This window comes from Butyricimonas faecalis, from assembly GCF_003991565.1.
Classification (GTDB): domain Bacteria; phylum Bacteroidota; class Bacteroidia; order Bacteroidales; family Marinifilaceae; genus Butyricimonas; species Butyricimonas faecalis.
In genome coordinates this window covers 1,149,362-1,264,704 of the sequence record NZ_CP032819.1, presented here as the reverse complement: position 1 = coordinate 1,264,704, position 115,343 = coordinate 1,149,362, and the positions used below count along the sequence as shown (strand labels likewise).

At 46.1% G+C, this 115,343-nt stretch carries 106 protein-coding genes and 2 pseudogenes (2 of these 108 running past the window's edge); 71 read left to right on the top strand and 37 right to left on the bottom strand.

Going from position 1 to position 115,343, the window contains the following annotated elements:
* From D8S85_RS05565 to D8S85_RS05530, 8 genes are all read left to right on the top strand, one after another.
* Positions 1-3,293: the 3' portion of an N-6 DNA methylase gene (locus tag D8S85_RS05565; protein WP_127074885.1), read on the top strand. Its footprint begins 2,524 nt before the window's first position; the window shows 3,293 of its 5,817 coding nt (coding positions 2,525-5,817); its start codon lies beyond the left edge, outside the window; its stop codon occupies positions 3,291-3,293.
* Between the two features lie 657 nt (positions 3,294-3,950).
* Complete coding sequence (gene tet(Q), locus D8S85_RS05560) at positions 3,951-5,876, top strand: tetracycline resistance ribosomal protection protein Tet(Q) (RefSeq protein ID WP_004291466.1); 1,926 nt, start codon at positions 3,951-3,953, stop codon at positions 5,874-5,876.
* Positions 5,876-8,194 carry a hybrid sensor histidine kinase/response regulator gene (locus D8S85_RS05555; RefSeq protein ID WP_004291467.1) on the top strand — a complete coding sequence of 773 codons (2,319 nt, stop codon included), beginning with the start codon at positions 5,876-5,878 and terminating at the stop codon, positions 8,192-8,194. Before tet(Q) ends, D8S85_RS05555 begins: the two co-directional genes overlap by 1 nt.
* Positions 8,187-9,509: a sigma-54-dependent transcriptional regulator gene (locus tag D8S85_RS05550; protein WP_004291471.1), complete on the top strand. Its 1,323-nt coding sequence runs from the start codon at positions 8,187-8,189 to the stop codon at positions 9,507-9,509. Before D8S85_RS05555 ends, D8S85_RS05550 begins: the two co-directional genes overlap by 8 nt.
* A gap of 279 nt (positions 9,510-9,788) precedes the next feature.
* The gene (locus tag D8S85_RS05545; protein ID WP_004291474.1) at positions 9,789-10,211 is read left to right on the top strand and encodes a dihydrofolate reductase family protein; all 423 of its coding nucleotides are present in this window, start codon (positions 9,789-9,791) and stop codon (positions 10,209-10,211) included.
* A 238-nt stretch (positions 10,212-10,449) separates the two neighbouring features.
* Positions 10,450-11,055, top strand: a complete 606-nt coding sequence (locus tag D8S85_RS05540) for an RteC domain-containing protein (protein ID WP_004304269.1) — start codon at positions 10,450-10,452, stop codon at positions 11,053-11,055.
* Positions 11,056-11,356: 301 nt separating this feature from the next.
* Positions 11,357-12,487: an ATP-binding protein gene (locus D8S85_RS05535; protein WP_004291480.1), complete on the top strand. Its 1,131-nt coding sequence runs from the start codon at positions 11,357-11,359 to the stop codon at positions 12,485-12,487.
* Between the two features lie 16 nt (positions 12,488-12,503).
* Positions 12,504-15,758 (top strand): P-loop NTPase fold protein, encoded by a 3,255-nt coding sequence (locus D8S85_RS05530; protein ID WP_004291481.1) that lies wholly within the window; start codon positions 12,504-12,506, stop codon positions 15,756-15,758.
* A 131-nt stretch (positions 15,759-15,889) separates the two neighbouring features.
* On the opposite strand, the gene mobC is transcribed toward D8S85_RS05530, so the two are convergent.
* From mobC to mobA, 3 genes are read right to left on the bottom strand one after another with little or no spacing between them, the layout of a single operon-like run.
* On the bottom strand, positions 15,890-17,908 hold the full coding sequence (gene mobC, locus D8S85_RS05525) for a conjugal transfer protein MobC (protein ID WP_004291482.1): 2,019 nt from the start codon (positions 17,906-17,908) through the stop codon (positions 15,890-15,892).
* 30 nt (positions 17,909-17,938) lie between these two features.
* Complete coding sequence (mobB, locus tag D8S85_RS05520) at positions 17,939-19,186, bottom strand: conjugal transfer protein MobB (protein WP_004291483.1); 1,248 nt, start codon at positions 19,184-19,186, stop codon at positions 17,939-17,941.
* Positions 19,165-19,593 (bottom strand): conjugal transfer protein MobA, encoded by a 429-nt coding sequence (mobA, locus tag D8S85_RS05515; RefSeq protein WP_004291488.1) that lies wholly within the window; start codon positions 19,591-19,593, stop codon positions 19,165-19,167. The genes mobB and mobA overlap by 22 nt, the downstream gene beginning before the upstream one ends.
* A gap of 209 nt (positions 19,594-19,802) precedes the next feature.
* Between mobA and D8S85_RS21450 the strand changes: the two genes are divergently transcribed.
* The 21 genes from D8S85_RS21450 (at position 19,803) to D8S85_RS05410 (ending at position 35,403) form a co-directional block, all read left to right on the top strand.
* Entirely contained in the window at positions 19,803-19,988 is a 186-nt protein-coding gene (locus D8S85_RS21450) for a hypothetical protein (RefSeq protein ID WP_010185904.1), read from the top strand.
* A 25-nt stretch (positions 19,989-20,013) separates the two neighbouring features.
* Positions 20,014-21,063: a ParA family protein gene (locus D8S85_RS05505; protein WP_075316682.1), complete on the top strand. Its 1,050-nt coding sequence runs from the start codon at positions 20,014-20,016 to the stop codon at positions 21,061-21,063.
* A gap of 2 nt (positions 21,064-21,065) precedes the next feature.
* The gene (locus tag D8S85_RS05500; protein ID WP_005850519.1) at positions 21,066-21,506 is read left to right on the top strand and encodes a DUF3408 domain-containing protein; all 441 of its coding nucleotides are present in this window, start codon (positions 21,066-21,068) and stop codon (positions 21,504-21,506) included.
* 2 nt (positions 21,507-21,508) lie between these two features.
* Positions 21,509-21,856 (top strand): DUF3408 domain-containing protein, encoded by a 348-nt coding sequence (locus tag D8S85_RS05495; protein ID WP_005850496.1) that lies wholly within the window; start codon positions 21,509-21,511, stop codon positions 21,854-21,856.
* A 19-nt stretch (positions 21,857-21,875) separates the two neighbouring features.
* Positions 21,876-22,118, top strand: coding sequence for a DUF3408 domain-containing protein (locus tag D8S85_RS05490; protein ID WP_005850494.1), 243 nt, complete (start codon positions 21,876-21,878; stop codon positions 22,116-22,118).
* A complete protein-coding gene (locus D8S85_RS05485; RefSeq protein WP_005850492.1) occupies positions 22,115-22,834 on the top strand; it encodes a hypothetical protein in 720 nt (239 codons plus the stop codon). The genes D8S85_RS05490 and D8S85_RS05485 overlap by 4 nt, the downstream gene beginning before the upstream one ends.
* 201 nt (positions 22,835-23,035) lie before the next feature.
* Positions 23,036-23,347, top strand: a complete 312-nt coding sequence (locus D8S85_RS05480) for a DUF4134 domain-containing protein (RefSeq protein WP_005850490.1) — start codon at positions 23,036-23,038, stop codon at positions 23,345-23,347.
* A gap of 10 nt (positions 23,348-23,357) precedes the next feature.
* Entirely contained in the window at positions 23,358-23,690 is a 333-nt protein-coding gene (locus D8S85_RS05475; protein WP_005944155.1) for a DUF4133 domain-containing protein, read from the top strand.
* Positions 23,687-26,191, top strand: coding sequence for a TraG family conjugative transposon ATPase (locus tag D8S85_RS05470; RefSeq protein WP_005850488.1), 2,505 nt, complete (start codon positions 23,687-23,689; stop codon positions 26,189-26,191). The genes D8S85_RS05475 and D8S85_RS05470 overlap by 4 nt, the downstream gene beginning before the upstream one ends.
* 49 nt (positions 26,192-26,240) lie before the next feature.
* Positions 26,241-26,621, top strand: coding sequence for a DUF3876 domain-containing protein (locus tag D8S85_RS05465; protein WP_005850486.1), 381 nt, complete (start codon positions 26,241-26,243; stop codon positions 26,619-26,621).
* A 23-nt stretch (positions 26,622-26,644) separates the two neighbouring features.
* A complete protein-coding gene (locus D8S85_RS05460; protein WP_127074884.1) occupies positions 26,645-27,274 on the top strand; it encodes a DUF4141 domain-containing protein in 630 nt (209 codons plus the stop codon).
* A 3-nt stretch (positions 27,275-27,277) separates the two neighbouring features.
* Positions 27,278-28,282: a conjugative transposon protein TraJ gene (gene traJ / locus D8S85_RS05455; protein ID WP_005850482.1), complete on the top strand. Its 1,005-nt coding sequence runs from the start codon at positions 27,278-27,280 to the stop codon at positions 28,280-28,282.
* A gap of 204 nt (positions 28,283-28,486) precedes the next feature.
* Complete coding sequence (gene traK, locus D8S85_RS05450; protein ID WP_005850480.1) at positions 28,487-29,110, top strand: conjugative transposon protein TraK; 624 nt, start codon at positions 28,487-28,489, stop codon at positions 29,108-29,110.
* 6 nt (positions 29,111-29,116) lie between these two features.
* A complete protein-coding gene (locus D8S85_RS05445; protein ID WP_005850478.1) occupies positions 29,117-29,437 on the top strand; it encodes a TraL conjugative transposon family protein in 321 nt (106 codons plus the stop codon).
* Positions 29,406-30,782, top strand: coding sequence for a conjugative transposon protein TraM (gene traM, locus D8S85_RS05440; RefSeq protein WP_005850476.1), 1,377 nt, complete (start codon positions 29,406-29,408; stop codon positions 30,780-30,782). Before D8S85_RS05445 ends, traM begins: the two co-directional genes overlap by 32 nt.
* A gap of 46 nt (positions 30,783-30,828) precedes the next feature.
* Positions 30,829-31,815 (top strand): conjugative transposon protein TraN, encoded by a 987-nt coding sequence (gene traN, locus D8S85_RS05435; protein ID WP_005850475.1) that lies wholly within the window; start codon positions 30,829-30,831, stop codon positions 31,813-31,815.
* Positions 31,816-31,817: 2 nt separating this feature from the next.
* On the top strand, positions 31,818-32,393 hold the full coding sequence (locus D8S85_RS05430) for a conjugal transfer protein TraO (RefSeq protein ID WP_005850473.1): 576 nt from the start codon (positions 31,818-31,820) through the stop codon (positions 32,391-32,393).
* A gap of 8 nt (positions 32,394-32,401) precedes the next feature.
* A complete protein-coding gene (locus tag D8S85_RS22135; RefSeq protein WP_010185927.1) occupies positions 32,402-33,277 on the top strand; it encodes a toprim domain-containing protein in 876 nt (291 codons plus the stop codon).
* 18 nt (positions 33,278-33,295) lie between these two features.
* A complete protein-coding gene (locus D8S85_RS05420) occupies positions 33,296-33,802 on the top strand; it encodes a DUF3872 domain-containing protein (protein WP_005850466.1) in 507 nt (168 codons plus the stop codon).
* Positions 33,799-34,326 carry a glycoside hydrolase family protein gene (locus D8S85_RS05415; RefSeq protein ID WP_005850464.1) on the top strand — a complete coding sequence of 176 codons (528 nt, stop codon included), beginning with the start codon at positions 33,799-33,801 and terminating at the stop codon, positions 34,324-34,326. Before D8S85_RS05420 ends, D8S85_RS05415 begins: the two co-directional genes overlap by 4 nt.
* 93 nt (positions 34,327-34,419) lie before the next feature.
* Positions 34,420-35,403, top strand: a complete 984-nt coding sequence (locus tag D8S85_RS05410; RefSeq protein WP_005850457.1) for a phage exclusion protein Lit family protein — start codon at positions 34,420-34,422, stop codon at positions 35,401-35,403.
* A 50-nt stretch (positions 35,404-35,453) separates the two neighbouring features.
* Here the strand turns inward: D8S85_RS05410 and D8S85_RS05405 are convergent, their stop codons facing one another.
* From D8S85_RS05405 to D8S85_RS05360, 10 genes are all read right to left on the bottom strand, one after another.
* On the bottom strand, positions 35,454-35,675 hold the full coding sequence (locus tag D8S85_RS05405; protein ID WP_009276858.1) for a DUF7688 family protein: 222 nt from the start codon (positions 35,673-35,675) through the stop codon (positions 35,454-35,456).
* A 117-nt stretch (positions 35,676-35,792) separates the two neighbouring features.
* Positions 35,793-36,101 carry a hypothetical protein gene (locus D8S85_RS05400; RefSeq protein ID WP_005850451.1) on the bottom strand — a complete coding sequence of 103 codons (309 nt, stop codon included), beginning with the start codon at positions 36,099-36,101 and terminating at the stop codon, positions 35,793-35,795.
* Between the two features lie 45 nt (positions 36,102-36,146).
* Positions 36,147-36,392, bottom strand: coding sequence for a DUF6956 domain-containing protein (locus tag D8S85_RS05395; protein ID WP_005850448.1), 246 nt, complete (start codon positions 36,390-36,392; stop codon positions 36,147-36,149).
* Positions 36,389-36,622: a DUF3873 domain-containing protein gene (locus D8S85_RS05390; protein WP_005850444.1), complete on the bottom strand. Its 234-nt coding sequence runs from the start codon at positions 36,620-36,622 to the stop codon at positions 36,389-36,391. The genes D8S85_RS05395 and D8S85_RS05390 overlap by 4 nt, the downstream gene beginning before the upstream one ends.
* A gap of 20 nt (positions 36,623-36,642) precedes the next feature.
* Positions 36,643-36,900 carry a hypothetical protein gene (locus tag D8S85_RS05385; RefSeq protein ID WP_005850441.1) on the bottom strand — a complete coding sequence of 86 codons (258 nt, stop codon included), beginning with the start codon at positions 36,898-36,900 and terminating at the stop codon, positions 36,643-36,645.
* Between the two features lie 24 nt (positions 36,901-36,924).
* On the bottom strand, positions 36,925-38,214 hold the full coding sequence (locus D8S85_RS05380) for a PcfJ domain-containing protein (protein WP_005850438.1): 1,290 nt from the start codon (positions 38,212-38,214) through the stop codon (positions 36,925-36,927).
* 2 nt (positions 38,215-38,216) lie between these two features.
* Complete coding sequence (locus tag D8S85_RS05375; protein WP_005850436.1) at positions 38,217-38,639, bottom strand: PcfK-like family protein; 423 nt, start codon at positions 38,637-38,639, stop codon at positions 38,217-38,219.
* 15 nt (positions 38,640-38,654) lie between these two features.
* Positions 38,655-39,251, bottom strand: coding sequence for a hypothetical protein (locus D8S85_RS05370; RefSeq protein ID WP_005850434.1), 597 nt, complete (start codon positions 39,249-39,251; stop codon positions 38,655-38,657).
* Between the two features lie 12 nt (positions 39,252-39,263).
* Positions 39,264-39,485: a hypothetical protein gene (locus tag D8S85_RS05365; RefSeq protein ID WP_005850431.1), complete on the bottom strand. Its 222-nt coding sequence runs from the start codon at positions 39,483-39,485 to the stop codon at positions 39,264-39,266.
* 11 nt (positions 39,486-39,496) lie between these two features.
* Entirely contained in the window at positions 39,497-39,712 is a 216-nt protein-coding gene (locus tag D8S85_RS05360; RefSeq protein ID WP_005850429.1) for a hypothetical protein, read from the bottom strand.
* Positions 39,713-40,172: 460 nt separating this feature from the next.
* Here D8S85_RS05360 and D8S85_RS21625 point away from each other — a divergent pair, with 460 nt between their 5' ends.
* The 3 genes and pseudogenes from D8S85_RS21625 to D8S85_RS05335 form a co-directional block, all read left to right on the top strand.
* Positions 40,173-40,343, top strand: coding sequence for a hypothetical protein (locus tag D8S85_RS21625; RefSeq protein WP_010185948.1), 171 nt, complete (start codon positions 40,173-40,175; stop codon positions 40,341-40,343).
* 501 nt (positions 40,344-40,844) lie between these two features.
* Positions 40,845-42,890: a HelD family protein gene (locus tag D8S85_RS05340; RefSeq protein ID WP_106479901.1), complete on the top strand. Its 2,046-nt coding sequence runs from the start codon at positions 40,845-40,847 to the stop codon at positions 42,888-42,890.
* A gap of 91 nt (positions 42,891-42,981) precedes the next feature.
* Positions 42,982-43,131: pseudogene (locus tag D8S85_RS05335) on the top strand (CatB-related O-acetyltransferase); the annotation flags it as partial.
* Positions 43,132-43,149: 18 nt separating this feature from the next.
* Here D8S85_RS05335 and D8S85_RS05330 read toward each other — a convergent pair.
* Positions 43,150-43,566: an EamA family transporter gene (locus tag D8S85_RS05330; RefSeq protein ID WP_106479900.1), complete on the bottom strand. Its 417-nt coding sequence runs from the start codon at positions 43,564-43,566 to the stop codon at positions 43,150-43,152.
* 191 nt (positions 43,567-43,757) lie between these two features.
* Between D8S85_RS05330 and D8S85_RS05325 the strand changes: the two genes are divergently transcribed.
* The gene (locus D8S85_RS05325) at positions 43,758-44,054 is read left to right on the top strand and encodes an ArsR/SmtB family transcription factor (RefSeq protein ID WP_106624991.1); all 297 of its coding nucleotides are present in this window, start codon (positions 43,758-43,760) and stop codon (positions 44,052-44,054) included.
* Between the two features lie 86 nt (positions 44,055-44,140).
* Positions 44,141-45,805 carry an FAD-dependent oxidoreductase gene (locus D8S85_RS05320; RefSeq protein WP_127074883.1) on the top strand — a complete coding sequence of 555 codons (1,665 nt, stop codon included), beginning with the start codon at positions 44,141-44,143 and terminating at the stop codon, positions 45,803-45,805.
* Here D8S85_RS05320 and D8S85_RS05315 read toward each other — a convergent pair whose 3' ends face one another.
* Positions 45,806-46,336, bottom strand: a complete 531-nt coding sequence (locus D8S85_RS05315; RefSeq protein ID WP_228423140.1) for a C40 family peptidase — start codon at positions 46,334-46,336, stop codon at positions 45,806-45,808. It lies immediately after the preceding gene.
* Between the two features lie 145 nt (positions 46,337-46,481).
* Between D8S85_RS05315 and D8S85_RS05310 the strand changes: the two genes are divergently transcribed.
* The 3 genes from D8S85_RS05310 (at position 46,482) to D8S85_RS05300 (ending at position 49,690) form a co-directional block, all read left to right on the top strand.
* Positions 46,482-47,075, top strand: a complete 594-nt coding sequence (locus D8S85_RS05310; RefSeq protein ID WP_106479898.1) for an acyl carrier protein phosphodiesterase — start codon at positions 46,482-46,484, stop codon at positions 47,073-47,075.
* A gap of 23 nt (positions 47,076-47,098) precedes the next feature.
* Positions 47,099-47,947, top strand: coding sequence for a mechanosensitive ion channel family protein (locus tag D8S85_RS05305; RefSeq protein ID WP_106479897.1), 849 nt, complete (start codon positions 47,099-47,101; stop codon positions 47,945-47,947).
* Positions 47,948-48,049: 102 nt separating this feature from the next.
* Positions 48,050-49,690 (top strand): B12-binding domain-containing radical SAM protein, encoded by a 1,641-nt coding sequence (locus D8S85_RS05300; protein ID WP_106479896.1) that lies wholly within the window; start codon positions 48,050-48,052, stop codon positions 49,688-49,690.
* Between the two features lie 13 nt (positions 49,691-49,703).
* On the opposite strand, the gene D8S85_RS05295 is transcribed toward D8S85_RS05300, so the two are convergent.
* On the bottom strand, positions 49,704-50,291 hold the full coding sequence (locus tag D8S85_RS05295; RefSeq protein ID WP_106479895.1) for an anthranilate synthase component II: 588 nt from the start codon (positions 50,289-50,291) through the stop codon (positions 49,704-49,706).
* 111 nt (positions 50,292-50,402) lie between these two features.
* Between D8S85_RS05295 and D8S85_RS05290 the strand changes: the two genes are divergently transcribed.
* The 24 genes from D8S85_RS05290 (at position 50,403) to ltrA (ending at position 78,828) form a co-directional block, all read left to right on the top strand.
* Positions 50,403-51,629, top strand: coding sequence for an MFS transporter (locus D8S85_RS05290; RefSeq protein ID WP_127074882.1), 1,227 nt, complete (start codon positions 50,403-50,405; stop codon positions 51,627-51,629).
* Positions 51,630-51,631: 2 nt separating this feature from the next.
* Positions 51,632-52,405: a lysophospholipid acyltransferase family protein gene (locus D8S85_RS05285; protein WP_106479893.1), complete on the top strand. Its 774-nt coding sequence runs from the start codon at positions 51,632-51,634 to the stop codon at positions 52,403-52,405.
* A complete protein-coding gene (locus tag D8S85_RS05280; protein ID WP_228423139.1) occupies positions 52,402-53,403 on the top strand; it encodes an aminodeoxychorismate synthase component I in 1,002 nt (333 codons plus the stop codon). Before D8S85_RS05285 ends, D8S85_RS05280 begins: the two co-directional genes overlap by 4 nt.
* Positions 53,404-53,419: 16 nt before the next feature.
* Positions 53,420-54,019 (top strand): aminotransferase class IV, encoded by a 600-nt coding sequence (locus tag D8S85_RS05275; protein WP_158641510.1) that lies wholly within the window; start codon positions 53,420-53,422, stop codon positions 54,017-54,019.
* A gap of 314 nt (positions 54,020-54,333) precedes the next feature.
* Positions 54,334-54,780, top strand: a complete 447-nt coding sequence (mraZ, locus tag D8S85_RS05270; RefSeq protein ID WP_106479890.1) for a division/cell wall cluster transcriptional repressor MraZ — start codon at positions 54,334-54,336, stop codon at positions 54,778-54,780.
* A gap of 69 nt (positions 54,781-54,849) precedes the next feature.
* Complete coding sequence (gene rsmH, locus D8S85_RS05265; protein ID WP_106479889.1) at positions 54,850-55,746, top strand: 16S rRNA (cytosine(1402)-N(4))-methyltransferase RsmH; 897 nt, start codon at positions 54,850-54,852, stop codon at positions 55,744-55,746.
* Positions 55,747-55,761: 15 nt separating this feature from the next.
* Complete coding sequence (locus D8S85_RS05260; protein WP_106479888.1) at positions 55,762-56,139, top strand: FtsL-like putative cell division protein; 378 nt, start codon at positions 55,762-55,764, stop codon at positions 56,137-56,139.
* Positions 56,140-56,256: 117 nt separating this feature from the next.
* Positions 56,257-58,374, top strand: coding sequence for a penicillin-binding protein (locus tag D8S85_RS05255; protein ID WP_240648894.1), 2,118 nt, complete (start codon positions 56,257-56,259; stop codon positions 58,372-58,374).
* 69 nt (positions 58,375-58,443) lie between these two features.
* Positions 58,444-59,892, top strand: a complete 1,449-nt coding sequence (locus D8S85_RS05250; protein WP_106479887.1) for a UDP-N-acetylmuramoyl-L-alanyl-D-glutamate--2,6-diaminopimelate ligase — start codon at positions 58,444-58,446, stop codon at positions 59,890-59,892.
* A gap of 3 nt (positions 59,893-59,895) precedes the next feature.
* A complete protein-coding gene (gene mraY, locus D8S85_RS05245) occupies positions 59,896-61,146 on the top strand; it encodes a phospho-N-acetylmuramoyl-pentapeptide-transferase (protein WP_106479886.1) in 1,251 nt (416 codons plus the stop codon).
* A gap of 128 nt (positions 61,147-61,274) precedes the next feature.
* On the top strand, positions 61,275-62,609 hold the full coding sequence (gene murD / locus D8S85_RS05240) for a UDP-N-acetylmuramoyl-L-alanine--D-glutamate ligase (RefSeq protein ID WP_106479885.1): 1,335 nt from the start codon (positions 61,275-61,277) through the stop codon (positions 62,607-62,609).
* Positions 62,610-62,733: 124 nt separating this feature from the next.
* Positions 62,734-63,960: an FtsW/RodA/SpoVE family cell cycle protein gene (locus D8S85_RS05235; protein WP_106479884.1), complete on the top strand. Its 1,227-nt coding sequence runs from the start codon at positions 62,734-62,736 to the stop codon at positions 63,958-63,960.
* Between the two features lie 19 nt (positions 63,961-63,979).
* The gene (gene murG, locus D8S85_RS05230) at positions 63,980-65,074 is read left to right on the top strand and encodes an undecaprenyldiphospho-muramoylpentapeptide beta-N-acetylglucosaminyltransferase (protein ID WP_106479883.1); all 1,095 of its coding nucleotides are present in this window, start codon (positions 63,980-63,982) and stop codon (positions 65,072-65,074) included.
* Between the two features lie 74 nt (positions 65,075-65,148).
* Positions 65,149-66,516, top strand: a complete 1,368-nt coding sequence (gene murC, locus D8S85_RS05225; protein ID WP_106479882.1) for a UDP-N-acetylmuramate--L-alanine ligase — start codon at positions 65,149-65,151, stop codon at positions 66,514-66,516.
* A gap of 196 nt (positions 66,517-66,712) precedes the next feature.
* The gene (locus tag D8S85_RS05220) at positions 66,713-67,369 is read left to right on the top strand and encodes a cell division protein FtsQ/DivIB (RefSeq protein ID WP_228423137.1); all 657 of its coding nucleotides are present in this window, start codon (positions 66,713-66,715) and stop codon (positions 67,367-67,369) included.
* On the top strand, positions 67,356-68,552 hold the full coding sequence (locus D8S85_RS05215; protein ID WP_127074881.1) for a cell division FtsA domain-containing protein: 1,197 nt from the start codon (positions 67,356-67,358) through the stop codon (positions 68,550-68,552). The genes D8S85_RS05220 and D8S85_RS05215 overlap by 14 nt, the downstream gene beginning before the upstream one ends.
* Positions 68,553-68,573: 21 nt before the next feature.
* Positions 68,574-69,944, top strand: coding sequence for a cell division protein FtsZ (ftsZ, locus tag D8S85_RS05210; protein ID WP_106479880.1), 1,371 nt, complete (start codon positions 68,574-68,576; stop codon positions 69,942-69,944).
* A gap of 12 nt (positions 69,945-69,956) precedes the next feature.
* The gene (gene ftsZ, locus D8S85_RS05205) at positions 69,957-71,171 is read left to right on the top strand and encodes a cell division protein FtsZ (RefSeq protein ID WP_106479879.1); all 1,215 of its coding nucleotides are present in this window, start codon (positions 69,957-69,959) and stop codon (positions 71,169-71,171) included.
* Between the two features lie 180 nt (positions 71,172-71,351).
* On the top strand, positions 71,352-73,181 hold the full coding sequence (locus D8S85_RS05200; protein ID WP_106479878.1) for a DEAD/DEAH box helicase: 1,830 nt from the start codon (positions 71,352-71,354) through the stop codon (positions 73,179-73,181).
* Between the two features lie 88 nt (positions 73,182-73,269).
* The gene (gene yihA / locus D8S85_RS05195; protein WP_106624987.1) at positions 73,270-73,872 is read left to right on the top strand and encodes a ribosome biogenesis GTP-binding protein YihA/YsxC; all 603 of its coding nucleotides are present in this window, start codon (positions 73,270-73,272) and stop codon (positions 73,870-73,872) included.
* Between the two features lie 91 nt (positions 73,873-73,963).
* On the top strand, positions 73,964-75,343 hold the full coding sequence (gene xseA, locus D8S85_RS05190; protein WP_106479877.1) for an exodeoxyribonuclease VII large subunit: 1,380 nt from the start codon (positions 73,964-73,966) through the stop codon (positions 75,341-75,343).
* A gap of 11 nt (positions 75,344-75,354) precedes the next feature.
* Entirely contained in the window at positions 75,355-75,552 is a 198-nt protein-coding gene (xseB, locus tag D8S85_RS05185; protein ID WP_106479876.1) for an exodeoxyribonuclease VII small subunit, read from the top strand.
* Positions 75,549-76,925: a D-alanyl-D-alanine carboxypeptidase/D-alanyl-D-alanine endopeptidase gene (gene dacB / locus D8S85_RS05180; protein ID WP_127074880.1), complete on the top strand. Its 1,377-nt coding sequence runs from the start codon at positions 75,549-75,551 to the stop codon at positions 76,923-76,925. The genes xseB and dacB overlap by 4 nt, the downstream gene beginning before the upstream one ends.
* A 496-nt stretch (positions 76,926-77,421) precedes the next feature.
* Positions 77,422-78,828: a group II intron reverse transcriptase/maturase gene (gene ltrA, locus D8S85_RS05175; protein WP_127074879.1), complete on the top strand. Its 1,407-nt coding sequence runs from the start codon at positions 77,422-77,424 to the stop codon at positions 78,826-78,828.
* Positions 78,829-78,922: 94 nt separating this feature from the next.
* Here the strand turns inward: ltrA and D8S85_RS05170 are convergent, their stop codons facing one another.
* Positions 78,923-79,873, bottom strand: coding sequence for a phosphoribosylaminoimidazolesuccinocarboxamide synthase (locus tag D8S85_RS05170; protein WP_106479874.1), 951 nt, complete (start codon positions 79,871-79,873; stop codon positions 78,923-78,925).
* Between the two features lie 21 nt (positions 79,874-79,894).
* Positions 79,895-80,842 carry a PhoH family protein gene (locus D8S85_RS05165; RefSeq protein WP_106479873.1) on the bottom strand — a complete coding sequence of 316 codons (948 nt, stop codon included), beginning with the start codon at positions 80,840-80,842 and terminating at the stop codon, positions 79,895-79,897.
* Between the two features lie 103 nt (positions 80,843-80,945).
* On the opposite strand from D8S85_RS05165, the gene mazG reads away from it, so the two are divergent.
* The 5 genes from mazG to menA all read left to right on the top strand — a co-directional run bounded on the left by mazG (position 80,946) and on the right by menA (position 87,450).
* Complete coding sequence (gene mazG, locus D8S85_RS05160) at positions 80,946-81,737, top strand: nucleoside triphosphate pyrophosphohydrolase (RefSeq protein ID WP_106479872.1); 792 nt, start codon at positions 80,946-80,948, stop codon at positions 81,735-81,737.
* A gap of 65 nt (positions 81,738-81,802) precedes the next feature.
* Complete coding sequence (locus D8S85_RS05155; RefSeq protein WP_228423136.1) at positions 81,803-82,210, top strand: hypothetical protein; 408 nt, start codon at positions 81,803-81,805, stop codon at positions 82,208-82,210.
* Between the two features lie 110 nt (positions 82,211-82,320).
* Positions 82,321-85,551 (top strand): FAD-dependent oxidoreductase, encoded by a 3,231-nt coding sequence (locus D8S85_RS05150; protein ID WP_127074878.1) that lies wholly within the window; start codon positions 82,321-82,323, stop codon positions 85,549-85,551.
* Positions 85,552-85,605: 54 nt separating this feature from the next.
* On the top strand, positions 85,606-86,445 hold the full coding sequence (locus D8S85_RS05145) for a CvfB family protein (protein ID WP_106479870.1): 840 nt from the start codon (positions 85,606-85,608) through the stop codon (positions 86,443-86,445).
* A 105-nt stretch (positions 86,446-86,550) separates the two neighbouring features.
* Positions 86,551-87,450, top strand: a complete 900-nt coding sequence (menA, locus tag D8S85_RS05140; protein ID WP_106479869.1) for a 1,4-dihydroxy-2-naphthoate octaprenyltransferase — start codon at positions 86,551-86,553, stop codon at positions 87,448-87,450.
* Here menA and D8S85_RS22220 read toward each other — a convergent pair.
* The 7 genes from D8S85_RS22220 to D8S85_RS05105 all read right to left on the bottom strand — a co-directional run bounded on the left by D8S85_RS22220 (position 87,447) and on the right by D8S85_RS05105 (position 94,262).
* The gene (locus D8S85_RS22220) at positions 87,447-88,040 is read right to left on the bottom strand and encodes a CPBP family intramembrane glutamic endopeptidase (protein ID WP_394345042.1); all 594 of its coding nucleotides are present in this window, start codon (positions 88,038-88,040) and stop codon (positions 87,447-87,449) included. The genes menA and D8S85_RS22220 overlap by 4 nt on opposite strands.
* A 311-nt stretch (positions 88,041-88,351) precedes the next feature.
* Positions 88,352-88,729, bottom strand: a complete 378-nt coding sequence (locus tag D8S85_RS05130) for a DUF3127 domain-containing protein (protein ID WP_106479867.1) — start codon at positions 88,727-88,729, stop codon at positions 88,352-88,354.
* A 69-nt stretch (positions 88,730-88,798) separates the two neighbouring features.
* A complete protein-coding gene (locus D8S85_RS05125; RefSeq protein WP_106479866.1) occupies positions 88,799-89,503 on the bottom strand; it encodes an FKBP-type peptidyl-prolyl cis-trans isomerase in 705 nt (234 codons plus the stop codon).
* Between the two features lie 18 nt (positions 89,504-89,521).
* Entirely contained in the window at positions 89,522-90,124 is a 603-nt protein-coding gene (locus D8S85_RS05120) for an FKBP-type peptidyl-prolyl cis-trans isomerase (RefSeq protein WP_106479865.1), read from the bottom strand.
* A gap of 127 nt (positions 90,125-90,251) precedes the next feature.
* On the bottom strand, positions 90,252-90,908 hold the full coding sequence (locus D8S85_RS05115) for an ABC transporter ATP-binding protein (RefSeq protein WP_106479864.1): 657 nt from the start codon (positions 90,906-90,908) through the stop codon (positions 90,252-90,254).
* 117 nt (positions 90,909-91,025) lie between these two features.
* Entirely contained in the window at positions 91,026-91,367 is a 342-nt protein-coding gene (locus D8S85_RS05110) for a DUF3795 domain-containing protein (RefSeq protein ID WP_106479863.1), read from the bottom strand.
* Between the two features lie 189 nt (positions 91,368-91,556).
* Positions 91,557-94,262: an AAA domain-containing protein gene (locus tag D8S85_RS05105; protein ID WP_106479862.1), complete on the bottom strand. Its 2,706-nt coding sequence runs from the start codon at positions 94,260-94,262 to the stop codon at positions 91,557-91,559.
* Between the two features lie 165 nt (positions 94,263-94,427).
* Between D8S85_RS05105 and D8S85_RS05100 the strand changes: the two genes are divergently transcribed.
* Together D8S85_RS05100 and D8S85_RS05095 are read left to right on the top strand one after the other, a co-directional pair.
* Positions 94,428-96,560, top strand: a complete 2,133-nt coding sequence (locus D8S85_RS05100; protein ID WP_240648889.1) for a Tex family protein — start codon at positions 94,428-94,430, stop codon at positions 96,558-96,560.
* A 58-nt stretch (positions 96,561-96,618) separates the two neighbouring features.
* The gene (locus tag D8S85_RS05095; RefSeq protein ID WP_106479861.1) at positions 96,619-96,852 is read left to right on the top strand and encodes a hypothetical protein; all 234 of its coding nucleotides are present in this window, start codon (positions 96,619-96,621) and stop codon (positions 96,850-96,852) included.
* Between the two features lie 7 nt (positions 96,853-96,859).
* Here the strand turns inward: D8S85_RS05095 and D8S85_RS05090 are convergent, their stop codons facing one another.
* From D8S85_RS05090 to D8S85_RS05080, 3 genes are read right to left on the bottom strand one after another with little or no spacing between them, the layout of a single operon-like run.
* Positions 96,860-97,558 carry an ABC transporter permease gene (locus D8S85_RS05090; RefSeq protein WP_127074877.1) on the bottom strand — a complete coding sequence of 233 codons (699 nt, stop codon included), beginning with the start codon at positions 97,556-97,558 and terminating at the stop codon, positions 96,860-96,862.
* Entirely contained in the window at positions 97,555-99,189 is a 1,635-nt protein-coding gene (locus tag D8S85_RS05085) for an ABC transporter permease (RefSeq protein WP_127074876.1), read from the bottom strand. Before D8S85_RS05085 ends, D8S85_RS05090 begins: the two co-directional genes overlap by 4 nt.
* 2 nt (positions 99,190-99,191) lie before the next feature.
* Entirely contained in the window at positions 99,192-100,250 is a 1,059-nt protein-coding gene (locus tag D8S85_RS05080; protein ID WP_158641509.1) for an ABC transporter permease, read from the bottom strand.
* A gap of 142 nt (positions 100,251-100,392) precedes the next feature.
* On the opposite strand from D8S85_RS05080, the gene D8S85_RS05075 reads away from it, so the two are divergent.
* Positions 100,393-101,052: a sensor histidine kinase gene (locus tag D8S85_RS05075; protein ID WP_158641508.1), complete on the top strand. Its 660-nt coding sequence runs from the start codon at positions 100,393-100,395 to the stop codon at positions 101,050-101,052.
* A gap of 397 nt (positions 101,053-101,449) precedes the next feature.
* Here the strand turns inward: D8S85_RS05075 and D8S85_RS05070 are convergent.
* A pseudogene (locus tag D8S85_RS05070) lies at positions 101,450-101,620 on the bottom strand (site-specific integrase); the annotation flags it as partial.
* Positions 101,621-101,793: 173 nt separating this feature from the next.
* The gene (dnaK, locus tag D8S85_RS05060; RefSeq protein WP_106479857.1) at positions 101,794-103,707 is read right to left on the bottom strand and encodes a molecular chaperone DnaK; all 1,914 of its coding nucleotides are present in this window, start codon (positions 103,705-103,707) and stop codon (positions 101,794-101,796) included.
* Between the two features lie 313 nt (positions 103,708-104,020).
* Here dnaK and D8S85_RS05055 point away from each other — a divergent pair, with 313 nt between their 5' ends.
* Positions 104,021-107,056, top strand: coding sequence for a tetratricopeptide repeat protein (locus tag D8S85_RS05055; RefSeq protein WP_106479856.1), 3,036 nt, complete (start codon positions 104,021-104,023; stop codon positions 107,054-107,056).
* Between the two features lie 11 nt (positions 107,057-107,067).
* Positions 107,068-107,805: a glycosyltransferase gene (locus D8S85_RS05050; protein ID WP_106479855.1), complete on the top strand. Its 738-nt coding sequence runs from the start codon at positions 107,068-107,070 to the stop codon at positions 107,803-107,805.
* Between the two features lie 59 nt (positions 107,806-107,864).
* Here D8S85_RS05050 and D8S85_RS05045 read toward each other — a convergent pair whose 3' ends face one another.
* From D8S85_RS05045 to D8S85_RS05015, 7 genes are all read right to left on the bottom strand, one after another.
* Positions 107,865-109,364 carry an IMP dehydrogenase gene (locus D8S85_RS05045; RefSeq protein ID WP_106479854.1) on the bottom strand — a complete coding sequence of 500 codons (1,500 nt, stop codon included), beginning with the start codon at positions 109,362-109,364 and terminating at the stop codon, positions 107,865-107,867.
* 133 nt (positions 109,365-109,497) lie between these two features.
* Positions 109,498-110,799, bottom strand: coding sequence for a leucine-rich repeat domain-containing protein (locus tag D8S85_RS05040; protein WP_158641507.1), 1,302 nt, complete (start codon positions 110,797-110,799; stop codon positions 109,498-109,500).
* 39 nt (positions 110,800-110,838) lie between these two features.
* The gene (locus D8S85_RS05035; protein WP_158641506.1) at positions 110,839-111,720 is read right to left on the bottom strand and encodes a fimbrillin family protein; all 882 of its coding nucleotides are present in this window, start codon (positions 111,718-111,720) and stop codon (positions 110,839-110,841) included.
* A 72-nt stretch (positions 111,721-111,792) separates the two neighbouring features.
* A complete protein-coding gene (locus D8S85_RS05030) occupies positions 111,793-112,737 on the bottom strand; it encodes a fimbrillin family protein (RefSeq protein WP_106479851.1) in 945 nt (314 codons plus the stop codon).
* Between the two features lie 20 nt (positions 112,738-112,757).
* Positions 112,758-113,648: a fimbrillin family protein gene (locus D8S85_RS05025; protein ID WP_127074875.1), complete on the bottom strand. Its 891-nt coding sequence runs from the start codon at positions 113,646-113,648 to the stop codon at positions 112,758-112,760.
* A 25-nt stretch (positions 113,649-113,673) separates the two neighbouring features.
* Positions 113,674-114,570, bottom strand: coding sequence for a FimB/Mfa2 family fimbrial subunit (locus tag D8S85_RS05020; protein ID WP_106479849.1), 897 nt, complete (start codon positions 114,568-114,570; stop codon positions 113,674-113,676).
* Between the two features lie 18 nt (positions 114,571-114,588).
* Positions 114,589-115,343, bottom strand: partial view of an OmpA family protein gene (locus D8S85_RS05015; RefSeq protein ID WP_158641505.1) — the 3' portion only. The gene runs 469 nt beyond the window's last position; the window shows 755 of its 1,224 coding nt (coding positions 470-1,224); its start codon lies beyond the right edge, outside the window; its stop codon occupies positions 114,589-114,591.

The window sequence follows — 115,343 nt, the reverse complement described above, 5'->3', positions numbered from 1 at the left end:
CCGAAAATGAGCGTATGCCGGAGGTGAAGCAGGCGTTGGAGGCTCTGAAAGATGCCGAGCCGCAGCGCATCGCCTTCGAGGATCTGGACTTCAATTTCGGGGAACGCTGGATTCCGACGGGTGTCTATGCCGCCTACATGAGCCGGCTGTTCGACACGGAGGTGAAAATCGCCTATTCCGCAAGCATGGACGAGTTTTCGGTGGTGTGCGGCTACCGCACCATGAAAATCACGGACGAGTTTCTGGTGAAGGGGTATTACCGGAACTATGACGGTATGCACCTCCTAAAACACGCCCTGCACAACACCTGCCCTGACATGATGAAGTCCATCGGCAAGGACGAGCATGGCAACGACATCAAGATGCGCGACAGCGAGGGAATACAACTCGCCAACGCCAAGATTGACGAGATACGAAACGGCTTCTCCGAATGGCTCGAAGAGCAGTCGCCGCAGTTCAAGGAGCGGCTTGTGACGATGTATAACCGCAAGTTCAACTGTTTCGTGCGCCCGCGCTACGACGGCTCCCATCAGACCTTTCCCGACCTCAACCTGAAAGGGCTGGCAAGCCGGGGTATCAAGAGCGTCTATCCCTCACAGATGGATTGCGTCTGGATGTTGAAACAGAACGGCGGCGGAATTTGCGACCACGAGGTGGGAACCGGTAAGACGCTGATAATGTGCATCGCCGCGCATGAGATGAAGCGTCTGAATTTGGCACACAAGCCGATGATTATCGGGCTGAAAGCCAACGTTGCGGAGATTGCAGCCACCTATCAGGCGGCATATCCCAACGCACGTATTCTGTACGCTTCGGAGAAGGACTTTTCGACCGCCAACCGTGTGCGCTTCTTCAATAATATAAAGAACAACGACTACGATTGCGTCATCATGTCGCACGACCAGTTCGGCAAGATACCGCAGTCGCCGGAATTGCAGCAGCGCATCCTGCAAGCAGAGCTTGACACGGTGGAGGAAAACCTCGAAGTGCTACGGCAGCAGGGAAAGAACGTGTCGCGGGCGATGCTGAAAGGATTGGAGAAGCGCAAGCACAACCTTGAAGCGAAGCTGGAGAAGGTGGAACACGCCATAAAGTCACGCACGGACGACGTGGTGGATTTCAAGCAGATGGGCATCGACCACATCTTCATAGATGAGAGCCACCAGTTCAAGAATCTGACTTTCAACACGCGCCACGACCGTGTGGCGGGATTGGGAAACAGCGAGGGAAGCCAGAAGGCACTTAACATGCTCTTTGCCATACGCACCATACAGGAGCGCACAGGAAAAGACTTGGGTGCGACCTTCCTCTCCGGCACGACTATCAGCAACTCACTGACTGAATTGTACCTGCTGTTCAAGTACCTGCGCCCGAAGGAGCTGGAACGGCAGGACATAAGGTGTTTCGACGCTTGGGCGGCGATATTTGCCAAGAAGACGACGGATTTTGAATTTAACGTGACGAACAATGTGGTCCAGAAGGAGCGTTTCCGCTACTTCATCAAAGTGCCGGAGCTTGCCGCCTTCTATAATGAAATCACGGGCTACCGCACGGCGGAGGATGTGGGCGTTGACCGTCCTGCCAAGAACGAGATACTGCACCATATACCGCCCACGCCGGAACAGGAGGACTTCATACAGAAACTGATGCAGTTCGCCAAGACGGGCGATGCCACCTTGTTGGGCAGGCTGCCGCTTTCGGAAACGGAAGAAAAGGCGAAGATGCTCATCGCCACGGACTATGCCCGGAAAATGGCACTCGACATGCGCATGATAGACCCGAATTACGAAGATCATCCCGACAACAAAGCGAGTCACTGTGCCAAGATGATCGCGGAGTATTATCAAAAATACGACGCCCAGAAAGGCACGCAGTTCGTTTTCTCTGATTTGGGGACATACCAGCCGGGCGACGGGTGGAACGTCTATTCGGAAATCAAGCGCAAACTGACGGAGGACTACGGTATACCGCCAAGCGAGGTGCGCTTCATTCAGGAGTGCAAGACCGACAAGGCGCGGAAGGCGGTGATAGACGCCATGAACGCCGGGACGGTGCGTGTGCTGTTCGGCTCTACCTCTATGCTCGGAACGGGTGTGAACGCCCAGAAACGGTGTGTGGCTATCCATCATCTCGATACGCCGTGGCGACCGTCCGACTTGCAACAGCGTGACGGACGCGGAGTTAGGGCAGGTAATGAGATTGCCAAACATTTCGCCGGGAACAACGTGGATGTAATCATCTACGCGGTGGAGAAGTCACTGGACAGCTACAAGTTCAACCTCCTGCACTGCAAGCAGACTTTCATAAGCCAGCTCAAAAGCGGTGCGATGGGTGCGCGTACCATCGACGAGGGGGCAATGGACGAAAAATCGGGCATGAATTTCTCGGAATACATGGCGTTGCTCTCCGGCAATACCGACCTGTTGGACAAGGCGAAACTGGAAAAGCGGATCGCATCGCTCGAAGGGGAACGCAAGTCGTTCAACAAGGGCAAGCGTGATTCGGAGTTCAAGCTGGAGTCAAAGACCGGCGAGTTGCGCAACAACACGGCTTTCATAGATGCCATGACGGAGGACTGGAACCGCTTCCTGTCGGTGGTGCAGACCGACAAGGAGGGCAACCGCCTTAATATAATAAAGGTGGACGGAGTGGATTCCGCCGATGAGAAGGTCATCGGAAAGCGTTTGCAGGAGATAGCCAAGAATGCCACGACCGGAGGGTTGTACACGCAGGTCGGTGAACTTTACGGTTTTCCGATAAAGGTGGTGAGCGAAAGGATACTCAAAGAGGGATTGGAGTTCACCGACAACCGCTTCGTGGTCGAGGGGAACTACAAGTACACCTACAACAACGGGCATCTGGCGATGGCTGACCCGTTGGCCGCCGCCCGCAACTTCCTCAACGCGATGGAGAGGATACCCTCCATCATCGACCAGTACAAGGCGAAGAACGAGGTGCTGGAGATGGAGATACCGCAGTTACAGGAGATAGCGGGTAAGGTGTGGAAGAAGGAGGACGAGCTGAAGCAGTTGAAGTCCGAACTTGCCGCCCTTGACCGAAAAATTCAGCTGGAGCTTGCGCCACCCACGCCCGAAGTCGCAGAAAAGGAGAATGAAGGGCAACAGCTCAAGCCGGAAGCGGAAGATGTGAGGAACAGGCAGGCGCAATATCCCGAAAATGCACCGCCGCAGATACGCAGTCCGGCGGATAGTATCGTTGCCAACCATGTCATAATCGGGCGTCCGGGACTGTATGCCAAGGAGGAAACCCGGTCCAAAGGATTGAAAATATAACCTAAGGAATTTTATCTGAAGTATTAATAAGGGCTATCCCAAAAGGTCTAAAAGTAAATTTTATCCTTTCTGCAAGTATCTATAGGATGGCAACTGCATTTTTTTCTTTTTGGGCAGCCCTTATTAAAATTTATTCTTATTTTAGGTTATATACATTCATGTCCATTTATGTAAAAAATTCCTGCTGACCTTGTTTATGTCTTGTCAGTCACCATTTGCAAAACCATATTTGACCCTCAAAGAGGCTGAATTTGATAAGTAACTTGCTACATACTCATAATAAGGAGCTAAATAGAACACGAATGGGAAATACACAAATGCTAAACTAAAGAAGATATTGGCCAAAATAAACGCTATACCGAGAGAGAAACTTGATTTTTCAACTTCCTAAAACGGTGTTGTTCAAACATTTCTACTTATTTGTACTTGCCAGTTGAACCTACGCTTCCCTAATAAAATGTCTATGGTAAAAAGTTAAAAAATCCTCCCACTTTTGTTAGATATATTTTTTTGTGTAATTTTGTAATCGTTATGCGGCAGTAATAATATACATATTAATACGAGTTAGTAATCCTGTAGTTCTCATATGCTACGAGGAGGTATTAAAAGGTGCGTTTCGACAATGCATCTACTGTAGTATATTATTGCTTAATCCAAATGAATATTATAAATTTAGGAATTCTTGCTCACATTGATGCAGGAAAAACTTCCGTAACCGAGAATCTGCTGTTTGCCAGTGGAGCAACGGAAAAGTGCGGCCGTGTGGATAATGGTGACACCATAACGGACTCTATGGATATAGAGAAACGTAGAGGAATTACTGTCCGGGCTTCTACGACATCTATTATCTGGAATGGAGTGAAATGCAATATCATTGACACTCCGGGACACATGGATTTTATTGCGGAAGTGGAGCGGACATTCAAAATGCTTGATGGAGCAGTCCTCATCTTATCCGCAAAGGAAGGCATACAAGCGCAGACAAAGTTGCTGTTCAGTACTTTACAAAAGCTGCAAATCCCGACAATTATATTTATCAATAAGATTGACCGTGCCGGTGTGAATTTGGAGCGTTTGTATATGGATATAAAAACAAATCTGTCGCAAGATGTCCTGTTTATGCAAACTGTTGTCGATGGATCGGTTTATCCGGTTTGCTCCCAAACATATATAAAGGAAGAATACAAAGAATTTGTATGCAACCATGACGACGATATATTAGAACGATATTTGGCGGATAGCGAAATTTCACCGGCTGATTATTGGAATACGATAATCGCTCTTGTGGCAAAAGCCAAAGTCTATCCGGTGCTACATGGATCAGCAATGTTCAATATCGGTATCAATGAGTTGTTGGACGCCATTTCTTCTTTTATACTTCCTCCGGCATCAGTCTCAAACAGACTTTCAGCTTATCTCTATAAGATAGAGCATGACCCCAAAGGGCATAAAAGAAGTTTTCTTAAAATAATTGACGGAAGTCTGAGACTTCGAGACGTTGTAAGAATCAACGATTCGGAAAAATTCATCAAGATTAAAAATCTAAAGACTATTTATCAGGGCAGAGAGATAAATGTTGATGAAGTGGGTGCCAATGATATCGCGATTGTAGAAGATATAGAAGATTTTCGAATCGGAGATTATTTAGGTGCTAAACCTTGTTTGATTCAAGGATTATCTCATCAGCATCCCGCTCTCAAATCCTCCGTCCGGCCAAATAAGCCCGAAGAGAGAAGCAAGGTGATATCCGCTCTGAATACATTGTGGATTGAAGACCCGTCTTTGTCCTTTTCCATAAACTCATATAGTGATGAATTGGAAATCTCGTTATATGGTTTGACCCAAAAGGAAATCATACAGACATTGCTGGAAGAACGATTTTCCGTAAAGGTCCATTTTGATGAGATCAAGACTATCTACAAAGAACGACCTATAAAAAAGGTCAATAAGATTATTCAGATCGAAGTACCACCCAACCCTTACTGGGCCACAATAGGGCTGACTCTTGAACCCTTACCGTTAGGGGCAGGGTTGCAAATCGAAAGTGACATCTCCTATGGTTATCTGAACCATTCTTTTCAAAATGCCGTTTTTGAAGGGATTCGTATGTCTTGCCAATCTGGTTTACATGGATGGGAAGTGACAGATCTGAAAGTAACTTTTACTCAAGCCGAGTATTATAGCCCGGTAAGTACACCTGCTGATTTCAGACAGCTGACCCCTTATGTCTTCAGGCTGGCTTTGCAACAGTCAGGTGTGGACATTCTCGAACCGATGCTCTGTTTTGAGTTGCAGATACCCCAAGTAGCGAGTTCCAAAGCTATTACAGATTTGCAAAAACTGATGTCTGAGATTGAAGACATCAGTTGTAATAATGAGTGGTGTCATATTAAAGGGAAAGTTCCATTAAATACAAGTAAAGACTATGCCTCAGAAGTAAGTTCGTACACTAAGGGCTTAGGCATTTTTATGGTTAAGCCATGTGGGTATCAAATAACAAAAGACGGTTATTCTGATAATATCCGCATGAACGAAAAAGATAAACTTTTATTCATGTTCCAAAAATCAATGTCATTAAAATAATGGAGCGGTCAGGAAATTTCTATAAGGCAATACGGTTGGGATATATACTTATCTCCATTCTTATCGGATGTATGGCATATAATAGCCTCTATGAATGGCAGGAGATAGAAGCATTAGAACTTGGCAATAAAAAAATAGACGAGCTCCGAAAAGAAATAAACAATATCAATATTCAAATGATAAAATTTTCTCTATTGGGTGAAACAATACTGGAATGGAACGATAAAGATATCGAGCATTACCATGCACGGCGTATGGCAATGGACAGTATGCTCTGCCGTTTCAAGGCCACCTATCCAGCAGAGCGCATCGATAGTGTGCGCAGTCTTTTAGAGGATAAGGAACGACAGATGTTCCAGATAGTCCGGTTAATGGATGAACAACAATCTATTAACAAGAAGATAGCCAATCAAATTCCGGTTATTGTACAGAAAAGTGTGCAGGAACAGTCCAAAAAGCCAAAACGAAAAGGTTTCTTAGGCATATTCGGCAAAAAAAAGGAAGTAACTCCAGCAGTATCAACCACTATCCTTCATTCGGTCAATAGAAACGTAATCAGCGAACAGAAAGTGCAGGATCGCCAATTGTCGGAACAAGCCGACAGCCTTGCAGCTCGTAATGCAGAACTTAACAGACAACTGCAAGAATTGATTTGCCAAATAGAAGAAAAGGTACAAACCGAACTGCAAAGCCGGGAAAACGAAATAGTTGCCATGCGTGAAAAGTCATTTATGCAAGTAGGCGGTTTAATGGGATTCGTTCTTCTATTGTTGTTAATTTCCTACATCATCATACATCGTGATGCAAAAAGCATTAAACAATACAAGCACAAGACAACTGATTTGATAAGGCAACTGGAACAATCCGTACAACGGAACGAGGCACTGATAACGTCAAGGAAGAAGGCGGTACATACTATCACCCATGAACTGCGCACACCGCTGACAGCAATAACAGGCTATGCCGGACTGATACGGAAAGAACAGTGTGAGGATAAGTCCGGGCAGTATATCCAAAACATACTGCAATCCTCCGACCGTATGCGGGATATGCTTAACACTTTGCTTGACTTCTTCCGCCTGGACAACGGCAAGGAACAGCCCCGTCTGTCACCCTGCCGGATTTCAGCAATCACGCACACACTTGAAACGGAGTTCATGCCTGTTGCCGTGAACAAAGGGCTGTCCTTGTCCGTGAAGACTGGACACGATGCCATTGTATTGACCGACAAAGAGCGAATAATACAAATCGGGAATAACCTGCTGTCAAACGCTGTCAAGTTCACAGAAGAAGGCGGTGTTTCTTTGATTACTGAATATGATAATGGAGTTCTGACACTGGTCGTTGAAGATACAGGTACAGGCATGACAGAAGAGGAACAGAAACAAGCGTTCGGTGCGTTTGAACGTCTATCAAATGCCGCCGCAAAGGAGGGTTTCGGGCTTGGGCTTGCCATAATGCGTAATATTGTGTCGATGCTTGGCGGAACAATCCGTTTAGACAGCAAGAAAGGGAAAGGCAGTCGTTTCACAGTTGAAATTTCTATGCAGGAAGCTGAAGAACAGCTTGGATATACAAGCAATACACCTGTTTATCATAACAATAAATTCCATGATGTTGTCGCCATTGACAATGATGAGGTATTACTTCTGATGCTGAAAGAGATGTATTCCCAAGAAGGAATACACTGCGACACTTGCACCGATGCTGCGGCACTGATGGAAATGATACGCCAGAAAGAATACAGCCTGTTGCTGACAGACTTGAATATGCCCGATATAAACGGTTTCGAATTGCTGGAACTGTTGCGTTCGTCCAACGTGGGCAATTCACCAACAATCCCGGTGGTTGTGGCAACCGCTTCGGGCAGTTGTAACAAAGGGGAACTATTGGCAAAAGGCTTTGCCGGATGCCTGTTCAAACCGTTCTCCATATCGGAACTGATGGAGGTTTCCGACAGGTGTGCCATAAAAGCGACACCGGACGGGAAACCGGACTTTTCCGCCTTATTGTCCTATGGCAATGAAGCCGTCATGCTGGAAAAGTTGATAACTGAAACAGAAAAGGAAATGCAGGCGGTACGGGATGCAGCAAAAGAAAAAGACCTGCAAAAGCTGGATTCCCTGATCCACCACCTGCGCAGTTCGTGGGAGGTGCTCCGTGCCGACCAACCGCTGAATGTACTTTACGGATTGCTTCGTGGCGATGCTCTCCCGGATGGTGAAGCGTTAAGCCATGCCGTGACTGCCGTGCTGGATAAGGGAGTGGAAATAATACGGTTGGCAGAAGAGGAAAGGAGAAAATACGAAGATGAATAAGACAAAAATAATTGTGGTGGAAGACAACATCGTGTATTGCGAATATGTCTGCAATATGCTGTCACGGGAGGGCTACCGCAATATGAAGGCTTACCACCTCTCAACCGCGAAGAAACATCTGCAACAGGCAACAGATAATGATATCGTGGTTGCCGACCTGCGTCTGCCTGACGGCAGTGGCATAGACCTTTTGTGCTGGATGCGAAAGGAGGGAAAGATGCAGCCCTTCATCATTATGACCGACTACGCCGAAGTTAATACCGCCGTGGAAAGCATGAAACTCGGCTCGATAGACTATATTCCCAAACAGCTTGTGGAGGATAAACTTGTCCCCCTGATCCGTTCCATACTGAAAGAACGTCAGGCAGGACAACGCCGTATGCCTATATTCGCCCGTGAAGGTTCCGCCTTTCAGAAAATCATGCACCGCATAAGGCTGGTAGCCGCCACCGATATGAGCGTGATGATATTTGGTGAGAACGGCACGGGCAAGGAGCATATTGCCCACCTGTTGCATGACAAGAGCAAACGTGCAGGCAAGCCATTTGTGGCGGTGGACTGCGGTTCACTCTCCAAAGAGCTTGCACCGTCGGCTTTCTTCGGACACGTCAAAGGTGCATTTACAGGTGCGGACAATGCCAAGAAAGGATATTTCCATGAGGCGGAAGGCGGCACGTTGTTTCTGGACGAGGTAGGAAACCTCGCGTTGGAAACCCAACAGATGTTGCTCCGTGCCATACAGGAGAGGCGGTATCGCCCGGTCGGAGACAAGGCAGACCGGAATTTCAATGTCCGCATCATCGCTGCTACCAATGAAGATTTGGAGGTATCGGTGAATGAAAAGCGTTTTCGGCAGGATCTTCTGTACCGCCTGCACGACTTCGGGATAACCGTTCCTCCGTTGCGTGACTGTCAAGAAGACATTATGCCGCTGGCAGAGTTCTTCCGTGATATGGCAAACAGAGAGCTGGAGTGTAGCGTGAGCGGGTTCAGTTCCGAAGCACGTAAAGCGTTGCTGACACACGCATGGCCGGGCAACGTGCGGGAACTTCGGCAGAAAGTTATGGGTGCTGTATTGCAGGCGCAGGAAGGTGTTGTCATGAAAGAGCATCTGGAACTTGCCGTGACGAAACCGACCTCTACTGTCAGCTTCGCCTTGCGCAATGACGCGGAGGATAAGGAGCGGATATTGCGTGCGTTGAAACAGGCAAACGGCAACCGGAGTGTCGCCGCAGAACTGCTCGGCATAGGCAGGACAACACTATACAGCAAACTTGAAGAGTATGGACTTAAATATAAATTCAAGCAATCATAGCCCGTAATTCACTGAATTTGGCTATCTTTGCATAACATTTGAGAAAAACGGCGATTGGCAGGAGCTTTTCGCCGCCAACATATAGGATAAGACCGCAAGGCGTTTCAAGCGAAAATCTGGTAAATTGGAACTACGGAGACGATTGCGTGATGCTTATGCTATGCTTACGCATAGCGTGCATTCACGTACTCTCCGTAAAGGCTTTACCAGAGCCATCGCTTGAAGGTAGTGTGAATTGCACGCTACTTTTTTACCCTTGCCTAACGAAAGGAAACGATTATGGGTAAAGTTCAGATTCTCGCCGTACTGACGATGGACGGATGTCTTTCTTCAGAGTTATATGATAAAGCACATCAGGATTTGTGCCTTGACCGTTGCGGTCTTGATGAAATCAGGAAGAAAGCCTTTTACCGTGTGACACCGGACTATTCCATTTCAATGCTGCACGAATGGAGAAAAGACTGCACAAACATCCGTTACCTCGCGGAAGCCACACCGGACACGGCAGACTATATAAACGGACTGCTGCGGATGCACGCTGTGGATGAAATCATACTATACACCGTTCCTTTCATATCCGGAAGCGGACGACATTTTTTTAAGTCGGCTCTGCCAGAGCAACACTGGACGCTTTCCTCTTTGAAAAGCTATCCCAACGGTGTATGTCGCATTATCTATATCCTTGATAAAAAAGCAAGATAGCCAAAATGTGCGGCAAGCATACATTTCTATTTTCAGGAATAGAATAAATGTTCCGATTACAAACAATTTAAGTCGGAGATAATTTGTCCTTGTGAAAAAATACTGAATTTTATACCTCTGAAATCCAGCACTTTGTAAAATTGAGTGTTGGATTTTTTATTTTCTGCCGCGTTTTTTGCCAATTATATTCATGTGCGCACGCAGAAAACAAAGTGTAATTTTCAAAATTGACAGAACCATGAATTATTTCTTGCTGGCGGAAACCGACTTTTTCCGCCTGATAAACGAAGCCGGCGACTGCAATATGGAAACGGCATACACGGCTTTCGCCACCCAAGTGATCGAACTGTGCAACGGCGGCATGGACATGAACCTTACCGTCATCGCGCTTGCCTACATCGAAATCGAGTTGCAGCACCATCCCGTACGTAATCTGTCAGAAGAAAAAAGAGAGATTGCCGCCTACGTCAGCAAGGCTCTGTCTTTCGTAAGAAAGATGCAGAAATTCCTTGCCACGCCCCAAGTGCCACCACTAATATCCGCCAACAACGCAACAGAAACCACCGCCAGCCTTCTTCAATGGACGGGCAATGCCATCGACCTCGTGGAACTTATCTACGGCATAGACGTGATGGGCTGCATCAACAACGGCAATATGCCGCTCAAACAGCTCGCCCCACTTCTCTATAAGATATTCGGGGTTGATTCTAAAGACTGCTACCGCTTCTACACTGATATCAAACGCCGGAAGAACGAAAGCCGCACCTATTTCATTGACAGGATGCAGGAAAAACTGAACGAGAGAATGTTGCGTGATGAGGAGTTGGAGCGGATGAGAAAATAAAAAAATATCCATTACATATGAGAAGACAGGAATACTCGTATCCTGTCTTTTTATTTTCATTTAATTATATATTAATTAGCACAATATATGTGAGTTTTTCATTCCTATAAGGACAAATTTCAGAAACGTATGTCTGGTAAATTATTGAGTCATCATAGTATGAACATATATCATTACTAAAAACAATGAAACAACTTCCATAAGATTGTGGTTGTAAAAATCGCCATTTAATAGCCCGTTTTTTTTGTAAAATTCGCCAATTAAAAAAATATGATTATCTTTGCATTATATTTTATAAGGTATGGAAACAGTAAATAGAATACTTCAAGAGAAGATTACAGCACGAATCGCGCCCAATAAAGCAGTACTGATTTTTGGTGCTCGCCGTGTTGGTAAAACGGTAATGATGCGTAAAATTGTGGACAACTATTCAGGTAGGACGATGATGCTCAACGGCGAAGACTACGACACATTAGCACTATTGGAGAATCGCTCAATAGCCAATTATCGGCATTTATTGGATGGTATTGATTTGCTGGCTATTGATGAGGCACAGAACATACCACAAATCGGTAGTATTCTGAAGTTGATAGTTGATGAAATACCGGGAATAAGTGTCTTGGCAAGTGGTTCTTCGTCATTCGATTTGCTGAATAAGACTGGTGAACCGTTGGTCGGCCGCAGTACGCAATTTCTCCTTACACCATTCTCGCAACGGGAAATCGCACAGACGGAAACGGCACTTGAAACCCGCCAGAACCTCGAAGCGCGCTTGATTTACGGTTCCTATCCCGAAGTAGTAATGATGGAGAACTATGAACGTAAAACAGACTACCTACGTGATATTGTCGGTGCATACCTGCTTAAAGATATCTTAGCAATTGACGGCTTAAAAAATTCGAGCAAGATGCGCGATCTACTGCGATTGATAGCTTTTCAGTTGGGCAGCGAAGTTTCTTACGAAGAGTTAGGTAAACAACTCGGCATGAGCAAGACGACCGTTGAAAAATACCTCGACCTATTGGAAAAGGTCTTCGTTATCTATCGTCTGGGGGCTTATTCGCGTAACCTACGCAAGGAGGTTACAAAAGCTGGCAAGTGGTACTTCTACGACAACGGCATTCGCAATGCCATTATCGGGGCTTTCTCACCGCTGGCCATTCGGCAGGATGTCGGTGCGCTGTGGGAGAACTACATCATCGGAGAGCGGCGCAAAGCGAACTTCAATGAGGGACTGCACAGGGAGTTCTATTTCTGGCGCACCTACGACAAACAGGAAATCGACCTGATTGAGGAGAGTGCCGACAGTCTTACCGCCTTGGAGTTCAAGTGGGGAAATAAAATGCCGGCCGCACCGAAAGCCTTCCAAGAAGCCTATCCCTATGCCGAGTTTCATGTGGTAAATCGGGAGAATTATTTGGAGTTCGTATAATCAATAAATTACGTATATGGAAACAAAACTACAATCCAAACAGCAATATCCGCGGTTTATCCAAAATAAACCGTGTGGTATTGACAAATTCGATGGAGGTTCGCAAGAAAGGTTGGCAAAAACTATTGCTCGCCATTTTTGTCAGAATGATTCATTGGATGAGGAATGTACTTTACCTCGAATTATCGGCATCGAAGGTATTTGGGGATCTGGAAAATCCAACGTGGTTAAAATGTTGGAACGTGAATTATCAGACGACTATTACTTTTTTGAGTATGACGCATGGGGACATCAAGAGGACTTGCAACGCCGCTCTATATTGGAATTGCTTACAAGCAAACTTATTGATGATGGTATCCTATCTGGAAATGCAACAATAAAAGTCAAAGGTGGAGGTACGAAAACCGTATCATGGTCTGAAAAGCTGAAATATTTATTAGCCCGTAAAACGGAGACCGTAACCGAAAAATATCCCCTTATCAGTAATGGTATGGTTGCGGCATTTTTGGTTGCAGTTTTAACTCCGATATTTACATTTATTGCGTATGCAGTAAAACCTACACCCACAACATGGTGGTTTTCTTTATTGTCTATTATCATAGCTGCACTGCCAGTTCTTATTGCATTGTGCGTTTGGAAATGGGCATATAGCAAAGATCATAAATATGGATGGAGTTATATGTTAGCTATTTATCAAGATAAAGTCGAAAAGGACGTTTGCTATGAGACTTTGAGCGAAGACGAACCAACGGTTTACGAGTTCAAAACATGGATGCAAGACATTTCTGATTTTATCAAGGAAAAAGGACAACGTAAATTAGTCCTTGTTTTTGACAACATGGATCGTCTCCCCGCTGAAAAAGTAAAAGAATTATGGTCTTCTATCCATACGTTCTTCGCCGATAGCGGTTTTGAAAATGTTTGGGCTGTTATTCCTTTCGATGAAACACATTTAGCTTGTGCATTCGGAGATGAGACCGACGAACAAACGAAACAACTGACCAAGTATTTTATCAATAAAACTTTCCCTATTGTTTATCGTGTTGCTCCTCCTGTTATTACCGACTATCGAAGTATATTCAACAAACTGTTTGTTGAAGCATTTGGAGAAACAGAAAATGAAGCGAAAGAAACTATAAATCGGATATTCAGATTGGTAAATCCTAATGCCAATGTTAGGGAAATTATATCATATATCAATGAGATGGTCGCTCTTAAACAAGAGTGGTGTAACGAAATTTTGATGATAAACATAGCATTGTTCTGTTTGAAGAAGACGGATATTCTGGCAAATCCAGTAGAACAAATATTGTCCGGCGACTATCTGAATGGCATTCAAACAATAATTAACAATGATCTGCAAACACAACGCGAAATTGCAGCTTTGGTATATGGTGTCGATGTTGAAGATGCTCGACAAATTCCATTGAAAAAATATATTGAAGGCTGCATCAACGGAGAAGAAGACCACGACATAAATCAATATGCAGAGACTAATAAACAATTTGACACTGTATTAGAAGAAGTTATACAATGTATGGACAATGCGCTTATCGATAAGATTATACATTGTTTGCATAAATTAACTCGAAAGAGCGATGTTATTCTGCGTGTATGGCAAAGAATAGCACAATTGAAATTAAAAGAATCCATAGAGAAGCAGGTGTTCCCTGTCGAATACCAAGAACTGCTGTTGCATTTAGACACGGAAAGCCAAAACCATGTGATTGCTCAATTATATAAGAAGATAGTTCGGTTCAATGACTTCAATGGCGGCGACTATTTCAAAACGTTAGATGCAATAGACAGGTTTATTGCGCAAAATAAGTTGGCGTGCGATTTTACGTCATTGATTGAAGCAAAAACAGTCAAGCCAAATACATTTATCGATTATATTCAAGCTGCAAATGCAACAGATGCTGCCTATCGGGATAACGCGACAACTAAAGCATATAAATATTATCAAGTAGCAACAAATTCGGAGGCGCTCGATAATTATTTGGCAAACTTACTACCCGATAATTTCGACCATGCAGATATTGTAAAAACGTTAAAAGATAATTCTACCTATACGTTTCCAACGCTTTTGCAAGCGATCACGAATTGCATTGATGAACAGAATGTAAATAAAGATAATATAGGGGCTATATTTACAACCTATCGTTTATTGGCATCTGACGAAGAAAGACCTTTACCTGTAACGTTAGATTCAACCTACATAAATCAGTTGCATTCTGAATTAGAAACTGATGGCCGAAACATTAAAGAGTCTGGATATTACGATTTAGTCGCCATGCAATTGGCACATGGTCATTCCGTTTCCTTAATAGAGGGTGGAGATATAAAATATGTTGCAGAACTCATGGACTATTATGTGGATCATGGAGACTTATTAGTAAATAGTGTGGGATGGAATATACCGCTATTAAATGAAACACTACAATACATGGTAAATCATAAACTTGGCTATAAATTATTGCTCTCAGACATATTGCCCCAATTTGAAGATATTAAGAACAGAATAGGTGTAACGGATGAGGTATTTATCGAGCATTTAGCAGAGTGGAATACCGATTTGGATAAGTATATCACTAAGAACAATATTAAAGATGTAATTCCTGACGCATCTTTTTACGATTTGACCACTAAAATAAGCAATGTCCTGACCGATCATATCAATAAAATAGCGTTCGAAGCGTTGTCTGAAATAAGTGTTGATACATTATACGCCCAAAGAACAGCACATACATCATATTATTGGTTTGTCGCAATAAAACATTTACTGGCTAAAATCAAATCCTTGCCAGATAACTTGACTGAATTTGGCAAAAAGATTCTGATGGATATTGCTTCTGGAACTCAAAGTTTGAATCCTTTCCCTAATTGTTTCAAGAATATAGTTGAAAGATTGGATAAACGAAAAATTAAATCGACAGTTACCGATATAAGAAATGATTTCTGCATCGGTAAAAAGACTATCAATGCAATAAAGTTTCAATTTTTCGAAACATGGCTTAGATCGCATGGTAATTTGAAAAGTCAAGCTGGAGACGTTATTGATAAAATAGTGAAACCTGTAATTTCCGATGGGGCATGCCGTTCATTGATTCTGCAAAACAAAGATTTTTATATGGATTTAATAAATACAGCAGGGGATGATGCTTATGAATTGAAAAAGAGTCTCCGAAACCTCATACAAAAAGATTCAGATCCGCAATTGGTTAAATTTGTCAATTCGATAGATTCAGTACCTGAGGTTGAAACCGCGTAAGTATTTGTCTAACAAGTCCGAATTTTACGATTTTACCCGTCAGAACTGAAGTGCCCCCCAAAAAAATTGTATCCAACTTTTGGGGGTCACTTCAAACTTCGATAGGGATAATTTTCAATTTTGGGGACTTGTTAGACAGTCTCATTATCTGGTAGCAGTTTACACAGCACCGGATCGTTTTTGATACGCTCCAGTTCCTCCTGCACAATCTGCTTCACCTCTTCCTTGATGCGCCGGTAGTTCGCCTGCACCGTTTCCTTCATGCGGTCGTTGCCGTCCTCGTCCGTGAAGTTTGTAATGACGGGAATTTTCTTGTAGGCACTTTCTTCCCGTTTCACCTTTTCGGCATCCACCACAATCTCGCAATGAAAAATCTTCTGCTCGATACGCTCGTTGAAGTTGTCGGATACAGAACCGACAAACATTCCCTGCGTAAGCCCGGAAATCTTACTCGGTGGAATGAGCGCGTCCATCTGCGTGTTGATGGAGGTGGAAACATCCTGCCGGTTGATGGAGATGGACTGCCGTTTCTGCAACACCTTACCGAACCGCTCGGAGAGCGTCTTGGCTGTTTCCCCCACCACCTGACCGGAGAAAATATTGCCGACAGTGTTCATCACCACTTTCGCCTCTTTGTCCCCGTAGTCACGCACTAACTGGCTGAAATCCTGAAAGCCCAGACACACGGCAACCTTGTTGCTTCGGGCGGTAGCTATAAGATTGTCCAACCCTTTGAAGTATATTGTGGGCAACTCGTCGATGATGACCGATGACTTCAGCATCCCCTTCTTGTTGATGAGCTTCACGATACGGGAATTATACAGACCGAGTGCCGCACCGTAGATATTCTGACGGTCGGGATTGTTACCCACGCAGAGGATTTTCGGCTCTTCGGGATTGTTGATGTCCAGCGTAAACTCGCTGTCTGACATCACCCAGTAGAGCTGCGGTGAAATCATCCTCGAAAGCGGGATTTTTGCCGACGCTATCTGACCCATGAGCTGCTCCGCAGCCCCTCCAAGCCACGCATCCATGAACGGCGAAAGGTAGTTCTCCAGCTCCGGATAAGAGGTCAGTATCGGAAATATATCCTCGTAACGGCGGTTCAGAAACTCGATAGCATGGGGAAACGTGCAAAACTTCCCGTTCTGATAGATTTTGAGATACCAGATAATACTGGCAAACAGAATGATAGGTGACTCCACGAAGAAGTCGCCCTGCTTTTGCACCCACGTTTTATTGAGGTTGAGCATTATTGTGTAGGCACTCTCATAGGCATCCGTAATATCTTCCATAAAATCCGGGTGAATGGGATTGCACCGATGAGAGCGTCGCGGGTCGTCGAAGTTGATCACATAGAACTTCGGCTTTACCTTGTAGCCGTCCGGGTGGTTCAGCAAATGGTTGTAGGCAATAGTAGATAGGTCGGGATACTTGAAATCGTAGATGTATTGACTAAAGCCCTTTTCAATCTGTTGCTTGATAAAATTGTTTACCACGGCATAGGACTTGCCGCTGCCCGGCGTACCCAACACGATGGACGCACGGAAGGGATTAACTACATTGATCCAACCGTTGTTCCAGCGTTTCCTGTAATAGAAACGTGTCGGCAGATTGACCGAATACTCGCTTTCGATAAGCCTCGTTTCCTGCATGAAACTCTCGTTCTCGTTGTTGAAAACATCCTCCATCAAATTGTGTTTCAACAGGCGGCTCATCCACAGACCACCCATCAACAGGCAGACATAGCCCGTTCCAATGGTAAGGACATACAGTCCCGTCACCGCTTCAAGCGGCAGCGGCAGGGGCAGCAACCACCAGTTCAGGAAAAACAGCACGAACCCGACGGCAAATGCTGTCCAGATTCTCCCCCAAGTGATTTTCTCACCCTTGACACCCTTCGTACCCAGACAGGACAAGGCAAGCAAAAGGACGGAAAACAGCTTCGTGTAGAGAATGGAATGGAACAGCCCCGCCGTGCGGTCGAAGTTCAGAAGGATTTTGTCCACCACGCCGATGTTCACGCCCCACAGCCGGATGGCTTCGTAGCAGAACCAGTACACGTTCATGACCACTAAAATGATACTCACGGCACGCAGAAAATCCATGATTTTCGCCAATGCCCTCAAATCGTCTTCTTGTTGTGACATACATTGATTTTTTAATTGTTGATACTCTGATTACATACCCAAGCCCTTGCGTTTTTTCTTCTTTTTGCGCTTCATCGCCCGGATGAAAGCCTCTTCCTCGGCATCTACCGCCGGACCTTCGGGAGTGAGCAAGCCCATACCGCCCGATATATCTTCACTGTCGTAGGCGGTCTGCCCGTGTGCCTTGTCCGCAGCATCCACAGGGATGGATAGCGGTATCGGCGGTTGTCCGGCGTATGGCAGGGTGAAGTGTTCCTGCAAGGCATTCGCCGAAAGCTCCTTACCCATGCGCGAACCGTTCAGCACGCATCCCGTGCGGTGGTCGATGAAGGTAGCCCCATAGATGCGCCCTTCCTCTGTGTAGCGCAGTACGGTGTCGATGCCCTTCTCTTTGAGTTGGGATACAAATTTGTCCTTGTCATAAGTGCCTTGCAGCACGGAAAGGACGGTGCGTTTCGTCATGTCTGCCAGTTTCCTATCCTTGATTTCCGATTTGGAACGGACAAACTTCTTCTGTACGGCTTCATAGCCTGCGGACTTCCCGAAAAGCGAGGATTTGAACGGGTTGCCCACCTTGTTACCCTTGTCGTCCGTGACGGAATAGACCAGCCCGTGATACTCCCGTCCGCGCACGTTGCCCCTCGCTTCCTCCACCGTCATATTATATAAGGAAAGGAGCGCACGGTATTCGCCCATCGTCTGGAAACGGTACTGCCCATTCAGAGCCTTCACGGTGTTGCCTACCTGCTTCTTCACATCACCTGCCGATGCGGCCACCTTGCGCAACGGATTATCCAATCTCTGATTTTTACGTTCTGCCGGATGCAATCCGTACTTCTGTTCCAGTTCCCTGCGGATACGGTCGCTGCGGCGGTAGAGAAAATCCCGGTTGAGCCTTTTCCCGTTCTCGTCCACGTTGACCGTCACGATGTGCAGGTGGTGGCGGTCGATGTCCTCGTGCTTGAATACAAGATAAGGCTGGTTTCCGAAACCGAGTTTTTCCAGATACTCGCGGGCGATATTCTGCAACTCAATATCGGTCAGCACATCCTCCGGGTGCGGGTTGAGAGAGATATGCACCACCGGCTTCTCGATCTTCATCTGCGGTGGCAGGAAGGTGAGAAAACCCTCCATCGCCTTGCCTATGTCCACCGTTCCCGAACCGTCATTGTAGATGCGGTTGGTGGTGAGAAGCCGCCCCTGCGCCTCGTTAATCTTCTCCCCGTTGTAGGCAATCGCGCCGTACAACGAACTTCCTACACTGATTTTTGCGACCATTTTGCCTCCATTTCCCTTGAAAGTTCCACAATCCGGCGGCTCAGTTTCACGAGTTCGACGGTGTGTTGCTCTAATTTGTAGAGCAACGCCATCGCCTTTTTCTCTGAAAAATGCAGCCTCAGTTCCTTCACGACTTGGTTGTAATTCGTACCCACGGCACGGAATTGTGCATGAAAATCCGACAGTTTGGTGTAATAGTCCACCAACGTCTTGTCCACCTTCAGCACCTTGAACGGTTGCCCGAAGAAGTGCGCTTTGAGGAAAACAGACCGTGCATAGACACCCGATTTTCCGAACATGGCGAGGAAACGGTTGTGTTCCTCCTCGTTGAAACGGACGGTGTACCGGTACACCGCCGGATCAAGTTTGGGATTTCTCCCTGATTTGCTTTTCCTTTTCTCTTTCATATTACTTTGGATTTAGCGGATTGACGGCATAAGCCGCCGCTTCGGATTACAGCACCGCAGTTCTGAAAGGCTTCCCGACTTCGGAGGGAAAGCCCGCCCCCTGCAAGGGCAAGTGCTTTTCGTGGCTGCTCAAAATATTTTGAGCGGCTGAAAAGACATCTTGCTATGTTCCGGCGAACATAAAAATCCGTCGGGGACGGATTGGGGGAATGCCTTTCAAACTCCGGGCTGCGCCACCTGCGGCGAACCCTGCCGTTCGGGTGCAAAGTTACGCCCTTAAAGCGGTATCGGACAGAGGCTTGACCCGGACAGTCAGTGCCAACCGGCGCAACATGCCGCCACTTGCCGGGGAAGTGGTACGGATTCAAAAATATCCTTGTTTATTTGCAGCATGATTCAAGAAACGAACGATTTGAAGATATGAAAAATGAGGCTTTCAAATACCCGGCAAACCGCTTTGGCGGCTATTTGCCTGACCGGATACCCGAACCTTCGGATACCCGGCTTTCCAATGACGCGGTGATTCACGGATTCAATGACTTCATGACGCAATGTCGTCATTCACCAGTTATCCGAATCCCTGCCTCACCGTTGAAGCGGATACGTGACGAACCGGACAGGCGGAGATTCGCTGACGCGGATATACATGTCACCGATTCCGTATCGGAGCAGGAAAACAATTCATCAACCATTAAAACCAACAGAACCATGAGTAATGAAACATTCGTTGCATTCGCAACACAGAAAGGGGGCATCGGCAAATCCACCGTCACGGCACTTTCCGCCAACTACCTCCACAACGTGAAAGGACACAATGTCGCCGTCATGGACTGCGACGCCCCGCAACACAGCATACACGGGTTGCGTGAACGTGAAACGGGACTTATCGGCGGAAGCCTCTATTTCAAGGCACTCGCGTGTGACCACTTCCGCAAGATAAGGAAGAACGCCTACCCGGTCATCGCAAGCGACGCCCTTAACGCCCTCGATGATGCCGAAAGGATGCTTGCCGCAGAAGAGGTGAAACCCGACGTCGTGTTCTTCGACATGCCGGGAACCCTGAAAAGCAACGGCGTGGTCAAGACCCTCTCGCAGATGGACTACATCTTCGCGCCCATGAGTGCCGACCGTTTTGTCGTGGAAAGCACCCTGCAATTCGCCGTGATGTTCCGTGACAACCTCATGACGACGGGACAGGCGAAAACAAAAGGGCTGTACCTGTTTTGGACGATGGTGGACGGCAGGGAGAAGAACGGGCTTTACGACCTGTATGAGGATGTGATCGCCGAGATGGGGCTGCCGGTGCTGTCCACCCGCCTGCCCGACAGCAAGAAGTTCCGGCGCGACCTTTCGGAAGAGCGCAAGAGCGTGTTCCGCTCGACCATCTTCCCGATGGATGCGTCCCTGCTGAAAGGGAGCGGCATCCGTGAGTTCTCGGAAGAGATAAGCCGTATCATCAGACCTCAATAATCATGGGCAGCAGGAAAGTGAACACCGAAGGCATCGACGAGGAACTGTTGATAGCCTCCATCGGCAGACGCAGGCAGGACGGGATCCTGTACCACGCGCAGGAGCCGCCCGCGCCTGCTCCCGAAGAAGAAAGCGTCCCGGAAACGGAACCGCCGCCCGTGCAATCCACGGCAAAAGAAAAACCGCAGAGGGACACCGTCCGCCGCAAACGGCAGGAGGACGACTATTCCGGGCTGTTCCTCCGCCGCAACGAGATAAAGACGCGCCAGTGCGTCTATATCAGCCGCGATGTCCACAGCAAGATTCTCAAAATCGTGAACGACATCGCCGGACGTGAAATCTCGGTAGGCGGCTACGTGGACACCGTGCTGCGCCAACATCTGGAACAGCACAAGGAGAAAATAAACGAACTGTACAAGAAACAACGTGAAGACTTGATTTGAATATGGAAAAGAACCAGAAAAACAGAAGTCCGCAGCATGACGGCGGCGGTATGCTTGCCCAAGTGCAGGCGAGTGTGGAAATCCTCTCTCCCGTGCCGTTAGGCGGCAAATGCGGTGAGAAGGACTATGAACGGCTGTTCATCCGTGAAGCCGAAGTGAAGGCACGCGAGGGAAAGATGGCGTATGTGCGCCCGGAGTATCACGACCGCATCATGCGTATCACCCGTGTGATCGGGCATGACCGGCTGTCGCTGTCCGCCTACATCGACCATGTGCTTACGCACCACTTCAACCAGTGCGAGGAGGCGATAAAAAGCCTTTACGCCCGGAATTACGACGCAGTATTTTAATCCTCAAAAAGTAACAGACATGAAAGGAAAGAAGAATGATTATCGCGCCTTCCTGAAAAAATCAGGAATCAAGGCGAGAGAGGGAAAGCAAGTGTACATCAGTTTGGCAAACCACAGCGTGATAACCGAAATCACCTATTTATTAGGTAAGGGAAACCTGACCATCGCCGACTATCTGGACAATGTGCTTAACGAACATTTCCAGACACACCGTGCCGAAATCAACCGTATGTTGGATTCAGTCCCCAAAGTAGAGCTATGAACATGACTATGATTCTGCTGACCGTATCGGTCGGCTGCAACCTGTGGTTCCTGTTCCTGCTCCTTTATGACAGGATCATGGAAACCAGACTTGTCCGCTTCCTAAGAAGCATAGCCGGACTGTGGCGGTCGTTGGGCGGCACGGCTGCAAAGCCCGAAACGGCAAGGGTAACACCGCCCGCAGAGACCCCAGCGGACATCATCGGCAAGAGCCGTTTCAGGATGGCATCGACCCGGACAACCGCTGCCATACCGACGCAAGAAGCCGCCACTTCGGAAAAAGGCATTGAGCTGACGGAGGAAGAGGCTACTTTTGACGACGGAAACACGGAAACCGTATCCCGTCCCGCCCAAGTCCCGGAGGATAAACTCGACGAAACCTTCACGAGCCTCACGCCTTCGGAACTGGAGTTCGGGGAGGACGAGCCGGAGGAAGAAACGTCCGACGCACCGAGGGCATCCGGAAGCAGCTTCGACGAGATAGACGATGCGGTCAGAACCGCCAAGAACCCGGAAGCGACAACGACGGAACGGGAGCGGGCGGCAAAAGTCTTCACCGACATGGAAGGGACGGAGCTGTACGAGAAGCTGATGACCGGCTCGTCTGAAATGAGCATCCGCATCAAGGGGCTTATCGAAATCCGGCTGAAGAAACCGAAAAAGGATTTTGTAGTCCCGGACAATATTGAGGACTTCGACATCCGCAACTATGTATAACGAGTAAAAAAGAATGAAAATGAAAACGTAAGACGGCATCACCCACGCGCACGGCAGTACAAGGTACAGCCGGTCCGCAACGGACACACCCAAGTCCGTAGAAACAAACGGGCAATCCACTAAACCAAAGTAAAGTAACCGAGTATCAACTGCCCGACAAAGGACCATCCACTCTTTTGACGGCAAAAACAAGAACAGTTTATGAACAAGAACATCAGACAAAAGTTTATCCTCTCTGCGGCACTTATGATTGCCGCAACCGCCTCCGCCTTCGCACAGGGAAACGGCATCGCGGGCATCAACGAAGCCACCTCTATGGTGAGTTCGTACTTCGACCCCGGCACGAAACTCATCTACGCCATCGGCGCGGTAGTCGGGCTTATCGGGGGCGTGAAAGTATATGGGAAATTCTCGTCCGGCGACCCCGACACCTCCAAGACTGCCGCCTCGTGGTTCGGGGCGTGCATCTTCCTGATTGTCGCCGCCACCATCCTGCGCTCATTCTTCCTTTAATAAACGATGTATGGCTGAATACCCGATAAACAAGGGTATCGGCCGTCCGGTAGAATTCAAGGGCTTGAAGGCTCAGTACCTCTTCATCTTCTGCGGAGGTCTGCTGGCTCTCTTCGTCCTGTTCGTCATCCTCTACATGGTCGGCATCGACCAGTGGGTATGTATCGGCTTCGGCGTGGCATCGTCCTCCGTCCTCGTATGGCAGACCTTCGCGCTGAACGCCCGGTACGGCGAACACGGGCTTATGAAATTAGGGGCAACAAGGAGCCATCCCCGATACCTTATCAACCGGCGGCGGATCACCCGATTATTCAAACGGAAACGAAAGGAAGAAACGACATGAGGAATACATCCAAAATGACAACACTGGAAAACAAGTTCCCGCTATTGGCGGTGGAACAAGGCTGCATCATCTCCAAAGACGCCGACATCACGGTGGCTTTCGAGGTGGAGCTGCCGGAGCTTTACACCGTGACGGGCGCGGAGTACGAGGCGATACACGGCTGCTGGTGCAAGGCAATCAAGGTGCTGCCGGACTTCTCCGTCGTCCACAAGCAGGACTGGTTCATCAAGGAGAAGTACACGCCGGAACTTCACAAGGACGACATGAGCTTTTTAAGCCGCTCTTTCGAGCGTCACTTCAACGAGCGTCCGTACCTGAAGCACACGTGCTACCTCTACCTGACCAAGACGACGAAGGAGCGTAACCGGATGCAGAGCAATTTCAGCACGCTGTGCCGTGGGCATATCATCCCGAAGGAGCTGGACAAGGAAACCGCCGCGAAGTTCATGGAGGCTGCGGAACAGTTCGAGCGTATCATCAACGACAGCGGCTTTGTCAGGCTGCGCCGCCTCTCCACCGACGAGATTGTGGGGACGGACGGCAAAGCCGGACTGATAGAGCGTTACTTCTCGCTCATGCCCGAAGGCGACGCCACGTTGCAGGACATCGACCTCTCGGCACGGGAAATGCGCATCGGCGACAACCGCCTGTGCCTGCACACCCTGTCCGACGCGGAGGATCTGCCCGGCACGGTGGCTACCGACACCCGGTATGAGAAACTCTCCACCGACCGCTCGGACTGCCGCCTCTCCTTCGCATCCCCGGTGGGGCTGCTGCTCTCCTGCAACCACATCTACAACCAGTACGTGATTATCGACAACAGCGAGGAGAACCTCCAAAAATTCGAGAAGTCCGCAAGGAATATGCAGTCGCTCTCGCGCTATTCGAGGAGCAACAGCATCAACCGCGAGTGGATAGACCGCTACCTGAACGAGGCGCACTCCTACGGGCTGACCTCGGTGCGGGCGCACTTCAACGTCATGGCGTGGAGCGACGACGCGGAAGAGCTGAAACACATAAAGAACGACGTGGGCAGCCAGCTGGCAAGCATGGAGTGCGTGCCTCGCCACAACACCATCGACTGCCCGACACTCTATTGGGCGGCTATGCCCGGCAACGCGGCGGACTTTCCGGCGGAAGAGAGTTTCCATACCTTCATCGAACAGGCGGTGTGCCTCTTCACGGAGGAAACCAACTACCGCAGTTCGCTCTCGCCCTTCGGCATCAAGATGGTGGACAGGCTCACGGGAAAACCGCTGCACCTCGACATCAGTGACCTGCCGATGAAGCGGGGCATCACCACCAACCGTAACAAGTTCGTATTAGGTCCTTCGGGCAGTGGCAAGTCGTTCTTCATGAACCACCTCGTGCGACAATATTACGAGCAGGGCGCGCATGTGGTATTGGTGGACACGGGAAACTCCTATCAGGGATTGTGCGAGATGATACGGCGCAAGACGGGCGGCACGGACGGCGTGTATTTCACCTACACGGAGGAGAAGCCCATCAGCTTCAACCCGTTCTACACCGACGACTACGTGTTCGACGTGGAGAAGAAGGACAGCATCAAGACGCTGCTGCTGACGCTCTGGAAGTCGGAGGACGACAAGGTGACGAAAACCGAAAGCGGGGAATTGGGCAGTGCCGTGAGTGCCTACATCGAGCGCATCAGGGCAGACCGGAGCATCGTCCCCTCGTTCAACACCTTCTACGAGTACATGCGCGACGACTACCGCCGGGAACTGGCGGAGCGTGACATCAAGGTGGAGAAGGAGGACTTCAACATCGACAACATGCTCACCACCATGCGGCAGTATTACCGGGGCGGACGCTATGACTTCCTGCTCAACTCGGCGGAGAACATCGACCTGCTGGGCAAACGGTTCATCGTCTTCGAGATTGACTCCATCAAGGACAACCGCGAACTGTTCCCGGTAGTGACCATCATCATCATGGAAGCCTTCATCAACAAGATGCGGCGTCTGAAAGGGGTGCGGAAGCAGCTTATCGTGGAGGAGGCTTGGAAGGCTCTTTCTTCGGCAAATATGGCTGACTACCTGCGCTATATGTACAAGACGGTGCGTAAGTATTTCGGTGAGGCAATCGTGGTGACGCAGGAGGTGGACGACATCATTTCCTCGCCCGTCGTCAAGGAGAGCATCATCAACAACTCGGACTGTAAAATCCTGCTCGACCAGCGCAAGTACATGAACAAGTTCGACCAGATTCAGGCGTTGCTCGGACTGACGGAGAAGGAGAAGTCGCAGATACTCTCCATCAACATGGCGAACAACCCCTCACGGCTCTACAAGGAGGTGTGGATAGGCTTGGGCGGCACGCAGTCGGCGGTCTATGCCACCGAGGTCAGTGCTGAAGAGTATCTGGCGTACACCACCGAGGAAACGGAAAAGGTGGAGGTGTACCGTCTGGCAGAGCAATTGGGCGGTGACATCGAAGCCGCCATCCGGCAACTTGCCGAAAGGCGGAGAAACAAGCAATAAGTAATCAATAATCAGTAAAACAGATTTATCAACAAAAAAAGAAAAGCGTATGAGCATATCAAGAATGAAGATGCTGCAAGTCAGCAAGTGTTTAATCGGGCTGGCGGTCATGGTGCTGCAATCCTGCGACGTGGCGGAGAACCGCCGCGACCTGCTGTGCGGAAACTGGGAAAGCGTGGAGGGCAAACCCGACGTGCTTATCTACAAGGAGGGAGAAGCCTACAAGGTGACGGTTTTCAAGCGGAGCGGCATCCGCCGCAGGCTGAAGCCGGAAACCTACCTCTTGCAGGAGGAGAACGGCAACCTGTTCATGAACACGGGATTCCGCATCGACGTGGCGTATAACGAGGCTACCGACGTGCTGACCTTCTCACCCAACGGGGACTACGTGCGTGTGAAGCCGCAGCCGGAAACTCCGGCAGAAAAATAAGAACCGCTAAAATCCAAAGAAACATGAGAACAAGAATAACATTCGTCATCTGCCTGTGCCTGCTTTTCGCGGGCAGGGCTTCCGCCCAATGGGTCGTGAGCGATCCGGGCAATCTGGCGCAGGGCATCATCAACGCCTCGAAGAACATCATCCATACCTCGAAGACCGCCACGAACATGGTGAACAACTTTCAGGAAACGGTGAAAATCTACGAGCAGGGCAAGAAGTATTACGACGCCCTCAAATCGGTGAACAATCTGGTCAAGGACGCACGCAAGGTGCAGCAGACCATCCTGATGGTGGGCGACATCACGGACATCTACGTGACCAGCTTCCAGAAGATGCTGCGCGACGACAACTTCACGGTGGAGGAACTCGGAGCCATCGCCTTCGGCTACACGAAGCTGCTGGAGGAATCAAACGACGTGCTGACGGAGCTGAAGAACGTGGTGAACATCATCACGCTCTCCATGACGGACAAGGAGCGCATGGACGTGGTGGAACGCTGCCACTCCAAGATGAAGCGTTACCGCAACCTCGTGAGCTACTACACCAACAAGAACATCAGCGTGAGCTACCTGCGTGCGAAGAAGAAAAACGACCTCGACCGCATCATGGGGCTGTACGGCAGTATGAACGAAAGATACTGGTAGCCTATGGAGTTCGACAACCTTCACCAGATTCTCCGCTCGCTCTACGAGCAGATGATGCCGCTGTGCGCCGACATGGCGGGCGTGGCGAAAGGCATCGCCGGGCTGGGCGCGCTCTTCTATGTCGCTTACCGGGTATGGCAGTCGTTGGCGAGAGCCGAACCGATAGACGTCTTCCCGATGCTCCGCCCCTTTGCCGTCGGTCTGTGCATCATGTTCTTCCCTACGGTGGTGCTTGGCACGATAAACAGCGTCCTCTCGCCCGTCGTGCAGGGTACGGCGAAACTGCTCGAAACGCAGACTTTGGACATGAACAAGTACCGGGAGCAGAAGGACAGGCTGGAATACGAGGCGATGGTGCGCAATCCCGAAACCGCCTACCTCGTGTCCAACGAGGAGTTTGACAAGCAACTGGAGGAATTGGGCTGGTCGCCCTCCGACATGGTGACGATGGCGGGGATGTATATCGACCGGGGGATGTACAAGATGAAGAAGGGCATCCGCGATTTCTTCCGCGAGATACTGGAACTGATGTTCCAAGCCGCCGCCCTCGTGATAGACACCATCCGCACGTTCTTCCTTGTGGTGCTGGCGATACTCGGTCCGATAGCCTTCGCCATATCGGTGTGGGACGGCTTCCAAAGCACGCTCACGCAGTGGATATGCCGCTACATTCAGGTCTATCTGTGGCTGCCCGTGTCGGACATATTCAGCACCATACTCGCCAAGATTCAGGTGTTGATGCTGCAAAGCGACATCGAACGGATGCAGGCTGACCCGAACTTCTCGCTGGATTCGAGCGACGGGGTGTACATCGTCTTCATGATAATCGGCATCATCGGCTACTTCACCATCCCGACGGTGGCAGGCTGGATTATCCAAGCCGGAGGCATGGGAAGCTACGGTCGCAACGTGAACCAGACGGCAGGACGAGCCGGAAGCATGGCGGGCAGCGTGGCGGGTGCTACCGCAGGCAACATGGTCGGACGTGCCGGGAAACTGCTGAAATAGAGGCTGAATTACGGGAGAGGCATCCGCATAAAAGTAACATACGTATGTAGCCTGTCATGACATACGTATGTAGCAGCCTGTTACATACGTATGCAGCGGCTCATTACATACGTATGTGGTAACCCGTTACATACGTATGTGGCAAACGACCGCATACCAATCCTATTGTATAACGAATTAAGAACCGAAAAATAAAATCAGACAATGGAATTCAAGTCACTCAAAAACATCGAATCATCGTTCAGGCAGATACGCCTGTTCGGTATCGTCTTCCTCTCGCTGTGCGCCGTGATAACGGTATGGAGCGTGTGGAGTTCCTACCGCTTCGCGGAACGGCAGCGTGAGAAGATCTATGTGCTGGACAACGGCAAGTCGCTGATGCTGGCACTCTCGCAGGACTTGTCGCAGAACCGTCCGGCGGAAGCGAGGGAGCATGTGCGCCGCTTCCACGAACTGTTTTTCACGCTCTCGCCCGAAAAGAGCGCGATAGAACACAACGTAAAGCGTGCGTTGTTGCTGGCGGACAAGAGCGTGTACAACTACTATTCGGACTTCGCCGAGAAGGGGTACTACAACCGCATCATCGCCGGGAACATCAACCAAGTGCTGAAGGTGGACAGCGTGGTATGCGACTTCAACGGCTATCCCTACCGTGCCGTGACCTACGCCACGCAGAAGATTATCCGGCAGAGCAACGTCACCGAGCGCAGCCTCGTGACCACGTGCCGCCTCTTGAACTCGTCCCGTTCGGACAACAACCCGAACGGGTTCACCATCGAGGGATTCACCATCATCGAGAACAAGGATTTACAAACCATCAAAAGGTAAACGGATATGAAGAAAATCAAGAAATCATTTTGGGGCGCATATTGGAAACTCCACGACAAAAAGAAAATGCTGGTGGCAAGGCTCAGGGGCTATCTGGACGGCTTGCCGCCAAAGACACGCAGGCGCATCGTGCTGGCGATGCTCGCCGCATTCTCCGCGCTTGCCCTCTACACCTTCGGCAAAGCCGTGTATGACATCGGCAGGAATGACGGCAGCCGGATGGTGACAGACCATGCCGGACAGGTGGAACTGTCCGTGAAGACGGATAACAATCATAACGTAACACCTTATTTATATGGAACAGACGAAGAACGAAACGAAGATTGAGAACAAGACGGAGAGCAAGTCCGAAAGCACGGCTGCACCCGACAACAAGGGGAAGCCGAAAAAGGAGCGCAAGCCGCTGACCGAAGCCCAACGGCTGAAACGTCAGAAAATGATAGTGCTGCCCGCTATGGTGCTGGTATTCATCGGGGCGATGTGGCTGATATTCGCCCCGTCCTCCGGCAAAGAGCAGGAGCCGGGAACAGGCGGCTACAACATCGAGATGCCCGACGCGGACAAGGAGAACCGCCGGATTATCGGTGACAAGGCGAAAGCCTACGAACAGGGCGCAATGGAGGAAAGGCAGGAGAACCGCAGCCGCGCCATGCAGCAGTTGGGCGACCTGTTCGACCGCGAAACTGCGGCAGCGGATGGAGACAGCGATTTCGACCTTGCCAATCCCGGCGGAACAGAAGAGGCCGTGAAGCCCACACCGAAGACCATCCAATCCTCGGCAGCCGCCTACCGTGACCTCAATGCCACGCTCGGCAACTTCTACGAGCAGCCGAAAAACGACAATGCGGAGATGGACGAACTGCTGGAACGCATCGCCACCCTCGAATCCGAACTGGAAAGCGGAAAAGAGAGAAGCTCCACGATGGACGAGCAGGTGGCACTCATGGAAAAATCCTACGAGCTGGCGGCGAAGTACATGGGCGGGCAGAACGGCACGCAGGCGGCAGCGGGACAGACCGCAGAGCCGTCCCCCGTGCAGAAAGCCGGAAAGAACACGGCAAAACCCGTCAGGCAGGTGACGCATCAGGTGGTGTCCTCGCTCGGACAGCCCGTGAGCAATGCCGAATTTGTCGCTTCCTTCTCGCAGGAGCGCAACCGCAGTTTCAACACGGCGGTGGGCGTCACGACCGTATCGGACAGGAACACCATACCGGCATATGTCTATGGGACGCAGAGCGTGACGGACGGGCAGGCGGTCAGGTTGCGCTTGCTGGAGCCGATGGCGGTAGCAGACCGGATCATCCCCCGTAATGCGGTGGTGGTCGGCGCAGCCAAGATTCAGGGCGAACGGCTCGGCATCGAAATCACCTCTCTGGAACACGACGGTACGATTATCCCGGTGGAGTTGGAGGTCTATGACACGGACGGGCAGCCCGGCATATTCATCCCCAACTCGATGGAGATGAACGCCGTCAGGGAGGTTGCCGCCAACATGGGCGGCTCGCTCGGCAGCAGCATCAACATCTCCACCAATGCCGGGGCGCAGCTCGCCTCCGACTTGGGCAAGGGGCTGATACAAGGCACGAGCCAGTACATTGCCAAGAAGATGCGCACCGTCAAGGTGCATCTGAAAGCCGGGTACAGGGTCATGCTCTATCAGGAAGTGAATTAAGAAAACAATCAATCAAATTTTTATTTACCACTAAAAATCCAAAGTAATGAGAAAAGTAATCATGATGTTTGCCCTCGCTATGGGCATCGCAACTGCCAACGCGCAGGAAAACGTAACCGTTGGGCAAAGCAACGGAAGTGAACAACCGACCTTGACAAAGGAGGTCTATCCGCAGAAGGAGGCGGACGGCGACCTGTATCACGGTCTGACGAGAAAGCTGGGTTTTGACCGCATGGTTCCCCCGCACGGCTTGGAAGTGACCTACGACAAGACCGTGCATGTCATCTTCCCGGCGGAAGTGCGCTATGTCGATTTAGGCTCGCCCGACCTGATTGCGGGCAAAGCCGAAGGTGCGGAGAACGTCATCCGCGTGAAGGCTACCGTGAGGAACTTCCCGAACGAAACCAACATGTCCGTAATCACGGAGGACGGGAGTTTTTACACCTTCAACGTGAAGTATGCCACCGAACCGCTGCTGCTCAACGTGGAGATGTGCGACTTCATCCATGACGGCGAGGCGGTGAACCGTCCGAACAATGCGCAGGAAATCTACCTGAAAGAGCTGGGCAGTGAAAGTCCCATGCTGGTGCGCCTTATCATGAAGTCCATCCACAAGCAGAACAAACGTGAGGTGAAGCATATCGGCTGCAAGCGTTTCGGCATCCAGTACCTTCTGAAAGGCATCTACACGCACAACGGGCTTCTGTATTTCCACACGGAAATCAGGAACCAGAGCAACGTGCCTTTCGATGTGGACTACATCACATGGAAAATCGTGGACAAGAAGGTGATGAAGCGTACCGCAGTGCAGGAGCGTATCATCCTGCCGCTCCGTGCGCAGAACTACGCCACGCTCGTGCCGGGCAAAAAAAGCGAACGCACGGTCTTCACGATGGCGAAGTTCACCATCCCCGACGGCAAGTGTCTCGTGGTGGAGCTGAACGAGAAGAACGGAGGTCGTCATCAGTCTTTCGTGATCGAGAATGAGGATTTGGTGCGTGCCAATAACATCAACGAACTCCAAGTGCGCTGACCATGAGAAAGTACATCGCAATCATCATCGCGTCGCTTGCCCTGTTCACGGGGCAGGCGTACGCCCAGCGATGTCTGCCGAAAATGCAGGGCATCGAGGTAAGGGCGAATCTGGCGGACGGCTTCAAACCCGGCGGCAACGACGGCGGGTACAGTTTCGGGGCGGCTCTCTCCACCTACACGAAGAAGGGCAACAAATGGATGTTCGGAGGTGAGTATCTCCTGAAGAACAACCCGTACAAGGATACCGCCATACCTGTGGTGCAGTTCACGGCGGAAGGCGGCTACTATTTCAAGATACTTTCCGATGCCCGTAAAATCATGTTCGTCTATGCGGGGGCTTCGGCTCTCGTCGGATATGAATCGGTGAATTGGGGCGAAAAGGTGCTGCAAGACGGCTCGACCCTGCATAACCGGGACGCCTTCATCTATGGCGGTGCGCTGACGCTGGACGTGGAGTTTTACGTGGCTGACCGTATCGCCCTGCTCGCCAATCTCCGGGAGCGTTGCCTGTGGGGTGGCGACACACGAAAGTTCCACACGCAGTTCGGGGTCGGCATCAAGTTCATCATCAACTGATGCGCCGCATGGAACGGACGGATATAGACACCATGAGGCAAATATCCCTCGCGGACTTTCTCGCACGGCTGGGACATGAGCCTGTACGGAGAAGCGGAAACGAGCTGTGGTATCTCGCGCCGTACCGCAATGAGCGCACGCCCTCTTTCCGCGTGAACGTGGCGAAACGGCTCTGGTACGATTTCGGTTTGGGCAAGGGCGGTGACATCTTCACGCTTGCCGGGGAGTTTGCCCGAAGCGGCGACTTCATGGCGCAGGCGAGATTCATAGCGGAAACCGCCCGTATGCCGTTTGTCGCATCGGAAAAGCCGTTGTTCCTGCCGGAGCCGTCCGAACCTGCCTTTGAGGGAGTGGAAGCCGTCCCGCTGCTCCGCTCACCATTAACAGAGTATCTGGCGGAACGGGGCATCCCTTATGCCGTTGCATCCCGCCACTGCTGCCGCCTGAACTACGGCGTGCGTGGAAAGCGGTATTTCGCAATCGGTTTCCCGAACGTGGCTGGCGGCTATGAAATCCGTAGCCGCTACTTCAAGGGTTGCGTACCACCGAAAGATGTGTCACTGATAAAACCGAAAGATACCGCCTCTGACGTATGCAGCGTGTTTGAGGGCTTCATGGACTTTCTGTCCGCTGCTGCACTCGGTATAGGCGGCAATAGCGACAGCCTTGTGCTGAACTCCGTTGCCAACGTGGGTAAGGCGGTGAAACACTTGGACGGGTACGGGCGCATAGACTGCTTCCTCGACCGTGACGAAGCCGGACGGAGGACGCTGGAAGCCCTCAAAGGATATTACGGCGGACGTGTCACCGACCGTTCCGCACTCCATGACGGTTACAAGGACTTGAACGAGTATCTGCAACTGACAGCAAAAAATGAACAATAACTTAAAAATCAAAGAACAATGAACATACTGAACAACAAGAACAAGAGAACATCCATCTTCAAGGCGTTGGCACTCTGCCTGTTCGCCGCCATGTTGCTCACGCTCGCATCGTGTGACGATGACATGGACATCCAGCAATCCTATCCCTTCACAGTGGAAACCATGCCCGTGCCTAACAAGGTAACGAAGGGGCAGACGGTGGAAATCCGCTGTGAGTTGAAAAAGACGGGCGATTACGCCAACACCCTATATACCATCCGGTATTTCCAATTCGAGGGAGAAGGAACATTGAAAATGGACAACGGCATTACGTTCCTGCCCAACGACCGCTACCTGCTCGAAAACGAGAAGTTCCGGCTGTACTACACGGCGCAAGGTGACGAGGTGCACAACTTCATCGTAGTGGTGGAAGATAATTTCAGCAACTCCTACGAATTGGAATTTGACTTCAACAATCGCAACGTGAAGGATGACGGGGCTATCTCTATTGTCCCAATCGGAAACTTCAAACCCCTTACACGATGATGCGTGTATTCATGGCTATCCTCTGTTCCCTTCTGGCGGTCTGCTCCGTGTCCGCACGGGACAGCTGTCAGAAGGGGACGGACGGGCAGGCGTCAATCTACCGCCTGCCGCCTTTCGAGCGGGCGGTTCGCTGTACGAAGTATTTTGAAGGCTGGCACTCGGAGAAACACCACCCATACGTGGGCTGGGGGCATCAGGTGCAGCCGGGGGAAAGGTATTCGGCACGCACCATGACGAAGCGGCAGGCGGACGCACTCCTGCGGAAAGACTTGCGGAAGTTCTGCGCCATGTTCCGCAAGTTCGGGCGTGACAGTCTGCTCCTTGCCACGCTCGCCTACAATGTCGGTCCATACCGGCTTTTGGGGAGCGGGAAGATACCCAAAAGCACACTGATCCGAAAATTGGAGGCGGGCGACAGGAACATTTACCGGGAATATATCGCTTTCTGCAACTACAAAGGTAAACGGCACGCCATGCTGCTCAAACGGAGAAAGGCGGAGTTTGCGCTGCTGTATATCCTGTGATACGACTGAAATTCCTTGCGGTAAACAATATCGCAAGGAATTTTAGCGTCTAATACAAATTAACACATTACCTTTGCAAGTAAAATTTGTAAAATGAAAGAAGCGAAAGAAATATATTATTTACCTGTTGAACAGCTATCTGATGATGCTATTCAATGTATTGAAAAAGTTGTTGAACTGTTAGATGCGATAAAAGACGATTGCAATATCAATAACTTTTCTCGTCGATTTACATTCATAAGGGAAGGAAAAGCTATTAGCGATGTTGCGGAAATAAAAAAAGATAGCAATGGATTAAATCATATCTATATCAACGAAAACTTTTGTCAGTATTTATGGTCTGTATGTATTTATCTTAATGCCTATTTTGAGAATGTCATACATATTCCAATAATGGATGCTGTTGGCATAAACAAATATGGTTATAAACCCAATCTGATTGATGTAGAGTATGCTAATGATTGCTTTTTTAGAGGACGGCAATTGTTGCATAACTTCAATAGGGATGTTTATTGGGTAACACCCAACATCTGTAATCCCCAGCAATTTGAAAATATTATAAGTCACACAAATGGTGTATATTGTGCTGCGATAGCATTTATATATGCCCACGAATTTTCACATAATTATTTAGGTCATACACAAATACAACAGACGTTTCCCCATACTATAGATGATGAAATTGCCGCAGATGATACGGCAATTAGTTTTATTCAAACTGAATATGACTCTGCATGGGGAAATACATATAAGGCAGGTGTCGCAACTGTATTAGCAGCCATTTTATTGATGAGCGAAGATTCTATTTCTGGTGATGGAACTCATCCAGATATGGATGTCCGAATAGAAAATTTGGTTACTAAACTGGAATTACATGAAATGGATCCACTTTGGGGCTACTTAGGTGTTGCATTAAGATTATGGTTGCTGGTATTTGGTGGTTTGTCTATCGAAGAGGATATGCAACAGCCCGGTTTTGGCTCATATAAGGAGATTTATTTATTTTACATGGAGAAATTGAAAACAGTTAGACAACAACGTTATCCCAAAATTGTAAAACCTGATTGGGATATATAGCTAAATTAAAAACTCCGATGAAGCCGCAACTTCATCGGAGTTTCCGCTTTTCATACATTCGGGATTTTTCCTTTGCCGATTACCTCACCGTCCCTGCAATGCTCTATGATGCCGGGCGAAAATCCCATCTCCCCGATTGCGATATGCCGGATATACTCCGCATATTCCTGACCTTGAAAATTCCTCCCCGTGAGGTTTTTGAAAATCATCCTTATGCTTGTTCCGTCATCGCTGTGCAGGATGATTTTTCCGTTCTGTCTGATTTCTTCCATGATTGAAACTTGTTTTTGTGAATACTATCGTAGATTGGGACAGCGGTTTCTTTGCTACTTTCTTTGTCCGCCATCATGCTCACCGAAAGAAAGTAGGGCGGCTTTCGCCGTCGCCACTCAAAAACGGGTGTAAAGTCCCGTTACCATCGTGAACATTTCTTCCAGCATATCGCAGTATATGCCATCGTGCGTTGCAATGTCCTTTGTCTTGCACTCGAATGTCTTTTTACTGAACGTCTTGCGGTAGAAACGCATATTGTAGAGGTCTAATCCTGCATCGTAGATGATGTCAAGGCGGTTCGCGCTCGTCTTGTTCCTTGCAAGGCTCATGCGCAAGCCGTTGCCCATGTCTATGAAGTCCTTGCTTCCCGTCATGGCGACAAAGCGTCTGCCGCCTATCTGCTGTAAAATCGTCTTTGCTATCATGCTTTTCTTGGTTTTAGGTTGGCGGTGCGGACACCGCCAACTTGTTTAACATTCTGTTATCTCGGCAATGGGTGTGTTTCGTTTCAACCATTCCATCAGGCACTCCATATTGTACTCGCTTGTGATGACTGCCGTATGGCTGTTGATGGCGGTAAACCTGCTGCTCTCGTAGTCGTCTATCCACCCTTTTAGGGTATCAACTCCCCACGCTTCGGCATCGTCAAAGATGCCGTCCAATACTTTGATAGGCTCGCTGAATTTCACTATCAGCGTTTGATAGGCTGTGTTCATCGGTTGTCCTCCTTTCCATCCTTTGCCGTGAGCCACTTATCCCGTGCGGCTCGGCACTCGTCCAATGTGGGTTTGACACAAGAGAACAACTCTCCGTCTGTGGGGTGGCGGTAGTCGTACTGCACAAGTGTCCGCTTGCGTCTGCCGATACCTAATTGGAAACGCTCATATTTCTCCGTACCTGCTTCGGTGCAGGTGCTTATACCGTTGATGGTCATTCGTGTTGCCATAATCGTTGATTTTAGAGTGGTTAAAAATGTACTGACAAAACTCTGTTGCGCATCACCATTTCGGGGTCACTCGTATAGCGTTGGTGCAGGTAGAAATGGTGGGAGCCGAAGCCGTAAAGGAAAAACCTGTCAAGTCCGTGCTTCTCGGCAAAGTCCTTTACACTCCGTCTTAACTGCTCCTCACTCGTTGCAAGAGTGAGGAGGTTCACAAATTCAAGGAACATCGTGGGGATTTTATCGTCCCACAGACAAACCATGCTTTCAATTCTTACTTCCATTTTGTTGGGTTTTATAGGTTAATACTATGCCACTTCCATCCGCTGGCGGATAAGGTTCACATTGCTGTTCACAAGGTTTACAATGCGGTCGTGGTACTCGGTATTGGAATTGTGCAAGCCACGACTTTGCACCACTTCCAATGTCTTCAAGGAAACCTCCACCGTTTCTATGCGCTTGCCGTCAATGGTGGCGGATAGGATAAGGGAGTTCTTTTCAAGGAAATAGGAGTTGGAAAACACGCAATGGTGCAGTTCCGTCCCTTCCGCTGCAAACTCCGCCACGCTCTCCAACACACGCACCTGCAAAGTGCCGTCCGTGAATGCAATGCCGAAGAATATGCCTTTGAGTTTGCGGTATGCCTTCTCGTGTTTCTTCGCTTGGCGGATGCGTTCTTCCAATTTCTTGCGCTCTATCTCCTTGTTGCGCTTGTGCATAAGTCTGTCGTGTTCGGCTTTGAGGTCGGCAGGGCAGACGTATTTCGGGCTGTTCGTGTCCTTGCCGAAATGCCGCAGGAGGTCTATGGTGTCACGCCACATGGAGCCGTCAGCAATGGTGTAGCCGTTGCGGATACATATCTTTATGGATGCCCAATACCTCTCCATGTCAAAGGAACTGCGGATGTAGTGGCGCAACATGGGGTATTGCCCTGCCTTCAACAGCGTTTCGGCTCGGCTGTCGGAAAGGATAGCCGTGAAAAGGTCGTAAGGCAGTATGTTGTGGTACTCGCCATTGAAGCCGTTGCGTTTCAGTTCGGGTATGAAACGCTGTCGGGGATAGGTGCAGACGGGGTTTATATCGTATGCACGTAGTTTGTTGTTCTTGCGTACTTCCATGTCGCTGTATTCCGCCCATAGGTCATAGTAAAGTATGGACATTCCACGCAGTCGGGCAACGGTGGTAGTTGTACCTTTTGGCGAAATCCACCTTTGCACCACTTCATAAATGGAATACTCGGCTGCCTGTCCTGCCTTGTATCGGGACTTGACGAAAAAGAAGCGTATAACTTGATACTGCTTGCAGGTGGTGACGATGGAGAAATACTCGTTCTCGCTGAACACGCTCTTTCGGGTGCGCAACGCTTCCAACTCCATGCCGCAATGCGGGCAGGTGCATCCGCAAACGGTGTCCGCAAGGTCGTGTTCACTCCTCCACGAATGTCCGCACTCGGTGCAGATGTTCGTGCCGTCCGCCCTCTTGATGGCGTAATGCTTGAAGCAATGGCGGAAAGCGTATGCCCTCTGTATGGCGGTCAATTTCGGCAGTCGCTCGCTCAATCGTGCGACTTCCTGCTGTATGGGTGTTCTCGGTTTCATAATCAGAAATTGAATAGGTTGGGTTGTTGTACTTCTTGTGCGGTCGCTTTGGTGGCGGTTCTCGGCTTGCTGCGGTTTTGCAACTTGCGGAGTTCTTCCTCTTGGTATCTGCGGACTGCGTTCTGCCGTGCTTCCGCCTTTTCCTCTGCCGTGAGTTCCACAACGTGGTTCACCGCCACTTGGCATTGGATAGGCTTGCCTACCTCTATCTCGTTCTCGTCATAGTAGTGGACGGCTTGCCCGAATATCTCCCCGTCCGTGAAGCCGTTGCAACCGCTCCGCTGCACGTAGTTGAGAATGTAGGTGACGCAATCGTCTATGTTCTTGGCAGGGTTGCGGTAGTTCTTCGCAAAGAGCGCATCCTCCGCTGCACGCTGCTCCAAATACATCTGTATCGTTCTCTTGAAATGGTCTGTTCCTTTCATATCGCTGTCGTTTTATCAGTTATACATTTTTCCGTTTCCCAAAAACTCGTAGTCGTTGGCTGCGCAACTCTCCTCGAAACTCTCCTCGCTGCACTGAAATTCCATATCGTCACGGCACGACTTGAAGAAGCTGTCAAGGCACTTGTCCATGAGGTCGTACAGAGTGGTTCGGGTGTCGGGGGCTTTCAGAAAGTCGTAGATGGGTCGCAGGATGTCCTCGTCTGCGCAATAGCCTGTCAGTACGCAACAGTTGTCCGTGAATACCCTGCTTTTGCGCCTTTTCTTGTAATTGCCTTTGAGGTAGTAGGCTTTCGGCTTGAATAGGGTATGCCAATAGTTATTGACGATGTATTTCAGAAGCCGTATGCCGCAGAGTTCCTCTTCCTCTCCGCTGTAACGTGAGGTGAAGCGGTAGGAATAACGGCACGTGTCGTAACTCCAATCGTTCACTTTGACCTTGAACACACTTTCAAATGCTTCCAGCGTGTTGCGGTTGTCGCTGTCCCAACCGTATTCAAAGGTGCGCAACCATTCGTTGTATGCGGTATCTCTCGCTGCTGCGGAGAGTTCAGCTAATTGGAAAAGGTCGTATGTCCTTGTTATCGTTCTCATATCGCTGTCGTTTTAGATGGTCTGTTTCAGTATCTCTCTCCAATAGGTCGGCTGCACCTCGCTCAAAAGGAAGTCTGTAAAGTCCCTCCGTGCGTCCTTGTTCAGTTCTCGGTAGAGTTCACGGAACACGGATATGTTGCCGTTGATGTACGTTTCAACCATATACACGAAGATATTGTCCACCTCGTAGTATCTGCACTGCTGCGCTGCCGTTTTGCTGCTTCTCTTTGCCATGTCGGTAAGGGTTAAAGGGTGAATAACCAAAGGATGAAACCGAAGAAGGCGGTTGCGGAAAGGATAGCCACGATTACGCCTATCGCCACTCGGAACACTCCGTTTACAATCTCTCTAATGATGCCCCAAAGGATGCCGAACACCCCGAAGGCGGTGCGCACCATCAAGCCGCATATCGCAAGCCCTATGTACTGTGCCATTTGTCTGAAATTTGCCGTTGCCGTCATATCTTCGCTGTTTTTGATTTTTTTATTTTTTAATGCGGATTCAAGAGCTGAGGGAGTTGAGTTTCAAACTATCTTATCTGCCTCTCGTTTATCCGACATTTTTTTTATGCGTCTTTCTGTCGCATCGGTCGTTTTCGTTTCGGGTGCTTGAAAAGGTAGGGATTAGGGGATGCAAGGTTTTTCGGGAAAAATACTACCCGCAGGGCTGGAGATTTTTGCCGAAAACAGGAGGCTTGACCTTGCATTCCCGTCCAATCCCGGAATTACCTTTGCGCCCAGAACGGAAATGACTGCCTGATGCGGCGTCACTGAAAGACGCGAAAATGGAGGTAAACGGAAGTGGAGGCAGATTAGACAGGAAAACTTCAAAAGAGAAATCTGTGAAAAAAAGAAATCCCCAAAAGGAAAAAAAGGGACATAGCCGGAAGCGTGAAACCGGGCAAACCACCGGCAAGGAAGTATGATTTTATATGTCTGGCCGAGCGTGTCCGGTCGGACATATAAAATCATTCTTCCCGGTTTGCCTGCCGTGCATAACGGCTTGTTCCATTTATGGATCGGGCGGTCAGACACGGCTTTCCGCTTACGGCTCAAAGGAACAGCGAAAAAGAAATCGTCTGCGAACCCGTAAAAGCACCTCTCTGGCATAAGCACAAAAGAAATGGGCCTTGCATCATCAGTCTAAACTGTTGTTTAGGCGTGAGGCAAAGCCCTTTTCTCCGCTTATGCGGCAGTCGGCATACGTTCATCCAAAATTCTTTTGGGCGATGGTGTGCCGACGGATAAAACAGCTTTTACGGAAAAACTTGTATGAGATAGAAAAAAAATTAGGGAGATTCATTTCAAAATCTCCCGTTTTATTGTTACTTTTGCATATGAAGAGTTCTTTGAAGGTTACGCAACGCGCAGAAAGATGATGCAGTAGATAACTAACTAAATCGTAACCTATTACTATCATGAGCAATTAACCTACGCTCATTTCCAATGAATTACACTCTTTTCGTAACTTCATATTGCAAAGATACAAAACTTATAGATACATAGCTATAAATAGCTATTTTCTATCCTATTGTATTGCAGTAATTTTGCGAACCGTTTTGACTCTATTGTCATCCTTTAGCAACAAATTATTATGATATTCAATCAAACAGAGAAACAAGAAAGAGGCTATTTACATCAAATAATCAATCGGTTGAAGCAGATAATCAGCCACACCGATGTGTCTGTAAAAGATCATGTAGATGTATTGGCGGAGTACAAAGACTACCTTTGGAGTAATAAAGATATCGATCCGCATGAGATTCGCTCCATGCGTGAAAGTATTTTGAATCATTTTGCCATAGGTGAAAGTGTAATTGACAAACGCCAACGGCTTGCCAGAATGGTGGATATTCCCTATTTCGGACGAATAGACTTTCAAGAGAAGAGTGAGAACCGTCCGGTAATCCCTGTTTATATCGGCATACATACCTTTCATGATACTGAAAGCCGGACAACCGTGATTTACGATTGGCGGGCTCCTATTTCGAGCATGTTCTACGATCATGAACTGGGCGAAGCATCTTATCAATCCCCATCGGGAGAGATAAAAGGGGATATTTCATTGAAACGGCAATACCGGATTCGGGCTGGAAAGATGGAATTCATGATCGAAAGTGCGCTGACCGTCCACGATGATATTCTGCAAAAGGAACTAAGTTCTAATGCAGATGATAAGATGAAGAACATCGTTGCTACCATCCAGCGAGAGCAAAACCGGATTATCCGTAATGAGGAAGCCCGAACACTCATCATTCAGGGAGTAGCGGGTTCCGGCAAAACATCCATAGCCCTGCACCGCATCGCCTACTTGCTGTATGCTTTTCAGGGCAGTATCTCTTCAAAAGACATATTGATCGTTTCTCCGAATAAGGTGTTTGCCGATTACATCTCTAACGTTTTACCCGAACTGGGCGAAAAGAACGTACCTGAAATCAGCATGGAACAGATACTTTCCGAAGTGCTGAATCACAAATACCAGAGTTTTTTCGAGCAAGTGGATGAATTGCTGACAAAACCAACTCCGGACTTTATCGAGCGAATCGAATATAAATCATCTTTCGATTTTATCGCAAGTCTGGATCGTTTCATTCTGCACATGGAAAACCACTATTTTAGAGCAGAAGATGTGAAGTTAACCAAACGCATTACCATCCCGGCCGAATTTATTAAAGAGCAATTCCACCGTTTCCACCGCTATCCTATGCGCCAGCGGTTCGAGGCTATGACGGATTATATTCTCGATATGATGAAAGTACAGTACGCTTTCACGGTGACGACTGTGGAGCGGAATTTCCTAAAGAAAGAGATCAAGCGAATGTTTGCTGGAGGGAATGACCTGCAAGTCTATAAAGATTTCTTTGCATGGACGGGGAAGCCGGAACTGTTTAAAATGCGGAAGAATCGCACACTTGAATATTCTGACTTAGCACCATTGGCGTATCTACATATTGTTTTGGAAGGTGGAACAAAGAATAGTGTCAAACATTTGCTGGTAGATGAAATGCAAGATTATTCTCCCATCCAGTACAAGGTGATACAAAAGCTATTTCCTTGTCGGAAAACGTTGTTGGGTGATGCCAGCCAGTCGGTTAATCCTTACGGCTCGTCTACTGCGGATATGATTCAGAAAGCTCTTGTCACGGGCGAAGTGATGAAGCTATGTAAAAGTTACCGTTCTACTTATGAGATCACTGATTTCGCACAGAGGATACGGACAAATACCAATCTTGAACCTGTCGCACGACATGGAGAAAAACCACGGGTACTACGATATAATAATGAGAAGGAAGAACTATCTTCCATTAAAGAGTTAATTGCCACCTATCAGGCATCCACTTATAAATCGCTAGGAATTGTCTGTAAAACCGAATCGCAAGCACGTGAGATGGCAGATAAATTACAAATTCCCGATATTCATTTCCTGTCGAATCAAAGTACTGCTTTTGTACAGGGTATCGTTATCACCTCTGCACATATAGCCAAGGGCTTGGAATTCGATGAGGTGATTATCCCGCAGGTGGATGATAAAAATTATCATTCAGAGATCGATAGGAGTATGCTATACGTGGCAGTGACGAGAGCAATGCACCGTTTAACGCTGACATATAGTCGGAACAAAACACCATTATTCGATTAATTAAAAATGACACAGAGAGAAATAGTACAAGGATTTTATTATTTATCTGAAAAGTAAACACGATTAAAACGAATCAAGTTATGATGAAAAAATATATCCACGTACCGGAGATAAGCAAACCGTCTATTTGAATGCCGTGATTAAAGACCCACAAATAGAGGTGGGCGATTATACTATTTACAATGATTTATTGAAATCCTTATCCACCTATACCTTTCCTCTATTCTATGAAGAATGGGAATTTCAATGATCAGTGGTTTCATTTGATGAGCATGATAACACTTCCGCCCGTGATGAGTAAAGCGCCGATAATGACCTTTAAACTAACAGGTTCTTTCAATAAAAAGAAAGAGAGGAAAATGGTGATGACCACGCTTAATTTATCTATTGGGGCAACACGTGATACTTCTCCGCTTTGCAATGCTTTGAAATAAAAGAGCCATGAGAGTCCGGTTGCTATCCCGGAAAGAATCAGGAATACCCAAGTGTGACGGCTGATGTCTTTTATTTCTCCCAGGTGTGAACCGAACAACACGATACCCCAGGTTATTATTAGAATAATTGAAGTACGGATAGCTGTTGCCAGATCTGAATTTATGTCTTTTACTCCGATCTTTGCGAATATTGCTGTTAATGCAGCAAAGAGGGCTGATAATAATGCGTAATATTTCCACATAAGTTAATAATCATTTGTTGGTTGCAAAATTACAGATTTTAATGAAATAACTTTAACAAAGTTAGGCGGGAATTTTGTAGAAATTTTGAAGATGGAGAGGTATTTGAGGAAATGAAGAGTGTTAAATGTTCTTTATGGCATCATATATTCAAATGTATGTTTATATATTTGTATGTACGAAAAAGGAGAATATGAAAACAGAATGTTTTACGCGAGAAGAGTTGGAAAAGCTGGCCTACGTATTGAAAGCGGTGGCACACCCGAATCGATTGAAGATTATATGCTTGCTCTCGAAAAACGGGGAGATGAGCGTATCGGATATATGTGATCGGATGGGATGCAGTCAGGCGTTGATTTCGCACCACCTGACCGATATGCAGGCAAAGGGAATTTTGTCGATCCGGCGAGAGGGGCGTAATGCTTTTTATCGTATGGTAAGTGATCATATCACGGAGGCTATGCGTTGCATGATGAAATGCATGAAGTAAGGCTGTGAGCCTTGCTGGAGGTGCTTTAAGTATCACATTTGAAGAAATAATGGAAGAATATATTAACCCCTAAAATCTAAGCGTGTATGAAATATTTGATTGTTGGTGGTGTGGCGGGAGGAGCCTCGACGGCAGCCCGTTTGCGTAGGCTCGATGAAAGTGCTGAAATTATTATGTTTGAGAGAGGTGATTATATCTCTTATGCCAATTGCGGTTTACCTTATTATATTGGTGAGTTGATTTACCAGCGAGAGAAGCTTTTCGTGCAAACTCCCGAAAGTTTTGCCGCTCGTTTTAATATAGAGGCTCGGGTACGTTCGGAAGTGAAACGTGTAAACCCGGAAAAGAAAACGATCATGGTACATAATTTGGCCTTAGGAGGGCTTTATGAAGAGACGTATGATAAATTGATCTTGTCGCCGGGAGCGGCTCCGGTGCGTCCTCCACTGGAAGGGATTGATATGGAAGGGATTTTTACCATGCGTAATGTGAACGATACGGATCGGGTGAAAGAGTATATCGAGGAACATGATGTGAAATATGCCTTGATCGTAGGGGCCGGGTTTATCGGTTTGGAGATGGCTGAGAATTTGCACGAGTGTGGCATTCAAGTGTCGGTTGTGGAAATGGCAGATCAAGTGATGACTCCGGTGGATTATGAGATTGCTACTGTGATACACCAGCATTTTAAGTCCAAAAGTGTCGGGCTGCATTTGCAGGAGGCGGTGATTGCGTTTCATCCTGCGGAGGACGGTATCGACGTGGTGCTGAAAAGCGGATTGGTGTTGCGGGTGGATATCGTGTTGCTTTCTATCGGGGTACGCCCGGATGTAAAACTGGCACGGGAGGCTGGGTTAGAGATCGGGGAGACGGGGGGAATTAAGGTAAACGAGTTTTTGCAAACTTCCCATCCGGATATTTATGCCGTGGGAGATGCTATCGAGTTCCCGAACCCGCTGAGCGGTCGCCCTGCTTTGGCGTTTTTGGCTGGACCGGCCAACAGGCAGGGGCGTATTTGTGCCGATAACGTGGTGAACGGTAATCATCAAAAATATAAAGGCTCTATCGGTACGGCAATAGCTAAGGTTTTCGACTTGACTGTTGGGGCAACAGGGTTGTCTGCTAAAATGCTTGATCGCCTGCAAATGCCTTATAAGGAGGTGATCGTGCATGGAGCATCTCATGCCGGGTATTATCCGGGGGCGGTAATGATGGATATAAAGATTAATTTCTCTCCGGAAAATGGAAAGTTACTAGGAGCTCAAGCCGTGGGAGTTGACGGGGTCGACAAGCGGTTGGAGATGATGTCTGCCGTGATTCGGAATGGAGGAACAATTTATGATTTGATGGAATTGGAACAGGCTTATGCACCCCCTTACTCGTCCGCGAAAGACCCGGTGAATATGGCCGGGTTTGTGGCGGATAATGTGTTGAGTGGAAAGGTGAAGATAATCAGTTGGCGGGAGTTGAAAGATATGGACCACTCCAAAGTGATGTTGGTGGACGTGCGTACCCCCGAGGAGTTTGGCAGGGGAAGTATAAAGGGTGCCGTGAATATTCCCTTGGATGGTTCACGGGGGAAATACCAGAATTTGCCAAAGGATCGGACAATCGTGGTGTTCTGTGCGATTGGATTGAGAGGGTATATCGCTACCCGTATATTGATGCAATATGGTTACGATGTGGTAAATTTGAATGGGGGATATAGAACGTATTCTACAGCGATGGCAGAACAATGTTCGGCAGGGTAATTACCATACCCTGCCGGATTTACGCCATCCTTTTTTGTAATAATTTTCGCTCAAATGGTTGATCATAACACCTTTTGATGTGCTTGCATGAGCAAAGTAGCCCTTTTTAAGGTAGATGCCTATGTGGTTAAGGGTTCTTTTTTTCCGCTTGGAAAAATTGAAAAAGACAAGATCTCCCGGTTTCAAACGGCGTTTCCCGATACGCTGACAATCTTTATTATAGATATTAACGACTGCACGTTGCAGGGATTTGTGATAGACATTTTGATACACGGCCCCCACGAATCCTGAACAATCAACCCCTGCACGGGTAGTCCCTCCATATCGGTAAGGAGTTCCTAACCATCGACTGACCTCTTCCAACAGGGGAAGATCGTCTTTCCGGTTCACGGTGAATCCCAGTTTGCGGGATAGCTGTGCGGTTTTGCTTTTTTGAATGGCGAGTTGTTTGGATGAGGTGCAGGACGAAAAGACGATGGTCAATAAAAGAATGCCAATGTATAATGTATTAAATTTAAATGTTCTGTTCATAATCTATTAGTTGCCAATAATGTCAACAAAGATAGGGAATTCGGAAGAATGGGTTGTTTTTTTTCGTATTTTTGTTTCTGAATTGGTGTTAAAAAGAGACTGAAAGACTTGGTATTTGTTATAGGAGAGATACGTAAACTAGCAAATGAATTATTTGGCGCATATATTTCTCTCGGGAGATGACCGGAGAGTACAGATTGGAAACTTTGTTGGAGATGCTGTTAAAGGACGGGCTTACGAAAATTATCCGTTAGGTTTTCGGAAGGGTATTCTGTTACACCGGGAGATTGATGATTACACGGATCATCATCCCGTGGTTCGAGAGGCAATAGATATGTTGCGAGCTGATTTCGGACGTTATTCCGGTGTTTTGACGGATATTTATTTCGATCATTTATTAGCAAGGAATTTCCGACATTATTCTGGGCGGTCGTTGAGACGGTTTGCTTGGGGGTTTTATGGGGCATTAATATTGAACTATCGTTATTTGCCGGAACGTTTCAAGGGATTTCTTTGGCATTTTATCCTGACGAATCGGCTGGTGCGTTACGCTTCCCTTTCCGGGATCGAGCGTTCGCTGGGAATTATGGTGGAGTACAAGAATCTAAGAATTGACCCCGGGGCGGCTATCGTCTTTTTCGAGAGGAATCAGGAGCGGTTGCAGGAACTGTTCGATCGTTTCTTGCCGGATGTCCGGAAAATGTGCCACTTAGTATTGGAAATGAATGCAAATTGTTAATCTTTAATTATAAATTTTGGTATATGGAAGAATTGTTTACAAGTACTTCTAATGTGTCATTAGATGTGTTTTTAACTAAGATGATCGATTTGGGTGTATCGGTCGGTTCTAAGATTTTGTTGGCAATCGTGGTGTTCCTCGTGGGGCGTTGGATTGTTCGGCGATTAAATAATTTGTTGGCGAAAATATTGGAAAAACGTCACGTGGAGGCCTCTTTGTCTACCTTCGTGAAGAGTTTGGTGAGTATCTCGTTAACACTGTTGTTGATTATCGTAGTGATTGGGGTGCTTGGCATTGAGACTAGCTCGTTTATTGCCCTTTTTGCATCTGCCGGTGTTGCTATCGGCATGGCTTTGAGCGGTACGTTGCAGAATTTTGCCGGAGGGGTAATGATTCTATTGTTCAAGCCGTTTAAGGTTGGTGACACGATCGAGGCACAGGGACAGTGCGGTACGGTGAGGGAGATCCAGATATTTAACACCATTCTGGCGACTCCCGATAATAAGATTATTATTATCCCGAATGGCGGTTTGTCCACGGGATTAATGAAAAATTATTCTAAAGAAGCTACCCGCCGTGTGGATTGGGAATTCGGTATTGCTTATGGGGATGATTACACGAAAGCGAAGAGTGTGATTGCTCGTTTGCTGGATGCGGATGGGCGTGTATTGAAAGACCCGGCTTATTTTATTGCCTTGACTTCTTTGGGTGAGAGTTCTGTCAATATCGTGGTTCGAGCTTGGGTAAAGTCCGAGGATTACTGGGGTGTTTATTTTGATATGAACGAGAAGGTGTATAAGACGTTTGCCGAGGAAAATCTGAATATCCCGTTCCCGCAATTGGACGTGCATTTGCATGGGAAGACAGAATAGGTTTCTGTCGTTGCAAGTTAACGGGTTACAGGTTACAAGTTATTTAAATAGAAGTGGTAGCTATTGAAAGATGGTTACCACTTACTTAAATTTTAATTCGTTATGGTACTTCTTTGGTTGGATTTGAATTCTTCGTATGCTCATTCATCATTGGCCCTTCCGGCAATTCATGCTCAGGTGGAAGGAAAGGAGGGGGATGTAGAATGGCGGAAGGTTTCAGCGACGATCAATTCGAACGTGGGAAGTGTGGTGGCCGAGATCGTGGCGGCCCGGCCGGATGTGCTAGCAGCAACAGCGTGGTTGTTCACGCATGAGGTGTTGTTAAAGATCACGGCCCGGGTGAAGGCCTTGTTGCCGGAATGTACCATTATATTCGGCGGACCGGAGATGCTGGGGGATAATGAGGAGTATTTGCGTCGCAATCGGCACGTGGCTTGCGTGTTTCGGGGAGAGGGTGAGCTGGGATTTCATGAGTGGCTGAGGGTGTACGATTGTCCTTCCCGGTGGAATGAGGTTGTGGGGCTGTGTTGGTTAGACGTGGAGGGAGTGTATCATGACGGTGGATTGGCGAGGGTGATGGAGTTTGACCGATTGATGATACCGGAACATAGTCGTTTTTTCGATTGGACAAAGCCATTCGTGCAGTTGGAAACGACAAGGGGATGTTTTAATACCTGTGCTTTTTGCGTGAGCGGGGCGGAGAAACCTGTGCGGGCGTTGTCCGTGGAGCGTATTCGGGAGCGCCTGACTGTTATTCGGGATCATGGTATTCGGGATATTCGGTTACTGGATCGTACTTTTAACGGGTCTTCCCGAAGAGCAATCAGTTTGTTGGAGTTGTTCCGGGAGTTTGCTCCGGGCATGCATTTCCATTTGGAGATTCATCCGGCGTTGCTTTCCGACGAGGTAAAGGCATTGTTGCGGGAGTTGCCCGCGGGGTTACTGCATTTGGAAGCGGGGATTCAGAGTTTGCGGGAGAATGTATTGCAGGCTTGTCGGAGACTCGGTGATTTGCAGGAGGCTTTGAATGGGTTATCTTATTTGGCGTCGTTGCCTAATTTGGTGGTACATGCGGATCTGATTGCCGGGTTACCGCTATATTCTTTGAAACAGATGATTGAGGATGTGCGGGTGTTGGCCGGTTTCGGAACGGAAGAGATTCAGTTGGAGTTATTGAAGTTATTGCCCGGAACGGCGATGCGTGCGGAAGCCGGGGCTTTGGGAATTGTCTATTCTCCGGACGTTCCGTATGAGGTGTTGCAGACGGAAGCGATGTCGGTGGAGGATTTGCGTCAAGCCCGGTTGTTGTCTCGTTTGATTGATGGTTTTTATAATGCTTTGGCATGGCAGGGGGTGACTCGTAAGTTAATCAAACATGATGAACGTTTTTTGTCGGATTTCTTGTCTTGGATGGAGAAGCAAGAGTTGTTGGAACAACCGCTTAGTTTGGAGCGACGAGGGGCGTTGTTGTACGAATTCTGTGAAGAACGATACCCGATGTTTCTGACAGATATTTCGGTGGCATGGATCGTGGCAGGAATTCCTTTTGCCAAAGAGCCCAGCAAACGGCTGAAGCCTTGGAGTAACGAGATACCGAAAGATGTAGTAAACGTGATGGGGAAATACGAGAGTGTGATGCGGGTGTATCATCTGCCCGGTGAAAAGGAAGAGTTCTGGTTCGGTTTCGATCGGGGAAAGTCGGCGTCAAAGCCTCTGTATATGGGGAGGAAAGAAACTTTATAATCTTTTTTTTAATTTATTTGTTTATCCAATTGTTTATCATCTGTCGGCCTTGACGGGTGATGATGGATTCTGGGTGATATTGAACAGCGTGGATGGGAAGGGTTGTATGGTAGAAGGACATAATATGGCCTTCTTCGTCAAAAGCACTGATGTGGAAGCACGACGGGAGGGTGTGTGGATTGACAATCCACGAATGGTAGCGTCCCACTTGTACGGGAAGGTGGAGACCGTGGTAGAGAATATCCGTGTGATCCACGATCGTGAGACGGCTTTCGTGACCGTGCTTGGGATGAGCTAGTTGTTGTAGGCTGGCACCGAAGGCTTCGGCAATGGCTTGATGACCGAGGCATACACCGAGAATATCATGGGTCGTTTTGCAATGCTCGATGAGGGCGAGGAGATCTCCGGCTTCGGCAGGAATGCCCGGTCCGGGGGATAGTAGAAGTTTGTCGTAGCGATCGAGAGAGGAAAAGTCGATTCGGTCGTTCTGAACAATGTCGAATTGACAGTGTTCATTCTCCCGAAGGATTTGAACAAGGTTGTAAACGAACGAGTCGTGATTGTCAATAACAAGTATATTTTTTAATGTTGAATTCTGCATTTCGAGACGTTCTTTATAAGGTTTGTAACCTGTTTTTCGCCCGCAAAAGTAGGAAATCGAGGGAAAATAAACTACTTTTGGCTGTTGACTTTTATCGTATAAGTTGTGATTATGGCGAAGAAAAAGAATTGGTTTTCCTTGTTTTTCACGAACTATTTGGGAGTTTTGAATGATAATTTCCTGAAAACGTTAGCGTGCTTTATTTGTATTGCATGGGTGGGCAAGGAGAACGAGTCGATGGTCGTGACATTGGCATCGGCGGCATTGGTGATCCCGTATTTATTGTTTTCCCCGTTGGCGGGACGGTTGGCAAAGGTATATAAAAAGCGAAAGATTGTGGTTTGGGCAAAGTTTGCCGAGATGTTGATCATGGTTGTGGCCTCGGTCGGGTTTTTGATGCACTCGACGGGACTTGTGTTGTCGTCTATTTTGTTGATGGGATTACAGAGTGCGCTGTTTTCTCCTTCGAAGTACGGGTTGATTCGTGACATCGGGGGTGAAGAGGGGATTTCCTATGGCTCGGGGGCCATGGAGATGTTCGCTTTCGTGGGTATTCTGACCGGGACGTTGATGGCTGCCTTTTTGTCGGAGAGCGTGACGCTCCCCGTCTTGTGCGTGATCCTGTTCGGGGTGGCATTGTTCGGCTGGTTGTCGAGTCTGACAATTCGGGCAGACGAAAGCGAACCGATGAAAGAGAGCCATGAGACGCTGAATCCTGTGAAGTTTGTGAAGGATATGTTTGTACGGGCACTGGCGTTCAAGGGACTGAACCTGGTGGTCGTGGGGCTTGCCACGTTTTGGTTTATTGGCTCTATGGTCCAGATGGTGCTTATCGTGTATTGTCGTTCGGATTTGGGAATGAACGATTCGGAGACGGGTATCGTCATGTCGTTGGCCGCCGTAGGTATTGGGGCGGGATGTTATCTTGCCGGGGTATTGTCTCGCCGGGACGTGGAGTTGGGCTTGGTTCCTTATGGAGGGATTACAACGGGATTGACCTTGCTGACGATATTCGTTTTTGACGCTCATGGGGTGACGTTTGGGGTGCTTGTGTTCCTTGCCGCATTTTTCAGTGGAATGTTCAAGGTGCCGCTGGATGCTTGGATTCAGGCGAACGTGAAGGGACGGGAACTGGGAGATATGCTGGCTTATTCGAATCTGATTACTTTTTTGTTTATGTTGATAGCGTCGGGGTGTTTCGGGGGAATGACCATGTTTTTTGACACGAAGTACGTGTTTGTTTTTCTAGCCGTGCTTACATTTGCGATTACGGTTGTTTTGTTTTCGTGCGTGGAGGAGATGAGAGTAAGGTTTAAGAAGTTTCGATTAAAGAATTAGATATGGGTTATAAACAGGTATTGGCGGCCTTTTACCGGGGAGTATTGAGTGCTCGCTACCGGGTGCGCCTTGAGGGGGTGGAATTGTTGACCGAGAAACGGGCAACGTTGTTTTTGCCGAATCATCAGGCATCTGTCGATCCTCAGATTGTTTGTTCTCAGTTATTACGTTACGTGGATGTGTCTCCGTTGGTGACGGAGGGGTATTTTAAAATTCCGGTAGTTGCGCAGGTGCTACACTTGATGCATGCGGTGCGTGTGCCGGATTTGGAAAAGAGTCGTCGGGGAGTGGAAATTGTGGCCGGGTTGAATCGGGTGGTCATTGACGCTTTGGCGGCGGGGCATAACGTGTTGCTTTACCCGGCCGGACAGTTGACGAATAGCGGGTTGGAGCGTGTGGGGAACAAGCAGGGGGCTTGGCAGGTGTGTCATCAACTGCCGGAGGGTGCTCGTGTCGTGGGGGTACGCATCCGGGGATTGTGGGGGAGTATGTGGTCAAGGGCTAAGACGGGGAGTTCTCCGAATTTTGCATGGACTTATTTGAAGGGGATTTTTTACGTGCTGGCGAATTTGTTGTTTTTCGTGCCTCGGCGTGATGTGCTGATTACTTTTGAGGATATTACTGACGATGCCGTGCGTTATGCTGCGGAGGGGCGGCAGCCGTTTAATCGTTTTTTGGAGAGTTTTTATAATGCTCCGGGCGAGGAGCAACCTTTATTTTTGAAACATTTCTTTTACGTGAGGGGACGGGGTCACGGACCGTCTTTGGGAGTATGAATATGATTACAGCTAACGAGGTCCGGGCTTGCATGAACGAGGCGGGAAGCCGGCGGCAACCATTTTTGTTTGGAGTTGATTTCGAGTTATCGGAGGGCTTTTTCGTGTCCGATCCGTTGGGACAACAAGAAATTCTTTTTGAAGCCGGGGGTGTCACCAATTCTCCCGCGGAAGAAGGAACGTCGGGAAAGGTGTCGGAAAAGATGTTTTCTCTGAATCCGGTGGCGTATGAAGTCTACCGGGAGAAGTTTGCCGTGGTACGGGAAGGACTGGCTCGCGGTGATTCTTTTCTGTTGAATTTGACGGTGGCAACGAGGTTGGATACCGATTGGACGTTGGAAGAGATTTTCCACCGAGCCCGATCTCCCTATCGTTTGCTGGTTCCGGGTCGGTTTGTCTGTTTTTCACCGGAAATTTTCGTGCGGGTGGACGAAGGAATGATCTCCTCTTACCCGATGAAAGGAACAATTGATGCCTCCGTGCCCGACGCGGAGCGGGTGATTTTGGAGGATTATAAGGAGCGTTCGGAGCACAACACAATCGTGGATTTGATACGGAACGATCTTAACCGGGTAGCGGAACACGTGGGCGTGCGGCGTTTCCGGTATATTGATCGTTTGCAGGTAAGCCGGGGGGAGATTCTTCAGGTGAGTTCAGAGGTGACGGGGAGGTTGACGGGGGATTATTATTCTCGCTTGGGGGACGTGGTCTTCGGGATGTTGCCTGCCGGGTCTATTTCCGGGGCACCGAAACCATCGACATTACATATTATTGCTCGGGCGGAAGGTGAACGGAGAGGCTTTTACACGGGAGTTTTCGGGTATTTTGACGGGAAGAAGTTGGATTCGGCGGTGATGATTCGCTATATAGAGGAGCGTGATGGGCACTACTATTTTCGTAGCGGCGGGGGGATCACGATTAACAGTGATTGTCGGGCGGAGTACGAGGAGGTATTGGCCAAGGTATATCTGCCGTTTGGAAACGGGGATAGTAAGTAATTTCAAGAGAATTGTTATGGAGAGTTTCATAGAAACGATCAAGGTGTTGAACGGGCAGTTTTGTAATTTGGATGCCCACGAACGAAGAGCAAAGGCTACGGCCAAGGCTTTTTTTGGAAAATCTCTCGCGTGGGAGGTGGGGGGGATGGTTGTCCCGACCGAGATGTGTTCCGGGGTAGTGAAGTGTCGGGTGGTGTATGATTCGGAGGTGCGAGAGGTGTGTTTTCAGCCTTACGTGATGAGACGGATCGGGAGTTTACGGCTGGTGAACGGGGATGGGGTGGATTACCGGTACAAGTCGACAAATCGTTCTGTACTTGCTCGTTTGTTGGAACAACGCGGGGCGTGTGATGATGTGCTAATCGTGCGGGATGGATGGATAACGGATACTTCTTTTACGAATGTGGTGTTCGAAGATGCGGGAGGGGGACTTTACACGCCGGATACTTGTTTGCTTGAAGGGACTCGGCGGCAGAGTTTATTAGATGTGGGGAGAATTCAAGCGCGTCCGATTCGGGTGGAGGATATTGGGCATTTTCAGCGGGTGTTGCTCGTGAATGCCATGATTGGATTGGAAGATGCAATTCGTGTGCCTGTGGTAAATATCATGAAGTAAACTTTTCAGAATAACACGCGGTGTATTCCCGTTGTCTATTCGATGTTCTTAGGGATTAAAGACGAATCATTGCCGTATCAAAGACGTTCACGAGTGTCTTTGATGGGTTGTTGTCGTGTGATTATTGGATGTTTGTCTGAGGAGTTGATCTTTTCTTCATTTGATCATGTATGGTGGTTTTCCGAATGCAAAGTATGTAAAATATATGTAATTGATCTTTAGTGTGTTGTTGGTGTTGTGATGAAAAAGTGGGGTAAAGTGGTTTGAAGTGGGAAATAATTTTGTAACTTTACATCACAAATTAGGAGAGCAATATGTTGTCGTTTATCGGAGATTACACATGCAAGCCAGATAGCAAAGGACGAGTAGTTGTTCCGGCTGTTTTTCGTAAGGAAATGCAGGCGGCGGGTGAGGTGTCGTTTGTGATGCGGCGGAATATTTTTGATGAATGTATTGACGTTTACCCGAAAGACGAGTGGTTGAAGTTGATAGCGGGGTTGAGAGAGAAGTTGAGCCAGTTTAATCGGGAACAAGTGCGTTTTTTCCGAGAGTTTTTCCGGGGAGCGCAAGAGGTGGAGTTGGATGGTAACGGACGTATATTGATTCCACGCAAGATGCTGGATGGCATCGGTATGGAGAAGGATGAGATCGTGATGGTAGGGCAGGATTCAAAAATCGAGATTTGGGGGAAAATAAAGTACGAAGAGAGTGCGATGGATACGGATGAATTTGTACTTTTGACATCGCAAATAGGTTTGTAGAATTGGAGGGTTAATTGATTAGTGACGAGATATTTATAGATTTTGTTTTAACTTTAAATTTGTAACGCCATGTATCACGTGCCAGTATTGTTGGAAGAGTCCGTTTCAGGTTTGAATATTGACCCGGATGGGGTGTATCTTGATTTGACTTTCGGTGGCGGTGGTCATTCGAGGGAAATTTTAAAGCGATTGAAAGATGGTTGTTTGATCGGTTTCGATCAGGATGCTGACGCGCTGGCGAACGTGCCGGATGACGATAGGTTTATTTTTGTGAATCATAACTTCAGGTATCTGCGCAATTTCTTGCGGTATTGCGGGTACGACGAGGCAGACGGGATTTTGGCCGATTTGGGCGTGTCGTCGCATGAATTTGACGAGGCAGGCCGTGGGTTTTCTTTCCGATTTGATGCGGAGTTGGATATGCGGATGAATCAGCGGAGTCGCTTGAAGGCTACAGATATTCTGAATACATATAGCGAGGAGGATTTGACGCGTATTTTCCGGAATTACGGGGAGGTGGATAACGCGAAGCGGTTGGTAGACCTGATTGTAAAGGCCCGGGCGGAGAAAATGATTACTCGCTCGGAGGAGTTTTTACAGGTAATCGCTCCTTGTGTGCCGAAACAGAAGGAGAAGAAGTATTTGGCACAGGTGTATCAGGCTTTGCGTATAGAGGTGAACGGGGAGTTGGAGGCGCTGGAGGATATGTTGAAGGAGGCGGAACGGGCGTTACGTCCCGGGGGACGGCTGGTGGTGATTACTTACCACTCGTTGGAAGATCGGATCGTGAAGAATTTTTTGAAGAGCGGTAATTTCGAGGGAAAGGTTGAAAAGGATTTTTATGGGCATGTGAAACGGAATTTCGAGTTGGTGAACCGGAAGGTGATCGTGCCATCGGAAGAGGAGATTGAGAAAAATCCGAGAGCGAGAAGTGCGAAATTGCGGATTGCGGAAAAACGAGAATAAATTTTAATGAATTAAATGGTCTGGTTTAAGAAGAAAAAGGTAAAGGATTTCGTGCCACCGTTGCAGGAACAGAAGGAGGTGCTCGGGGATTCGATGAAGGAGTTGCTGGACGGACGTTTGTTGGCAGACACGGTGTTGCGTAAGAACATCGGGTTTATTCTTTTCCTGACTTTTTTGGGAATCGTTTATATCGCTAACGGGTACGCGACAGAGAAATTGTATATGAAAAAGGTGAGGATGGAGAAGGAGTTGAGTGAGTTGCGCTTTGAATCGATTACGACAGCCTCGGAGTTGATGCGAATCAGCGTTCCCTCGGAGGTGGAGAGGCGGATTCAGGAGGCCGGGTTGGATTTGGTGCAGAGTAAGGAACCGCCGACCAAAATCAAGAGGTGATGTGGGGCGATAAAAGGTGAAAACAGTGAATACTATATAAGTAACAGGTTAAAGGCTAAATGATTTTACGATGGAGAACGAGCTTTTAGTTTTTAACTTTTAATTTTTAACTTAAATATGGCAGCATCTATAAAACATGAATTGGCCGGACGGTTGGGGCTTGTGTACCTGATCGTGATGGTGATTGCTGCCCTGATCGTAATAAAGGCTCTGCACGTGCAAATATGGGAAGGAGATAAGTGGAGGAAGATGGGGCGTTCGGTGTCATTTAAGGATTTTGAAGTTGCACCGAACCGGGGAAATATATACGCGGATGATGGGCGTATTTTGGCGAGTTCGGTTCCTTATTATTCGTTGAGGCTGGATTGTAAGGCGATTCCGGACACGTTGTTCCGGAAGAAGGTGGATAGTTTGTCGATGATGTTGTCCCGTTTCTTTAAAGATGCCCCGACGGCGGAGTACCGGAAGAAGTTGTGGCAAGGGAAGTACGGGGCGAAGCCGAATCGTTATTTGCTTGTGAACAAGAAGAAAGTTTCTTACACCGACTTGTTGGAGGTTAAGAAATTTCCTATTTTTCGGGAGAGGGGTACACGGAGTGGTTTGATTTTGGAACGGGAGAATGTGCGTTTGCAACCGCACCGGGATCTGGCCTACCGGACGATCGGGTATCTGAACGAGGCGAAGGACGGTAGTTTTGAGGGCCGCGTGGGGATTGAGGGGGCTTTCGAGAATCAGTTGCGGGGAGAACCGGGACGGAGTATCCGGCAGATGATGTCGGGACGGTGGGTGTCGGTGACGGTGGATGATCCCGTGGACGGAAATGACGTGGTAACGACGATTAACGTGGAGTGTCAAGATATTGTGCAGGGGGCTTTGACCCGGCAGTTGGAGCATTATAAGGCTAGTGCAGGTACGGCTATTTTGATGGACGTGAAGACGGGTGACATAAAGGCCATTGCGAACGTGTCGAAGACGGCAACGGGGTATCGGGAGGTGTTGAATAACGCCATCGGGGATGCCGCGGAACCGGGGTCGGTGATCAAGGCGGCGACGATGGTGGCTTTGTTGGAAGACGGGTATGTTCACCCGGGGGACACCATTGACTTGGGAGATGGTGTTTACACGCATAACGGAGTGACGTTGCGAGAGTCTAGGCGTCCGATTGGTAAGGTAACCGTGCAGGGGATTTTTGAGCGTTCATTGAACGGTATTACAGAATTGGTATACGAGCATTACAGGCAACAACCGGAGAAGTTCGTGAACCGGTGGTACGCGATGGGCTTGAACAAAAAGGTGGGTATCGAGCTGGTCGGAGAGGCGGAGCCTTATATCAAATATCCGGGGGATAAGACGTGGAGTGGTACCACACTGCGTTGGATGAGTTTTGGATATGAATTAAAGATCACGCCCTTGCAGGTGTTGGCTTTTTATAACGCCCTGGCGAATGACGGGAAGAGAATGAAACCGCGTATCGTGAAGGAGATTCGTAACGGAAGTCGGGTGGTGGAACGGTTCGAGCCGGAGGTGGTGAGCAGTCATATTTGTAGCCGGCAGACGGTTGCTTATATGAAACAGATGATGGAAGGGGTTGTCGAGAATGGCTCTGCGAAGAATTTGAAGAATGCAGCCTGCAAGATTGCGGGGAAAACAGGAACAGCGAAGGTGGCTGCCGGGTCGAAAGGGTATAATTCGGAACCGAAGTATCGGGCTAGTTTCGTGGGGTATTTTCCGGCGGATAAGCCGGTGTACTCGTGTATCGTGGTGGTGGATAACCCGTCGCAGTCGGTGGGGTACTACGGGAATGTAGTTTCGGGTAGCGTGTTCAAGGAAATTGCCGATAAGGTTTACACGATGGCATCGTTGATGGGAGATTATAACGAGGGCGAGGAGGAGAAGGATGAGACGTTGCCGATCAGTCAGAATGGATTAAAGAGTGATTTTTTGGAGATATATGACGAGTTGGGGATTAACGTGACAGAGGACAAGGTGGGGCGTGCCGATTGGGTGATGACTTCGCGGGATAAGGAAGGAACGGAGTTCGTTCTAAAAGCCCGGAATGTGGATATGACGTTGGTGCCGAACGTGAAGGGAATGGGGCTGAGGGATGCTTTATATCTGTTGGAGAATAGTGGATTGAAGGTTGGAGTGAGTGGCGTTGGTACCGTGAGCCAGCAATCGTTGACTCCGGGCGGGAAGGTAAAAAGGGGAAGTTATGTACATATAGAATTGAGATAATAAAGAATTTAGAATTTAAAATTTAGAGTTTAGAATTTAAAATCTAAAATTTAAAATGAATAAGTCGAGATGAATTTGAAAGAACTGTTAGACGGGGTTACCTATGAGATCGTGCAAGGGAGACCGGAGGTAGAGGTTAAGATGATACACTTCGATTCGAGAAAAGTCGAAAAGGGGGATTTGTTTGTTGCCCAGAAAGGGGTTAGTGCGGATGGACACGAGTATATCGGGAAAGCGGTGGCGGCGGGAGCCGTGGCGGTTGTCTGTGAAGTGGTGCCGGAAGAGTTGAAAGAGGGGGTGGTTTACGTGAAGACGGCTAATTCTTCGGAGGCATTGGGGATAATGGCTTCTAATTTTTACGGGAATCCTTCCCGCCGGATGAAGGTGGTTGGGGTGACCGGGACGAACGGAAAGACGACGACGGCGACATTGTTGTACGAGCTGGTGCGCTTGCTGGGAAAGAAAGCCGGACTTTTGTCGACGGTGTGTAATTATATCGGTGACGAGAGGGTACACGCTACTCACACGACACCGGACGCGATGGAGATTAACGAACTGATGGGGCGGATGGTGGATGCCGGATGTGAGTATTGTTTTATGGAGGTGAGTTCGCATGCCATTGACCAAAGGCGGATTAGCGGGTTGGATTTTGACGGGGCGATTTTCTCGAATATCACACATGATCATTTGGATTATCACAAAACTTTTAAAGCGTATATCGAAGCGAAAAAGGCATTTTTTGATCGTCTGCCGAAGAAGGCTTTCGCGTTGACGAACGGGGATGACAAGAACGGCATGGTGATGTTGCAGAATACGGTGGCCCGTAAATATACATATTCCTGCAAGCGAATGGCGGATTTTAACTGCAAGACGCTGGAACGGCATTTGGATGGAACGTTGTTGTTGCTGGATGGCAGTGAGGTGTGGACTAGGTTTGTAGGGGATTTCAATGCTTATAATTTGTTGGCTGTATATGCGAGTGCCCGGTTATTAGGGTTCGAGAAAGAGGAGTTGTTGCCCGTGATGAGTATGCTGGTGCCGGTGTCCGGACGTTTCGAGACGATTTTGTCTAACGAGGGGGTGATGGCTATCGTGGATTACGCGCATACACCGGATGCGTTGGAGAATGTGTTGTCAACGATCGGGGAACTGAAGAAGGATGGGACCGTGATCACGGTGGTTGGTGCAGGGGGAGATCGGGACCGGACGAAACGACCGGAGATGGCGGAGGTGGCTTGTCGGTTGAGCGATCGGGTGATTTTAACGTCCGACAACCCGCGAAGCGAGGAACCTGCCGCGATTATCGAGGATATGCGTGCCGGAGTTCCGGAAGAGGCAGAGAGCCGGGTGTTGGCAATTACGGATCGGAAGGAGGCAATTCGTGCGGCGTTGATGTTGGCGAAGAAGGGGGACATTGTACTGGTGGCCGGAAAGGGACATGAGGATTACCAAGAGATAAAGGGCGTGAAACATCATTTTGACGATAAAGAGGTTATTAAGGAAATATTTAAGTTGTAGGTCATGTTTTATCATATCTTTGATTATTTAGAACAGTTTGATTTCCCGGGGGCGGGGATGTTTCAATATATCACGTTCCGGTCTGCTTGCGCCGTGATTTTGTCGTTGTTGATCGCCACGGTGGTGGGGAAGCGTATTATCCGTATTTTGCAGAAACAACAGGTTGGTGAGGAGATCCGAGATTTAGGATTGGAGGGACAAATGCAGAAAAAAGGAACACCTACGATGGGAGGCGTGATTATCCTGCTGGCCATTTTAGTACCGGTAATATTGTTTGCCCGGTTGGATAACGTGTATATTCAGTTGATGATTGTTTCGACGATCTGGTTAGGCTTGATCGGTTTTTTGGATGATTATATCAAGGTGTTCCGAAAGCACAAGGAGGGTTTAAAAGGACGTTTCAAGGTGATTGGCCAGGTCGGGTTGGGACTGATCGTGGGGGTAACTCTTTATGTGAGCGATGACGTATTGATCCGGGAGAAAGTATCCATTTCGGAGGTTGGAGTGGTAACCAGTACGGTGGACGAGGGATTCGTGGCCGAGAATAGCCACATGGTTTTGACGAAAGATATTAAATCGACCAAGACGACGATTCCTTTTTTCAAGAATAACGAGTTTGATTACGCTTGGTTCGGGGCGCTTTTCGGGGACTATGCAGAGGAGATCGGTTGGATCGTGTTTATTATTATCACGATCATAATTGTCACGGCGGTGTCGAACGGGGCGAATCTGACAGACGGATTGGACGGGCTGGCAACAGGAACCTCGGCTATCGTGGGGGCGACGCTGGGTATTTTGGCATACGTGTCGGGTAATATGGTGTACGCGGATTACCTGAATATCATGTATATCCCGCATTCGGGAGAGCTAGTGGTGTTTATCGCCGCATTTATCGGGGCAACAATCGGGTTCCTATGGTACAATTCATTCCCGGCTCAAGTGTTTATGGGTGACACGGGGAGTTTGTCGTTAGGAGGAATTATTGCCGTGTTTGCTATTATGATTCATAAGGAGTTGTTGATCCCGATCCTGTGTGGTATTTTCCTGGTGGAGAATTTGTCGGTGATGATGCAAGTCAGCTATTTTAAGTACACCAAGAAGAAGTTCGGAGAGGGGCGACGGATATTCCTGATGTCCCCGTTGCATCACCATTTCCAGAAGAAGGGGATCCCGGAACCGAAGATTGTGACACGTTTTTGGATCGTGGGAATCGCCTTGGCGGTGATAACGATTGTGACGTTGAAGATACGATAAGAAGAAATTTAAAATTTAGAATGTAGAGTTTAGAATGAAGAACTACCTCCCCTAGCCCCTCCTTACACAGGAGGGGAAACGGACGCAAGAAGGTTCAATCTAAAATCTGAAATTTAAAATCTAAAATGATGAAACGTTTGGTTATTTTAGGTGGAGGAGAAAGTGGAGCGGGAGCTGCTAAGTTAGGAAAGAAGTTAGGATATGAGGTTTTTTTGTCGGACAAGGGAAAATTGGCTGACAAGTATAAACGCATGTTGGAAGAATTGGGCGTGGAGTATGAAGAGGGACAACACTCGGAAGAACGTATTTTCACCGCGGATTTGGTGGTGAAAAGTCCGGGTATCCCGGATAAATTACCGATGATCGTGGGGTTGAGGGAAAAAGGAATCGAGGTGATTTCCGAGATTGAGTTCGCGGGGCGACACACGGACGCGAAGATGTATTGTATTACGGGAAGTAATGGGAAGACGACAACGACCTTGTTGTTGTATCATATATTGGAGAAAGCTGGGTATGACGTGGGACTGGCCGGAAACGTGGGGAATAGTCTGGCGGCACAAGTGGCTGACGATTTACACCGGGTTTACGTGGTGGAGTTGTCAAGTTTCCAGTTGGACGGAATGTTCCAGTTTCGTTGTGACACGGCCATATTGACAAATATTACACCGGATCACTTGGATAGGTATGACTATAAATTTGAGAATTACGCGAATTCAAAGTTCCGGATATTGAATAATATGCGGAAGGAGGATTTGTTTATATATGGTTATGATTGTGAAGTGGTGCGAGAGAGAGTGGAACGGGGAGATGTCGTACCGGAGGCTGTCGGGTTTACTTACACGGATTGTGTAGGGGTAAACGCTTACATGGATGGGAACACGGTAGTGGCTCGGTGGGGCAATCGGGAGTTCCGTATTGCCAAACAGGAGATTACGATCCAGGGACGGCATAACGTGTATAACGCTATGGCAGCAATACTGGCTGCATTGAAGGCAGGGGTGAGTGACGAGGATCTGAGAAAAGGATTGACAACTTTCCCGCAGGTGGAACATCGTCTGGAAACGGTGGACGTGGTGAATGGAGTTACTTACATAAATGATTCGAAGGCAACAAACGTGGATTCGGCTTGGTATGCTTTGGATAGTATGCACGCTCCGGTGGTTTGGATTGCCGGGGGAACGGATAAAGGGAATGATTATAGCGCGTTGTTTGATTTGGTGAAAGAGAAGGTGAAGTTGTTGATTTGTATGGGAGTGGATAATAAAAAGTTGATAGAATCGTTCTCGCCGATTTGCGAAGTGGTGGATACTCATAGTCTCGATGAAACGATGGAAGTGGCTTATCGCCGGGCAGAAAAAGGGGATGTGGTATTGCTTTCTCCTTGTTGTGCTAGTTTCGACTTGTTTAAGAATTACGAGAATAGAGGGGAGATGTTTAAGGAGAAGGTGAAAAGCCTAAAATGAATTAATTTATGATTTATGAATTACGATTTACGATTAAAACGATCTTATGGAGGGAAAGTCATAAATCTAAAATTAGTAAGCTGATTGGAATCTAAAATCATAAATCTAAAATCAAGAAATCAGTATGTTGAATCTAAAGAATAAAGTGGTATTTAAGGGGGATCGGACGTTGTGGTACGTGGTTATCGGTTTGATGCTGGCTTCTTTGATCGTGGTGTATTCCTCGACGGGGAGTCTGGCATTTCGTGTGCGGGGAGGGAATACCAGTTATTATTTGATTAAGCAGTTGTTTTTGATGTTCGGGTGTATGGTGGTGATTCTGACGTTACAGTCGTTCCATTACAAGTACTTCCTTTCATTTGCCAAGATCGTGCTGGGTATGTCGTTTATATTCCTGTTGTGGGCGAAGTTTGCGGGGACGACGTTGAATGACGCGGGGCGTTGGGTGACTATTCCGGGAATCGGGTTTACGTTTCAACCTTCGGAGATGGCAAAATTGGGGATTATTATGTACTGTGCCCGTGCGATAGCTTTTGAACAGACGGAGGAGTGTTGCAGTGATAATGTGTTGTGGCGGATGACATTGGTGGTGCCGGTGCTGTTCTTGATTTTTATGGAGAATTTCTCGACATCGGCGTTACTGGGCGGGGTTTGTCTGGTGATGTTGTTTGTCGGGCGTTTATATTGGAAAACTTACGTGAAGTTGATCGGGGTAATCGTGGGACTGGTGATTTTGATGCTGGCGGTTGTTTTTATCGTTCCGGAAAAGCATTTAAAGTCAGCGGGGCGTTTACTGACAGTGAAGAGTCGTATCGAGCATTTCGTGAACCCGAGCGAGACGGATAGTGACGATTCGTACCAGTCGGATCAGGCAAAGATTGCCGTGGCAAAGGGGGGATTGATGGGCTTGGGACCGGGAAATAGCGTGCAGCGGAATTTCTTGCCTCACCCGTATTCGGATTTTATATTTGCGATAATTGTCGAGGAGTACGGGCTGGTTGGTGCCGGGATTGTGATGTTGCTTTACTTGATTATTTTGTACCGGGTGGGGGTGATCGTGCGACGTTGTACAAGGATGTTCCCGGCAATTCTGGTGACCGGATTAGGTTTGTGTATTGTTTTTCAGGCATTGATTAACATGGGGGTTTGTGTGGGACTTTTCCCCGTGACCGGACAGCCGTTACCGCTGGTGAGTATGGGAGGTACTTCCCTGTTGTTCACAAGTGCCTCTTTCGGGATGATCCTGAGTGTCAGTCATACTTTCTCGGAAGAGGGAGAACGGGAAGAGAAGGAGAAACTAAAGATGGCTGCTCAAGGTATAAACGAGGAAGATGAGAACGAGGAAAATTGAACATGAAGATATTTGAGATATGAAAAAAGTTATTATTAGTGGAGGCGGAACGGGAGGACATATATTTCCTGCCCTTTCTATTGCGAATGCGCTAAAACGCTTGGATAAGGATATAGAGATTCTGTTCGTGGGGGCAGAGGGGAAAATGGAGATGGAGAAAGTGCCGGAAGCCGGGTATAAGATCGTGGGATTACCGGTGAGAGGACTACAGCGTAAGTTAACGTTGAGTAATTTGAAAGTGCTGTGGAATTTGTGGCGGAGTTTGAAGAAAGCGAAGCGTGTGGTGCAGGAGTTTAAACCGGATGTCGTGGTAGGCGTTGGTGGGTATGCCAGCGGACCGATAGGAAAAGTGGCCGCGAATGCCGGTATTCCGTTGGTGTTGCAAGAGCAGAATTCTTATGCCGGAGTGACGAATAAGTTGCTGGCAAAGAAGGCAGCCAAGATTTGTGTAGCTTACGAGGGAATGGAACGTTTTTTCCCGAAAGAAAAGATCATATTTACAGGAAATCCGGTGCGGAAGGATTTATTGAATGCCGCGAATGAACGGGCAGAGGGAATTGCTTTCTACGGGTTGGATGCGAATAAGAAGACGGTGCTGATTACCGGAGGTAGTCTGGGTGCCGGGTCGATTAACAAGGCTATGGTGAGGTGGTTGGAGAAGATTGCGGGGTGGAAGAACGTGCAGGTGATTTGGCAATGCGGAAGTTATTATCACAAGGAGCTGGAAGAGCAATTGAAGGGGCGTATGCCGGAAAACGTGAAGTTTATGCCATTTTTGAAACGGATGGATTTGGCATATGCTTGTGCTGACCTGGTGGTAGCGCGAGCGGGTGCGGGAACAATCTCGGAGTTGTGTTTGCTGGGGAAAGCCGCTGTGTTGGTACCATCGCCTAACGTGGCAGAAGATCACCAAACAAAGAATGCCATGGCACTGGTGAACAAACAAGCTGCCGTGATGGTGAAGGATGCCGAAGTGGTGGAGCGTTTGGGTGAAGTGATGGAGCGCTTGTTGCAGGATGACGGAGAACGGAAGAGTTTATCAGATCATATCTTGACACTAGCGATGAAGAATTCGGATGAAGTGATTGCTAGGGAAATTTTGAAAATAATGTAAAGTGTAGAATGTAAAATTTAGAATTGAATGGTCTGCCATTTTAAATTTTAAATTTTAAATTTTAAATTCATACTATGGAGATTAAGAATATAAAGGCGGTATATTTTGTGGGTATTGGGGGAATTGGGATGAGTGCATTGGCCCGTTATTTTAAAGTGATGGGGTACGAGGTGGCGGGGTATGACCGGACGCCGTCGCCATTGACACGGAAAATGACAGATGAGGAAGGGTTTGAGATTACTTACGAGGATGAGGTAAAGAATATCCGGGAGGTTTTTCAGGATAAAGAGCATACGTTGGTGGTATACACCCCGGCGGTACCGAAGGAAAATCGTATTCTTAGTTTTTTCCGGGATAACGGATATGCTTTACATAAGCGGGCTGAGGTGTTGGGATTTTTGTCTCGCAGCAAGAAAGCGCTTTGCGTTGCAGGAACGCATGGGAAGACGACAACCACGACCATGTTGGCTTTTTTGTTGCATCATTCACACGTGGGATGCAGTGCTTTCCTAGGGGGAATATCCTCGAATTTCGGTACGAATTTGTTGATCGATAAGGATTCGGATTACGTGGTGATCGAGGCGGACGAATACGATCGTTCCTTTTTGCATCTGCATCCGGAAATTGCAGTGATTACGGCTATGGATGCGGATCATCTGGATATATACGGAACGCGCGAACATTTGATCGAGGCTTTCGAGGAATTTGCCTTGCAGACACGAGGAAAGTTGTTTTTGCGTAAGGGGTTGGAATTGAAGAAAAGAACGATTACCGGGCATTATGCTGCCGGGGAGAAAACGGATTATTATGCCGATCGGTTGCGGGTGGATAATGGGAGCTACTTGTTTGATTATATCGGGAAAGATTTGGAGATAAAGGATTTGAGGATGTGTTTCCCCGGGCGGGTGAACGTGGAGAACGCTACGGCTGCAATCACGGTGGCTTTGAGTGTGGGGGTGACACCGGAAGAGATTCGAGAGGCTTTACCTTTATTTAAAGGAGTTTCCCGAAGATTTGACATACACGCGAAGAGTGACCGCTTGATTTATATTGATGATTACGCTCATCACCCGCGAGAGATCGAGGCGTCTCTTTCTTCCATTCGGGAGATGTGGCCGGCTAAGAGGTTGACGGTGGCCTTTCAGCCTCATCTGTACTCGCGTACAAATGATTTTTACCCGGAATTCGCAAAGAGTTTGAATCTTGCAGATCAAGTGATCTTGCTGGATATTTATCCCGCACGGGAGCAACCGATTCCGGGTGTGACGTCGAAATTGATTGCCGATCGGTTGACTGTTCCATTTGTACGGGTGACGAAGGAAGAGTTCCCGGAGTACGTGAAGGAAAACGTGAAGGAGGGGATTTTTATGACAGTGGGAGCCGGAGATATAGACCGGTTTATTCCGGTTTTTACGGAGATGTTTAATCATCCGGATTGTTGATCCGGGTTGCAGGTTGAACCTGCGGTTCTGCAAGTTGCAAGTTACAGGTTGGGTGCAACCGGTAGAAAGAAATTTGATTCAACCTGTTATTTGAAACGAGAAACTTTATTTATAGCCTAAAAATAGAATGAAACGCATTTTACCTTACATATTATCTTGCATTTTGCTTGTATACCTGATAATTGTGCTTACCTTTGTGGCGACAAAATCGGGGGAGGTAACATGTAGAGGGGTACGGGTGGCTGTCAATCATACGGATGTTAACGTGTTTGTCGATGAGGAGGATGTTATGAAGGCGATAAAGAAGGGATACGGAGACATTATGGACAAAAGTATATTGGCGGTAAATAAAGATAGTTTGGAAAGGGTGCTTGTCAAGAATCCGATGATTAAATCGGCTCAGGTTTACTACAGTTTAGACGGTTATATTCATGTAAATATCCAGCAACGTGAACCTATTTTGAGAGTACTAACAGGTGAAGGGTATTATGTGGATCGTGACGGGAGAGTGATGCCGTTGTCTTCTAAGTTTACTTCCAGGGTTGTTGTTGCAACCGGTGATATAAATAAAAAATTCGCTTGCGAGAAACTGGGTCCTTTCGCGATGAAATTGAAGAATGAACCATTTTGGGATGCATATATCGAACAATTGGTCGTGAGGTCGAACGAGGATGTTGTGATGATTCCTAAAGTGGGGGATTTCCGGATCGTGTTGGGAAAGGTGGATGATTGCGAGGCGAGGTTGGAAAAATTAATGTCGTTTCTGAAGGACGGGATCACAAAGAAAGGGTGGAACCGTTACAAAGAGATCAATTTGAAGTTTGACAACCAGGTTGTTTGTGTTAGAAAATGAAATATTAGATATTATTATGGGGTTTGTAGCTTCTTTGGATATGGGGTCTGAAAAAATGGTGATGGCTCTCGGAGAAAAGTCCGGGAGTGATTGTCGTTTGGTCGGTATCATAAGTATTGCCTCACAAGGAGTTAAACGAGGCAAAATTGTTGATAAGCTTCGGGCAAAAGCGTGTATCCAGCGTTTGTTGGATCGCTTTAAGAGCGAGTATGAGGTTCATATTGATGCTTTGAATGTCGCTTTAAGCGGGGCGTGGGTGAAACAGATTGAAGATCGGGAAAATATTAAGTTTTCCCGTCCGAAGAGTATAGACCAAGGGGATTTGCAGGAGATGGAGAAGAAGTGTCGGAGCGTGGTGGGGGCCGGTGACGAGGAAGTGGTGGATGTCGTTCCGTTCGCTTATTACGTGGATAAGGAGAGCGAGGTGAACCCGATGGGGGTTATGGCGAAGCGGTTGGATGTTCATTATCACGTGTACGTGGCGAGGAGTAGTGAATTGAGGGATTTGAGGGATATGTTTGCTAATTTAGGGGTTGACAAAGTTGATTTTTATTCGATGGCCGGAGCCGCGCAAAAGGCTTTGATTACGGCAGGATCGGATATGTTGAATTTTGCTTTGCTTGATCTGGGGGCAGATAGTATCAACGTACAGGTCTTCCAAGACGGGTTGGTTTATTTTGATGAAGAATTGCCATTGGGATGTAGCACGATAGACCGGGATATTAATACTGCATTTTCGATTAATGACATGGAAAAGGCACGCAAGCTGAAAGAAGAGTTCGGCATGGCGTTGCGAGCATCGTGTAAGAATCGGAAAATCATGATTCCCGATACGAAATATTGTATTGATAGCCACGATCTGGTACACGTGGAGCAATCCCGTTTGGAGGAATTGTTGGAAGGAGCTATTTTTCAGATGCAGGAAAGTGGTTGTTACGAAGATTTGGATGAAGGGATTTTGTTGACCGGAAGTGGTTGTCAGGTGGCGGGGATCGAAGTGTTGTTGTCCAAGTTATCGGGACATTCGGTTGGCTTTGCAAAGGTGACGAGTGTTAAAGCAGATCGGGAAACTAGTTTGAAGAACCCGGCATATTTTACGGCTTTTGGGTTGTTGCAGTGTGAACGCCGAGAGGTGAAGAAACCCAAGTCCGGCGGATGGTTTAGTAATTTTTTTAGAGAATAAATGATATAAGACCTTTCAGCTATGCTTAATGAAGATGATTTATTGGTTGTGAATATTCCACTACAGGAAGAATCGATTATCAAGGTGATCGGAGTGGGTGGAGGCGGTAGTAATGCCGTGAACCACATGTGTCGTCAGGGGATTCGAGGCGTAGAGTTCGTGGTGTGTAACACGGATATACAAGCGTTGCGGATTAGTCCCGTGAAAAATCGTATTCAGATCGGTAAGGAGCTTACCGAGGGGCGTGGAGCAGGAAGTTTGCCGGAGCGCGGCAAACAGTCGGCCATTGAAAGTCTGGATTATATCAAAACGATATTGGAGCGTAACACGAAAATGGTGTTTATCACGGCAGGTATGGGGGGTGGAACCGGGACAGGCGCTGCACCTATTATTGCCAAGCAAGCTCGCGAGTTAGGTATTCTGACCATCGGCATCGTGACGATCCCTTTTAGTTTTGAGGGACGGAAGCGGGTGGAGCAAGCGATGGAGGGCGTTGACGAGTTGTCGAATTACGTGGATGCCCTGTTGATTATCTGTAACGAGAAGTTGCGGGATATGTACGGGGATTTGAAGTTGTCGAAAGCATTTGAGATGGCGGATAACGTGTTGACCATCGCAGCGAAGAGCATCGCGGAGATCATCACGTTGAAGGGATTCGTGAACGTGGACTTCGCTGACGTGGAAGTGGTGATGCGGAATAGTGGGGTGGCGCTGATGGGTGCCGGAGAATCGGTTGGAGAGAATCGTGCGTTGGAGGCTGTGAAGATGGCATTGGAATCGCCCTTGCTGAATAGTAATGATATTCGGGGGGCATCTAATATATTGTTGAACATGCTGTACGGTAGTAAGGAGATCACGATGGACGAGATTACCTTGATTACCGATTACGTGAAAGAGTTGGTCGGGAACGATGTGGACGTGATCTGGGGTGCCGGTAAGGACGATGCTCTGGGTGACGAATTGCACGTGGCCGTGATTGCTACTGGGTTTAACGGTTCTCCGATTGAGAGGAAAAAGACGAATATTTCTTTTAAGGTGGAAACGGTGGAAGATTTGGAAATGCAGACGGTGGATGCCCGAAAGTTGGAAGAAGAGGAGCGTGCGCGTAAGCAAAGGTTGGAAGAGAGTCGTCGGTTACGCCAACAGCGGGAAAAACAGCGGCGGGATGTCGGAAAACGTCAACGGGCTATCGTGTTTGACGATGATGATGACGATGAACCGGTTCGGGAAGAGGAGATTCACCGGAAACGAATTGAGGAGTATGACCGGGAGTTTGAACTGGAGAACGGACGCAAACGAGGAAAGAACGAGGTACCGGATGTGGATAGCTGGTTCAAGCGTAAGCTAGGAAATATGTTCAATGAAGATATGAATAGGGATTCACAAATGTAATAATGGACGATCATGGTAGACGGATTGATAAATTTTAACCAGTTTGAGATTACTACCCCGATTATTAAAGTGATCGGAGTCGGAGGTGGTGGCGGTAATGCCGTGGAATACATGTACAAGCAAGGGATTTGTGACGTGGATTTCGTGTTGTGTAATACCGATTCGCAAATATTGGAACATAGTCCTATTCCGACCATTATTCAATTGGGGAAGACCCTGACTGAAGGACGGGGAGCGGGGAATCGACCGGAGATCGGAGAGGCTGCAGCTAACGAGAGTATTGATGATATAAAAGCGTTGTTGAGTACCAATACGAAGATGGTGTTTATCACGGCGGCAATGGGAGGAGGAACCGGAACCGGTGCGGCACCCGTAATTGCCAAGATAGCCAAGGATATGGGTATTCTGACGGTGGGTATCGTGACGATACCTTCCCGCTTCGAAGGGCCGAAACGGTTGGACCAGGCTCGTGAAGGGGTAAAAAGATTAAAAGAACATGTGGACTCTTTGATTATCATAGATAATGAGAAGATACAACGGATATTCGGATCGCAAACATTGTCGAGTGCATTTGCCAAAGCTAACGACGTGTTGAATATTGCTGCCAAGGGTATCGCGGAGATTATCACGTTGCCGGGATATATAAACGTCGACTTTGCCGATGTGAGAACGGTGATGACAGATAGCGGAATTGCTATTATGGGAGCGGCAAAAGCTTCCGGTGAAGACCGGGCTAAGCGGGTGATTGCCGAGGCTTTGAATAGCCCTCTGCTGAACAAGAGCGATATATTGGGAGCCAGTGACATCTTGTTGAATATTACATCCGGGACGGATGAAATTACGATGGATGAGATGAGTGAAATCACGAATTACGTGATCAAGGAAGTAGGTGATAATGCAGCTATTATTTGGGGTGTGGGAACCGATGAGGCGCTGGAAGATGCAATTTCCGTGACGGTGATTGCTACCGGCTTCCCCATGGAGGACGTGGAAAACACGTTCACGAAACCCTTGAAAGGAGTAGCTTCTTCCGTGAAAGATGCTTCGGAAACGGCGGAGGATGCCGCTCGTACGAAGAAAATCAAAGACGGGGTAAAAGATTACGTACAGGTCATTTTAAAAGAATCGGAAGTGGTGCTTCAACCGGATTTGTCACCCGAAAAAGTAGAAGAATTGGCAACGACTCCGGCGTATACTCGGAGACATTTAAAAATAGACAGACTTTGATAATTTTAGATTTGGGGATTTTTGATTTTGGATTGGAAAATCATAAGATGATTTTTGAGGAGGAATTTGAATAAAATTCCGTTAGAAATTAGAAGCTTAGGAAAGGTTGTTTGAGCAACCTTTAGATCAGAAATCAAGAATCGGAGATCAGAAATTACGAGTGTAATTTAAAACAGTTTAATGGAAAAATTTAGAGAATTAGGATTAGACGGGGACATTCTTAAAGGAATTGCAGATTTAGGGTTTGAAACACCGAGTCCGGTACAAGAGAAGGCTATCCCTGTTATTTTGGGCGAAGAAAATGATTTGGTTGTGTTAGCCCAGACCGGAACGGGAAAAACAGCGGCTTTCGGATTGCCGTTATTACAGAAAATTAATCCGGAATGGAATAGTGTGCAGGTACTGGTTCTGAGTCCCACACGTGAGTTGTGTATGCAGATCGGGAGTGATTTGAAGAACTATTCAAAGTACCTTCCGGATATTCGTGTGACCTGTGTGTACGGGGGAACGGACATAAGGAGACAAATGAAGGAACTGCAAAAAGGGGTACACGTGGTTGTGGCTACTCCGGGACGTTTGGTCGACTTGTTGAACCGGAAAGCGTTGAATATCGAGACCGTGTTTGCCGTCGTGCTGGATGAGGCCGATGAGATGTTGAACATGGGATTCCAGGAAGACTTGGATTTTATCTTGAGTAACACGCCTAAGGATAAAAATACGTACCTGTTTTCGGCAACAATGCCTAAAGAGGTAGAACGGATTGCCCGGAATTATCTGGTGAACCAGAAGGAGATTTCCGTGGGTAAGAAAAATCAGGGTGCGGATACGGTATCTCACCAATATTATATGGTTCGTGCGAAAGATTGTTACGAAACGCTACGCCGAATTGTGGATTGCTCCCCCAGTATGTATGCTATTATTTTTACTCGTACGAAGAATGATGCGCAAGATATAGCGAAGCATTTGCAGCGTGACGGGATTGATTGCGATGCATTACACGGGGATCTGAGCCAAGCGCAACGGGATAACGTGATGAACGCTTTCCGGGCGAAACGATTGAAAGTATTGGTGGCAACGGATGTGGCTGCCCGCGGGTTGGACGTGGATTGTTTGACACACGTGATCAACTACAATTTGCCGGAAGACGTGGAGAGCTATACGCATCGTAGCGGTAGAACGGGACGTGCCGGAAAGGAAGGTATTTCCATCGCCATTATTCACTCGAAAGAGAAAGGAAAATTACGCCGGATTGAAGGTATCTTGAAGAAGAAGTTCGAGTACAAGCAAGTTCCGGTAGGAGAAGAGATTTGTCGGGCACAATTGATGTTTTATGCAGACAAGATTTTAGCATCAGAGGATCAGGAGGATATTGATCGGTATGCTCCTGAGGTGTATGAAAAATTTGCTGAACTATCGAAGGAAGAGTTGATCCAACATTTGGTATCCTACGAGTTCGGTAAGTTACTGAAGAAATACAAGAATACAGCCGATTTGAACATCAGTGATGATGACCGGGGAGGTCGTTCTGAACGTGGTGATCGGGGAGATCGACGTGATCGTCGGGGACGTGGAGAAGAAACCGCGTACAGCACGTTTATGCTGAATGTCGGTCGGGAAGACGGGTTGACCCCTCGTGATCTGATGGGTTTGATTAATAAATATTCTCGCCGTCGGGGTATTGGTGTCGGAGGTATCCGTATTTTTGATACAGATACAAAATTCGAGATCGACGAGGAGAGTGCCCCTGATTTTGCTGTAGATTTCAGTAAGGTCCTCTTTAATGGTATTCCATTGGAGATAAAGGCTATTCCTACGCGTGACAAAGGGCGTCGTCGGGATGACCGAAGTCGAGGCGAGTTTTCTGGAAGACGGGAACGTCGTGACCGGGACAAGAAAGATCACCGGGGCGGCGGACGCCGGGAAGAAAAGAGCGGTGGAAAGAGAAGGGGAAGACCGGGAAGTGATCCGAAAAAACCGAGAAATTTCAACAGATCCTCTTCTCGCGGCTAGAAAATAATTGTACATTTGAACAGGGAAAGTGTAAAGTTTGCTTTACATTTTCTCGTGTTCAATGATTATATATTCAAATTGAAAAATGATGGAAATTAAGAGTGCCAGTTTTGTGATAAGTAACACGGATGTGAAGAAATGTCCGGCACCGGATAGACACGAATACGCGTTTATTGGGAGATCGAACGTGGGAAAGTCTTCATTGATCAATATGCTGACAAATTATAGCAAATTGGCCAAGACATCTGCTAGTCCGGGAAAAACTCAATTGATCAATCATTTTTTGATTAATAATGAATGGTATCTGGTGGATTTACCGGGATACGGGTATGCTAGAACATCTAAATCTCAGCGAGGACAATTCAGTTCCATGATAAAGAATTATATATTAAAACGGGAGAATATGGTGTGTCTTTTCGTGTTGATAGACAGCCGACATGATCCGTTGAAGATTGATCTCGATTTCATGGAGTGGTTGGGTGAGAACGGGGTTCCTTTTGTGATGGTCTTTACGAAGGCAGATAAGTTGACAACCACGGAACGGATGAATTGTATTGCCAAGTATCAGGAAAAGATGAAAGATACCTGGGAAAGTATGCCCATGGCGTTTATTACTTCTGCCGAAACAAAATTGGGACGTGTGGAACTATTGTCCTATATTTCTGAGTTGAACAAATTGAAACTAGAATAATTTTAGATTTTTGAAATCATAAATCATAAATCGTAAATCCCAAATCCCAAATCATAAATCATAAATCATAAATCATAAATCTTAAATCAGCATGGAGCCTATCGGATTATACCAATTGAATTGTTTGGTAAAACGGGAATTAAAGAACCGTTTCCCGGATAGTTTTTTGGTGATAGCCGAGATTGCTGATGTGAAAGAGAATCGATCCGGACATTGTTATCTGGAATTGGTGGAGAAGAGAGAGGAAGATGATGCGGTGATTGCCACGGCTCGTGCTACGATATGGGCGTTTACCTATCGGATGCTAAAACCTTATTTTGAAACTACCACGGGAAAATCTTTACAGAAAGGGATCAAGGTACTGGTTCGTGTTGAGATCGTTTTTCATGAATTGTATGGGTATTCCTTGAATATAAAAGATATTGATCCCACGTTTACGATTGGAGACCTGGAGCGGAAACGGAAGGAGATTATTGATCGATTAACCCAGGAGGGGGTGATTGATATGAATCGGGAACTGGAATTTCCGATGTTACCGAAGACCGTGGCTATAATATCTTCTCCTACAGCTGCCGGATATGGTGATTTCGTGGATCAGTTGCATCGCAATGCTTACGGGTACGCTTTCCATACCAAATTATTTCCTGCCATTATGCAGGGAGAGAAAACGACCGAGTCAATCATTGCCGCGTTGGAAAGGATTTACGAATTTGAATCACTTTTTGATGTGGTGGTAATTATTCGAGGGGGAGGTTCACAAACGGATTTGGGTAGTTTTGATTCTTACGAGTTGGCTGCCAACGTAGCGCAGTTCCCTATCCCTATTCTTGCCGGAATCGGGCATGAACGTGATGAGACGATCGTGGACCGGGTGGCTTATCGGAGTGTGAAAACCCCGACAGCTGCAGCAGCTTTTCTGATCGAATGCTTTTCTGAAGCGGATGGTGAGTTGGAAGAGGCAAAGGAAATCTTGGTGAGAGAAACCAAAAGGATATTGCAGGAAGAAAAAACTCGTCAGGTGGTACGAATCACGGAGTTCAAGCAGTTTACCCGTCTCTTTCTGGAGGGGCAGACAAATCATCTGGCTTTATCATCCCGGAGAGTAGAACATGCCTCAAGGCTTTTTGTACAAGAGCGGATCAATGGGCTGGACCAATTAAAAATGAAGGTGGAAGGGAAAGTCGGGACATTATTGGAACGCCGGAGGAATCGGTTGGAAGATATACAAAAGACGGTAGGGCGTAAAATAACAGAACTGTTTACGGCTAACCGTTATTTTCTGGAGCTGGCAGAAACTAAAATGAAGTATGTCGACCCGAAAAATATACTGGAGAAGGGATTCTCGATTACGCGTGTTAACGGAAAGGCAGTTCGAGAAACGGAGGCTGTAAAGAAAGGGGATGTGCTTGAAACTGAATTATTCAGGGGAATTATTCGAAGTGAAATTAAAGATATTGAAACAAACATCTAATACAATCGGTTATGGAAGATAAGTTGACCTATAAATCCGCGATGGAAGAGATTGAAAGTTTGGTAAAGCTGTTGGAAGAAAACAAGTTGGATGTGGATGAGTTGAGTGAAAAGGTGAAACGGATGGCGGTGCTTGTTGAATTTTGTAAGAGCAAATTACACCGGACGGAAGAGGATGTAAACAATGTGTTGAAATCAATTACCGAATGATGAAATCCGGCTGGCTGCTTTTTTTCATGCTGATTTCTATGGTCTCTGCGTTAGGGCAGACTCGAATAGACGAACGAAATCTGTGGGGAAGGGATGAAGTGAAACATGCAGCAATAGGGGTTTGTGTGAAAAACGTAGAAACGGGGCAGGTGGTGTACGAGCATAATCCGGGGATGGCATTGCGTCCGGCTTCCGTGATTAAATTACTTTCTTCTGCATTGGCATTAAAACGGGAAGGAGATTCTCTAACCTATACAACAAAGGTTTTCTATACTGGGAGGATTGAAAATGGCGCACTCTTGGGAAACATTGTTATTCAGGCAGGAGGTGATCCGACATTGGATTCGAAATATTTTCCCCAAGCTGGCTTCATGGATAGTCTTGTTTCTAAGGTGGAGAACTTGGGAATCCAACGGATTCATGGAAATATTATTATAGAAACTGAAGGAGAGCCGGCCCGTATTCCGGGGTCTTGGCCATGGGAAGACGTGGCAAATTATTACGGGGCTCTCTACCATTCATTTAATTATCGGGATAATACCTACACGATCACCTTGAAGTCTGGAAAGTCGGGTACTCAAACCAAAATCGTGTCTGTTGTTCCTGCTGTTCCGGGAGTAAAATTACGGAACGAAGTGATGGCTTCCGCCAAGCATGGAAATGACGCGTGGATATACGGGGGACCGGAAGCTGTGACGTTGTTAATTCAAGGGACTATTCTGGTTAATCGTTCTTCTTTTGCGGTGAAGGGTGCGATGCACCATCCGGATGCTTGTTTCAGGGCTGAACTGGAAAAACGATTGAAAGGGAAAGGAATCGTGTTGGATAAACAAAAAATAAAAGAGGGAGAGCGTCATGCCTTGCTGACGATGGTTTCTCCTTTTTTGAAAGATATCGTTTACTATACAAATAAAAATAGTGTCAATCTTTTCGCCGAGGCATTAGGAGAATTAATCAGTCCGACAGATTATGCGAAAACGGTAAAGGCTGAATTAAGTGATATGGGGATAGATTCATGTGGTATTACGTTGAAAGATGCCAGTGGTTTATCTCCGGCAAATGCCGTCCCTGCAGAGGTATTTACGGATGTATTGATTTGGGCAAGAAGGTATTTAAGTGATGCCTTTGTTTTGTCATTACCGCGGGGAAACGTGGATTGGAGCTTGCGAATTTATTCCGATCATCCGGTTTTACGAGGGAATGTCGTGGCCAAAACGGGCTCTATGTCCGGGGTTCGGGCGCTTGCCGGGTATTTAAAAACGCGACAAGGAGAAACATTAGCTTTTACAATTCTTGTGAATAATTACGTGGGCGACCCCGTGAAAGTACAGGAGTGTATGCGTGATTTATTGAAAGAAGTGGCAGATAAATAGGGATATTCAGTAAATTCCTAGTGTATAAAATACCGGTCACGAGCAATATTCGTGACCGGTATTTATTGGTGTATGCTCGGCATGAGCATTGTCTAACGGGTGCAAGTCCCGAGTAAGCCCTAATAGCGGGAATTACATAGCCCAAGGCAAGGGTGTTCATCGTGAGGTGAAATCTGAAAGAAGCCGGCGGCAAACATCTGACCTAACGGACAGAAACTTCATATAAGGCATATGACCGTGGGTAAGGCTGCACGACAAGCCAAAGCCCTATAGCTATTCGGAACGGTCGGTGTAAATGAAGTGGGTATAAGATGGAAAGACAATGCTCTTATCCGAGGAGGTCTCACGGACGCTTCAAATAGTTTTTTTTTTTACGAAAGAAGCGGAGTAAAGCTTGCCGTGAGAAGTCAGCAGATGCCATAGTATTGCAATAATCGATAACATTGCATGAAGGGCTGAACCTAACAATTAAACGATAGTAATTGAAACATACCTTATGAAGGAAAGAATGCAGAAAACATTATCCCAAGTTAATGGCTGCCCCCAAAGAGATAGGTCGGAAACCGAATGGTATGGGGGAGTGCAGACCTTCATGTGGATGTGTGAAGACAACATCGTGGAAGTACCATTCTACAAGGAACACCTTTTCGAGCAAATCCTCAGTCCTACGAATCTCAACCGAGCTTACAAGGCTGTTATGAGAAACAAAGGCTGTGGTGGTATCGACAAGATGTCATGTGAGCAGTTGCTCCCATGGCTCATGACCAACAAGGATGTGCTCATCCGTTCCTTGATGGACGGCTCTTACCGTCCGAACCCAGTGAAAAGGGTAGAAATACCCAAAGACAACGGCAAGATGCGCCTGTTGGGAATACCTACGGTTGTAGACCGTGTGGTGCAACAAGCCATCAACCAAGTACTGACTCCCATCTATGAGAACCAATTCTCCAAGACAAGCTACGGCTTCCGTCCGGGAAGAGGATGCCATGATGCACTGCGTGGAGCGCAAAGGATAATCAACGAGGGCTACACCTATGTAGTAGACCTCGACCTTGAACGCTTCTTCGACACCGTGAGCCATAGCAAGCTCATAGAAATCCTCAGCCGTACGATAAAAGACGGCAGAGTAGTCAGCCTTATACACAAATATCTCCGAAGTGGTGTAATGAACAAAGGATTGTTTGAAGCGAGCGAGGAAGGAACTCCCCAAGGAGGACCGCTAAGTCCGTTGTTGAGTAACATCATGCTCAACGAATTGGATAAAGAACTCGAACGCAGAGGACTCCCCTTTGTGCGTTATGCTGACGACTCGATGATATTCTGCAAGTCAAAAAGGGCTGCAATGCGAGTGAAGGAGTCTATAACCCGATTTATAGAAAATGTTCTATATCTCAAAGTCAACAAGGAAAAGACCGTAGTGTCGTATGTGCGCGGAGCGAAATACCTCGGCTACTCCTTCTATGTGATGAAAGGCAAATGCCAACTCACGGTGCATCCCAAGTCCAAGGACAAGATGAAGTCAAAATTGAAAGAACTGACAAGTCGCAGCAACGGATGGGGATATGCCAAGAGAAAGCAAAAGCTGAAAGAATACATAAGAGGTTGGGTTGGCTATTATCACCTTGCCAATATGAAGCGTCTCTTGCTTGTAACAGACGAATGGCTAAGGCGTAGAATCCGCATGTGTATATGGAAAGCTTGGAAGAAAGCCAAGACAAAAGTGGCAAACCTCATCATATGTGGTATCAATAAATATCAAGCATACGAATGGGGAAATACTCGCAAGGGCTATTGGCGAATAGCTGATAGCCCTATTCTAAAAAGGGCGATAGATAACAATAAACTACGCTCCGCAGGGTATGCTACTTTAATAGGGTCGTATCTCGATTGGTATCCAAAATAGGAACCGCCGTATGCGGAACCGCACGTACGGTGGTGTGAGAGGTCGGAAAACGAAAGTAGGAAGAAAACTGCTTCGTTTTCCTCCTACTCGATTATTATTTTGATAAGCTAGCCAAACATTCATTCACATTCTTCTCGATGCGTTCAAGAATATTCGTACAATCGGCCTTCTCGAATTTCGTTCCCGTGATATGTTCGTATAATTCTATATAACGGTTCGTGATATTAGCTACCACTTCGGGGGTCATTTCCGGAATGGTTTGACCTTCTTTTCCTTGGAATCCATTTTCCATTAACCATTCGCGAACGAACTCTTTAGATAATTGACGTTGTCTTTCTCCTTTAGCCAAGCGTTCTTCATAACCATCAGCATAGAAGTAGCGAGAAGAATCCGGGGTGTGGATTTCATCAATCAAATAGATCTTCCCATCTTTCTTTCCGAATTCGTATTTCGTATCTACTAGAATTAATCCCATTTTGGCTGCAATTTCTGTTCCTCTTTGGAATAGGGCAAGCGTATATTTCTCAATGGTTTCGTAGTCTTCTTTACTTATTAACCCTGAAGAGATGATCTCTTCCTTAGAGATATTTTCATCGTGTCCTTCCATCGCTTTGGTGGTGGGGGTTATGAGTGGGGTTGGGAATTTTTGGTTTTCAACCATCCCTTCCGGTAAAGGTAACCCGCAAAGAGTTCTCTTTCCTGCTTTATATTCTCTCCATGCACTTCCGGCCAGATAACCGCGAATAACCATTTCTACTTTGAACGGTTCGCATTTGTGACCAACGGTTACCATCGGATCGGGTGTTGCTATTTTCCAGTTCGGAACGATATCAGAAGTTGCGTCCAAGAATTTAGCGGCAATTTGGTTCAATATTTGTCCTTTGTAAGGTATTCCTTTCGGGAGTACCACGTCGAAAGCGGAAATTCTGTCGGATACCAACATAACGAGGTATTCGTCATTGATGTTATACACGTCGCGTACCTTACCGACGTATTCATCTTTCTGTCCCGGGAATTTGAAATTTGTTTTTACAATCGCTTCCATGTTATTTGCTTTAAATATCCGTTATTTAGTTTTTTCTTCGTTGTTGTAAGCGTTTACAATCTCTTTCACCAACCTGTGGCGAACGATGTCGCTGTTGTCGAATTCGACAAATGCAATGCCTTTTATATGATGTAGCAATTTGAAGGCATGAATTAATCCGGAATCACTTTGTTTGGGAAGGTCAATTTGGCTCATATCCCCGGTGATCACGAATTTAGCGTTAACACCCATGCGGGTTAGGAACATCTTTAACTGATTTCTCGTTGTGTTTTGAGCTTCATCAAGAATCACGAATGCATCATTAAGCGTCCGTCCTCTCATGTATGCCAAGGGGGCAATTTGAATGATTTCCGTTTCGAGGTATTCACTCAATTTTTTTGAAGGAATCATGTCAGAAAGCGCATCGTACAAAGGCTGTAAGTAAGGGTCAACTTTCTCTTTCATATCCCCGGGCAGAAATCCGAGGCTTTCGCCGGCCTCTACAGCCGGACGACTTAGAATGATTCGTTTGACCTCTTTGTTGCGTAATGCTTTAACCGCTAGAGCAATTGCCGTGTAGGTTTTACCGGAACCTGCGGGCCCCGTGGCAAAAAGAAGGTCATTTATTCTTGCTAAATCGACGAGTTTACGTTGGTTCGGCGTTCTAGCCCGTATGATTTTCCCATTGTTCCCGAAAACAATGATTGAGGCCGGGTCCTCGGGGTCTTCCACGATCTCGTCTTCCAGAATAATTCTTTTCAGATTAGCGATCGTGAGCATATTATATTTATTATAATGTTCCAGAAGAGCATTAATTTTGGAAACAAGGACATCAATGTCGCTTTCTTCTCCTTGAATAATGATCTCATCGCCCCTGGCAGTGATTTTTAACTTGGGGAAAAATTCTTTCAACGTGATGAATTTTGCATTGTTAATGCCGTAAAAGTCAATAGGATCAATGTTTCCAATACTTATTCTTCTCTCTATCATGAAACTTAAAATAAAAGCCTTATTTTTGCAGGTGCAAAGTAGGGAAAACAATTGAAAATTGAAAGTTGGGAATTGAAAATTTTTCACGAGAGTAGAGTTTGTTATGGAGAAAGATTTTACAAAACAGAAAGAAGCTTTTGCCGAGCTCTTGGATATAATGGAAACCTTGAGGGAAAAGTGTCCTTGGGATCATAAACAGACGATGGAGTCTTTGCGGACGTTGTCCGTGGAAGAAGTCTATGAATTGGGAGATGCAATTCTGAAAAATGATATGCAGGAGGTGAAAAAGGAGTTGGGAGATCTGATCATGCATATCGTGTTTTATGCATTGATCGGAAAGGAACAGGAACAATTTGATATGACAGATGTATTGAACGAGATCTGTGCCAAGTTGCGTTATCGTCACCCGCATATTTACGGGGAGGTGAAGGTCGAGGACGAGAATGACGTGTTGCGTAATTGGGAACAATTAAAGTTGAAAGAGAAGGGACGTCATAATAAAGTTCTGGAAGGAGTTCCGGATACTCTTCCGGCTTTAGTGAAAGCATACCGCATTCAAGATAAGGTGAGAGGAATTGGGTTTGATTGGAAACAGAAAGAGGATGTGTGGCAAAAAGTACGGGAGGAGTTAGGAGAATTGGAAGTTGAGGTTGCCCGGAAGGATCAGATGCGTATGGAAGAAGAATTCGGTGATTTCATGTTTGCCATGATTAATGCGGCAAGGCTATACGGTATAAATCCGGAAAATGCCTTGGAAAAGTCCAACAAGAAATTTATTCGTCGTTTTTCTTACGTGGAAGAAAAAGCCCATGAAACAAATCGTAAACTCTCGGAAATGACTTTGGAGGAAATGGACGAATATTGGAATGAGGCAAAAGCAATGGAAAAAGCTTAGCATGAAAAAAATGTATTAATTTATGATTTATGAATTACGATTTATGATTGAAAAACGAGTATTTCGTGGATAGAAATCTAAAATTAATGAGTGGTTGGAATCTAAAATCTAAAATTAGCAAGGTGGATTTAACAGGTAAATGGAAATATAAAGAGGATTATGGCTACGGGGTGGCCGAGGGTGAATTATTCCTGAAGCAGGAAGGGAATGATTTATCAGGGAGAATTATTTTTACGGATAAACTTGATGGAGAGGATGGATATATGTTGCAGGAGTTTTTAGTGGGAAGGCTTGAAGAACACAAGGTAAAATTGGATGCCGAGGAGTTTGATATTATTCATTCCGAACATGAGATAGAGTACGAGTTGGATAGTTGGTTTGGCATCTTGGTAGATGACGATACGATCATTGGGGTGAGTAAGGATGGCCAGGGGATCGAGGGGAAATTCACCTTCACGAGGGAAAAGAATTGAATGTTAAAAAAACGATAAACCTTGAAAGCTGACTTTTGTCAGCTTTTTTTTGTCTCGGATCGGTTATATTGCAAAAGAATCTAATAACCTAATTAATAAATATATAACTTATATCGAAGATTAATGCGCACCCGATTCTAGATGTTCCGAAACGAGATAAAGTGATTTTCACTTTTAACGGGAAACAAATCGACGGAGAAAAAGGTTTTACTATTGCGTCGGCTTTACATCAAGCCGGATACCCTGTGCATAGTCACAGTCTGGATGGTCGGGGGCGTTCTCTGGCTTGCGGTATCGGGAAGTGTGGGGCCTGTGAGATGCTGGTGGATGGTAAAGTACGGCGCATTTGCGTGACAAAAGTGGATGGTGTGAAAGAGGTACGGGAGTTCGCCCAAGGGAAAATGGCTGAACAACACGCTGAACACCGGATTGATATCCGGAAAGTACTTCGTACCACGGTGGTAATCGTGGGTGCTGGGCCAGCAGGATTAGCCGTACGGGAAGAGTTCGAGAAGTATGGCATAGATAATATTGTTATTGATAATAATGATAAAATTGGCGGACAGTTTAATATGCAGACCCACCAGTTTTTCTTTTTTGAGAAAGAAAAACGTTTCGGTGGAATGCGTGGATTTGATATTGCCAAAACATTGGCAGAGGAGAATATGGAGGGGATTTATCTGAATTCTACCGTTTGGGATATTCTGGAGGGAAAACGAGTGGCCGTGAAAAATTTGGAAACAGATACCGTGTTTTTCGTGGATGCTGATTATCTGGTTGTGGCCACGGGTGCCGTACCCTTCATGCCAGCCTTCGAAAACGATGATCTACCCGGGGTGTACACGGCGGCTGTCGTTCAGAAAATGATGAATAACGAACTCACGTTGTTAGGGAAAAACGTCTTGACCGTGGGGGCCGGAAATATCGGTTATCTGACCTCCTACCAGTTGATGCAGGCTGGAGCCCACGTGAAGGCGATTATTGAGGGTATGCCTAAAGAAGGAGGTTTTCCTGTACAAGCCAACCGGGTTCGTCGTTTGGCAATACCGATCATGACATCTCACGTGTTATTGAAAGCGATTCCGAATGCTGATCACACGGGCATCACAGGAGCGGTTATTGCCGAGTGTGAGAACTTTAAATCGATCCCCGGTACAGAAAGAATATTGAATGGGATAGATGTTATCAATATATGTACGGGATTAATACCTGATAATCAATTGTTGATGAAAGGGAAGGCTGTCTTTGGAGATCATTGTTATGCCGCAGGTGATGCCGTGAGAATAGGAGAGGGAACGAGTGCCGTGTTGCGTGGAAAGCAGACGGCCATTGAGATATTGATGGATTTAGGGGCTAGGGTGACTTATGATGATTATTTGGTCGTTTCTAAAGAATATATTGATTCGCAACAACATCCGGTTCGGATTCTAGAAACACCCTGTTTGCCGGAAGCGGAGCGTATGCATAAACGGGGATTTGTGCAAATGGATTGTTTATATGGTTTTGCATGTAACCCCTGTTCTTTTGCCTGTCCTCACGGGGCTATAACCAAAAGTTCGACTTCTACTGTGCCTCACGTGGATTACGATAAATGTATCGGGTGTATGGAGTGTGTCTACCAATGTCCGGGATTGGCTATCTTCGGTTATGATTTGCGGAAAGACAACTTGTTTCTGCCGATAGAATACGAGGTAAATGAGAAAGAGGTAGTTTACTTGGTGAATAACTATGGAGAAAGATTGGGAGAGGGGCTTATCGAAAAGGTGCTGCATAAGCCGAATAAAACGAATATTGCTCGAGTGAAAGCCTTGAATGTTCATGGGGAAGATTTAGTGAAGGTGAGAGGTTTCGTGGTGAAGGAGAACTATCCCGAACCGTTGGATTTGGAACCGTTGTTGAAAGATCAGCCGGGAGCCACGTTTATTTGTCATTGTGATGATGTTACTTTAGATGATGTCCTGAAAGTCGTGGGTGATCGTACCTTTATCTCGATTGACGAGATAAAACATACAACCCGCTTGGGGATGGGACCTTGTCGGGGTAAACGTTGTATTCCTCGATTGAAATTAGCTTTGCGTGCGAAAGGAATCGAGATCGTGGGTGATGCTACGCCTAGAGCACCTTTGTCTAACCAGTTGAATTTGGGTGAATTGTACCCGCCGAAACGGGGCGACGAACATCGAGTGGCTAATCGGACAGATTTTAAGAAGATTGAGATTGGGGCATTGATCGCCGGAGGGGGTATTGCCGGAAGTGCTTTGTTCCGCTATATGTCTGATGCCGGTTTGAATCCTGTGCTGGTGAACGCGGATAGAGGTTCTTCTTGGAGAAATATCGGGGGAGGTCGTACGGCCTTCTCTTTACCGGAGCTAGCTGAAATTGCAGAGCATAATCATGCCATATTTAAAGAATTACAGAAAATATCAAATATTGATTACAAGACGACACGCTATATTAATTTGGCTCATGATGAATCCACGTTTAATGCTTTGGATGCAAGTCGTGCGTGGTCGGATGCTTTTATGGTTGACCCGAAGAACTTCCACAAGGAGATTTCTCCTTATTTCAGCACGAAGTCCAAGCGTTACTTGGGAGCTTTGATTACCAATGATTGCTGGCAGGCAACACCCGGTAAAGTGGTTGATTTAATTCGTAATATGGGTGTTTCAGCCGGGGGACGGATCGTGGAAGATTGCAAGGTGCTGGAAGTAATGAAAGAGGGATCGACATATAGTATATTAGTATTGACACATGATAAGAAATACGTAGAATTCCGTACGGAGATATTCGTGAATGCCTTGGGAGCCGGGGCTGGAAAGATATGCGAGGGATTGGGAATTCATGCAGGATTGTACCCGGTACGCCATCAGGCGTTTATCACTCGTCGTTTACCTATGCTGGGAAAAAACGGTGATAGTTTGGATATGTTGATAGATCGGCAGGAATATAAAGGGTTCTCCGCTGTTTATGGGCAACAACTACTCCACACAGGACAGATTATCGGTTGTGCTTCTCCGCGGGTGGATGCGTTGAGGACGGATAAAAATTTGATCTTGAATACGAAGGAGTTCATGGAAATTGTCAGTGAATTCTTCGTGGATTGGGTGCCCGAGTTGGCGGGAGTAAGTATACAAGCCACGTGGTCAGGTTATTACACGGAGCCTCGCTATATCGTTGATCCCGAGTTAGGTCTGTTTGTCGGTATGCGGGGACATGGTTTCATGTTATCTCAATATCTGGCTAAAATCTATGTTGATAAATTAATGGGCCGTCCGGTACCGGAGTATTTTGATCAGTTGAAGTTAAATGGACCGGGATTATCGGAGAAAGCTTTTAAATGATGTAGTGATTTTAAATCTAAAATTATTCCTATCTTTGCATCAAAATAACAGAATATGATAAAGTTAGGCGAATACAACATATTGAAGGTCGTTAAGATCGTGGATTTTGGTGTTTATTTGGATGGAGGAGAGTATTGGGGGGAGATTTTGTTACCCAAAGAAACAGCTCCGGCCGAATGTAAGGAAGGTGACGAATTAAATGTTTTCATTTATTTTGACTCGGAAGATCGGGTGATTGCCACGATGACAATACCTAAGGCTGTCGTGGGTGATTTTGCTTTGATGAAAGTGGTGGGAACGAGTCGAGTGGGTGCCTTTCTGGACTGGGGATTGCGTAAGGATTTGCTGGTTCCTTTCCGGGAACAACGGGAAGAGATGGTGGTGGGACGTGAATACCTGGTTTATGTCTATGTGGACAAAACGACAGACCGAATTGTCGCTTCCACGAGGTTAAATCGTTTCCTCGATAAAACCCCGGCAGATTACAAACTGGGACAGGAGGTTGAGTTAATCGTTGCCCGGCGTACGGATTTAGGGTATAGTGTCATCGTTAATAACAGCCACGAGGCTATTATCTATCGTAACGAGATATTTCAACCCATATCCATTGGCCAACACTTGACCGGTTACATTAAGACGATTCGGGAAGACGGGAAAATCGATTGTATTCTACAAAAGAATGATGGTCATGAACAAATTGATCGTCTTGCAGCCTTGATATTGAAAAAGCTGGAAGAGAACGGGGGCTCTTTAGCCGTATCGGATAAGAGTAACCCGGATGAAATATACCGTCTTTTTGGGTGTAGCAAAAAGAATTACAAAAAGACGGTTGGCGGCTTATTCAAACAGCACAAGGTGATTATCGAGGAGAAAGAACTGAAATTGAAAAAATAAATTAAAAATTACCTCCAGTGTTTTCATGCAGCGTATTCTCCCCCTGTGTAAGGGGGAGTTAGAGGGGGTAGTTGAAAAGCTAAAAATAGATTTAAGTAATAGAAAATGTCTAAAGTTCGGGCATATATCACGAGTTTTCGGTTAAGAACATTACCTTTATCCCTATCGGGTGTATTACTAGGTTCTCTGTTGGCGGCAAGTGACGGGTATTTTAAGACAATGACCTTCGTGTGGGCCATGCTCACCACGGTTGCTTTGCAAATATTGTCCAATCTGGCGAATGAGGTAGGGGATTTAACCAAGGGAACAGATAATGAACATCGTTTAGGCCCCATTCGGAGTGCTCAAAGTGGTGCTTTGAGTATGCGGGAAATGATACAAGCCATGATTGTTTTTGGCGTGGTTGCAGTCATCACCGGTAGCCTGTTAATCTATGAAGCCTTCCGGGATTTATTGAATTGGAAAAGTATCTCCTTGTTTATTGCCGGAGGTGCATCCATCGTGGCTGCCGTGAAATATACGGTAGGAAAAAGTGCTTATGGTTATCGGGGACTGGGTGACCTTTTCGTGTTTATCTTTTTTGGGTTAGTGAGCGTGATGGGAAGTTATTTTGCCATGTCCGGCGTTTTGTCTTGGGTATGTGCTTTACCGGCAGCAGCCATCGGCTTTCTTTCTTCCGGCGTTTTGAATATGAATAATATCCGCGATATCGAGAATGATTCGGTTTGCGGTAAACGTACCATCCCGGTTATCTTGGGTATACGAGGTGCGAAAATATATCATTTCGTGATTACGCTATTGACCGTGATCTGCCTAGTATTGTACTCCATGTTGCACTCAGCCGGATGGACTGGCTTTCTTTTTTTGCTGACCTTGCCATTATTGGTAGTACACTTGAAGCATGTGTATCAAGGAGAAGGACGTGCTCTGGATTCTCAATTGAAATTTCTTTCCATCACAACCTTATTGATTTCCTTATTGTTGGGTTTTGGTCAAATTCTTTAATTAATGAAGAGACGAAAGGAGCTTAAAAAATTCCATAGTATGTGTAAAGCAATAGCATAACCTAATCCCAATCGAATCCTTGTATATCCAAATATTAAGGCTCCTGCAAAAAGGGAGAGTAGAAATAGAACTGGCATATTGTAAACATGATATATTGCGAAAAGAACAGCTGACAGGTAGAAAATAAAAGAAAAATTCGAGTTCCATTTATTTTTTAGCAGTGCAAGTTGTTTATTGCATAGACTCATGATCAAAAAGAGTATGGTTGCTATGGTGAACATGGAACCATATAACGAGAAAAAATGAAGAATAAGATTAGACTCGCAGAGCTGATGAAGTTTGTAAAAATATAGAAGATAAGAAATATGAAATGCAATAATAAGGCTAACAGAAATCTTGATTCGCGTGACGTTAAATTGTCCAAGAGCATAGCGATAACTAAATTCTTCGAATATAGGGCTTAATAGTATAATTTGAAATAAATTCCATGTTTTCCACCAACTAGGAATTTGTGTTGCTTGACCTGCCGTACTGGATGTTAAAGAAATGTTCGTAACAATAACTTGTAATATTCTTACTACCACATTCATTCCGAACATAATTACTAATAGACACAAAAATAGGGTGAACAATATTTTTATCTTATTTCCAGCATTATCTTGAATAGATACAAAATCGGGTTTTCTTAAGAATTGGAATAGGTCTGTTAGAATATTCATATTTCCTTCGTGTTATGATTTATTCAAAATTAATAAAATATTAATGTTTGCTCAAGATAATCACGGAGTTTTTGCATAAGATAAAAAGAAGGTGCCCGAAAAGTCCATGATGGAAATTTACTTTTCAGACACCCTTATTAGATTTTTGAGAATAGAATAGGTTTTATAAGCTTTCTAAAATTTTAGAAAGGAAGATCGTCAGCTTCCGGCATCGGAGGAATATCTTCCACCTTGTATTCGGGTACCGGAGTTCCCATCATCGGAGCTTCCGCTTGAACTTTCTCTATTCTCCAACCTTCGAGGTTCGTGAAATAAGATACTTGTCCGTTATTCTCCCATTTGCGGCCGCGCAAATTGAAATACACTTTAATATTCTCGTTCAATTGGACGTTTTCCAATAGATCACACCGGTCTTGGATCAATTGAACTTTTACGAAGTCGTTCCACTGTGGATTCTTCTCGTTTTCAACTTCTATCACGAATTCTCTCTTCTGGAAACGATCACTGATTTTTTGTGTAGCTTCTTTGTAAATTAATTTTCCGGTAACTTCGTAATTCATTGTTTTTCTGATTAAAAACAAGCCCAAGAAACCTTGGGCTTGCTAGCTGTTTAAATATCGAATGATAAATTATTTTTGAGCGTTCGGGTCAACGATGTCGATTAATTCAACTTCGAAAATCAACGTTTCGTTCGGTCCGATAGCACCTCTAGCACCTTGAGGTCCGTATGCCAAATTTGACGGGATATAAAGAGTCCATTTAGAACCCACAGGCATTAATTGTAATGCTTCCGTCCAACCTTTGATCACGCGGTTAACAGGGAATTCGGTAGGCTCGCCTCTCTTGTATGAAGAGTCGAACTCGGTTCCGTCAATTAAAGTTCCTTTGTAGTGAACTCTTACAACACTGGTATCTGCCGGGATAGCTCCGGTTCCTTCTTTTTCAATCTTGTATTGAAGTCCGCTCTCGGTGATTTTGATACCATCTTTTTTGGCGTTTGCTGCCAAGAACTCTTCTCCGGCTTTCAATGCTTTGTCAGCCTTAGCCATCATGGCTTTTTGAGTATATTTCTGTAAAAACATATTCATTTGCATCATGTCGGCAGGAGCGTCTTTTTTCTGTAACGCACTGTTCATTCCGGCGATAATAGCATCCATGTTGATGTCTTCAATACCATTGCCGGTGATATTAGAACCGTACATGTAACCAATATAGAAACTGGCAGTATCAGTTTCGTTTTTCAGTGATACATTCGTTTTTGTAGAAGTGTTGCAGCAGCTAGATAAACCGATTGCAGCAACAGATAAACCTAAGATTAGATTTTTTGCGTTCATAGTTTTTCGTAAATTAAATTATACTATATCTAATAATTCGATATCAAAAATCAAAGTTTCGTTCGGTCCGATAGCCTGTCCTGCACCATGAGGGCCGTAGGCTAGATCAGAAGGGATGTACAATTGCCATTTTGAACCCACGGGCATCAATTGAAGGGCTTCAACCCAACCGGCAATAACTCCGTTTACCGGGAACTCAGCGGGTTCTCCACGACGGATGGAAGAGTCGAACACGGCACCATTGATCAAGCGTCCCTCATAGTGGCATTTCACCGTATCGTTACTTTTCGGGATAGCCCCGTTTCCGGCGGATATTATTTTGTATTGTAAACCGCTAGCTAAGGTAACCACGCCTTCTTTGTTCTTGTTGTCGTTTAAGAATTGTTCTCCGGCTTCCTTGGCAGCCTTACCTCTTTCGTTTTGCAACTTGTTGAAATAGTCCTGCAAAATCTGGTTTGCCTCTTCCGGTTTGATTTCCGGCATCTGGCCCGCGTAGACAGTTCTGAGCGCATCAACAAAAGCTTCTGTGTTAATGGAATTTACTCCTGAAGAAAGGAGGTTACTTGCAATACTTAGACCGAAACAATAACTCACTTTGTCTAACTCTTCTGTATATTTCATTGAAAGGTTTTATTAATAAATAAATATTTTGTTTATTAAGATGCAAATGTAAGAACATTGCGCGAAAACACAAACAGGTTTTCGTGTTTTATTTGCGATACGAGAAAATCATACCGGAAGATTCATTTTATTCATTCATTAGCATTCCGTCATTTAATTTTATTTGCCGATCTGACATGCGGGCTAGTTCCGTGTCGTGCGTGACGATTACAAAAGTCTGCCCGAGTTCTTCCCGTAAAGTGAAAAACAACTGGTGTAATTCATTTTTGGTGCGGGTGTCCAGGTTCCCGGAAGGCTCATCGGCCAACACCACCCGGGGATGATTGACGAGAGCCCTTGCCACGGAAACTCGTTGTTGCTCCCCGCCGGAGAGTTGGTTCGGCTTGTGGCTAACCCGCTTTCCCAGACCGAGAAGAGTCAGTAATTCCATGGCTCGTTGTTCCGCTTCCTTTTTCCCGGTTCCCTTGATCCATGCCGGAATGCAAACATTTTCCAACGCCGTGAATTCCGGCAATAAATGGTGGAATTGGAATACAAACCCGATGTTATTGTTTCTGAATTCCGATAGTTTGTTGGAGGATAACCGGGCAATATTCACGGAATCATACAATAACTCGCCCTCGTCCGGGGTATCGAGTGTTCCTAGAATGTGTAGCAACGTACTTTTCCCTGCACCGCTAGCCCCTACGATCGTTACGATCTCTTTTTCTTTTATGGTGAGATCGATTCCTTTCAATACTTTTAGTTCGCCGTAGCTTTTGACTATGTTTTTAATTTCTATCACCTGCCTAATTTCTTGATGTATGATTTAGTGATTCTTACTCACTAACTGTATTATTTTGATGGTAAAGATAATAATTTTCAATTTTGACTAATCCGATTGATTACTTTTTTTGAATAATTAAATTGATGATAGAAGATTTTCTTTTGCGCCGGGATTATGTTGGAAAACATGATCGATGGTCAGGCAATGATTCAGTTCATTACAATCGCCACAGGTGTTGAATCCCTTTGCTTGAACACATTTCCGGATTTCACAATAATTGCTACAATAGGCGAATTTTGCCCCCTCAACACGACAACCCGTGCAATTGATGGTTTCCGGGGTAATCTCTGACGTATTGTTCATGATACTCCATTTTCGAGCGGTTTCTTCTCTTAACTTATCATCATTGTTGATCGTGGCAATACGGGCGTCACAATTTTCGCAATCTAATCCGCAACAGGCGATTAATTGTTTCATGAGTGTTTATTAACGTGAGTTTGAGATAAAAATTATTCAATGATTACTAAGAATATAGTAATAAAATATTAAATTTATTATTCATTTAAACGATTACCACTATGTTCTTAGGGGCTAAAATTACAGAATTTATTGTATTGGCAGATGATTTTAGCAAAGAATTTGCGTTGCAGTGGAAAAAATACATAGTTACAAACTAATAAATTTCTTTATTGTTGTATCGTTCACGGTGTCTGTAGTAGAAATGCGGAGCATACGAAGTCCTAACTTTGTTAATATCTGGTCTTTCAGTGCATCACGCAATTGTTGAACATCGTTTCCCTTATGGAAATACCATCCATCCACTTCTATAGCGCAATGCGGTTGTTTAGTAAGAGAGTTATAGATGAGAAAATCCACATGCGAGAATGGGCTTTCAGCAAATGCTTTTTCTTTATCATTCAACAAACCCCAATCTGCAATTAATCTGGATAGCGGGTAATGACAAAGTATACCAGTATTAATTAAACCTAATTCATTAATGGCCTTTAACAAAACATTGTACATCAGGTTCTCTGACAGATGTTTCGATACACTCAGATGTGTTGCCTCGTAAGCTAATTTTTCTGCTGTATATTGTTTGTAGAGTAGATCAAAAACTGAATGTAGTTTACTCGCTTTCACTTCAAAATTGTTGTATTGGATGTAACTGATAAGTTGACCGAGATTGGAATTTGGGGGCATTTCATTACCGTTTGTTACAATGCAAAGTCTTGTCTTGGCACGTGATATTGCTACGTTGAGCAAATTGGCATCATCAGAAAATACAGTAGGGACGTTGTCTACCATACTCATGATGATGGTATCACATTCTCGCCCTTGATACTTATGCACTGTGCTGGCAATATCTTTCTTCAATATTTGATTTATTGCTTCAGCTTGTGAACGATAGGGGGTAATAATACCTATGCTTTCCGAATTTGTACATTCTGGTAATACTTCTTGAGAGATGACATCAATTTCCCTTTGATTGAAATGTCCTCTGGCATGATTACCCGGTACTGTCTTAATTACTTGAAGCACGTTATCTTCATTCTTATCAGATGTCATTGTTATGAGTTCTCCATCATAGAAACGCTGATTGCAAAATTCTATGATTTTGGGATGGCAGCGATAATGTTCTCGAAGTAAAGTTACTGGAGCATCTTGAAATACTTCAGCACAAGATTGCAAAAAGCTATGTGTTACAGCGTTATACCGGTCATCTACTTTGTAGGTTGTTTGAATGGCATTAAGCGAGAGTGCCTCTTTGCGGTTTATCACATTGGGCAGTTGTTTGTCGTCACCCACAATTACGGCATTAATAGCACATGACAATGCCAGTGCGCCTGTTTTTATATCCACTTGTGAAGCCTCGTCCATAATCACATAGTCAAATACCATGTCCTTGCTGATACAGCTTTTGGCTAAATAGGTTGTACTAAGTACAACCGGATATTCCTTTAAAAATTCTTCCGTTCTGAGCTTGATATCCCTGAGGGTAAACGTTTTTCTTTTGCCAGTACTATATCGCTTAGCAATCTTATCCTTTAATAGTAGGAGGGAAGAGGAACGAAGGTCTTTTACGTTCTTTTTGATGTCTATGTTTTGAAATGTCGATGCAATTAATTCCAATTCATGTTCTATTTCTTGTTTTCGAGAGAAATAGAATGCCGATTCTAGACTGGCTATAACATTCGAAGATTTGTCACCTAAGAACTTCAACATTTTTGCACCTAATAAAAACGACCACTTTACCTTGAACCATAAATTTGGTTTATGTCCATTTCCTATTATTGTCTGGTAGAGATTAAGTAGTTTTATTAGTTTGGTAGGCGATTTACTATTTAACCATTTGTCTTCTGCATGATTTGTTTCCAGCATTTCATTATATCTCGATTCTTTTAATAAAGCATCGTACTCTGCTTTTAGCTGAGCTTGACGTAGCTGTATGTCAAATCCTTGTGAAACAGTACGAAGCGAATCTTGTGCTAACATCTTTGCGGATGCCAGTTCGTCAATCTTCAACTCGGTCATGTTTGGATAATTTGCTTGGTTTGCAATGAACACTTCTTTATTTTGCATGTTACCTAGCTTGGCTACAATGAAACCTAGGCTCTCTCCATCGAGTTTTTCTGCCACATTCTCTACGGCGGAATTGTTGTTCGACACCACTAATACCGTTTTGTCATTCATAAGCAGATTGGCAATGATGTTCAGAATAGTTTGCGTCTTACCGGTTCCAGGAGGTCCTTGTATGATGCTAACTTGGTGTGTTAAAGCTGTTTCTATAGCAGTTTTTTGGCTCGCATTGCATCCAAAAGGATAGTATATCTGTTTTGGCATGCGATAAGTAGCCAGTTTTGTTTTGTCACCAAGGTATTGGGCCAAGGGGACATTATCGCGCTTTACATCCACCAAATCATATTGTTTGGACAGAATGTTCTCATCATCTTCAGTTGTCAATCCAGTTTCAGCAGCTAATTTACGAAGATAATCCCATGTAGAGCCGCCATTTTTATCAATCGGCGTACGGGTGATATAGACTTCGCTTCCGTCCAAATTTTCATAATAACCATTGGTATAAGTCACTCGATAGAATGTGTAGTGACCATTAGTGAAGCGAAGTAGTTCAGCTATATTAAAGATGTGCTTGTTTTTGATATATAGACCCTTTTCGTCAAGATTAATAGTTTCCGGATGTGTCAGATAAAGCAGACGGGACTGGTTGTAATTGAACACACGAGGGGATGACAGAAATCGAACAGACCAAAAGCCATTTTTGTTTTCGTTAATAGAGGAAATCTGATCGGTGACAAACATTTGTTTGTTTCCACGTTTTTCTAGGTCAATAATCATGCACAGCTTTACGTCCATATATTTGCTTATTTTAACGTGAGCTCGATATAAGATTTAATTTGTATTATACTAATTTATTTAAATTCCAAGCAAAGATATGAATTATTCGATTAAATTATTTGCTGGATAGAGATAGCGATTAAATAAAGAGTGTGTATCTTAGCAATCTAAAATAAATTACGTATGGAATATTATATAGATCCGGTCACATTCGTGACGCAAAAGAGTGGTTTTGAGAGTAGATATATAAAAAATTTATTAGGATTATTGGATGAAGGAGCCACGATACCTTTCATTTCCCGTTATCGAAAAGAAATGACCGGGAGTATGGACGAGGTGCAGGTGGGACAGGTTCGGGAGATTTATGAACAGTTCAAAGAACTGGAAAAACGAAAAAAGACCGTGTTGGAGAGTATCGAACAGCAAGAAAAACTGACTCCGGAACTACGGAAACAGATAGAACATTGTACCGATTTACGGGAACTGGAAGATATTTACCTGCCTTATAAACCGAAAAAACAAACTCGGGCATCGAAGGCAAAAGCGAAAGGATTGGAACCTTTGGCTGCCATATTGATGAAACAGGATAGTGGGGACGTGTGGGACAAAGCGGCTCGTTTCGTGAAGAATGACGTGGAAAATGAAGAGGAGGCTTTACAAGGAGCCCGAGATATCATTGCCGAGTGGGTCAGCGAAAACGACCGGGCACGCAACACCGTGCGTCGTTCCTTTGACCGGGTGGCCGTGGTAAAAGCGAAAGTCGTGAAGGGGAAAGAGGAAGAAGGGGAGAAATTCACGGATTATTTCGATTATTCCGAGCCTTTGCGGAAGATCCCTTCCCACCGGATGCTGGCGATTCGTCGGGGGGAGGCGGAAGGTATTCTGAAAGTGGCGATCGAGATACCGGAAGAGGAAACGATCGAGTCTTTGGAGAGAATATTCGTGAAAGGTCGTAACGAGAGTGCAGAGCAAGTGTCCATGGCCGTGAAAGACGGGTACAAACGTTTGTTACTTTCGTCTATCGAGACCGAATACCTGCAAAGCGGTAAGCAAAAAGCGGATGAAGAAGCGATTAAAGTGTTTGCTGAAAATCTGCGTCAACTACTCTTGGCTCCGCCTCTGGGAAATAAACGCGTGTTGGGTATAGATCCGGGATTCCGCACGGGATGTAAGGTTGTTTGTCTGGATGAGACGGGAAATCTGGTGCATAATGAAACCATTTATCCTCATCCGCCACAAAACGAGGTGAAGCAGGCAGCCAATAAAATTACCAACCTGGTCAACTCTTACCGAATCGAGGCGATTGCTATCGGTAACGGTACGGCCGGACGTGAAACCGAACGATTTATCCAGAATTTGCGTTATGACCGGAATATACAAGTGTTTGTCGTGAGTGAAAGTGGCGCATCAATTTATTCGGCTTCTAAGATAGCCCGGGACGAGTTCCCGCAGTATGACGTAACGGTTCGCGGGGCGGTATCCATCGGACGTCGGTTGATGGACCCGTTGGCCGAGTTGGTGAAGATTGATCCGAAGTCTATCGGGGTAGGTCAGTACCAGCATGATGTCGACCAGACGAAATTAAAAGAGAGTCTGGATCGGGTGGTCGAGTCCTGCGTGAACCGGGTGGGGGTGAACGTGAACACGGCAAGCAAGTATCTGTTGACGTATGTTTCCGGTTTAGGACCTACCTTGGCAGAAAACGTGGTGAACTACATCAAGGAGAATGGAGCATTCCGTAGTCGCAATGAATTGAAAAAAGTGAAACGCATGGGAGAGAAAGCATTCGAGCAATGTGCCGGATTCCTTCGCATAGAGGGAGCCGAGAATCCTTTGGATAACTCATCCGTGCATCCGGAATCATACACCGTGGCAGAACGGATGGCAAAAGACTTGAACATCCCGCTGAAATCATTGATCGGTAACGAAGAGGCTTGCAACAAAATCGAACTATCCCGTTACGTGAATGACCGGATTGGATTGCCTACCTTGAAAGACATCGTGGAAGAACTCAAGAAACCGGGACGTGATCCCCGTTCTGTGGCTAAAGTATTCAGTTTTGCTGACAACATTCACACCATTGATGATCTGGAGATCGGGATGGTTGTTCCGGGAATCGTGACCAATCTGACAAACTTCGGCGCCTTCGTGGATATTGGCGTGAAACAGGACGGCCTGGTACATATATCCGAGATTGCCGATAAATATATTTCGAACCCGGCAGACGTGCTTTCTTTAAATCAGCATGTTTCAGTGAAAATCGTACAGGTTGACAAAGCCCGGAAACGTATCGGACTTTCGATCAAGCAAGCGTGATATTCGAACTTTTTCCCTTTTCTTTCGTTTCACGTATTAAATTCAAACGAACACAGTTATGAAAGAGAAAGGAAAGAAACAAGAGAACATGGATGTGAAAAAGCATCTGACACCCGAAGAGGATGAAAAATTGCACGAGGCATATATAAACGCTTTAGGTGAAATCCTGGAGAACAACGATGATGACGCCCGGGATAACTTGGCGAATTACATGGACGAAATGAAAGAAGAGTCCGATGCCTTGGGTACAGAACCGGACGAGAACGATTTGGATAGGGGAAAGAACGCTTGACTTTCCCCTATTTTATACTATCTACCGGATTCATCCGGGAGGCTTTAAACGCCTGCCAGGCAACGGTCAGCGTGCCAATAATGACTGCCGCAATACCGATAAAAATAAATGATACCGGAGACATCTCGTTTTTATAAACGAATTGCGTGAGCCACTGTGCCGAGCAGTAATAGGCAATCGGCGCCCCGATGCAAAAAGCGATCAGAATCCATTTGATAAATCGGGCGCACAACAACACGGTGATCTGGTTTTCACTGGCCCCGTTGATTTTACGTAGGCTGATCTCTTTCCGCCTGTTCTCCACGGAGAACCATGCCAACCCGAATAATCCAACTCCGGCCAGTAAAATGCTGATATAGGAAAATATCGAAAGAATTTTCATGACTTGTAACTCTTCTTCGTGAAACTCCATGAATCGTTCGGCCATACTACAAGTTTTTATTTCGATTGCTCCCGGTGCAACTTGTTCCCAAAGTGCATTAATCTTTTCTTCGACTATTTTTCGGGTACCGGGTTGAATACGAATGATATGACGTTCGGATCCGGTATCGCTGAACCGGATAAACATGGGAAGTACTTGTCGGGAGAGTTTATCTGTTAGATAGTCAGCGACGATTCCGACAATCGTGTAGTTTTCTTCCCATAATTGAAATGGTTTACCCAAAGGTTCTGTCATTCCTTTTTTCTTCAAGAATGCCTCGTTCACGATAACTTCGTGTAATCCCTTTTCTCCGGGAGAGAATCGTCTTCCTGCGAGAAGTTGTATGTCATAAAAATCAAAAAAGAAGGGTCTGCATCAGTACAATTTGCTTCCATATCCTCCAATCCATAAGTGGAATTCTGCACGATATTGGTTCTTGTGTGATGCGTGATTTCGGGTATAGACGAGAGTCGTTCCCAGAAAGTTTTAATAATGTCGTCTTCTACGGTATAGAGCTCCCATCCCAATATAATAATCTCGTCTGCATGCGGACGACAATGTGTGGCAAAATTCATTTGGTGATGAATGTTTACTACGGTAGTTGTCAAGATGATGGATATGGTAAATTGGGCGATCACGATATTGCGAACAAGAATAGTTTTTTGTTTGTTCTCGTTCTTTAGGATTTCGGCTAATGAATTTCTATTGATTTTTAGTATTACGTACAGGGGTGGTATGATGATAATAGTAACAAGTACCAAAAGAAGTACTAGTGGAGTATTTCCGGCATACAAATCCGATAGACATAAATCGGAAGTAATGAATGTATTGAAATAAGGAATAAGTACATGGATGATGCCGATGGATACAATAAAGGAGAACAACACGAGTAATGCGGTTTCCATGATCAATTGTTTTTGTATGCCTCGTTTCGATTCGCCTGATATGAGTTGAATGCCTGTTGTTTTTACTTGTTGAATAGTACGGGTTAAACAAATGTTGATGTGATTAAAACAGGCAATGATGAATATGAGTATGGCAACTCCTAGGCCGAGATAAACAAAGGAAGGATCACGTTTAAAGATTAACCCGTCTTCGTATAAATGAGTGGCCTTTGCCAAATAGAGTTGCTCAACGGGTTTAAGATGAATGGTTTCATCTTTAAATTGTTCTTTGTTCCAATCCTTTATTTTATTTAGAAATTTGGAGGCAGAAATTTTAGGAGCAAGTTCTATAAATGTATAAAAAGAAAATCCGGTATATTGCGATACTTCTTTATCGGATAAACCTCGTAAAATCCCGAAATGGAGAAAATTTTTTTGAGAATCATTAATCACGGAAGTGATTGTATAAAGTTCGAATATTTTTTTGTAGATGTTTTTCTTTCCGTCAAAATGAATAATATAGCGTCCTAGCATGAGCGATTGTCCGATAGGATTGGCAACTCCGAAATGTTGGCGAGCAAAAGATCGGGTAACTGCAATTTCATTAGGAGACGAGAGTGTCTTACGTAAATCCCCTGACAGTAGGGGGAGTTTGAAAAAGTCTGTAAAACTAGGCGTAACGGAATAGGCGTCTCTGTATTCTGCTTCTTCGGCTTTTTCGGAGAAAAGAAGATTCTCGCACCTAAATACACAGAGATTTTCTACCTCTGGATAAGTGTTCTTGAGTTGGACTACGATTGCTCCAGAGGTAACAACATCATTGAGAATGTTTTGTTGTTTCCTTTGTGTTTGAACGAGATAACAGTTTTTCTCGTTCAGTATAGAGTGTGCGATTCGATATTCGTGTAGCACGAATGTTATTAATAGCGTGCAACACGTGATCCCCGAGATCAAGCTGACCAAAGAGATCAGTGTGTAGGTCCTATTTTTTATCCATCCTCGAAATATGATTTTGAATTGAACATCTTGCATGGCTATTCGGTTTTAAGAGTATCTATCGGGTTTTGACGGGCAGCCTTTCGAGTCTGCCAAGTTGTGATGGCGAGGACGACAAAGACGGAAGTGAGGAAAACAAATATAAATAATCCTGCGTGTATTTCAATCTTGTAAGCGAATCCTTTTAACCATTCTTTCGAGGCATAGTAAGCAACGGGCAGACCGATAAAACAAGCTAGGAGAACTCTCGTGAAGAATTGTTGATTAAAGAGTTGCATGATCTGCCATTCGGTAGCTCCGTTTACTTTACGTAGGGCGACTTCCCGGGTCTTACTTTCAACCATAAAAGTAGAGAACGCGAAAATACCCATACCACCGATGAGAATAGTTATGAGGGCGAACAAAATGATGAGTTTAACAACAGCGATATCTTTGCCGTATAATTCTGAAAAATTGTATTCTTCACATTTAAAAACGGTATTGGGAAATTTCTCTTGAAACATTGTCCGGATATAACGGTACACGTTTTGGAATTCTCCCGTTTGGTAGTGAACGATCATCGTGGAGGATATTTGAGGAAATTCGTACATGATGATTGCGGGCTCCGTGTATTTGTATAGTGGGAAATACTGGAAATCGTCCACGACCCCCACTATTTTGAGAAGGTACTCATAATCCCATAAGTTGAGAATGGTTTCCAACGGGTGTTCTAGTTGAAGAGCTTTCACGAGAGACTGGTTAACGATAGCTTCCCGGATATGATTGGGACGGATTCTTGCAAATTCTTTCAGATCAATAGGATAGTTATACTTTTTTAAGCATCGGCCTTCCCGAAGTTGAATTTGGTAAGTATCGATATAGTCAGCATCGCCGAGAATAATACGAGCTTTAATAGTTTTCTCCGGTTGGTTAGGTACTGTGATCGACTCGGCTCTTTCGTAACATGGGAGGGGGTAACCATTACTGGCGTTAAATATGGCAGGGTGATGTCGCAGTTCTTGTTTTAGGGTTTCGTATCGCAATTCATTGTCCGGCCAGTAAAAATATAAGATGTTTTCCTGATTGAAACCCAAATCCATGTGTTGCATATAGTTCATCTGCCTTGATACCACGAGGGCACAGAAAAGGAGGGCGCTGAAAATTGTAATTTGTACAACGGTGAGTATTTTTTTGATATCCCTGTGCCGGGGAGCAGATTGGATGGCTTGTTGGAGTTCGTTATGATTCAATCTTCTATGAGTGTATAAGTGTATGCTATCGCACGAGATCATGAACTCGATCGCCCCCGTAACCTCTTTAAGCGACACGTTACTTTCCATGCACGCGGACCCGGAAATCGCTCCCGACGATTTGAAACGCAACACGGAAAACGGGTTGAAGGTGATCAGTGAAACGGGCAAAGGCTTAATCTCTTTCGTGGAATCCTATCGCAAGTTTACCCGCATCCCCCGTCCCGAACGGGAATTGATCAACTTGAACGAATTTATCCAGCGGGTGGTGATCCTGAGCAGCACGGAACCGAATTTCCCGGAAGTCAAGATCGATATTTGCATCCAACCGGACGACTTGAAAGTATTTGCTGACCCGAACCTCATGGGGCAAGTCCTTTTGAACTTGATGAAAAACGCGTTTTACGCTTTGCGGGGTAGGGCAGACGCTTGCATCACCCTTTCGGCTGAACAAGGGGCTACGGGCAAGGTGTTGATCCGGGTACGGGACAATGGCCCCGGCATTCCTCCCGAAATCATGAACGAGATATTCGTCCCCTTCTTTACCACCAAAGAAGAGGGGTCTGGCATCGGGCTAAGCATCTCCCGTCAGATTATGCGAATGCACGGTGGTAATCTAAAAGCTTCCTCCATAGCGGGTAAGGAAACGGTCTTCACGATTATTATCTGAAAATAATACTCTGTTTTTGTTTGAAATCTTGTCGAAAATCCATGTGTATCCGTTGAGTCCGACGGGAGGGATAGGTTATTGAAAAAGTCTTTCGAATAGAGTTTGAGTTCAGAAGGATTTTAATACCTGTTTCTATTGTAATAATTAACATACTTTGTATTAATTATCTATCATCTAGCCATCATAATGCGAGCCGCTCCCATTCCCCTCCCATTCCGCTCCCATTCTCCTCCTATTGAAATAGGAGAGGAGTAGTATGTATTTAGTAAATGTAAACAAGTTTTTACATGGTTGATAGCAAGTATGTAGATAGAATATAGTTTGTAAAGGTAGGATATGGGTTGTTCAAGGAGGCTTACTCGGCATTTTTTAATTGAATCTAAGGGTGTAAAAAACTAGGAGTATCAACCAACATTTGTACTTCATTCATGGTAAGTGCAACACGAGGTGTCTCTATGTTTGTTATTCCTTTTACTTTTGCGCTGATGTCAACCGTCAGATATTCATCAATGAATGCCTGTTTCAATTCGGCTTTGAGTATGGAAAAATAGGTCGATGCCGTGTTTTTAAGTTGTACCTTATCGCCAAGTAAGACGTGTTGCAAACATGTCGCAAATAAGAGATAAAAAAGCCCATAGAAAACACATAACAACCATGAGCCCCATAAACGCAAAAAGGGTGCAACTCATTGAGCTGCACCATTTTTGCGTTTATTGTTTATTATCTGTTTCCTTATCGGAATCATTTCACTTCTTCGAAGTCAACGTCAGTTACTTCCTGATCTTTTCCTCCGTTGTTCGTTTGTTGTTGTTGATCAGCGTGAGGGGCTCCTTGTTGTGTACCGCCTTGTTGTTGTTGGGCGTTGTACATTTCTTGAGAAGCTGCTTGGAACACGTTGTTCAATTCATCGATAGCCGAATTGATGGCAGCAACATCCTGAGCTTTGTGAGCATCTTTCAGTTTTTGCAGGGCTGTCTCGATGGGTTGTTTCTTGTCGGCAGGTAATTTATCTCCAAATTCTTTTAATTGTTTTTCCGTTTGGAAGATCATGCTGTCGGCTTTATTAATCGTGTCGATCCGCTCTTTCTCCTTTTTATCAGCTTCTGCATTAGCGGCCGCCTCGTCCTTCATTCTCTTGATGTCGGCATCGGAAAGTCCTGATGAAGCCTCGATACGGATGGATTGCTCTTTTCCGGTAGCTTTATCTTTTGCAGATACTTTCAGAATACCGTTGGCATCGATGTCAAAACTAACCTCGATCTGTGGCACTCCACGCGGGGCTGGTGGTAGTCCATCCAAGTGGAAACGTCCGATTGTCTTGTTGTCTTTTGCCAAAGGACGTTCTCCTTGTAACACGTGAATCTCAACAGACGGTTGGTTGTCGGCAGCCGTGGAGAATACTTCTGACTTCTTGGTCGGGATCGTGGTGTTGGATTCGATTAATTTCGTCATCACTCCACCTAGAGTCTCGATACCTAAAGAAAGCGGGGTTACGTCAAGTAACAACACGTCTTTTACCTCTCCGGTCAACACACCACCCTGAATGGCAGCACCTACGGCTACAACTTCATCCGGGTTAACTCCCTTGGAAGGTGCTTTGCCAAAGAATTCTTCAACTTTCTTCTGAACAGCCGGAATACGAGTAGAACCACCTACTAGAATAACTTCGCTGATGTCTGATGCACTCACGTTGGCATTCTTTAATGCACGACGGCAAGGCTCGATGGTAGCTTGTATCAAGTGATCCGTCAATTGCTCGAATTGTGACCGGGTCAAGGTTCTTACCAAGTGTTTTGGAATTCCGTCAACCGGGAATATGTACGGCAGGTTGATTTCCGTGGAGGTTGAACTTGAAAGCTCGATTTTAGCTTTCTCGGCAGCCTCTTTCAAACGTTGGTGAGCCATCGGGTCTTTCCGGATATCCACGTTTTCGTCTTTCTTGAACTCGTCAGCCAACCAGTTGATGATTACGTCATCGAAATCGTCACCTCCCAGGTGTGTATCACCATCGGTTGATTTTACCTCGAACACGCCATCACCTAATTCCAAGATAGAAATATCAAAGGTACCACCTCCCAAGTCGAAGACGGCGATTTTCATATCTTTATCTTGTTTATCCAACCCGTAAGCCAATGCTGCGGCAGTCGGCTCGTTGATAATACGTTTTACACTCAATCCGGCGATTTCTCCGGCTTCTTTCGTGGCTTGACGTTGAGCGTCGTTGAAGTACGCGGGAACCGTAATTACCGCTTCCGATACTTCTTGTCCCAAGTAATCCTCGGCTGTTTTCTTCATTTTCTGAAGAATCATGGCTGAGATTTCTTGCGGGGAGTATTTACGGTCACCGATTTCAACACGCGGGGTATTGTTTTCTCCTCTTACTACTTTGTAAGCTACACGGTTAATCTCTTTGTCTACTTGATCAAATGTTTCACCCATGAAACGTTTGATAGAATATATTGTTCTCGTCGGGTTTGTGATAGCCTGACGTTTTGCAGGATCACCTACTTTTCGTTCGCCATTGTCAACAAAAGCAACAATAGATGGTGTTGTTCTCCTACCTTCACTGTTCGGGATCACCACCGGTTCGTTACCTTCCATCACGGCAACGCAAGAGTTCGTGGTTCCCAAGTCTATACCAATAATCTTTCCCATATTGTTTAATATTTATAATGTTATTATTATTTTTTTCATTCTCTATCCTTGAATAGTTTCAAGAACACTTATCTTTTATCAAACGGTGTGCCAGTTCCCAAATAAGACTTATTTTCATAAAAATCTCTTACAGGGGCCTGCTTGGTGTCATATTTACTGACATAACGTCATAAATCGGACGTGCTACAACGTTTTAATCTGACAATGAAATGACAGAAAGAGTCTTGGGAGTTGATAACTTATTTTATATCTTTATGCCCGTTAAAGACCATAAGTTGGCGGAATATTAATTAGTTGTGTAATAAATTTTACAGTGGAAGAAGTCGTAAATAAGTCAATCCAGGTAATTGGTTTCACGAAAAGTGTTGATTTCCAATTACCCTCGTTGAATTCCAATAAAGAAATCATCCTGTTACAGGCTGGTTGTCAGCATGAAGAGTTTCTAAATGTGCTACAAGAGGTTCAAGCCGAGGATATTATGCTTGTTGATCTGGATCGGGTGGCACTGCCCGTGTTGGACACGCTCGAGCAAGTTTATGAAAAGACGGCACGCGAGGATTATCTTTATTACGTGAGCAACCGGAAGCGTAAATTGTGGCTTGGTTTTGTGGATGTTGCCTTGTGGCGGGGGGATCGTGTCATTACGGATTCTCCCGTGTTGATCGGTAACAAGTCTTTGTTCATGAGGGCTTACGCGGGGAATGACTTGGACGGGAATTTGTTGCGGGCCGTGAGTTATAGCTTGCAGAAAGCGTTCGTGAAATTCGAAGCTTTGGAGGCAGCAATTACTTGGAAGGAGGCGGAGAATGTTTCGGATCCTGCCCTGAATTATTTTTGGAAAATACCTTTCCGCTTCTTGACGACAGGCCGTTTCTTTTCCACGTTGTTTGATGTTTCCGGTCGATCTCGTCGGGACATGACGTACCGGATGTTGATGTTGTTATTCGGTTTGTTCATCTTTTTCTATATGCCTTATATCAGTAAGGATTACGGGATTAGCGGGGACGAGTTTGTCGACCACCGGCATTCCGGTTACGTGCTTGATTTCTTCACGAAAGGAGATAAGGCCGCGTTGAATCAGCCCAAAACAGCTTTACACCTTTACGGTAATTCGATGCAGGTTGTCGCGGCCGTGGTGGCTAACATCATCGGTGCGGATGATGTCTATGCCGTGCGTCATGTGGTGTGTGCCTTGGTGGGAGTTCTGGGTGTAATCACGATCGGTTTGTTTGGATTACGTTTCGGGGGAGGATTGTGTGGATTGATTTCCATGTTGTTACTCTTTTTCTCTCCTCGATTTTTTGGGCATAGCATGAATAACTTGAAGGATATTCCTTTTGCCGTCGGGTATTTGGTGGCCATATTCTATTTTGTACGGATGTTCGATCGCTATCCCGTGGTTAAATTGCGTCACATGATCGGTGCCATGCTGGGAATCGCGTTGGCATTGGGAACTCGTTCCGGGGGCTTGCTTTTGTTCCCGTATTTGTTGATGTATGGCGGTTTGTTCTACATTTTACGGGTTGGGTTCAAGGAGTTCTATAAATTTATGAAATACCGTAAAGAAGTTGAAAACATCCTGTTCTTGATTGTACTCGTCCTGTTTGTCGGTTATTTCTTGTCTATCATCACGTGGCCCTTTGCATTGGCTCGCCCGTTTGCTAATGTGGTCGTATCTTTGAAGGAATTCACGAATTATAATATCGGGTTGCGTACGATATTCGAGGGAAAACAAATGATGTCGAATATGCTGCCCGTTCATTATGCCCCGAAATACTTGCTGATCGGGTCTCCCTTGGTCGTGGTGATCGGTTTTATCGGGTATCTCTTTTTCATGATTTTCCGGAAGAGAGAATTCTCCTTACCCTCCTTTTTCATTTTATTCGCGCTGGTATTTCCCGTATTTTGGGTCATTTATCAGAAATCGAATTTGTACGGGGGTATTCGTCATTTGTTGTTCGTGATGCCTTTCATGGTGTTGCTGGCTGCCCGGTTCTGGACGTTAATGCTGTCCGTTTCCCCTAAATATTTGAAAGGGATCACGGTGGTCGTGTTTGTCGGGTTGTTGTTCCTGCCTGCGCGTCACATGGCCGTGAATCATCCCAATGACTATGTTTATTTCAACGAGTTGGTGGGAGGCGTACGAGGTGCTTACGGGGATTACGAAACGGACTACTATTATAATTCGTTGAAAAAAGGGGTGGATTGGTTCAAGAAGAACGTGGATTATAAAGGACGTCCTCTACGGATCGTGACAAATCATAGTGCGAACTTACAACATTATTTCCGGAAGGATACGAATATAACCATCGTGTATAGCCGGTATTACGATAAGTTCAGTAAGGAGTGGGATTACATGATATTCGATAACGTGTATATCAATAGTTTCCAATTGAAAAATGGTCTTTTCCCCGTGAAAGAGGGCTTCCTGTACTCGGTCGATGTTGACGGGTTGCCGATGTGCGTGGTGGGAGAGAGAAGGTCTCTGGAAGATTACGAGGCGATCAAACTGGAGGAAGAGAAGAAATATCCGGAAGCCATCGCGAAACTGGAAAATTATTTGAAAGATTACCCGTGGAACGAGGAGATGTGGATGCGTTTATCTCGGATGTACTACACGATCGGCAAGCCGGAGGAGGCTCTTCGGTGTACGGGCGAATCGTTGAAATGGCAACCGCAGTTGATGGATGCATTGAATATCAGGGTGCTGAGTGCATTGGATTTGAAGAAGTTCACGACAGCCCATCAAGCAGTTGACGCCATGCTAGCCCAAAATGACGTGGCATCTTCTTCTTATTATTTGAAGGGATTGATTTATTACACGGAGGGAAAGGACAAGGAGGCTCTGGACTATGTCAATAAGGCATTGAGATATAACGGGGGAAACGCGCAGGCTTTGGCCTTGGGCGGGGATATTCTGCGGCGAAACGGGAGCTACTCGCAAGCCATTGGACCTTACGAGAAGATTGTGAGAGCCAAACGGGCAGACGAGCGGGTGTTGCTTTCTTTGGCAGAATGTTATTGCCGCGTAAATAATTACAAATTGCTGGAACAAGTCACCTCGTTGTTGCGCGAGCAAGGACATGATAAAGCAGCGTTGCAGAAAATTGAGCTCCGGGCTTTGATTCAACAAAAACGCATGGAAGAGGCTGAACAATTGTTAAAACAGATGAGTGGGGTTAAAGAGGATAGCGAATTTTTGGTATTACGTGCGTTGTGTGAACTCGCGGCGGGACGCCGGGCTGCAGCTACAGAAATGACTCAAAAGGCGCTAGAACTGGACCCGAAGAACAGGGAAGCGGTTGAATTGCGGCATGTCTTGTCGAAAGAAATGGAAATCCGAAAATAAAACAATGATTGATGGAAAAGATATGTATCATTATCCCGTGTTATAACGAGGCACAACGTTTGGAGTTGGAGGTCTTCCGGGAATTCGTGGGCAAGGAGGAACGTTTTGATTTTTGTTTCGTGAACGATGGTAGTCAGGATAATACCTCCGAAGTTTTACGGCGGGCCGTGGCATTGGAACCGAATCGTTTTTTGTTGGTAGACAATGCCGACAACCGGGGAAAGGCCGAGGCCGTCAGGAGCGGGATATTGTATGTCAATTCTTTAAATCGTTACCATATCGTGGGATACTTGGATGCCGATTTGGCCACCCCATTGGAGGACTTGTATCTGCTGGCAGAAGTGATGGATAGGCAACCGGAAGTGTGTATGACGATGGGTGCTCGTTTGAAACGCCTGGGGGCTAATGTACAGAGGAAAGCGTATCGTCATTACCTGGGACGAGGTTTTGCCACGTTGGTTTCCATGTTATATCAACTTCCGGTATATGATTCCCAATGCGGGGCCAAACTGTTGAAAAGCGAATTGATACCCGTCGGGTTTAGCGAGAAATTCCGTTCCGGTTGGCTTTTCGACGTGGAGCTGATCTTGAGAATCCGGGAGAAACACGCTGATTATAACCGGATTATTCATGAAGTGCCGTTGAATACTTGGGTGGAAAAAGGGGATAGTCGTATCAAGTTCAAGCATTTGCTGAAAATGCCTAGGGAATTGTTTAATATTTATTGTCGTTACATGGGGCGGGAGTAATGCTTGCCAGCAGGAAGAAAAATAAAAATCCCGGAGGGTTAATCCGGGATTTTTTGATATTATCTGTTGCGTTCTTTCAATATCACATCGTGGGCACCGCCTTCCACGATACTGGTGGATGACACCAAGGTAATCTTGGCATTCTGTTGTAATTCCGTGATGGTGGTAGCACCACAGCTACACATCGTGGAACGGATTTTACCAATGGTTACATCCAAATTGTCTTTTAATTTTCCGGCATAGGGTACATAACTGTCTACACCTTCCTCGAATTTGAGCGATTCGCTACCGCCCATATCATAGCGTTGCCAGTTGTGGGCACGGTTAGAACCTTCTCCCCAGTACTCTTTCACGTAAGAATTACCAACCATTAATTTCTTGGTAGGCGATTCGTCGAAGCGGGCAAAATAACGTCCCATCATGAGGAAGTCGGCACCCATGGCAAGAGCCAGTACCATGTGATAATCGTGTACAAGGCCACCGTCACTACAAATCGGCACGTATATTCCGGTTTCTTCGAAGTATTTGTCGCGGGCTTTTGCCACGTCGATCACGGCAGTGGCCTGTCCGCGTCCGATACCCTTCTGTTCGCGGGTGATACAGATGGAACCTCCACCGATACCCACTTTGACAAAATCGGCTCCGGCCTCTACCAGGTAGCGGAATCCGTCTTGGTCTACCACGTTCCCGGCACCAACGAGTACTTTGCCGTTATACTCTTGTTTGATCCATTGCAGCGTCTCTTTTTGCCATTCCGAGAAACCGTCGGATGAGTCGATACATAAAACGTCCACTCCGGCTTCAACCAACGCGGGTACGCGTTCTTTATAGTCGCGAGAGTTGATTCCGGCGCCTACCAGTAATTTCTTGTCCGTGGTGTTTAACAATTCATTCGGGTTATCCTTGTGGCTATCGTAGTCCTTGCGGAACACGAAATAAGCAAGGTTTTGATCTTTATCGATAATCGGTAAAGTGTTCAATTTGTGATCCCAGATAATCTGGTTTGCCTCGCTGAGGGTCATCCCGATTTCACCAACCGTTAATTTGGAGAAAGGCGTCATGAATTCTTTCACCTTTCTGTCTTTCGGGTCTTTTTCTCCCCGGTAATCCCGGCTGGTAACCATTCCCAGCAGTTTGCCGTTCGGGGTTCCGTCATGAGTAACTCCCATGGTGGTATGTCCCGTGCGTTTCACTAACGCCAGTACATCTGCCAGCGTGGCTTCCGGGGTGATGTTTGAATCGCTGGTAACGAATCCGGCTTTGAATTTCTTTACCTTGCGAACCATTTCTGCTTGTGATTCGATAGGTTGCGAACCGAAGATAAATGACAATCCTCCGTTGCGAGCAAGCGCGATGGCCAAGCCCGAGTCGGAAACCGACTGCATGATCGCTGAAACAAACGGAATATTCAGTTCAATGGCTGATTTCTCGCCTTTTTTATACTTCACCAAGGGGGTTTTCAATGAAACGTTGTTTGGAATACATTGTTTCGTGGTTAGACCGGGAATAAGCAAATATTCTCCGAAAGTTCTTGATACATCGTCCAAATAGATTGCCATAGAATTTATCTTTATGCGGTTTGATTAAAATTGTGCAAAGATACTCAAATTTCCGGAATACTTAGAATTGTCCGTCTTATTTTTTGTTCCCACCCTAAAATGGATTGTAAAAGTGATGTTATTGTTCTCTATCTCACTTAAATCTGATGGATTTAAATATATACCCAAAAAATTGGTTCTTGTTAGATTCGGATGATCCAGAATATCTTTCATCAGATGTCGCGGGCGTCCATATTCCATGACCATCGTTTGTGAGCAACTTCTGTTGTTCTGATAAGACTAAATCTATTGTATTCCTAGAATTATTGGGTATTAACAATCCGTCTGTATCATCGACTCTTGTAATCGTGCCAAATACAAGCTTTTGAAGATAGTCGCAGTTCCTAAAACACCCATTATTGATTTTTTCAAGTTTAGGAGCCTCTATTGTTTTTATATTTGAACATTCCTCAAAGGCATAAGCCCCAAGCTCCGTAACATCTGGCAAACGGATGGATTGCAAGTTTTCCATCTGTGAGAATCCCTTTTCAGGAATAGACGTGATTCCCGTAATGGTGAGATTTACAGAAGCATCTTGCAGAATGCTAGTTATAGCCTTGAGTTCTTCTTCTCCGGCATTAGGTGCGAGAATAATTTTGAAATCTGTTCTGCCTTCTTGCATTTCTTTTTTGACCATCTCCATGATGTCGTTGGGTTTCAGGTCGACTGCAGAAGTAAACGTCGCATCCAATGCATAACTTATGCCATCTTTTGTTGACTCTGTAAAAGTATAGTCAACTAAAGAGTTTTCTCCATATTTAACCTCTATAGATGAATCCATTGTAAAATTGCCATACAAAAAGACATTACCATCAGCATCCGAAGTGAAAGTATAAGTGTTATTTACCGCACTATTACCGTTAGCCGGAATAAAGTCTTTGGCTATAACAAGAACATCTGTATTGGGTGCCGTCGCGATGCGTAAGCGTGAATACTTGCGTGTGGCACTTGAGAAAGAAACGGTTACAGTCTCCCCATCCGTGGTCGTGCCCGTGCCTTCGATGCATTCGTCCGTACCAGCCACTTTACCTTCTTTCAACTCAAGTTCACCGGAACTCCATTCATAATTGGGAGCATAGTACACGTGTGTTACCCTGACAATATTACCTTCCCTAAAATACAATTCACCACTTGTCAACGTCCAAGTCTCGCCGTTATATGTAAAGACAGCATACTTATCCCCGTGATATGCAGAGTTTACCGCCAAAAGTAGTTCATCCCCTTCTGTCCACGATGTTTTTCCGACGTCAGGTGTACCTATAGCGCGAGTAGTTGATTCCCCAAATGCAGGGAAACCATCCACGACAAGCTGAATGCGATGTTGGCTTGCCTCTATTTCCGTCTCGTCCATTTCACTGACACATGATGCCGTTGTTACGACAACAAATGCCATCATTATATATTGATATATTTTGCACATAGTTCTATCCTCTTGTCATTTTAGTTCTTCTTCTGTAGTCCAACCAGATAAGTTGTCTTCACTTACCGGAACCAGATCGCATTTCTTCTTACCCATCTTAAGATGAAAATCATGACGGTATCCTTCATAGAATTCTGTATCAATCTTTATTGCCACGTTATATTCCTTCCCGTTAAGGGTGATGCGCATAAACACCTCATTGGCTTGATATTTACCAGGCGTAACGATGGCAGAAAACTTATTGCCGTCATGCAAGTGGGCGGTTACCCATTTATCTCCTCCGGTTAAAGAAGTGATTTTTCCTTCCGTGTCAAATTTTACCTGATAGTTCTTTGAAAGAACTTCAACCTTGGTGGGCGAAGGACTGCCTTCAAAATCCGAACTGCCAATTTCATAGTCTACGGTGACTATTGACATTCTATGCTGCATCTGTATACTTATAGTTGTGTTATCATATGGATCTCCTTGCCATGAACCGTTCATGTAGTCTGCTTTTTTTAGCTTTTTCAATGTTTCCTGTTCAGCAGGCAACTCAAAGGAAAAACATTCACAATCACAAGGATATGATGCCCATATTGTATGGTTGGAATTCAAATCTAACCAACAAAACTGCCTATCACGTGACCATCTTCCTATTCCATTGGAATTGGAAAAAGTAAAAAGAGCGTAACCTGTTGAATCTCCCGCGAAAGCTTGCACCCTTATACTATCGCCATCCTCCCAATGATCTCCCTTATCTAGTATGTTGGTACGAGTTTGCATGCCTCCAACAATGAAGGATACGTCGATTTCTTGTCCACCCCAAGTTGGAGCTATATCTTCATTTTGCGTACATGCAGCAAAGCTCATGGTTACAAAAGCTATGACCGCATAGGAAATTATTCTTATCTTCTTCATAATCATCTATTTTTGTTGTTGGTGAGCGACCGGACTCACGAACCCGATATTCCTATTGTACTTGGACTATATTTATGGTTCTACATCAACATCTAAGTCACCAAAATCCCTCTTCCCCCATTGGATTATTGATGAATTTTCGATCTCTATCTTTGTATTGGAAACAAAAAGGGTGTAGGTGTACATATTTCCACCATTAAATTTACCGTCCGCGGGTAAAGTCAAAGGTGTTGAACAGGTATTTGTCGTGCCATTTGCTGATACCTTGAGGCTTACACTCAAACTATCGCTTTGCAAAGACTGGGGAAGCAAAATGAAACTGATCGTTATGTCGTCAGCCAGACTTTGATTCATCGGCTCTGATAGTTTAGTCTTTGTTGTAGCGTTTGCTATAGCCTCGCCAGTTTTCGGATTTACGATTCCCTCGTTGTTCACCCCGTCCAAGATAAAATCACCATTAAGTAAAGTCTCGTTTGGGGTAACGAAATCGCCTGCTTTGATAATGAATTTTACCATTGCCATGCAATGCTTGAACGCGTTGTTACCTGAAAAATGTACTATGGGAGACGATTGCCGGGCAGTTGCACCATGGGCAAAAAGAAAATCCCATTGACATTTTCCGTCTTTCACAACACCACCTTGCCAATTTATTGTCCCATCCTGGTTTACACGTGTGTCGTTAGAGCTACAATAAGGGTAATATGCGCTAAAAGAGGTTTCATCCTTATCGGCGAAATAAATGGGGTTGTCTGCAGGTGTGAAATTGCCTGCTTGGTCGGAAACTACATATTTCACGTTATCCCCTTTCGTGTAACCTGTGGAGGTAACATACACGCCAATAGCATCTTCGTTGGCAGTCCATGTATTATTTACAGTTGCACGAGTATTTACACTATTAAATATGTCCGCTCGTACGGTAGCGGCAACGGGACGGTTGCCCATCCCATCGTCCTCGTTAGCGCAAGCTGCAAACAGCAATGCTGTTGCAGCGATGTATAAGAATTTAATAGCCTTCATGTGGTCGTATTTTGAAGTTATTATAACGCGACATTTTCATTGATATTCTTCACCTCGTTCCAACTTTCGATGGTACCCATAATATCCACGCTGGTTCGCGTCAGCTTCACCGTGGTATAGTTGTATCTGTTACCTCCCTTAAGGTCGGACTCCATGGTCCAAACAAAAGGAGCGTCATATCCAGTGTTAAGATCGAACACGATCTTTCTGGTCTTCGATGTTGTTGGAAGCAGGATGGCCTCGTATACTTTACCGGCCTCAACCGTCTTCATCGTGATGTTGTTAGGATTTCCTTCATCCGAGATCGTACCATCAACAAGATTGAATGTAGCTGTTGTGTTTTGGTCTTCAATGGTGACCTTCAAATTTTCCAGATCATCTTCAGTCAAACCGTTCCCGGCTTGAACATTCAGTACTAACCAACTCAACTGGTGGGAGAACTTCAATTCTACTTGTGGAATGGCTTTGTTGCACCCGGTAGTTTTGGCATACATGAAGTCGATAGCTTCCTGCTTGCTTTGGTCAGCTACATTGAGTGCCACCTTGTAGTCATTGACTGTAGTTTGTGGATAGTAAGCATAGAAATCCACGTCTCCATCAATGGGGTAGTAAATGGTCTTACCACCTGAAATCGGTGAGAAAGAAATACCTCCGTTTGTCTCGTAAGCCACATTGTCAACGCCTTCTTTGATACTATTGGCAGAAAGGGTCTCTTTCGCTGCTGTCATGAAAATACCAATCTTGTCACCATCAGCCCAAGCTACTCCAGCAGCACGAGTGCTTACGTTAATGCCGCCAGTAAACTGTACGGCTACCTTTTCATCCTGTGCCATCGGCGAGTTTTCGTTGTTACATGATACCATTACACCAGCCAAGAGTGCAAGGGCGAAAAACGTTACTATCTTTTTCATATTACAAACATTTTAAAAGTTATTGTTATTTTATTTCTACTTCGTCTTTGTTGAGGTCTTTCCAATTATTGATGGTTGCATCAAGATTCATCTTAGGCTGCATCTCGTTGTGCTTGAACCGTAACTCATACTTGCCTCCTGCCTTCATCGCGGGAGCGGTGATGTCATACTCTTGCACCACCTCGTTCGGGAGCAGAAGGCGGAGATAGATATGAGAAGCTGCACTAATCGGCGTTGTCGGCATGAGTCGAATGACTTCCGATTGCAGGGTGTTCTCCGTGGCCAAGATGGTAGGGAGTTTCACTTCCACGAGATCCGTGCCCGGCAAGCCATAGTCACCGTCGCCATCCTTCCGCGTGGGGAACAGGCATTGGGCTGCATCCAATGCCTTGCCACTCATCTCCGTTCCCTTCGGTACATTTTCGATAATGATGGTCAGCTCGGCAAGCACGCTCTTTATCGGATTCTGTACCACGTAGTTCCCTTCCTTGGTATCTATCCTCACATCGGTCACTCCGAAATAGGCATTCTCCTTCACATCCTTCGGATGGGTCAGCCCGATCATGATATTGTTCCAATCAGCCAAGGCCCTTGTCGCCTCGTTGATAAAGAAAGGCTCCGTGAGGTTGATTGTTGCCAAGATACGATAGTTGCCTTCCGGGAGTTGGAAACGTTGGTTTGCCACCTCTTCGGCACTGCCATAATGCATCTCTTCCACGAGCAAACTATCGTCGGCGTTGAATAGCCAGAGTTTCACATCCTTTACTTCCGTACCCTGGTCGGTCTTGTCTTGCCAAGTGAGTGACACGGACAATCCTCCCTCTTCCTTGCCATCATGGACCTCATGCTCGCAACTTGTCAATAGGCATGGGACGCATAGCAGTACCCAGAACCAAATATTACATTTACTTTTTGCTTTCATTTTATCTTGTTTTATGGCTTACTGATTACGATTATCTGTTGTCTCCACTCGGCGAGCATTTTCCGCGTTTTGAGTATCATCGCTTCCCTTACCCACGGTCTGGATGCGACTTGCTTCAATGCCTTTCTTCACAAGCCAAGCCTTTACCGCCTCTGCACGCTGTTTGGATACACGTTTGTTGACAGCAACGTCGCCTTGGGTATCACACCAACCTGTCACCGTAACCTTTACCTCCGGGTTTGTTTTCAACGTGTTTAGAATTTCGTTCAGCTTTACTTCTTCACTCTTTCTGATGTCTATGCTGTTGAATGAGAAATATATGTTAGGGAAGGTGACCTTTGTCTGCTCAACCGTGTCTTGTGTCGTGACCTTCGCTTCCGCTTTGCTTACGGGCTCCGGTTGGATTGTATTCTCCTTGGGACTTTCCTCCTTTTGTTGAATCTCGGTTTGTGGAGTTGGAGCGACCTCTATGACCTTGTTCTTTTTCTTTTTTGATAGATTGAAGCCTAACCTGATACCACTTTCCCAAACGAAGTTATTCTTATGCAGATGTTTGGGCATTCCATCCATTCGACTTCCCGTGAGACCTGTCCATCCGGAATAAACACCGACTTTCAGAAATGAGTTCAGTTGGTAGCCAACCTGCAAATCTGCCCCGTAACCGAAATGCCAGTTGGTGGAGCCTTTCATCACGTCCGCACCGTCGGCTATGGTCTGCATATCAGCTTTCGTTGTCACCGCGGATATATGAGGGGACACGGCTACTTCCCAAC

Excerpts from the sequence above, each read along its gene's own strand:
- D8S85_RS05555 (WP_004291467.1), top strand. The coding sequence starts at position 5,876 with ATGGAGCGGTCAGGAAATTTCTATAAGGCAATACGGTTGGGATATATA.
- D8S85_RS05550 (WP_004291471.1), top strand. The coding sequence starts at position 8,187 with ATGAATAAGACAAAAATAATTGTGGTGGAAGACAACATCGTGTATTGC.
- D8S85_RS05545 (WP_004291474.1), top strand. The coding sequence starts at position 9,789 with ATGGGTAAAGTTCAGATTCTCGCCGTACTGACGATGGACGGATGTCTT.
- D8S85_RS05540 (WP_004304269.1), top strand. The coding sequence starts at position 10,450 with ATGAATTATTTCTTGCTGGCGGAAACCGACTTTTTCCGCCTGATAAAC.
- D8S85_RS05535 (WP_004291480.1), top strand. The coding sequence starts at position 11,357 with ATGGAAACAGTAAATAGAATACTTCAAGAGAAGATTACAGCACGAATC.
- D8S85_RS05530 (WP_004291481.1), top strand. The coding sequence starts at position 12,504 with ATGGAAACAAAACTACAATCCAAACAGCAATATCCGCGGTTTATCCAA.
- mobC (WP_004291482.1), bottom strand. The coding sequence starts at position 17,908 with ATGTCACAACAAGAAGACGATTTGAGGGCATTGGCGAAAATCATGGAT.
- mobB (WP_004291483.1), bottom strand. The coding sequence starts at position 19,186 with ATGGTCGCAAAAATCAGTGTAGGAAGTTCGTTGTACGGCGCGATTGCC.
- mobA (WP_004291488.1), bottom strand. The coding sequence starts at position 19,593 with ATGAAAGAGAAAAGGAAAAGCAAATCAGGGAGAAATCCCAAACTTGAT.
- D8S85_RS21450 (WP_010185904.1), top strand. The coding sequence starts at position 19,803 with ATGCCTTTCAAACTCCGGGCTGCGCCACCTGCGGCGAACCCTGCCGTT.
- D8S85_RS05505 (WP_075316682.1), top strand. The coding sequence starts at position 20,014 with ATGAAAAATGAGGCTTTCAAATACCCGGCAAACCGCTTTGGCGGCTAT.
- D8S85_RS05500 (WP_005850519.1), top strand. The coding sequence starts at position 21,066 with ATGGGCAGCAGGAAAGTGAACACCGAAGGCATCGACGAGGAACTGTTG.
- D8S85_RS05495 (WP_005850496.1), top strand. The coding sequence starts at position 21,509 with ATGGAAAAGAACCAGAAAAACAGAAGTCCGCAGCATGACGGCGGCGGT.
- D8S85_RS05490 (WP_005850494.1), top strand. The coding sequence starts at position 21,876 with ATGAAAGGAAAGAAGAATGATTATCGCGCCTTCCTGAAAAAATCAGGA.
- D8S85_RS05485 (WP_005850492.1), top strand. The coding sequence starts at position 22,115 with ATGAACATGACTATGATTCTGCTGACCGTATCGGTCGGCTGCAACCTG.
- D8S85_RS05480 (WP_005850490.1), top strand. The coding sequence starts at position 23,036 with ATGAACAAGAACATCAGACAAAAGTTTATCCTCTCTGCGGCACTTATG.
- D8S85_RS05475 (WP_005944155.1), top strand. The coding sequence starts at position 23,358 with ATGGCTGAATACCCGATAAACAAGGGTATCGGCCGTCCGGTAGAATTC.
- D8S85_RS05470 (WP_005850488.1), top strand. The coding sequence starts at position 23,687 with ATGAGGAATACATCCAAAATGACAACACTGGAAAACAAGTTCCCGCTA.
- D8S85_RS05465 (WP_005850486.1), top strand. The coding sequence starts at position 26,241 with ATGAGCATATCAAGAATGAAGATGCTGCAAGTCAGCAAGTGTTTAATC.
- D8S85_RS05460 (WP_127074884.1), top strand. The coding sequence starts at position 26,645 with ATGAGAACAAGAATAACATTCGTCATCTGCCTGTGCCTGCTTTTCGCG.
- traJ (WP_005850482.1), top strand. The coding sequence starts at position 27,278 with ATGGAGTTCGACAACCTTCACCAGATTCTCCGCTCGCTCTACGAGCAG.
- traK (WP_005850480.1), top strand. The coding sequence starts at position 28,487 with ATGGAATTCAAGTCACTCAAAAACATCGAATCATCGTTCAGGCAGATA.
- D8S85_RS05445 (WP_005850478.1), top strand. The coding sequence starts at position 29,117 with ATGAAGAAAATCAAGAAATCATTTTGGGGCGCATATTGGAAACTCCAC.
- traM (WP_005850476.1), top strand. The coding sequence starts at position 29,406 with ATGGAACAGACGAAGAACGAAACGAAGATTGAGAACAAGACGGAGAGC.
- traN (WP_005850475.1), top strand. The coding sequence starts at position 30,829 with ATGAGAAAAGTAATCATGATGTTTGCCCTCGCTATGGGCATCGCAACT.
- D8S85_RS05430 (WP_005850473.1), top strand. The coding sequence starts at position 31,818 with ATGAGAAAGTACATCGCAATCATCATCGCGTCGCTTGCCCTGTTCACG.
- D8S85_RS22135 (WP_010185927.1), top strand. The coding sequence starts at position 32,402 with ATGGAACGGACGGATATAGACACCATGAGGCAAATATCCCTCGCGGAC.
- D8S85_RS05420 (WP_005850466.1), top strand. The coding sequence starts at position 33,296 with ATGAACATACTGAACAACAAGAACAAGAGAACATCCATCTTCAAGGCG.
- D8S85_RS05415 (WP_005850464.1), top strand. The coding sequence starts at position 33,799 with ATGATGCGTGTATTCATGGCTATCCTCTGTTCCCTTCTGGCGGTCTGC.
- D8S85_RS05410 (WP_005850457.1), top strand. The coding sequence starts at position 34,420 with ATGAAAGAAGCGAAAGAAATATATTATTTACCTGTTGAACAGCTATCT.
- D8S85_RS05405 (WP_009276858.1), bottom strand. The coding sequence starts at position 35,675 with ATGGAAGAAATCAGACAGAACGGAAAAATCATCCTGCACAGCGATGAC.
- D8S85_RS05400 (WP_005850451.1), bottom strand. The coding sequence starts at position 36,101 with ATGATAGCAAAGACGATTTTACAGCAGATAGGCGGCAGACGCTTTGTC.
- D8S85_RS05395 (WP_005850448.1), bottom strand. The coding sequence starts at position 36,392 with ATGAACACAGCCTATCAAACGCTGATAGTGAAATTCAGCGAGCCTATC.
- D8S85_RS05390 (WP_005850444.1), bottom strand. The coding sequence starts at position 36,622 with ATGGCAACACGAATGACCATCAACGGTATAAGCACCTGCACCGAAGCA.
- D8S85_RS05385 (WP_005850441.1), bottom strand. The coding sequence starts at position 36,900 with ATGGAAGTAAGAATTGAAAGCATGGTTTGTCTGTGGGACGATAAAATC.
- D8S85_RS05380 (WP_005850438.1), bottom strand. The coding sequence starts at position 38,214 with ATGAAACCGAGAACACCCATACAGCAGGAAGTCGCACGATTGAGCGAG.
- D8S85_RS05375 (WP_005850436.1), bottom strand. The coding sequence starts at position 38,639 with ATGAAAGGAACAGACCATTTCAAGAGAACGATACAGATGTATTTGGAG.
- D8S85_RS05370 (WP_005850434.1), bottom strand. The coding sequence starts at position 39,251 with ATGAGAACGATAACAAGGACATACGACCTTTTCCAATTAGCTGAACTC.
- D8S85_RS05365 (WP_005850431.1), bottom strand. The coding sequence starts at position 39,485 with ATGGCAAAGAGAAGCAGCAAAACGGCAGCGCAGCAGTGCAGATACTAC.
- D8S85_RS05360 (WP_005850429.1), bottom strand. The coding sequence starts at position 39,712 with ATGACGGCAACGGCAAATTTCAGACAAATGGCACAGTACATAGGGCTT.
- D8S85_RS21625 (WP_010185948.1), top strand. The coding sequence starts at position 40,173 with ATGATTTTATATGTCTGGCCGAGCGTGTCCGGTCGGACATATAAAATC.
- D8S85_RS05340 (WP_106479901.1), top strand. The coding sequence starts at position 40,845 with ATGATATTCAATCAAACAGAGAAACAAGAAAGAGGCTATTTACATCAA.
- D8S85_RS05330 (WP_106479900.1), bottom strand. The coding sequence starts at position 43,566 with ATGTGGAAATATTACGCATTATTATCAGCCCTCTTTGCTGCATTAACA.
- D8S85_RS05325 (WP_106624991.1), top strand. The coding sequence starts at position 43,758 with ATGAAAACAGAATGTTTTACGCGAGAAGAGTTGGAAAAGCTGGCCTAC.
- D8S85_RS05320 (WP_127074883.1), top strand. The coding sequence starts at position 44,141 with ATGAAATATTTGATTGTTGGTGGTGTGGCGGGAGGAGCCTCGACGGCA.
- D8S85_RS05315 (WP_228423140.1), bottom strand. The coding sequence starts at position 46,336 with ATGAACAGAACATTTAAATTTAATACATTATACATTGGCATTCTTTTA.
- D8S85_RS05310 (WP_106479898.1), top strand. The coding sequence starts at position 46,482 with ATGAATTATTTGGCGCATATATTTCTCTCGGGAGATGACCGGAGAGTA.
- D8S85_RS05305 (WP_106479897.1), top strand. The coding sequence starts at position 47,099 with ATGGAAGAATTGTTTACAAGTACTTCTAATGTGTCATTAGATGTGTTT.
- D8S85_RS05300 (WP_106479896.1), top strand. The coding sequence starts at position 48,050 with ATGGTACTTCTTTGGTTGGATTTGAATTCTTCGTATGCTCATTCATCA.
- D8S85_RS05295 (WP_106479895.1), bottom strand. The coding sequence starts at position 50,291 with ATGCAGAATTCAACATTAAAAAATATACTTGTTATTGACAATCACGAC.
- D8S85_RS05290 (WP_127074882.1), top strand. The coding sequence starts at position 50,403 with ATGGCGAAGAAAAAGAATTGGTTTTCCTTGTTTTTCACGAACTATTTG.
- D8S85_RS05285 (WP_106479893.1), top strand. The coding sequence starts at position 51,632 with ATGGGTTATAAACAGGTATTGGCGGCCTTTTACCGGGGAGTATTGAGT.
- D8S85_RS05280 (WP_228423139.1), top strand. The coding sequence starts at position 52,402 with ATGAATATGATTACAGCTAACGAGGTCCGGGCTTGCATGAACGAGGCG.
- D8S85_RS05275 (WP_158641510.1), top strand. The coding sequence starts at position 53,420 with ATGGAGAGTTTCATAGAAACGATCAAGGTGTTGAACGGGCAGTTTTGT.
- mraZ (WP_106479890.1), top strand. The coding sequence starts at position 54,334 with ATGTTGTCGTTTATCGGAGATTACACATGCAAGCCAGATAGCAAAGGA.
- rsmH (WP_106479889.1), top strand. The coding sequence starts at position 54,850 with ATGTATCACGTGCCAGTATTGTTGGAAGAGTCCGTTTCAGGTTTGAAT.
- D8S85_RS05260 (WP_106479888.1), top strand. The coding sequence starts at position 55,762 with ATGGTCTGGTTTAAGAAGAAAAAGGTAAAGGATTTCGTGCCACCGTTG.
- D8S85_RS05255 (WP_240648894.1), top strand. The coding sequence starts at position 56,257 with ATGGCAGCATCTATAAAACATGAATTGGCCGGACGGTTGGGGCTTGTG.
- D8S85_RS05250 (WP_106479887.1), top strand. The coding sequence starts at position 58,444 with ATGAATTTGAAAGAACTGTTAGACGGGGTTACCTATGAGATCGTGCAA.
- mraY (WP_106479886.1), top strand. The coding sequence starts at position 59,896 with ATGTTTTATCATATCTTTGATTATTTAGAACAGTTTGATTTCCCGGGG.
- murD (WP_106479885.1), top strand. The coding sequence starts at position 61,275 with ATGAAACGTTTGGTTATTTTAGGTGGAGGAGAAAGTGGAGCGGGAGCT.
- D8S85_RS05235 (WP_106479884.1), top strand. The coding sequence starts at position 62,734 with ATGTTGAATCTAAAGAATAAAGTGGTATTTAAGGGGGATCGGACGTTG.
- murG (WP_106479883.1), top strand. The coding sequence starts at position 63,980 with ATGAAAAAAGTTATTATTAGTGGAGGCGGAACGGGAGGACATATATTT.
- murC (WP_106479882.1), top strand. The coding sequence starts at position 65,149 with ATGGAGATTAAGAATATAAAGGCGGTATATTTTGTGGGTATTGGGGGA.
- ftsZ (WP_106479880.1), top strand. The coding sequence starts at position 68,574 with ATGCTTAATGAAGATGATTTATTGGTTGTGAATATTCCACTACAGGAA.
- ftsZ (WP_106479879.1), top strand. The coding sequence starts at position 69,957 with ATGGTAGACGGATTGATAAATTTTAACCAGTTTGAGATTACTACCCCG.
- D8S85_RS05200 (WP_106479878.1), top strand. The coding sequence starts at position 71,352 with ATGGAAAAATTTAGAGAATTAGGATTAGACGGGGACATTCTTAAAGGA.
- yihA (WP_106624987.1), top strand. The coding sequence starts at position 73,270 with ATGGAAATTAAGAGTGCCAGTTTTGTGATAAGTAACACGGATGTGAAG.
- xseA (WP_106479877.1), top strand. The coding sequence starts at position 73,964 with ATGGAGCCTATCGGATTATACCAATTGAATTGTTTGGTAAAACGGGAA.
- xseB (WP_106479876.1), top strand. The coding sequence starts at position 75,355 with ATGGAAGATAAGTTGACCTATAAATCCGCGATGGAAGAGATTGAAAGT.
- dacB (WP_127074880.1), top strand. The coding sequence starts at position 75,549 with ATGATGAAATCCGGCTGGCTGCTTTTTTTCATGCTGATTTCTATGGTC.
- ltrA (WP_127074879.1), top strand. The coding sequence starts at position 77,422 with ATGAAGGAAAGAATGCAGAAAACATTATCCCAAGTTAATGGCTGCCCC.
- D8S85_RS05170 (WP_106479874.1), bottom strand. The coding sequence starts at position 79,873 with ATGGAAGCGATTGTAAAAACAAATTTCAAATTCCCGGGACAGAAAGAT.
- D8S85_RS05165 (WP_106479873.1), bottom strand. The coding sequence starts at position 80,842 with ATGATAGAGAGAAGAATAAGTATTGGAAACATTGATCCTATTGACTTT.
- mazG (WP_106479872.1), top strand. The coding sequence starts at position 80,946 with ATGGAGAAAGATTTTACAAAACAGAAAGAAGCTTTTGCCGAGCTCTTG.
- D8S85_RS05145 (WP_106479870.1), top strand. The coding sequence starts at position 85,606 with ATGATAAAGTTAGGCGAATACAACATATTGAAGGTCGTTAAGATCGTG.
- menA (WP_106479869.1), top strand. The coding sequence starts at position 86,551 with ATGTCTAAAGTTCGGGCATATATCACGAGTTTTCGGTTAAGAACATTA.
- D8S85_RS22220 (WP_394345042.1), bottom strand. The coding sequence starts at position 88,040 with ATGAATGTGGTAGTAAGAATATTACAAGTTATTGTTACGAACATTTCT.
- D8S85_RS05130 (WP_106479867.1), bottom strand. The coding sequence starts at position 88,729 with ATGAATTACGAAGTTACCGGAAAATTAATTTACAAAGAAGCTACACAA.
- D8S85_RS05125 (WP_106479866.1), bottom strand. The coding sequence starts at position 89,503 with ATGAACGCAAAAAATCTAATCTTAGGTTTATCTGTTGCTGCAATCGGT.
- D8S85_RS05120 (WP_106479865.1), bottom strand. The coding sequence starts at position 90,124 with ATGAAATATACAGAAGAGTTAGACAAAGTGAGTTATTGTTTCGGTCTA.
- D8S85_RS05110 (WP_106479863.1), bottom strand. The coding sequence starts at position 91,367 with ATGAAACAATTAATCGCCTGTTGCGGATTAGATTGCGAAAATTGTGAC.
- D8S85_RS05105 (WP_106479862.1), bottom strand. The coding sequence starts at position 94,262 with ATGGACGTAAAGCTGTGCATGATTATTGACCTAGAAAAACGTGGAAAC.
- D8S85_RS05100 (WP_240648889.1), top strand. The coding sequence starts at position 94,428 with ATGGAATATTATATAGATCCGGTCACATTCGTGACGCAAAAGAGTGGT.
- D8S85_RS05095 (WP_106479861.1), top strand. The coding sequence starts at position 96,619 with ATGAAAGAGAAAGGAAAGAAACAAGAGAACATGGATGTGAAAAAGCAT.
- D8S85_RS05085 (WP_127074876.1), bottom strand. The coding sequence starts at position 99,189 with ATGCAAGATGTTCAATTCAAAATCATATTTCGAGGATGGATAAAAAAT.
- D8S85_RS05080 (WP_158641509.1), bottom strand. The coding sequence starts at position 100,250 with ATGAACTATATGCAACACATGGATTTGGGTTTCAATCAGGAAAACATC.
- dnaK (WP_106479857.1), bottom strand. The coding sequence starts at position 103,707 with ATGGGAAAGATTATTGGTATAGACTTGGGAACCACGAACTCTTGCGTT.
- D8S85_RS05050 (WP_106479855.1), top strand. The coding sequence starts at position 107,068 with ATGGAAAAGATATGTATCATTATCCCGTGTTATAACGAGGCACAACGT.
- D8S85_RS05045 (WP_106479854.1), bottom strand. The coding sequence starts at position 109,364 with ATGGCAATCTATTTGGACGATGTATCAAGAACTTTCGGAGAATATTTG.
- D8S85_RS05040 (WP_158641507.1), bottom strand. The coding sequence starts at position 110,799 with ATGATGGCATTTGTTGTCGTAACAACGGCATCATGTGTCAGTGAAATG.
- D8S85_RS05035 (WP_158641506.1), bottom strand. The coding sequence starts at position 111,720 with ATGAAGAAGATAAGAATAATTTCCTATGCGGTCATAGCTTTTGTAACC.
- D8S85_RS05030 (WP_106479851.1), bottom strand. The coding sequence starts at position 112,737 with ATGAAGGCTATTAAATTCTTATACATCGCTGCAACAGCATTGCTGTTT.
- D8S85_RS05025 (WP_127074875.1), bottom strand. The coding sequence starts at position 113,648 with ATGAAAAAGATAGTAACGTTTTTCGCCCTTGCACTCTTGGCTGGTGTA.
- D8S85_RS05020 (WP_106479849.1), bottom strand. The coding sequence starts at position 114,570 with ATGAAAGCAAAAAGTAAATGTAATATTTGGTTCTGGGTACTGCTATGC.